Origin of the sequence: Halorubrum sp. C191 (assembly GCF_002727095.1) — an archaeon.
GTDB lineage: Archaea > Halobacteriota > Halobacteria > Halobacteriales > Haloferacaceae > Halorubrum > Halorubrum ezzemoulense.
Map to the genome: position 1 here is coordinate 1 of NZ_NHNZ01000099.1, position 97338 is coordinate 97338.

Annotated in this window: 85 protein-coding genes, 1 other RNA gene and 1 pseudogene; 56 read left to right on the forward strand and 31 right to left on the reverse strand. The window is 69.8% G+C overall.

The window, feature by feature from the left end; all coding sequences use genetic code 11:
* Positions 1-13 precede the first annotated feature (13 nt).
* Together Z052_RS09160 and Z052_RS09165 are read right to left on the reverse strand one after the other, a co-directional pair.
* Positions 14-523 carry a PUA domain-containing protein gene (locus tag Z052_RS09160; RefSeq protein WP_086216954.1) on the reverse strand — a complete coding sequence of 170 codons (510 nt, stop codon included), beginning with the start codon at positions 521-523 and terminating at the stop codon, positions 14-16.
* Between the two features lie 65 nt (positions 524-588).
* Complete coding sequence (locus Z052_RS09165) at positions 589-4323, reverse strand: MarR family transcriptional regulator (protein ID WP_094520752.1); 3735 nt, start codon at positions 4321-4323, stop codon at positions 589-591.
* Between the two features lie 117 nt (positions 4324-4440).
* Here Z052_RS09165 and Z052_RS09170 point away from each other — a divergent pair, with 117 nt between their 5' ends.
* Positions 4441-6018 carry an aldehyde dehydrogenase family protein gene (locus tag Z052_RS09170; protein WP_094520753.1) on the forward strand — a complete coding sequence of 526 codons (1578 nt, stop codon included), beginning with the start codon at positions 4441-4443 and terminating at the stop codon, positions 6016-6018.
* A 77-nt stretch (positions 6019-6095) separates the two neighbouring features.
* Here the strand turns inward: Z052_RS09170 and Z052_RS09175 are convergent, their stop codons facing one another.
* The gene (locus tag Z052_RS09175) at positions 6096-7031 is read right to left on the reverse strand and encodes an HD domain-containing protein (protein WP_049931250.1); all 936 of its coding nucleotides are present in this window, start codon (positions 7029-7031) and stop codon (positions 6096-6098) included.
* Between the two features lie 396 nt (positions 7032-7427).
* On the opposite strand from Z052_RS09175, the gene dapA reads away from it, so the two are divergent.
* Genes dapA through Z052_RS09205 form a run of 6 tightly spaced genes read left to right on the forward strand, consistent with a single transcriptional unit; the run spans position 7428 to position 13630 of the window.
* Positions 7428-8423 (forward strand): 4-hydroxy-tetrahydrodipicolinate synthase, encoded by a 996-nt coding sequence (gene dapA / locus Z052_RS09180; RefSeq protein WP_086216650.1) that lies wholly within the window; start codon positions 7428-7430, stop codon positions 8421-8423.
* The gene (dapB, locus tag Z052_RS09185) at positions 8420-9211 is read left to right on the forward strand and encodes a 4-hydroxy-tetrahydrodipicolinate reductase (protein WP_094520754.1); all 792 of its coding nucleotides are present in this window, start codon (positions 8420-8422) and stop codon (positions 9209-9211) included. The genes dapA and dapB overlap by 4 nt, the downstream gene beginning before the upstream one ends.
* 57 nt (positions 9212-9268) lie before the next feature.
* A complete protein-coding gene (locus tag Z052_RS09190; RefSeq protein ID WP_049931247.1) occupies positions 9269-10108 on the forward strand; it encodes a 2,3,4,5-tetrahydropyridine-2,6-dicarboxylate N-succinyltransferase in 840 nt (279 codons plus the stop codon).
* Complete coding sequence (gene lysA, locus Z052_RS09195; protein WP_094520755.1) at positions 10105-11481, forward strand: diaminopimelate decarboxylase; 1377 nt, start codon at positions 10105-10107, stop codon at positions 11479-11481. The genes Z052_RS09190 and lysA overlap by 4 nt, the downstream gene beginning before the upstream one ends.
* Positions 11478-12392: a diaminopimelate epimerase gene (gene dapF / locus Z052_RS09200; protein ID WP_049931244.1), complete on the forward strand. Its 915-nt coding sequence runs from the start codon at positions 11478-11480 to the stop codon at positions 12390-12392. The genes lysA and dapF overlap by 4 nt, the downstream gene beginning before the upstream one ends.
* On the forward strand, positions 12389-13630 hold the full coding sequence (locus tag Z052_RS09205; RefSeq protein WP_099288986.1) for a M20/M25/M40 family metallo-hydrolase: 1242 nt from the start codon (positions 12389-12391) through the stop codon (positions 13628-13630). Before dapF ends, Z052_RS09205 begins: the two co-directional genes overlap by 4 nt.
* 15 nt (positions 13631-13645) lie before the next feature.
* On the opposite strand, the gene Z052_RS09210 is transcribed toward Z052_RS09205, so the two are convergent.
* Complete coding sequence (locus Z052_RS09210) at positions 13646-14143, reverse strand: NYN domain-containing protein (RefSeq protein WP_049931242.1); 498 nt, start codon at positions 14141-14143, stop codon at positions 13646-13648.
* 153 nt (positions 14144-14296) lie between these two features.
* Between Z052_RS09210 and Z052_RS09215 the strand changes: the two genes are divergently transcribed.
* The 18 genes from Z052_RS09215 (at position 14297) to Z052_RS09300 (ending at position 31399) form a co-directional block, all read left to right on the forward strand.
* On the forward strand, positions 14297-15400 hold the full coding sequence (locus Z052_RS09215) for an AI-2E family transporter (RefSeq protein ID WP_094520757.1): 1104 nt from the start codon (positions 14297-14299) through the stop codon (positions 15398-15400).
* 138 nt (positions 15401-15538) lie between these two features.
* On the forward strand, positions 15539-16735 hold the full coding sequence (locus Z052_RS09220; RefSeq protein ID WP_094520758.1) for a hypothetical protein: 1197 nt from the start codon (positions 15539-15541) through the stop codon (positions 16733-16735).
* Positions 16736-16831: 96 nt separating this feature from the next.
* The gene (locus Z052_RS09225) at positions 16832-17566 is read left to right on the forward strand and encodes a hypothetical protein (protein WP_049931235.1); all 735 of its coding nucleotides are present in this window, start codon (positions 16832-16834) and stop codon (positions 17564-17566) included.
* Positions 17567-17785: 219 nt separating this feature from the next.
* On the forward strand, positions 17786-18952 hold the full coding sequence (locus Z052_RS09230) for a 5-(carboxyamino)imidazole ribonucleotide synthase (RefSeq protein WP_099288987.1): 1167 nt from the start codon (positions 17786-17788) through the stop codon (positions 18950-18952).
* Positions 18953-18961: 9 nt separating this feature from the next.
* Positions 18962-19465 carry an NUDIX hydrolase gene (locus Z052_RS09235; RefSeq protein ID WP_089307901.1) on the forward strand — a complete coding sequence of 168 codons (504 nt, stop codon included), beginning with the start codon at positions 18962-18964 and terminating at the stop codon, positions 19463-19465.
* Between the two features lie 77 nt (positions 19466-19542).
* Positions 19543-20151 (forward strand): 5-(carboxyamino)imidazole ribonucleotide mutase, encoded by a 609-nt coding sequence (purE, locus tag Z052_RS09240; RefSeq protein WP_086220038.1) that lies wholly within the window; start codon positions 19543-19545, stop codon positions 20149-20151.
* Positions 20152-20544: 393 nt separating this feature from the next.
* Positions 20545-20961 carry an NADH-quinone oxidoreductase subunit A gene (locus Z052_RS09245; protein WP_004596397.1) on the forward strand — a complete coding sequence of 139 codons (417 nt, stop codon included), beginning with the start codon at positions 20545-20547 and terminating at the stop codon, positions 20959-20961.
* Positions 20961-21659 (forward strand): NADH-quinone oxidoreductase subunit B, encoded by a 699-nt coding sequence (locus Z052_RS09250; protein WP_006113007.1) that lies wholly within the window; start codon positions 20961-20963, stop codon positions 21657-21659. Before Z052_RS09245 ends, Z052_RS09250 begins: the two co-directional genes overlap by 1 nt.
* A complete protein-coding gene (locus Z052_RS09255) occupies positions 21656-23320 on the forward strand; it encodes an NADH-quinone oxidoreductase subunit D (protein WP_049931227.1) in 1665 nt (554 codons plus the stop codon). The genes Z052_RS09250 and Z052_RS09255 overlap by 4 nt, the downstream gene beginning before the upstream one ends.
* The gene (locus Z052_RS09260; protein ID WP_049931226.1) at positions 23320-24393 is read left to right on the forward strand and encodes an NADH-quinone oxidoreductase subunit H; all 1074 of its coding nucleotides are present in this window, start codon (positions 23320-23322) and stop codon (positions 24391-24393) included. Before Z052_RS09255 ends, Z052_RS09260 begins: the two co-directional genes overlap by 1 nt.
* A gap of 1 nt (position 24394) precedes the next feature.
* A complete protein-coding gene (locus tag Z052_RS09265; RefSeq protein ID WP_049931224.1) occupies positions 24395-24856 on the forward strand; it encodes an NADH-quinone oxidoreductase subunit I in 462 nt (153 codons plus the stop codon).
* Between the two features lie 49 nt (positions 24857-24905).
* Complete coding sequence (locus tag Z052_RS09270; protein WP_049931222.1) at positions 24906-25172, forward strand: NADH-quinone oxidoreductase subunit J; 267 nt, start codon at positions 24906-24908, stop codon at positions 25170-25172.
* Positions 25169-25528, forward strand: a complete 360-nt coding sequence (locus Z052_RS09275; protein WP_049931220.1) for a hypothetical protein — start codon at positions 25169-25171, stop codon at positions 25526-25528. The genes Z052_RS09270 and Z052_RS09275 overlap by 4 nt, the downstream gene beginning before the upstream one ends.
* The gene (gene nuoK, locus Z052_RS09280; protein ID WP_049931218.1) at positions 25525-25845 is read left to right on the forward strand and encodes an NADH-quinone oxidoreductase subunit NuoK; all 321 of its coding nucleotides are present in this window, start codon (positions 25525-25527) and stop codon (positions 25843-25845) included. Before Z052_RS09275 ends, nuoK begins: the two co-directional genes overlap by 4 nt.
* A gap of 1 nt (position 25846) precedes the next feature.
* The gene (nuoL, locus tag Z052_RS09285; RefSeq protein WP_049931216.1) at positions 25847-27895 is read left to right on the forward strand and encodes an NADH-quinone oxidoreductase subunit L; all 2049 of its coding nucleotides are present in this window, start codon (positions 25847-25849) and stop codon (positions 27893-27895) included.
* Between the two features lie 14 nt (positions 27896-27909).
* Positions 27910-29424: a NuoM family protein gene (locus tag Z052_RS09290; protein ID WP_094580576.1), complete on the forward strand. Its 1515-nt coding sequence runs from the start codon at positions 27910-27912 to the stop codon at positions 29422-29424.
* Positions 29417-30919, forward strand: coding sequence for an NADH-quinone oxidoreductase subunit N (locus Z052_RS09295; protein ID WP_049931213.1), 1503 nt, complete (start codon positions 29417-29419; stop codon positions 30917-30919). Before Z052_RS09290 ends, Z052_RS09295 begins: the two co-directional genes overlap by 8 nt.
* Before the next feature lie 159 nt (positions 30920-31078).
* Positions 31079-31399 carry a hypothetical protein gene (locus Z052_RS09300; protein ID WP_049931211.1) on the forward strand — a complete coding sequence of 107 codons (321 nt, stop codon included), beginning with the start codon at positions 31079-31081 and terminating at the stop codon, positions 31397-31399.
* Here the strand turns inward: Z052_RS09300 and Z052_RS09305 are convergent, their stop codons facing one another.
* The 3 genes from Z052_RS09305 to Z052_RS09315 are packed head-to-tail and all read right to left on the reverse strand — an operon-like array spanning position 31400 to position 33837.
* Positions 31400-31630 (reverse strand): H/ACA ribonucleoprotein complex subunit GAR1, encoded by a 231-nt coding sequence (locus tag Z052_RS09305; RefSeq protein WP_089307899.1) that lies wholly within the window; start codon positions 31628-31630, stop codon positions 31400-31402.
* Positions 31631-31632: 2 nt separating this feature from the next.
* Positions 31633-31911, reverse strand: a complete 279-nt coding sequence (srp19, locus tag Z052_RS09310) for a signal recognition particle subunit SRP19 (protein WP_004596410.1) — start codon at positions 31909-31911, stop codon at positions 31633-31635.
* A 54-nt stretch (positions 31912-31965) separates the two neighbouring features.
* Positions 31966-33837: a PAS domain-containing sensor histidine kinase gene (locus Z052_RS09315; RefSeq protein WP_094520382.1), complete on the reverse strand. Its 1872-nt coding sequence runs from the start codon at positions 33835-33837 to the stop codon at positions 31966-31968.
* A 148-nt stretch (positions 33838-33985) separates the two neighbouring features.
* On the opposite strand from Z052_RS09315, the gene alaS reads away from it, so the two are divergent.
* The 5 genes from alaS (at position 33986) to citZ (ending at position 41775) form a co-directional block, all read left to right on the forward strand.
* Entirely contained in the window at positions 33986-36766 is a 2781-nt protein-coding gene (gene alaS, locus Z052_RS09320; protein WP_094520383.1) for an alanine--tRNA ligase, read from the forward strand.
* A 19-nt stretch (positions 36767-36785) separates the two neighbouring features.
* Complete coding sequence (locus tag Z052_RS09325; protein WP_094520384.1) at positions 36786-37589, forward strand: alpha/beta fold hydrolase; 804 nt, start codon at positions 36786-36788, stop codon at positions 37587-37589.
* A 98-nt stretch (positions 37590-37687) separates the two neighbouring features.
* The gene (locus tag Z052_RS09330; RefSeq protein ID WP_094520385.1) at positions 37688-38404 is read left to right on the forward strand and encodes a type 1 glutamine amidotransferase; all 717 of its coding nucleotides are present in this window, start codon (positions 37688-37690) and stop codon (positions 38402-38404) included.
* A gap of 145 nt (positions 38405-38549) precedes the next feature.
* Positions 38550-40436 (forward strand): PINc/VapC family ATPase, encoded by a 1887-nt coding sequence (locus Z052_RS09335; protein WP_094580572.1) that lies wholly within the window; start codon positions 38550-38552, stop codon positions 40434-40436.
* Between the two features lie 196 nt (positions 40437-40632).
* Positions 40633-41775: a citrate synthase gene (gene citZ, locus Z052_RS09340; protein WP_094520386.1), complete on the forward strand. Its 1143-nt coding sequence runs from the start codon at positions 40633-40635 to the stop codon at positions 41773-41775.
* Positions 41776-41881: 106 nt separating this feature from the next.
* On the opposite strand, the gene Z052_RS09345 is transcribed toward citZ, so the two are convergent.
* From Z052_RS09345 to Z052_RS09355, 3 genes are all read right to left on the reverse strand, one after another.
* Entirely contained in the window at positions 41882-43117 is a 1236-nt protein-coding gene (locus tag Z052_RS09345; RefSeq protein ID WP_049931194.1) for a digeranylgeranylglycerophospholipid reductase, read from the reverse strand.
* 193 nt (positions 43118-43310) lie between these two features.
* Entirely contained in the window at positions 43311-44174 is an 864-nt protein-coding gene (locus Z052_RS09350) for a 2-oxoacid:ferredoxin oxidoreductase subunit beta (RefSeq protein ID WP_049931193.1), read from the reverse strand.
* Between the two features lie 3 nt (positions 44175-44177).
* Positions 44178-45935 carry a 2-oxoacid:acceptor oxidoreductase subunit alpha gene (locus tag Z052_RS09355; RefSeq protein ID WP_089307894.1) on the reverse strand — a complete coding sequence of 586 codons (1758 nt, stop codon included), beginning with the start codon at positions 45933-45935 and terminating at the stop codon, positions 44178-44180.
* A 433-nt stretch (positions 45936-46368) separates the two neighbouring features.
* Here Z052_RS09355 and Z052_RS09360 point away from each other — a divergent pair, with 433 nt between their 5' ends.
* A complete protein-coding gene (locus Z052_RS09360) occupies positions 46369-47013 on the forward strand; it encodes an FAD-dependent oxidoreductase (RefSeq protein WP_094520387.1) in 645 nt (214 codons plus the stop codon).
* Positions 47014-47124: 111 nt separating this feature from the next.
* Entirely contained in the window at positions 47125-48150 is a 1026-nt protein-coding gene (locus Z052_RS09365) for an aldo/keto reductase (RefSeq protein ID WP_094495094.1), read from the forward strand.
* 28 nt (positions 48151-48178) lie between these two features.
* On the opposite strand, the gene Z052_RS09370 is transcribed toward Z052_RS09365, so the two are convergent.
* On the reverse strand, positions 48179-48637 hold the full coding sequence (locus Z052_RS09370) for a hypothetical protein (protein ID WP_049931186.1): 459 nt from the start codon (positions 48635-48637) through the stop codon (positions 48179-48181).
* Positions 48638-48755: 118 nt separating this feature from the next.
* Here Z052_RS09370 and Z052_RS09375 point away from each other — a divergent pair, with 118 nt between their 5' ends.
* Positions 48756-49169, forward strand: coding sequence for a hypothetical protein (locus Z052_RS09375; protein ID WP_094520388.1), 414 nt, complete (start codon positions 48756-48758; stop codon positions 49167-49169).
* 107 nt (positions 49170-49276) lie between these two features.
* Positions 49277-49588: signal recognition particle sRNA (ffs, locus tag Z052_RS09380), an RNA gene on the forward strand.
* A gap of 391 nt (positions 49589-49979) precedes the next feature.
* On the opposite strand, the gene Z052_RS09385 is transcribed toward ffs, so the two are convergent.
* Positions 49980-50564 carry a GNAT family N-acetyltransferase gene (locus tag Z052_RS09385; protein WP_049931183.1) on the reverse strand — a complete coding sequence of 195 codons (585 nt, stop codon included), beginning with the start codon at positions 50562-50564 and terminating at the stop codon, positions 49980-49982.
* A 98-nt stretch (positions 50565-50662) separates the two neighbouring features.
* Between Z052_RS09385 and Z052_RS09390 the strand changes: the two genes are divergently transcribed.
* From Z052_RS09390 to Z052_RS09420, 7 genes are all read left to right on the forward strand, one after another.
* On the forward strand, positions 50663-52570 hold the full coding sequence (locus Z052_RS09390; protein WP_094520389.1) for an RNA ligase family protein: 1908 nt from the start codon (positions 50663-50665) through the stop codon (positions 52568-52570).
* A gap of 48 nt (positions 52571-52618) precedes the next feature.
* Positions 52619-53500 (forward strand): hypothetical protein, encoded by an 882-nt coding sequence (locus Z052_RS09395; RefSeq protein WP_094520390.1) that lies wholly within the window; start codon positions 52619-52621, stop codon positions 53498-53500.
* A gap of 35 nt (positions 53501-53535) precedes the next feature.
* Positions 53536-54270, forward strand: a complete 735-nt coding sequence (locus Z052_RS09400) for an MBL fold metallo-hydrolase (protein WP_089307889.1) — start codon at positions 53536-53538, stop codon at positions 54268-54270.
* A gap of 109 nt (positions 54271-54379) precedes the next feature.
* Positions 54380-55987 (forward strand): hypothetical protein, encoded by a 1608-nt coding sequence (locus Z052_RS09405; RefSeq protein ID WP_094520391.1) that lies wholly within the window; start codon positions 54380-54382, stop codon positions 55985-55987.
* A gap of 88 nt (positions 55988-56075) precedes the next feature.
* Entirely contained in the window at positions 56076-56480 is a 405-nt protein-coding gene (gene cdd, locus Z052_RS09410; RefSeq protein ID WP_049931171.1) for a cytidine deaminase, read from the forward strand.
* A gap of 97 nt (positions 56481-56577) precedes the next feature.
* Positions 56578-57396 carry a nucleoside phosphorylase gene (locus tag Z052_RS09415; RefSeq protein WP_049931170.1) on the forward strand — a complete coding sequence of 273 codons (819 nt, stop codon included), beginning with the start codon at positions 56578-56580 and terminating at the stop codon, positions 57394-57396.
* An 83-nt stretch (positions 57397-57479) separates the two neighbouring features.
* Entirely contained in the window at positions 57480-58661 is a 1182-nt protein-coding gene (locus Z052_RS09420; protein ID WP_086216112.1) for an NAD(P)/FAD-dependent oxidoreductase, read from the forward strand.
* A gap of 125 nt (positions 58662-58786) precedes the next feature.
* On the opposite strand, the gene Z052_RS09425 is transcribed toward Z052_RS09420, so the two are convergent.
* Both Z052_RS09425 and Z052_RS09430 read right to left on the reverse strand, forming a co-directional pair.
* Positions 58787-59320, reverse strand: a complete 534-nt coding sequence (locus Z052_RS09425) for an Rrf2 family transcriptional regulator (protein WP_099288988.1) — start codon at positions 59318-59320, stop codon at positions 58787-58789.
* 107 nt (positions 59321-59427) lie between these two features.
* Positions 59428-59646 (reverse strand): hypothetical protein, encoded by a 219-nt coding sequence (locus Z052_RS09430; protein WP_086220413.1) that lies wholly within the window; start codon positions 59644-59646, stop codon positions 59428-59430.
* 146 nt (positions 59647-59792) lie between these two features.
* On the opposite strand from Z052_RS09430, the gene rocF reads away from it, so the two are divergent.
* Positions 59793-60701: an arginase gene (rocF, locus tag Z052_RS09435; protein ID WP_049931159.1), complete on the forward strand. Its 909-nt coding sequence runs from the start codon at positions 59793-59795 to the stop codon at positions 60699-60701.
* A gap of 10 nt (positions 60702-60711) precedes the next feature.
* On the opposite strand, the gene Z052_RS09440 is transcribed toward rocF, so the two are convergent.
* The gene (locus Z052_RS09440) at positions 60712-61011 is read right to left on the reverse strand and encodes a hypothetical protein (RefSeq protein WP_049931157.1); all 300 of its coding nucleotides are present in this window, start codon (positions 61009-61011) and stop codon (positions 60712-60714) included.
* 130 nt (positions 61012-61141) lie between these two features.
* On the opposite strand from Z052_RS09440, the gene Z052_RS09445 reads away from it, so the two are divergent.
* Positions 61142-61933, forward strand: a complete 792-nt coding sequence (locus tag Z052_RS09445; RefSeq protein WP_086216110.1) for a PHP-associated domain-containing protein — start codon at positions 61142-61144, stop codon at positions 61931-61933.
* A gap of 49 nt (positions 61934-61982) precedes the next feature.
* Here Z052_RS09445 and Z052_RS09450 read toward each other — a convergent pair whose 3' ends face one another.
* Positions 61983-62483, reverse strand: coding sequence for a metal-dependent hydrolase (locus tag Z052_RS09450; RefSeq protein WP_049931154.1), 501 nt, complete (start codon positions 62481-62483; stop codon positions 61983-61985).
* Between the two features lie 153 nt (positions 62484-62636).
* Between Z052_RS09450 and Z052_RS09455 the strand changes: the two genes are divergently transcribed.
* The 3 genes from Z052_RS09455 to Z052_RS09465 all read left to right on the forward strand — a co-directional run bounded on the left by Z052_RS09455 (position 62637) and on the right by Z052_RS09465 (position 67572).
* Positions 62637-63758 carry a pyridoxal phosphate-dependent aminotransferase gene (locus tag Z052_RS09455; RefSeq protein WP_049931151.1) on the forward strand — a complete coding sequence of 374 codons (1122 nt, stop codon included), beginning with the start codon at positions 62637-62639 and terminating at the stop codon, positions 63756-63758.
* 52 nt (positions 63759-63810) lie between these two features.
* A complete protein-coding gene (ileS, locus tag Z052_RS09460; RefSeq protein ID WP_094520394.1) occupies positions 63811-66963 on the forward strand; it encodes an isoleucine--tRNA ligase in 3153 nt (1050 codons plus the stop codon).
* Between the two features lie 135 nt (positions 66964-67098).
* Complete coding sequence (locus Z052_RS09465; protein ID WP_049931147.1) at positions 67099-67572, forward strand: N-acetyltransferase; 474 nt, start codon at positions 67099-67101, stop codon at positions 67570-67572.
* A 39-nt stretch (positions 67573-67611) separates the two neighbouring features.
* Here Z052_RS09465 and lrpA1 read toward each other — a convergent pair whose 3' ends face one another.
* The 3 genes from lrpA1 to Z052_RS09480 all read right to left on the reverse strand — a co-directional run bounded on the left by lrpA1 (position 67612) and on the right by Z052_RS09480 (position 70960).
* Positions 67612-68040, reverse strand: coding sequence for an HTH-type transcriptional regulator LrpA1 (gene lrpA1, locus Z052_RS09470; RefSeq protein ID WP_049931146.1), 429 nt, complete (start codon positions 68038-68040; stop codon positions 67612-67614).
* 82 nt (positions 68041-68122) lie between these two features.
* Positions 68123-69061 carry a thiamine pyrophosphate-dependent enzyme gene (locus tag Z052_RS09475; RefSeq protein ID WP_049931144.1) on the reverse strand — a complete coding sequence of 313 codons (939 nt, stop codon included), beginning with the start codon at positions 69059-69061 and terminating at the stop codon, positions 68123-68125.
* A 3-nt stretch (positions 69062-69064) separates the two neighbouring features.
* Positions 69065-70960 carry a 2-oxoacid:acceptor oxidoreductase subunit alpha gene (locus tag Z052_RS09480; protein ID WP_049931142.1) on the reverse strand — a complete coding sequence of 632 codons (1896 nt, stop codon included), beginning with the start codon at positions 70958-70960 and terminating at the stop codon, positions 69065-69067.
* Between the two features lie 174 nt (positions 70961-71134).
* On the opposite strand from Z052_RS09480, the gene dph5 reads away from it, so the two are divergent.
* From dph5 to Z052_RS09495, 3 genes are all read left to right on the forward strand, one after another.
* Entirely contained in the window at positions 71135-71932 is a 798-nt protein-coding gene (gene dph5 / locus Z052_RS09485) for a diphthine synthase (RefSeq protein WP_086216107.1), read from the forward strand.
* A 76-nt stretch (positions 71933-72008) separates the two neighbouring features.
* Positions 72009-72395, forward strand: coding sequence for a CBS domain-containing protein (locus Z052_RS09490; RefSeq protein WP_049931137.1), 387 nt, complete (start codon positions 72009-72011; stop codon positions 72393-72395).
* Between the two features lie 114 nt (positions 72396-72509).
* Complete coding sequence (locus tag Z052_RS09495; RefSeq protein ID WP_086220484.1) at positions 72510-72884, forward strand: CBS domain-containing protein; 375 nt, start codon at positions 72510-72512, stop codon at positions 72882-72884.
* A 53-nt stretch (positions 72885-72937) separates the two neighbouring features.
* Here Z052_RS09495 and Z052_RS09500 read toward each other — a convergent pair whose 3' ends face one another.
* The 9 genes from Z052_RS09500 to Z052_RS09540 form a co-directional block, all read right to left on the reverse strand.
* Positions 72938-74185, reverse strand: a complete 1248-nt coding sequence (locus tag Z052_RS09500) for an MgtC/SapB family protein (RefSeq protein ID WP_049931132.1) — start codon at positions 74183-74185, stop codon at positions 72938-72940.
* A 159-nt stretch (positions 74186-74344) separates the two neighbouring features.
* The gene (artA, locus tag Z052_RS09505; RefSeq protein WP_049931130.1) at positions 74345-75307 is read right to left on the reverse strand and encodes an archaeosortase A; all 963 of its coding nucleotides are present in this window, start codon (positions 75305-75307) and stop codon (positions 74345-74347) included.
* Between the two features lie 121 nt (positions 75308-75428).
* The gene (locus tag Z052_RS09510) at positions 75429-75881 is read right to left on the reverse strand and encodes a transcription elongation factor Spt5 (RefSeq protein WP_049931127.1); all 453 of its coding nucleotides are present in this window, start codon (positions 75879-75881) and stop codon (positions 75429-75431) included.
* Positions 75881-76057 (reverse strand): protein translocase SEC61 complex subunit gamma, encoded by a 177-nt coding sequence (locus Z052_RS09515; RefSeq protein ID WP_006628863.1) that lies wholly within the window; start codon positions 76055-76057, stop codon positions 75881-75883. Before Z052_RS09515 ends, Z052_RS09510 begins: the two co-directional genes overlap by 1 nt.
* 61 nt (positions 76058-76118) lie before the next feature.
* Complete coding sequence (gene ftsZ, locus Z052_RS09520; RefSeq protein WP_004598343.1) at positions 76119-77279, reverse strand: cell division protein FtsZ; 1161 nt, start codon at positions 77277-77279, stop codon at positions 76119-76121.
* A gap of 145 nt (positions 77280-77424) precedes the next feature.
* A complete protein-coding gene (locus Z052_RS09525; protein WP_094520397.1) occupies positions 77425-78891 on the reverse strand; it encodes a D-aminoacyl-tRNA deacylase in 1467 nt (488 codons plus the stop codon).
* 88 nt (positions 78892-78979) lie between these two features.
* Positions 78980-79930 (reverse strand): calcium/sodium antiporter, encoded by a 951-nt coding sequence (locus Z052_RS09530; protein ID WP_086216104.1) that lies wholly within the window; start codon positions 79928-79930, stop codon positions 78980-78982.
* Positions 79931-80040: 110 nt separating this feature from the next.
* Positions 80041-80235 (reverse strand): hypothetical protein, encoded by a 195-nt coding sequence (locus tag Z052_RS09535; RefSeq protein WP_049931121.1) that lies wholly within the window; start codon positions 80233-80235, stop codon positions 80041-80043.
* A gap of 50 nt (positions 80236-80285) precedes the next feature.
* Entirely contained in the window at positions 80286-81194 is a 909-nt protein-coding gene (locus Z052_RS09540) for a PhzF family phenazine biosynthesis protein (RefSeq protein WP_086220495.1), read from the reverse strand.
* Between the two features lie 263 nt (positions 81195-81457).
* Between Z052_RS09540 and Z052_RS09545 the strand changes: the two genes are divergently transcribed.
* On the forward strand, positions 81458-82804 hold the full coding sequence (locus Z052_RS09545) for an alkaline phosphatase family protein (protein ID WP_086216102.1): 1347 nt from the start codon (positions 81458-81460) through the stop codon (positions 82802-82804).
* Between the two features lie 108 nt (positions 82805-82912).
* Positions 82913-83422, forward strand: a complete 510-nt coding sequence (locus Z052_RS09550; protein ID WP_094495085.1) for a hypothetical protein — start codon at positions 82913-82915, stop codon at positions 83420-83422.
* A 59-nt stretch (positions 83423-83481) separates the two neighbouring features.
* On the opposite strand, the gene Z052_RS09555 is transcribed toward Z052_RS09550, so the two are convergent.
* Positions 83482-84222, reverse strand: coding sequence for a hypothetical protein (locus tag Z052_RS09555; RefSeq protein ID WP_049931344.1), 741 nt, complete (start codon positions 84220-84222; stop codon positions 83482-83484).
* Between the two features lie 140 nt (positions 84223-84362).
* On the opposite strand from Z052_RS09555, the gene Z052_RS09560 reads away from it, so the two are divergent.
* Positions 84363-85025, forward strand: coding sequence for a DUF6517 family protein (locus Z052_RS09560; RefSeq protein WP_049931114.1), 663 nt, complete (start codon positions 84363-84365; stop codon positions 85023-85025).
* Between the two features lie 481 nt (positions 85026-85506).
* Here Z052_RS09560 and Z052_RS09565 read toward each other — a convergent pair whose 3' ends face one another.
* Positions 85507-86391 carry an IS1595 family transposase gene (locus Z052_RS09565; protein ID WP_099288989.1) on the reverse strand — a complete coding sequence of 295 codons (885 nt, stop codon included), beginning with the start codon at positions 86389-86391 and terminating at the stop codon, positions 85507-85509.
* Between the two features lie 984 nt (positions 86392-87375).
* On the opposite strand from Z052_RS09565, the gene Z052_RS20475 reads away from it, so the two are divergent.
* From Z052_RS20475 to Z052_RS20195, 4 genes are all read left to right on the forward strand, one after another.
* Positions 87376-89235, forward strand: a complete 1860-nt coding sequence (locus Z052_RS20475; protein WP_199058255.1) for a hypothetical protein — start codon at positions 87376-87378, stop codon at positions 89233-89235.
* 118 nt (positions 89236-89353) lie between these two features.
* Positions 89354-89521, forward strand: coding sequence for an HEWD family protein (locus Z052_RS20480; RefSeq protein ID WP_167373064.1), 168 nt, complete (start codon positions 89354-89356; stop codon positions 89519-89521).
* A 231-nt stretch (positions 89522-89752) separates the two neighbouring features.
* On the forward strand, positions 89753-94441 hold the full coding sequence (gltB, locus tag Z052_RS09575; RefSeq protein WP_094520399.1) for a glutamate synthase large subunit: 4689 nt from the start codon (positions 89753-89755) through the stop codon (positions 94439-94441).
* Positions 94442-94708: 267 nt separating this feature from the next.
* Positions 94709-94885 (forward strand): hypothetical protein, encoded by a 177-nt coding sequence (locus Z052_RS20195; RefSeq protein WP_158093618.1) that lies wholly within the window; start codon positions 94709-94711, stop codon positions 94883-94885.
* 87 nt (positions 94886-94972) lie between these two features.
* Here Z052_RS20195 and Z052_RS09585 read toward each other — a convergent pair.
* Positions 94973-97149 (reverse strand): annotated as a pseudogene (locus tag Z052_RS09585) (ABC transporter ATP-binding protein).
* Positions 97150-97338 lie beyond the last annotated feature (189 nt).

The following is a 97338-nucleotide window of genomic DNA, read 5'->3' on the forward strand; positions in this document are numbered from 1 at the left end:
GCGTACACATCCGTCAGTCGCCGTCAGCGGGGTTCCCGTCGCGCGTCTTCACGGCGACGCCGGAGCCGAGCTGCTCGGCCTCCGCGCCGGAGAGTTCGGCGCGGCCGACCCCGAAGATCGCTCCGCTTTCGTCGACGACGAGCACCTCGTCGCCGGGGCGGATCCCGTCGTCGGCCGCGGTGACGAACTTCGCGAACGCGTTGCGCCCCTCGCGCACGAACGGCTCGCTCTCCTCGCCGACGACCATCCGGTGTCGCGGTTCGGGGAACGCGTCGGCGATCCGCTTCCCGCCGGCGAGCCCGAGCGTAAACCGGCCGTCGGTGCCGTACGAGACGAGTCGGTCGCCCTCGCTGCTGCCGGGGGTGTCGTCGACGTCGCCGTCGATCACCTGCCGCGGGCGGCCGCCGCTCGACCGGCGCACCGTGAGCGGGGCGTCCGGCGGGAACAGGGCCTCGCCCGCGTCGGCCCCGAACTGGTAGTCGGCCGCGGTCCGGAGGTCCGCGAGCGTGTCGGCGTCGGTCATGGCCGCCGTTCTCAGCGCGCGCTGAAAGCGGTTGCGACAGCGCCCGAAGCCGCCGGGCCGACCCCTCAGCCGAGCGTGGGGTACGACGCGGCGACCCCGTCGCCGTCGACGCGCCAGCGCTCGGCTATCTCCCGGTACGCCGCCGGGTCCGCGGCCGAATCCGGCGGGACCGCCTCCGGCGGCGCCTCGCGGAGCGCCGCCCGAAGCGCCTCGCGGTCGATCGGTTCCGGTCCGGCGTCGTTCCCCGCGAGCAGGTCGGCGAGCCGATCGCCCGCCGACGCGACCGCCCGCGCGTCCTCGACCCGCCGGCCGAGGTCGAGCGCCGCCGTCAGCCGACCCGCCGCCGCCTCGGCGTCGCCGCGCTCGGCCGCCGCCGCGCCCAGCGACGCGAGCGCCTTCGCCTCGGCCTGCGCGAACCCCCCCTCCCGGGCCGACTCGACCGCGGATTCAAGCGCCGTCGCCGCGGCGTCGGCGTCGCCGCGAGCCAGCGCCGCCCGCCCGCGGATCCGGTCCGTCTCGGCCAGCCGCTTGCGGCCCGCGTGGTCGTCGAGCAGCGCCGCGGCCCGTTCGACCCGCCGCTCGGCCGCGCCCGGATCGCCGCGGTCGACCGCCACCTCCGCGAGGATCGCGGTCACCATCGCGCGCCGGGCGTCGGCGTCGAGCGCGTCGAAGCGGTCCAAGGCAGTCCTCAGGAACCGCTCCGCCCGGTCGAAGTCGCCGGCGAGGTGCGCCGCGCTGCCGAGGTGGCTCAACGCGAGCGCCTCGCACATGTCGGAGCCGATCCGCTCGGCGATCGCCCGGGCCTCCGCCGCGCGAGCGACTGCCTCGCCGACGGTGCCGCGCTGCTCCGCGATCGCGGAGAGATTCAACTGCGAAATCGCCTCTCGATGTTCGTCTCCCACCGTCCGGTAGCCGTCCAGCGCGCGGCGCGCGGTCCGCTCGGCGGCGTCGAGGTCCCCCCGCCGCCGCAGCGCGACCGCGAGGTTCGCCCGGACGTTCGCCTCGCCGTGGGTGTCGTCGTGGGCGCGGAACAGGTCGCCGGCGACCCGGTAGTGCTCGAGGACCGCGTCGGACCCGTCGAGGGCGTCGAGGGCGTTGCCGGCGTCCGTCATCGCCTTCGCCTTCGCGATCGGGTCGCCGGTCCGCGCGGCGATGGCGCACGCCCGCGACGCCGCCTCGTACGCGGCCTCGTAGTCGCCGTCGAAGTGCGCCGCCTGCGCCCGCCCGCGGACCGCCGACGCGAGCCCGGTCCGATCGCCCGCGGCGGCGAACAGCTCCTCGGCCCGCCGGAACCGCTCCCGCGCCGCGTCGTACTCGCCCCGCCGACGGGCGACGTCGCCGTACCCCCGCTGGCGCTCGGCCGCCCCCGCCTCGCCGGTCGGCCGCCACGCGTCCAGCGCCGCCGCGGCGCCGTCGAGGTCGCCGGCGTCGATGTACATCCGCGCGACCCACTCCGGCGGCCGGTCGCGCAGGTCGTCGGGGCACGCGTCCGGGAGGTCGATCCACGCGTAGCGGACGCGACCGTACAGCGCGGCGAGCCGCGGGTACCGCCGTCCGACGCCGTACACCGACCGGACGGTCGCCGCCGCCCACGCGCTCGGGCCGCGCTCGATCCGGTCTATTGCCGGCGCCTCCCCGCCGACGGCCCGCCGGACGCGGGACCGACGCGCCGGGTCGTCCGCGAGCGCGAGCAGCCGCGAGACGACCCGGCCCACGCGTCTGGCGACGACCGGCTCCGGCTCGCGGTCGACGAGCCGCTCCAAGAACAGCACCGACCACTCGTCGTGGACCGCGCGGTACTCCCCGTCGCCCGCCCGGACGAGGACCGTCCCCGCGAGGCGGTCGAGCGCCCGTCGGACCCCGTCGACGGTCGGCGACGGCTCGCGGTCGATTCCGCCGCCGGTCGCCCCCTCGCGATCGTCGACGAGCGCGTACGCCAGCGTCCGGAGGTCGCTCGCGCCGGCGACGTTGAGGAGGTTCACCAGCACTGCGACGTCCGCGGTCGGCGGCGGGCGGTTCCTGACCTCGCGCACCGCCTCCGCGACCGCCCGCTCCAACCCCGACGCGGGCGCGGCGCCGCCCGCTTCATTCTCCGGCGACGCCTCGCCGGCGTTCTCATCCGCCTCTTCCGACCGAACGGTCCCGCCTCGGACCGCGCGGACGAGGCGGTGGCCGAGCGCGAGCAGCTCCCCCACGCGCTCGTCGTCGTCGCCGCGCACGTCGTCAAGCAGCGAGCTCGGGTCGGCCGCCGGCGCGGTTCCGGTGCGGTCGGCGACGTGGCGGACGAACCGCTCCACCTCGCGCTCGTCGAGTCGGGGCATCCGAACGGTCTCGATCGCCCGCCGGTAGCGGAGGTCAGCGGGCGACAGCGGGAGCCCGTCGAGGTCGTCGTACGGCTCCTCGCGCGCGTCGAACAGGAACGACACGTCGCCGCAGTCGGCCAGTTGGCGGGCGACGGTGATCGCTTCCGCGGCCCCCGGGTCGACGGCGTCCTCGACGACGACGAGGTGGTGTCCGTCCCCCCCGGTGACGCGTTCGCGCAGGCGGTCCGTCGCGGTGAACGGGTCGCCCCCGTCGCTTGTCCGGTACGTCACCGGGCCGCGTCCCGACCGGTACCACTCGACCGCGACGCTCCGGCAGACGGTGCTCTTGCCGCTTCCCGGCGGCCCGACCAGGGCGTGGTCGGTCCCGCCGGCGAGCCCCTCGACGAGTGCCCCCGCGAGCTCGCGCCGCTCGCCGTCGCACGCGACGCTCCTCTCGAGGACGTGTCCCGCGTCGACCTCGGGGAACGACGCCGTGGCCCGCAGCGGGCCGCACGGGTTCGGATCGCCGGCGAGGCGGTCCTCGTCGACCGCGCGGAACCCCTGCGCCGAGAGCGATCCGGCCCCCTCGTCGTTCGGATACCCGCGTCCCAAGAGGCCGCCGTCGGACGAGCGGCGCGAGTCACGCGAGCCGTCGCCGCCGAGCCGGCCGCCTCCGGGCCGGTCGTCCTCGGACCGGCCGCCTCCGGTCCGCTTCCCCGCCGCGCGCCCGGTCGCCGCGAGCGCTTCGGTCGTGTCGCGGCCCCGCTCGATCAGCCCGCGCACCTCGGTCTCCGCCCACGCGACCGCCTCTGGCTCGGTCGACGCCGTCACGCCGTGGAGCGCGCCGTCGTCGAAGACGAGGAGCAGCGCGGTGTCGTCGGCCGCGACGACCCCCGCGTCGACGGCGTCGACGGCGGCGATCCGACAGTCGTCCCGGTTCGCGACGGTACCGAGGTCGTCCGCGAACCGCTCGGTCGCGTGGCGGTACGCCCGATCCGCCAGCGCCAGATCGACGGAGCCGCCGCCGACGGCCGCGCGCCGGAGCCGCTCCGCCACCCGCGGGTAGGGGAACGCGGGCAGCGCGGCGGCGACCGAGTCGGCGTCGGCGAGCGCGTCGTCGAGGGCCTCCAGCGGTCGGTACGGGTCCGGCGCTGCGGCCCGGTGCGTCTCGGCCTTCCGGAGGACCGCGGGGTCGACGCCGACGTCCGCGCCGAGGGGGTCGAGCACGTCGCCCGCGGCCGCGAGGTCGGCCGCGGCCGTCAGGAACTCGCGGTACTGTTCCGCGAGGAGGCGGCCCGAGAGCGTCGTCAGGTAGCCGTCGGTCTCGCCGGCGACGAGCCCGGCCGCCTCCAGCTCGTCTATCGCGCGGTTCACCGTCGACCGGGAGTGGCCGAGCGCGTCGACGAGCTCATGCTTTCGCAGCGGCTCCGCGGCGAGCCGTTCGAGGAAGTCGAGGCGACGCTCGACGACGCCCGCGAGCTCCGACGGCTCGGTCATACGTCCCCCCGCACCGTCCCCACCGACATAACTGTTTCTTCGATGACGACTTGGCCCGCGCGGTGACACAGTGTTTCACGGGGTGAGAATAAGCCGGACACCGGCGCAGTGGTACCCATGAGTGGGGATCGGACGAGCGGGAGCGACGGCCCGGGCGCGGAGACGCCCGACGGGACGGAACCGACCGACCCCGCCGAGGCGTCGAAGGACGGGAGCGACGGACCGGCGACGCATGGACGCGACGGTCCGAGCGCGACCGGCCCGGAGGAAGCGAGGGCGGCGGCCGGCGGACCCGACGCGGCGGCCTCGGACTCGTCGCGGCGCGCAGAGCGAACCGTCGCCGCGGCGCGGACGGCGGCGAACGAACTGGCCGCGTGGGACCCCGACGACGCCGCCGCCCTCGTGCGGTCCGTCGGCGAGCGCTTGGCGGACGGAGAGACGATCAGCCGGCTCGCGCGGTCGGCGGCCAACGAGACGGGGCGGGGGCACCCGGGGACGAAGGCGGAGAAGGTCGCGACCGAGATCGACGCCGCCCGGCGGTCGGTCCGAGACGCGCCGACCGCCGGCGTGGTCGACCGCGACGGCGCGGCGGGGACGGTGACGGTCGCCGGGCCGCTCGGCGTCGTCGGCGCGGCGGTCCCCGCCACGCACCCGGTCGTGGTCCCCGCGGTCCTCTCGCTGTACGGGCTCGCCGCGCGGAACGCGGTCGTCCTCGCGCCGTCGCCGTCGGCGGTCGAGACGTGCGACGCGGTCGTCGAGACCGTCAGTCGCGCGCTCGCCGACGCCGGCGCGCCGACGGACGCGGTCTCGATGCTCCCGGCGCCGCCCTCGAAGCCCGAGACGGACGCGCTGTTCGAGCGCGCCGACTTCGTCGTCGCTGCCGGCTCCGAGACCACCGTCGCCGCGGGACAGCGCTGTGGGACGCCGAACGTCGCCGCGAGCGCCGACGGCGTCGTCGCCGTCGCCGACGGGTCGGTCCCGGCCCCGGCCGTGGCAGCGCGGGTCGCGGTCGGCGCGACGTACGACTTCGGGGCTCACCCCGCGGGCGACGCCGCGGTCGTCACCGTGTCGCCGGCGGTCGACCCGCTGTGCGCCGCCCTCGAAGACGAGGGCGGGTACGTCCTCGACGCGGCCGAGCGCGACCGCCTCCGCGCGCTCCTCGGCGACTCGGAGGGCGGCGAGAGCGAGGCACGCGCCGCAGGTTCGGACCCGCGCGGGAAGTCGCCGCGGCGGCTGGCGGCCGCGCTCGGCCTCCCGAACGCGGCGCGTCAGACCTCCTTCCTGATCGTGACGCCCGACAGCGCCGACGACCCGCTCGCGACGCTGCCCGGGATCCCCGCGATTGCGGTCCACGGCCGCGACGGGTTCGACGCCGCGCTCGGGCTCGCCGCCGACCTCGGGTCCCCTCACGCGGCGGCGGTCCACACCACTCAGCAGCGCCGCGCCCGCCGGGCCGCGGCGCGGCTCGTTCCCGGGCGCCTCGTCGTCAACCAGCCGGGGATCGCGGCGACGGGGGCGCGCTCGAACGGGTTCGAGGCGGCGCCCGTGCTGGGCGGCGGGGCCGCCGAGGGGAGCCAGCTGTGCGGCGGGCTCACGCCCGCCCGCCTCGCGCGGACGACGACCGTCGCGGCGACGAGCGTCGTCGACGGCGCGTCACACCGGAACGGCGCGGGCGACACGCTCCGCGGGCCCTGAAGCGGTCTCCGCACGGAGGATCTGAAGCGGTCTCCCCGCAGCCCGTGAAACGTTTCCCCGCGTGCTCCGCGGCCCCGTCAGAGCTCGATCTTGTCCACGATCGAGCCGTTGCCGTCCTGCCCGTCGCTGTGGGTGTTGATCGCAATCGTCTGGACCCGGTCTTCCAGCAGCGACCCCTCCATCTTCGCCTTCAGCAGCGAGTCGACCTGGTAGACGCCGGCGGCGTTGTTCATCCGGATCACGACCTGAACGGGCGTCTCGTCGCCCTGACGCAGCGAGACGCGCTCGATCGCCTGCGAGGAGACGGTGTTGATCCCGCGGCCGCCCTCCTCGTAGGGGACACGCGAGCGCCCGCGTTCCATGTCGAGGCCGTCGGCGATCCGGACGACGCCCGCCTCCAGCGTGAGCGGCTGTTCCTCGGTGTGGTGACAGAGGATCGCGTGGAGCACCTCCGCCTTCACGCGGACCCGATCGGCGACGCCGTAGAAGGAGGGGAGGAGGTCGTCCAGCAGGTCCGCCGCCAGCGGGATCGAGTAGTAGGGGTGGTCGTGGCGGTGGACGACGTGGCCGATGTCATGGAGGGTCGCCGCGAGCGCGACGATCACCGGCTCGTCGGCCTCGTCGAGCCCCTGCTGGCGCGCGCCGTTGAACTCGACGCCGCCTGACTTGAGCAGGTCGTACAGCCGGAGGGCGCGGTCGCGCACGATCTCGACGTGTTTGGCGCCGTGGTCGTTGTACCCCTTCCGGGCGACCGGGTTGACGTTCTGCGCCTCCAGGTAGGTGAGGACCTCTTCGTCGGATTCGAGCCGGTCGAGGACCTCGTTGAGCCGCCCGTCCGGGAACGCGTGCTCGGCGTCCGGGTCGTACTCGTGACGCGTAGCGTCGGTGTCGGCGTCTATCTCCTCGCGCGCTGCGGGCGCGTCCTCCGCGGTCGGGTCGTGGGCGTCGTCGCCGTCGGTGGGCTCTGGGCCGTCGTCGGTGGGCTCTGGGCCGTCGTCGGTGGGGTCGCTCATGCCTCTCTCAGAGTGTCCCGGCCGGGATAAATGTGCGAGACGCGCGGCCCCGCGGTGACGCTCGGCCCCGTAACGACGACCGGATCGGCCGTGCCCCCCGCCTCGCACGCTCCCGGACGCGGCGGCCGCCGAGGCGGGAACCGCGGAGAGCGGGCGGGCAACCGGCCGCGGCGGCAGTTTCGGCGCGAGGCACAACGTATAAGCGCGCGACCGGTCCATGTACCGGTGTGACCCGATCCGCGTCCGCGTGCGGTCCGCAGTCGGCGTCAGCGACGCGGCTCTTCTCGAAAAAACGCGCGTGATCCGTCCGCCGGCGGGAGTGGCGACCCCGTCCCGGACGACCCCCGACCCGCGCGCACCGGCCCGCTTACCGATCCGGACCCACCGCAGCACCCCATGACAGACACGACCACCACGACACCCTACGCGACGCAGACGGACAGCCAGGCGACCGACGCGCCCTTCGAGGGCGTCTACCCGGCGATGACGACCCCGTTCACCGAGGACGACGCGGTCGACCACGACCAGCTCGCGGCGAACGCCCGGTACCTCGAACGCGCCGGCGTCGACGGCGTCGTCCCGGTCGGCTCGACGGGCGAGTCGGCGACGATGAGCCACGACGAACACGTCGCGGTGATCGAGACGGTCCGCGACGCGCTCGACGACATCCCCGTGATCGCGGGTACCGGCTCGAACAACACCGAGGAGGCGCTGTCGCTGTCGCGGCGCGCGGCCGACGCGGGCGCCGACGGCCTGCTGCTCATCTCGCCGTACTACAACATGCCCGAACCGCAGGGCTTCCTCGACCACTACCGGACCATCGCGGACGCGGTCGACCTCCCGCAGATCGTCTACAACGTCCCGAGCCGCACGGGCCGGTCGATCCCGGCCGATGTCACCGTCGAGCTGGCAGCACACCCGAACATCCGCGGCTACAAGGCGGCCTCCGGCGACCTCAACCTGATCAGCGAGGTGATCGAGCGGACCCGCGACGAGGCGTTCGCGGTGCTGTCGGGCGACGACGGGCTCACGCTCCCCGTCCTCTCGGTCGGCGGCACCGGGACGATCAGCGTGGTCGCCAACGTCGAACCCGAACGGACCTGCGCGATGGTCGGCGCCGCGCTCTCCGGCGACTACGACCGCGCGCGGACGCTCCACCACGAGCTGTCGCCGCTCGTCCGCGAGCTGTTCGCCGAGACGAACCCGATCCCGGTGAAGGAGGCGATGTACCTCCGCGGACGCGGCGCCCCCCGCGTCCGCTCGCCCCTCTCGCGGCTCTCCGAGGGACGCCGCGAGGCGCTCCGAGACCTGCTGGCCGCGTACGACGAGCGCGCGCCGGGGACGATCGACCCGACGGCCGTCGCTCCCGTCGGGACCGGGGGCGCCGAATGAGCGCCGACCCCCTGTCGATCGCCGTGACGGGCGCCGGCGGTCGCATGGGCCGCGAGGTGATCGAGGCCGCTGCCGCCCGGGAGGGCGTCACGGTCGCGGTCGCCGTCAACCGGACCGAGACCGACCCGGTCGCGGGCGTCGCGGTCGGGGACGCAGACCGCCTCGACGACCTGCTCGCGAGCGAGGCCCCGGACGCCCTCGTCGACTTCACCGGCCCCGACTCGGCGGTCGCGTACGCCGCGGCCTGCGCCGACGCCGGCGTCCCCCTCGTCACCGGGACGACCGGGTTCGGGGACGCGCAGATCGACGACATCCGCGCCGCGAGCGAAGCTGTGCCCGTCCTCAAGGCGTCGAACTTCGCGCGGGGCGTCGCGGCGCTCCGCCGGGCGGTCCGCGAGGCGGCCGCGGCGCTACCGGGCTACGACGTCGAGCTGACCGAGACGCACCACAACGCGAAGCGCGACGCCCCCTCCGGCACCGCGAAGTCGATCCTCGACGACGTGGAGGGCGTTCGCGAGGACCTCGACGAGCGCGTCCACGGCCGCGAGGGCGCCGCGCCGCGCGAGTCCGGAGAGATCGGCGTCCACGCCCGCCGTGCTGGGGACGTGACCGGCGAACACGAGGTCCTGCTGGCCGGGAACCGCGAGACGCTCGAACTCACGCACCGCGCCGGCGACCGCGGGGTGTTCGCCGAGGGCGCGCTCGACGCCGCCGAGTGGCTCGCCGAGCGCGACCCGGGCTGGTACGGGTTCGGCGACGTGCTGGACGCCGGGGCCGCCGATGAATAATGACGAGACATACTTACTTCGACGAGTAAATACCGCTACTCATCCATACACCATCCAATGAGCCTCGAAGCCGACGTTTCCGATCTGTGGGACCGCTATCAGGACGGGCTGACCGCTGCGGACGCGACCGACGAGGACGCGGCCGTCGTCGACGAGTTCCTCGCCGCCCTGGAGGCCGGCGAGGTCCGCGCCGCAGAGAAGAGCGGCGACGACGTGACCTCGTGGGAGGCCAACGAGTGGGTCAAGCGGGGGATCCTGCTCAACTTCGGCCTGCGCGAGACGGAGCCCCGCGAGTACGGCGGCGTCACCTACCACGACGTGCTCCCGCTGCGCGACACCGCCGACCTCGCCGAGCGGGGCACGCGGAACACGCCGGACGGGACCGCGATCCGCCGCGGGGCGTACCTCGGCAGCGACTGTATCATGATGAGCCCCTCGTTCGTCAACATGGGGGCGTACGTCGGCGACGGCACGCTCGTCGACTCCTGTGACACCGTCGGCTCCTGCGCGCAGCTCGGCGAGAACGTCAAGCTCGGCGCCAACACCCTGATCGGTGGCGTCCTCGAGCCCGTCGAGGACGCGCCCGTAATCATCGAGGACGGTGTCTCCCTCGGTGCGGGCTGTCGGGTCACCTCGGGGTTCCGCGTCGGCGAGAACACGGTCGTCGGCGAGAACACCCTGCTGACCCCCCGAATCCCCGTCTACGACCTCGTCGAGGAGGAGGTCATCTACGGGCACCTCCCGGCCGAGCGACGGGCCTTCACCCGGATGGTGGAGTCGTCCGTCGGCGACCACGACCTGTTCGAGGGCGGGGCGTACAAGCCCGCGGTCGTGGCGACGCACGTCGAGGAGGAGACGCTGGAGGCAACGCAGCGGGAGGACGCGCTCCGCGAATGAGCGACGCCGAGGCGGCCGCGGGAGCGACCGACGAGGCGGACGGCGACAACCCCCCGGTCCGCCGCGTGAGCGACTGGGACGCCGGGCGCCTCCGCGGGCTCGCCGACGCCCACGGGACGCCCCTGTACGTCCAGGACCTCGACCGGGTCCGCGAGAACTGCGAGCGCCTGCTCGCGGCGTTCCCCGACGCGGACGTGCGGTACGCCGTCAAGGCGCACACGGGCCAGGCCGTCTTGGAGACCGTTCGCGACGCCGGCCTCGACGCCGAGTGCGCCTCGGCGGGCGAGGTCGACCGCGCGCTCGCGGCGGGCTTCGACGGCTCCCGGCTCCACTACACCGCGGTCAACCCCCCCGCTCGCGACCTCGACTACGTCGCCGGCGTCGCGGAGGCCGACCCGGACCTCACCGTCACGGTCGGCGCGGTCGACACCCTCGACCGACTCGCGGAGCGCGGGTACGACGGCCGGGTCTGCGTCCGCGTGAACCCCGGCGTCGGCGCGGGCCACCACGAGAAGGTCACCACCGGCGGGGCCGCGAAGTTCGGGGTCCCGTACGACCGCGCCGCAGAGGTGACGCGGGACGCGGCCGAGCGCTTCGACGCGGTCGGGGTCCACGCCCACGCGGGCTCCGGGATCGACCCGGACCAGCTCGACAGCCACCGCGAACTGGTCGCGCGCATGGGCGACCTGGCGCGCGAGCTGACCGACCCGGACGCCGAGGGGGCCGCTCCCCTCGACCTCGAGTACGTCGACGTCGGCGGCGGGTTCGGCGTCCCCTACGAGGAGGACGCCCCGGCGCTCGACCTGCGGGCCGTCGCCGACGCCACCCGGGAGGCGGTCGCGCCGCTCCCCGAGGGCGTCGACCTCGCGATAGAACCCGGGCGGTACGTCGTCGCCGACGCCGGCGTCCTCCTGGCGCGCGTGAACACGGTGAAGCCGACGCCGGACGAGACGGTCGTCGGCGTCGACGCGGGGATGACGGACCTGCTCCGTCCGGCGATGTACGACGCGTACCACCCGATCCGCAACTTGGGGAGCGGGCGGGGGCGCGAGGGAGGCGACGCGCCCCCCGTCGGAGAGCGGGAGGCAACCCCTGTCACGGTCGCCGGACCTATCTGTGAGACCGGCGATGCGTTCTGTGAGAACCGAGCGCTCGCCGAGCCGGTCCGCGGAGACCTCCTTGCGGTCGGCGTCGCGGGCGCCTACGGGTACGAGATGGCGAGCCAATACAACTCACGACCGCGGCCCGCGGAGGTCGCGCTCGACGACGGAACCGCGACGATCGCCCGCCGCAGGGAGACGCTCGGCGACCTGACGACGGTCGAACGCGAGATCCCGCGCGACCGAGCCGGCCGATCGGAGGGCGACCGATGAGCGCCCACGCCGTCCCGGTGGAGAAGTACCACGGCACCGGCAACGACTTCATCGTCGTCGACGCGGACGCCGAGGGCGTCGGCGACCGCGCGGCGTTCGCGCGCGCGCACTGCGACCGCGGGACGGGCGTCGAGGGAGACGGGGACCGCCGCGGCGCCGACGGCGTCCTCTTCCTTAGCGTCGCTGAGCGGTTCGACCCGACCCGCGTCGTGATGACGCTGGTCCAGCCGGACGGCTCCACGGCGACGATGTGCGGCAACGGCGCCCGCGTCGTCGCGCGGTGGGCCAACGACCGAACGGGTGACCGCGAGTTCATGATCGACACGCAGGCCGGGACCCGGCGGGCGACCGTGAACGCGGACGCGACCGCGGCCACCATCGAGATGGGCGAGCCGACGTTCGACCCGCGTCGCGTTCCGGCCGCCCGCGGGGGCGCCCTCGCGGACGAGCCCCTCGTCGACGAGCCGGTCGCGGGGCTGCCCGTCACCGCCGTCAACACCGGCGTGCCACACGCGGTCGCGTTCGTCGACGGCGGGCGCGACGACCCCGACGGCATCGACGCGGTCGACCTCGACGCGGTCGCGCCGCCGGTCCGTCACGCCGACGCCTTCCCCAAGGGCGCGAACGTGAACCTCGCGGCCGTCGTCGACGACGGGTCGGGCGACGGCCCCGCGGTGCTCGACCAGCGCACATTCGAGCGCGGCGTCGAGGGGGAGACGCGGTCCTGCGGCACCGGCGCGGTCGCGGTCGTCGCGGCCGCCCGCCGGCTCGGACTGATCGAGGGCGAGACCGCGGTGAGCCGCCCCCCGGGCGGCGAGCTGGAGATCGCGGTTCCGGACCGCGGCCACGCCACCCTGACCGGTCCGGTCGCCCACGAGTTCTCGGGGACGCTCCCCGCCGACCCGCGATGAGCGACCGGAGCGACGCCACCCCGGGCCGCGACGACGAGTTCGACCCGGTCTCGTTCCTCGAAGACGCGGTCCCGATCGCCTCCCACGAGTCGGTCGAAGCGATGCGCGAGCTCGTCGTCGAGACGCTCGCGGCTCGCGCGACCGACCCCGTCGTCGACGCCGACGGCTGCGTCCTCGCGGAGAAGCGATCCCCGGCGCTCGATTCGGGCCCGCACCTCGTGTTGAACACGCACCTCGACACGGTGACGCCGCACGTCCCGTTCGAGCGGGGCGAGGCGAGCGCGGACGAACGTGGCGGCCCCGAGGCGGACGCCGCGGCCGGCGAAGCGGTGATCCGCGGGCGCGGCGCCTGCGACGCGAAGGGACCGCTTGCGGCGCTGTTGGCGGGCTTCCTCGCCGCCGACCCCGAGCGCGGCCGGATCACGCTGGCGCTCACGCCCGACGAGGAGGCGCTGTCGCTCGGCGCGGCGGCGCTGACGGGCCGACTCCCGGGGACCGACGACCGACTCGACGGCGACCTGTTCCTCGTCGGCGAGCCGACCGGGCTCGACGCCTGTACCGCGGCCAAGGGCCGGTTTCAGGCGACCGTCGGGCTGTCCGGAACGGCTGCCCACGCCGCGGAGTTCGCGGGCGCGAACGCGGTCGCCGCCGCGGAGGACGCGCTCGCGGCGATCCGGGCGTTCGACGCGGACGCAGCCGACCATCCGCAGCTCGGGTCGCCGAAGCTCACCCCGACCGTCATCGAGGGGGGTGCGGCGACGAACCAGGTGCCGGCGGACTGCGAGATCACGGTCGATCGGCGCAGCGTCCCGCCGGAGTCCGCCGAGGAGTTCCGTGAGTCGCTCGCGGCCGCGGTGCGGGCGTCGCTCGGCGACGGCGCTGGGGAGGACTCCGGCGACGTCGACACCGCGGTCGCGCTCACCGACCGCGAGTCGCCGTTCTTGGAGGCGTTCACGACGGAACCAGACCACGAACTCGTCCGAACCGTCGCGGCCGCGGCGCGGGACGCGGGCGACGCCGTCGGTCTCCCGAGCGGGCGCGGCGGGGGCGTGCGCCCGTTCGGCGCGGCGACGGAGGCGTCGTACTTCGCGCCGGCGCCGACGGTCGTGTTCGGTCCGGGGGATCTCGCGGACGAAAGCGGGGCCGTCGCGCACGCCGAGCGGGAGTACGTCCGAGTGCGCGAGGTGGAGGCGGCGGCGGCGACGGTCGAGCGCGCGCTGTCGACGCTGCTCGGGTAGCCCTTCGGGTGGCTCCTACAACAGGAACTTCTCCTCGTCCTCCGCGAGGTCGACGAAGTCGTCGGCGGCCTCGATCAGCTCGTCGGCGGCGGAGTTGCCGAACCCCATCGCCTCCACCCGGACCCCCTCGTGACGGAGGTGCGAGCAGAGCCGGGCGAAGTCGCCGTCGCCGGTACAGAGGACGACGGTGTCGACGTGGCTCGCGAGCGAGACGGCGTCGAGGCTCATCCCGAGGTCCCAGTCGGCCTTCTTCGAGCCGTCCGCGAACGTCTTGATCTCCTTGATCTTCGTCTCGAAGCCGATGTCGCGGAGCGCCTCGAAGAAGCTCTCCTCCTCGGGGGAGTCGGCGCGGATCACGTACGCGATAGCGCGGACCAGCGACCGGTCCGCGACGGCCCCGTCGAGGAGGCCGGAGTAGTCGATGTTCCGCGAGTAGAAGCTCTGTGCCGAGTGATACAGGTTCTGTGAGTCCGCCAGCACCGCGACGCGCTGGTCCGGGTGAATGTCGGTCATGGGTCTCCATTCACCCCCCGCCGTTAGGGGTTTTGGGATCGGCGCGACCGCCACCCGCGGTCGGTCCCGTCGCGCACGACTCCCCGTGCGGTCCCGGCGGACGGGACCGTTACGACCACCATAGTTTATACCGAGGCCTGAAGACCGTGGCCCATGGACGAGAAGCGGTTCGTCGTCGCCCTCTTCGGCCTCGCGGTCGCGATCGTCGCCGGTTACGTGGCTTATCGGTTCGTCGCCCCGCTCACCGTCGCCGTCTTCCTCTACTACTCGACGCGGCGCTTCTACCACCGGCTCGAACGCTTCCGGCTCCCGTCTCGGGTGCGCGCGGTCGTGTCGCTGTCGCTCATCGGCGTCCCGCTCATCGGCCTGGTGAGCTACACGCTGGTGTTGCTAATCCTGGAGGCGCGGCGGTTCATCGAACAGTACCCCGTGGCGGACACCATCGGCGCGGAGAACTCGGTGATCGGGGACCTCGCGGAGCTGTCGAACCCGACGGCCGACGAACTGCTCACCGCGTACCGCTCCGGGCAGTTCGACCCGCTCATCGACCTCGTCTCCGAGCAGGCGTCGCTCCTAGCGAGCACGGTCTCCGGGCTCGCCCTGAACCTGCTCATCACCGTGGTCGTCACCTACTACCTGCTCATCGACGGCGACAAGTTCCACGACTGGCTGCTCAGCTTCGACGACGACGCGATCGTCCGCGAGTACCTCGAGACCGCCGACGCAGAACTGGAGGCGGTGCTGTACGGGAACCTCCTCAACGTGATCGCCATCGGGGTCATCGCGGTCGTCACCTATCTCGGGTACAACGCGGTCGCCCCCGCCGCGGTCGAGATCCCGTACCCGACGCTCGCGGGCGCGCTCACCGGCGTCGCCAGTCTGATCCCCGTGATCGGCATGAAGATCGTCTACATCCCGCTCGCGGCGGCGATGTCTGTCCCCGTCGCGCTCGACGGCGAGGTCTCGCTGCTCGTCTACGTCGCCGGGTTCCTCGCCGTCGCGGTCGTGGTCGTCGACACCGTCCCGGACATCGTCCTCCGACCGTACTTCAGCGGCGAGACGACGCACGTCGGGCTGCTCATGCTCGCGTACATCTTCGGCCCGGTCGTGTTCGGCTTCCACGGCCTGTTCCTCGCGCCGATCATCCTCGTGTTGGCGCTGACGTTCGCGGACACCGCGCTGTTGCGCCTGCTCGGCGTGGAGCCGGACCCGCGGTCCGAGGTCCCCGCCGGCCAGCGTCGGCTTGACGAATTCTGAGTCGTCGCGGGGCCCCGAATTCTGAGTCCTCGCGGGCCCCGGTGTGTCGAGCGCGCGGTCGTCGGACCACTCGGCCGTCTAACCCGTCGGCCGCGGCGAGCCGAAGTCATTTATCCCCGGTCGACGACCGGGGTACGTATGCGACTACACGTCATCGGCCTCGGCGGGGCCGGGGGGCGGATCGCCGACCGACTCGCCGCCGACCGCGGCGGCGATCCGTTCCTCGCGGGCGTTCACGCCTTCGACACGGACATCGACGCGCTCGGGGCGCTGGACGCCCTCGGCGAGGAGCGTCGGTACCGGTTCGGCGACGCCGCGGGCGGGGACGGGCTCGGCGGCGACCTCCACGCGGGCCGCCGGCTCGGCGACGCCCACGCGAGCGAACTCGGCAGGGCGCTGGACGACCAGCGGCCCTCCCTCGCGGAGGCGTTCCTGCTCGTCGTCGGCCTCGGCGGCGCGGCCGGCGCGGGCGCGGCCCCTGCGCTCGCCGAGGAGCTCTCCCGGCTCTACGACGCCCCCGTCTACGCCTTCGGATTCCTCCCGACGCCGGGCGAGACGGAGGAACCGGACGACGGCGGTCCCGCGAGCGCGTCTGACGGCCCCGCGGGCGCGCCTACCGACGGGGCCAATGCTGCGGGACCGGGCGGCGATCCGGCGCCGCCGACGCTCCATCGGCCGCTGGCCGAGCGGAACGCCGCGCGGACGCTCGACGCGCTCTCGGACCGCTGCGCGGCGGTCTTCCCCTTCGACAACGCGGCGTGGATCCGATCTAGAGAGACGCTCGGGGACGCCCGCGGGCGACTGAACGAGGTCGCCGCCGAACGGATCGCGGCGCTGTTCGGCGCCGGCGAGACGCCGGACGGAACGGAGACGCCACAGCAGGTGCTCGACGCGAGCGATATCGCGCGCGCCGTGGGGAGCGACGGCGAGATCGCGGCGATCGGCCACGCGACGCAGGCGGTGGACCCGCCCGACTCGGGGTCCCGATTCGGGCTCGGGCTGTTCGGCTCCGATGAGCCCGCCGAGGTGGACACGAGCGCCGCGGTGTCGGCGATCGAGACGGTCATCCGGAAGGCGACCCGCGGGAAGAACACGATCGAGGTCGCCGGCGGGCGCGCCGACCGGACCCTCCTCGTGGTCGGCGGCCCGCCCGCGTGGCTCAACCGAGAGGCGATCGCCGACGGGCGGCGCTGGCTCGCCGACGAGACCGGCTCGGACGCGATACTGAGCGGCGACGCACCGGTCGCCGACGGCGACGCCGTCTCGGCGGTCGTGATCCGTTCGGGGCTCGACGAGCCGGAGCGGATTCGAGCGATACGCGAGACGATCGAGTGACTGCGCCGCCGCTGATCGGCGGGGAAGCGTAGATAGACGACCGCGGACCGGACCCCGACCCGAACCGGTTAACCGAGTGGCGCGCCCAGTGAACCCGTGACGACGCAGGCAGACCTCGGAATCGACCTCGACGTGCGCGACGCCGCGGCCGTCGCGGAGCGCCGCGACGAGATAGTCGCCGCCGTGCGCGACCACGCGGGGCGGATCGCCTACCAGCTCGCGCGGCTTCAGGGCGGCGACTACGGGCGCGAAACGCTCTCGACGCCCGGCGGCGAGTGGACGGTAAAACACGAGGCTGGCGAGCTGGAGTTCCTCCTGTTCTCGCCGAAGTCGGGCTCGGACACGTACGTGATCTCGACGAAGCAGCCGCCGGAGCCGGCGGCGCTTTCGACCGCGCTCGACGACTACGCGGCGTTCGTTGCCGCGTGGAACGAGCACGTCGACTCGCTCTCGGGCGTCCTCGACGGCGTGAGCGCGGAGTTCCCAGAGCCGGCGACCACCGAGGGCGTGGTGGCCGAGCGCGACCGCGTCCTCGACGAGATCCGCGACACCTGCGCGGTGATCGCCGGGGAGATACACCGGTACGAGGGAGACGATTACGGGACGTTCACCGCGCGCGTCAAGGGCGACCGCTGGGAGCTAAAACACGACGAGGGGGCCGTCTCGTACCTCCGGATCGGGGGGTCCGGCGGGCTCTACCTCCTCTCGCAGTACGGCGCCCCCTCCGCGGCCGACGTCCGGGAGTACGCCGACCGGTTCCGCGGCTTCGTCGAGACGTACAACGAGTTCGTCGACGAACTCGAGAGCGACCTCGAACGGATCTCCGTCTGACTCGCCCTCCCAGCCCCTCGCTCGGCCTGTCGGTTCGTCCCGTCCGCCCCTCGTTCGGCTCGTCGGTCCGTCCCCTTCGGCCCCCGCTCAGCCTGTCTGTTCGTCCCGTCCGTCCTTCCGACGCACCGAGGCAGCTCTCTCGGCTTTGATCCGTATCTGTGTGTATTCGACGGGTCGATTGGCAATACTTATTCATCTCTGTTGGGTACCGACCCGCACATGTCGATCACTCTTCCGGGGCCGACGCTCGGCGTTGTCGGCGGCGGCCAGCTCGGCCGAATGCTGGCCGAGGCCGCCGCGCCGCTCGGCGTCGACCTCGTCGTGTTGGACCCGACGCCCGACTGTCCGGCGGCGCCCGTCGCGGCCGACCAGATCGTCGCGGACTTCGACGACGCGGACGCGATCGGCGAACTGGCGGCCCGCGTCGACGCCCTGACCTTCGAGATCGAGCTCGCGGACCCGGCGGTCCTCGCGGCCGCGAGCGAGGACCACGACGTGCCGGTCCACCCCGACCCGGCCACGCTGGAGACGATTCAGGATAAGCTGGTCCAGAAGGAGGCGCTCGCCGACGCGGGGATCCCGGTCCCCGAGTTCGTCGCGGTCGCCACCGCCGGGGGGCTCGAACGCGTCGTCGAGGAGTTCGGCGGCGTCATGCTGAAGGCCCGCGAGGGCGGCTACGACGGCCGCGGGAACGTCCCGGTCGAGACGCCCGACGAGGCGGCCGCCGCGCTCGACCAGATCGGCGGCGCGGCGATGGCCGAGGAGTTCCTCGACTTCGAGCGTGAGATCGCCGTGATGGGCCTGAAAGGCGCCGACGGCGAGACGCGGACGTACCCGGTCACGGAGACGGTCCACCGCGAGGAGATCCTCCGCGAGAGCGTCAGTCCCGCCCGCGCCGACGACGCGGTCGTCGCCGAGGCGGAGTCGGTCGCCCGCGACGTACTGGCGGTCCTCGACGGCCGGGGCGTCTACGGGATCGAACTGTTCGAGACCCGCGAGGGGGAGGTGTTGGTCAACGAGATCGCGCCGCGCCCGCACAACTCCGGGCACTGGACGATCGAGGGCGCGCGCACCTCGCAGTTCGAGAACCACGTCCGCGCCGTGCTGGGGTGGCCGCTCGGCCCGACCGACCTCGTCGCGCCCGCGGTCACGGCGAACGTCCTCGGTGACGCAGAGGCGACCGGACCGGCGACGCTCCGGAACGTCGAGTCCGTCCTCTCCGCGCCCGACGCCGACCTCCACTGGTACGGCAAAGACGACGTGTACCCGCTCCGGAAGATGGGGCATCTGACCGTGACAGGCGGAAGCGACGACGGGGCCGACCGCGACGCGCTGCTCTCACACGCGCGAGAACTCCGGGACGGACTGACGTTCCGCGACGCGTAGCTCGCCTCGATGTCTGACAACGCTCCCGGCGGCGTCGCGCCAGGCGCCCCTCGCGAGTCGCAGTCGATCCGGCTCCCGGAAGAGCGGATCGAGGCCCTTCGGGAGTGGGCGGAGGCGGGAACCGGCTTGACCGCCGCCGCCCGCGTCCGCGACCCCGACGGTCGGATTGCGCTCGTGAAGACCTCGTGGTCGGACGGGTGGGTCCTTCCGGGCGGCGCGGTCGAACCCGACGAGTCGCCCCCGACCGCGGCGGCGCGGGAGGTCCGCGAGGAGACGGGACTCGACGCGGCGATCGACGACCCGGTCGTCGTCTTCGAGCAGTCGTACGTCGGCGCCGAGGGCGGTGCGGTCGCGTTCGAGGCTGAGTACGTCGTCTACGCGGCCCGCGCCGCGGGGCGTATTCCTGACGCCGCCGGTCTCGGTGTCTCTCCCGACGAGATCCGCGCCGCGCGGTGGTTCGAGGCTGTCCCGGCCGCCCTCCACGACGGCGCCCTGCTCCGCCCGTACCTCTGAACGCCGTCCGGGAGACGGAGCACACCGGCGTCGCCGCATCCGGGAGTTCCTTGTAGCCCTCCGCCGAACGCCCGATCATGACCACGGTAGACGACCTGATCGAGCGGCTCGAATCGGAGGCTGCGGCGGACGCCGACCCGTCGACCACCCCCGACGTGGGGATCATCATGGGCTCCGACTCGGACCTCCCCGTCATGGAGGGCGCCTACGAGGCGCTCGAGGACCTCGGCTTCGCGGAGCAGACCGACTTCGGCGACGCGCCGGACGCGCGGTTCACCTACGAGAGCTACGTCGTCTCCGCGCACCGGACGCCGGAGCTGATGTACGCGTACGGGGAGACGGCGACGGCCCGCGGGCTGGACGTGATCGTCGCGGGCGCGGGCGGGAAGTCCGCGGACCTGCCGAACATGACCGCCTCGATCGCGTATCCGGTCCCCGTGATCGGCGTGCCGGTTCAAGAGAAGTCGGTCGACTCCGTGATCGGCATGCCGACCGGGGCCCCGATCGTCGCCGTCGACGCCGGGAAGTCGTACAACGCAGCGCTGTCGGCGGCGCAGGTGCTCGCGCGCGAACACGACGAGGTCGAAGAGCGACTGCTCGACCTCCACGACGGGCAGAAAGCGGGCGTCGCGGACGTTTCCGCCGACCTCCACGACCTCGGTATCGACGGGTTCCGCGACCGGTGAGGGGGGGTCCGTCCGCTCCGTGGCCGCCCACTCGCGTCTCCCTCGACCGCGACCGTACCGTGCCTCACGCCTCCCCAGCCTCGCTGTTCGCGCTCTCCGAGCGCTCACCGCTCCATCGCGCGTGCTGCCTCGCGAGCCTCCGTCCCGCTCGTAGGCACGCGCCACCGCGACCGCGCGTCGGTTTATAAAACCGGATGCCTCGTCTCCCACCGAATCGCCGTCCCCCTCCCCACTCGCACGCGGGTTCACGATCGAGGGCCGATCGAGGACTCTCGGTCGCTTCGGCGTCGCTTCGACCGCGAACGGCCGGTACCGGCCCGCACACGCGGGGACGCACAAGACTCAACGCTTATGAGGGGGCGGTCCAAACCCCAGCACGTTACGGAGACCTATATGAGCGATTGGATAGCGATTGGCGCCTTGGCGGTCGTCGGCCTGCTCATCCCGATAGCGATGATGACAGTGTCGGCGCTGCTCCGTCCGAGCGTGCCTGAGACCGGTAAAAGTACCACCTACGAGTCCGGCGAGACCCCGACGGGCGGAACCCGCATCCGGTTCAACATCCAGTACTACATGGTCGCGCTGTTGTTCGTCGTGTTCGACATCGAGACCGTGTTGCTGTTCCCGTGGGCTGTCATCTACCGCCCGGCCGTCCAGGCCGGCGTGCCGATGGCCGACCTGCTGTGGCCGATGTTGGCCTTCGTCGGAATACTCGCGGTCGGACTCGTCTGGGCGTGGCGGTCGGGGGCGATCAGCTGGGCCCGCAGCCCCCGCGCGACCAGCAGAAAAACGACGGAGGACATCAACTAATGAGCAGCGATCAACCGTTTATCACCGACGAATCGCAGGTCGTAACCGAGACGAGGGACGCCCGGATGACCGGGCAGGGGGACCGGTTCAACTCCCGGCTCCGCGAGGCGTTCGGCTCCTCGCCGTTCATCCTCACCAAGTTCGACAAGTTCCTGAACTGGTGTCGGGGCTCCTCGATGTTCATGCTACAGTTCGGTATCGCCTGCTGTAGCATCGAGATGATGCACACCTACGCGGTGAAACACGACCTCGACCGCTTCGGGTCGGGCGTCCCCCGCGCCTCGCCGCGGCAGGCCGACGTGATGATCGTCCCCGGGACGATCGTCTCGAAGTTCGCTCCGCGGATGAAGCGCGTCTACGACCAGATGCCCGAGCCGAAGTTCGTCGTCGGCATGGGCTCGTGTACCATCTCCGGCGGCCCGTTCCAGGAGGGGTACAACGTGATCAAGGGCGCCGAGGAGGTCATCCCGATCGACATCCACGTCCCCGGCTGCCCGCCCCGCCCCGAGGCGCTCGTGTACGGCGTCGTGAAACTACAGGAGCGCGTCGCCAACGGCGAGGCCGCGCCCGTCACCGTCAAGCCGTACGAGCTGGAGGAGTTCTCGGACCTCGAACGCGACGAGCTCGTCGACAAGCTGGCCGACCAGATCGACGACGACGAACTCGTCATGCGGTACAACTTCGCTGATTCGCCATGAGCCTCGAACGACCAGACAGAGTCGACGACGACGCCGTCGAGCGCACCCCCGACGAGCTGGAGGCGCTGCTCGGCGACCTCGTCGTCGACCGCGACGACCATCTGAACGCGCCCGGGTTCGTCATCCGCCCGGACACCGTTCAGGAAACGCTTCGGACCCTGAAAGAGCAGGCGGGGTACGACCACCTCTCCGTGGTCTCCGCACAGGAGTACGAGAACCGCTACGAGTCCATCTACCACCTGAAGAAGTACGACGATCCGACCCAAGAGGTCAGCATCGTCGTGCCCGCCGACAAGGACGACCCCGTCTCCGAGTCGGCCGAGCCCGTCTTCCGCACGGCCGACTGGCACGAGCGGGAGGCGTACGACCTGATCGGGATCGAGTACGACGACCACCCCGACCTCCGTCGGATCCTGCTCCCCGAGACGTGGCAGGGCCACCCCCTGTCGATGGACTACGACAAGGACCGGCCGCAGATCGCCACGCTGCCGGAGCACGCGAACCCGCTGGAGGACCACCACAAGGACGCCGAGTCCGACACGATGTTCCTCAACATCGGGCCGCACCACCCCGCGACCCACGGCGTCCTCCACCTGAAGACGGTGCTCGACGGCGAGCAGGTCGCCGACGTTGAGCCAGACATCGGCTACCTCCACCGCAGCGAGGAGCAGATGGCGCAGTCCGGGACGTACCGCCACCAGATCATGCCGTACCCCGACCGCTGGGACTACATCTCGGCGGGCCTGCTCAACGAGTGGGCGTACGCCCGCGCGGCCGAGGACCTCGCGGACATCGAGGTGCCCGAGTACGCGCAGGTCATTCGGACGATGGGCGCGGAGATGTGCCGGATCGCCGCGCACATGCTCGCGCTCGCGACGTTCGCGCTCGACATCAACGGCGACTTCACGGCGACGTTCATGTACGCCATCAACGACCGCGAGCGCGTCCAGAACCTCTTGGAGGACCTGACGGGCCAGCGGCTGATGTTCAACTACTTCCGGCTCGGCGGGGTCGTCTGGGACCTGCCGGAACCGCGCGAGGAGTTCTTCTCGAAGACCCGGGACTTCCTCGACCAGCTCCCGGAGTCCGTCGAGGAGTACCACAACCTGATCACCTCGAACGAGGTGTTCCAGATGCGGACCATCGACACGGGCATCCTGCCGCCGGAGGTCGCGAAGAACTACGGCGCGACCGGCCCCGTCGCCCGCGGCTCGGGGGTCGACTACGACCTCCGCCGCGACGACCCGTACGGCTACTACGACGAGCTCGATTGGGACGTCGTCACCGAGGACGGCGGCGACAACTTCAGCCGCCTGCTCGTCCGGATGCGCGAGGTCGAGGAGTCCGCGAAGATCATCGAGCAGTGCGTCGACCTGCTCGAGGACTGGCCCGAAGACGAGCGCAACATCCAGGCGAACGTGCCGCGCACGCTGCGCCCGGACGACGACACGGAGATCTACCGCGCCGTCGAGGGCGCGAAGGGCGAACTCGGCATCTACATCCGCGCGGACGGCACGGACAAGCCGGCGCGGTTCAAGATCCGGTCGCCGTGCTTCTCGAACCTCCAGACGCTGCCGGAGATGGCGAACGGGGAGTACATCCCCGACGTCATCGCGGCCCTCGGTAGCCTCGACGTCGTTCTCGGGGAGGTGGACCGCTGATGGGTACGGCCCCCGCACAGCTGTTCCCCGAGTTCATCGTCGACACGCTCGGGCTCGACAGCGTCATCGGCGAGGTCGCGGCCTCGCTGGTCGCCGCCTTCGTCGTCGGAAACATCATCCTCGCGTTCACGGGCGTCGCGGGCCCGTGGGCGAAACGGAAGATCACGGCGGCGTTCACCGACCGGATCGCGGTCGACCGGATCGGCCCGTTCGGCCTGCTCATCATCCCGGCGGCCGCGATCCAGCTCCTCGCGAAGGAGCTGATCATCCCCGAGGGCGTCGACCGCCCTTCGTGGGACATCGCGCCGATCATCCTGCCGTCGTCGGCGCTGCTCGGCTTCTCCGTGATCCCGATGGGCCAGCTCGGTCCGATCAACCTCCACCTCGCGGACCCCGAGGTCGGGTTCGCGCTGGTGTTCGCGTTCGCGTCGATCGCCTCGGTCTCGCTGGTGATGGCCGGCTACGCGTCGAACAACAAGTACTCGCTCCTCGGCGGTCTCCGCGCTGTCGCGCAGAACCTCGCGTACGAGATCCCGCTCATCGTCACGGCGATGTCGGTCGTGATCTTCTCCGGCACGCTCCAGATGAGCGGCGTCGTCGGCGCGCAGACGGAGACGCTCGTGACGATCGCCGGCGTCTCGATCCCGTCGTGGTACGCCCTCGTGAACCCGTTCGCGTTCGTGCTGTTCCTCACGGCGAACATGGCGGAGATCGGGCGGAATCCGTTCGACATCCCCGAGGCGCCGACCGAGATCGTCGGCGGGTACCAGACGGAGTACTCCTCGGCGTACTTCGTCCTCTTCTACCTCGGCGAGTTCGTCCACATCTTCCTCGGCGGGGCGATCCTCGCCGTGACGTTCCTCGGCGGGGCCTCCGGGCCCGGTCCGGAGAGTATCAGCTTCATCTGGTTCGTGGTGAAGATCTGGGGCTTCTTCCTGTTCACGCAGTGGGCCCGCGCGGCGCTGCCCCGCGTCCGTATCGACCAGCTGATCGAAATCGGCTGGAAGGGAATGCTGGTGCTGTCGTTCGCGAACCTGGTGCTCACGGCCGTAATCGTGGGGGTGATCGCGTAACATGATTGGACTCATGAAATCCATGGCGACGACGATGAAGCACGCGCTGGACGGGAATACGTTCACGGTGGAATACCCGGAGGACGCGCCCGAAGTGAGCCCGCGGTTCCGCGGGGTCCACAAGTTCAGCCAGGAACGGTGTATCTGGTGTCGGCAGTGCGAGAACGTCTGTCCGAACGACACGATCCAGATCGTTCAGGACGACCAGCGCAACGGTGAGCAGTACAACCTCCACATCGGGCAGTGCATCTACTGCCGGCTCTGCGAGGAGGTCTGTCCCGTCGACGCGATCCTGTTGACGCAGAACTTCGAGTTCACCGCCGACACGAAAGACGACTTCGTGTTCAACAAAGAACAGCTCAAGAACGTCCCGTGGTACAAGGGGATCGACCCGCTGGAGTCCCGCAATCCCGATCGCGGCGCGTGGATCGGGGAGGGTGACGGCGAGGTCGACTACCAGTAGCGGGCTCGTCTCGAAATCTTCAAAGGGGTTCTCATAGGAGACAAACACAATGGTTTATCCTACCATCGCGTTCGGGCTGTTCGCCGCGGTTACGCTGGCGTTCGCCCTCGGGGTCGTCCTGGCGCGCGACGTGTTCCACGCCGCGCTGCTACTGGGCGGAGCCCTCACGAGCGTCGCGGTGCACTACGTGATGCTGCGGGCGGAGTTTATCGCCGCCATGCAGATCCTCGTCTACGTGGGCGGGGTTCTCATCTTGGTCACGTTCGCCGTGATGCTCACGCGATCTGATTCTGAAACGGAGGTGAGTAGCGCGTGAGCAACGACGAGAGCCGCGGGTCGCGGATCGCCCCCGCGGTCGCCGTGGGCGCCCTGTTCGCCGTGCTGGCCGCGACGATCAACGCGGCGACGTTCGGCTTCGAGGAGGTGGGCTTCCCGGCTGACGCTTCGATCGTCCACAACCTCGGGTACGCCCTGTTCAACCTCGGCGCGTACGACATCGCGACCATCCCCGCGGAGGGGTTCCTCGCGGCCTTCCTGATCGCCGCGGTCGCGCTCGATGTCGCGGTCGACGGCGCCGTCTACCTCGCGAAACGCGAGGAGGACGGGTCGGTCATCTCGGCGGTCGGACAGGCGTTCACGGACGGCGGACGCGACGGAGGTGACCGGCAGTGACCGCCGTCGCGTCCTCCATTCCGCCGTCGTGGTACCTGCTGCTGGCGGCGGCCGTCTTCTGCGTCGGTCTGTTCGGCGTGCTGACGCGCCGGAACGCGCTGTACTTCCTCATGAGCGTCGAGCTCATGATGAACGCGGCCAACATCAACTTCGTCGCGTTCGCGCTCTACTACGGCGACCTCACGGGGCAGGTGTTCGCGCTGTTCGTCATCGCGCTCGCCGCCGCCGAGGTCGCCATCGGCATCGGCATCATACTCGTGTTATACCGTAACTTCGGCACGACAGACGTGACTGTTCCCGCGGAGATGAGGTGGTAAGATGGTGAACGCATTCGCATACGTCCCGGCGATCGTGCTCCTCCCGTTCTTCTCGTTCCTGGTCGCGCTCGGCGCGGGCAGGTACCTCCCGAAGGGCGGCGCGTTCGGCGGTATCGCCGCGACCGCGGGCTCGTTCCTGCTGTCGATCTGGGTCGCGGCGACCGTCGCGGGCGGACGGGCGTACAACGAGACGCTGTACTACTGGGCGAGCGAGGGCGGTGCCGGCATCGGCCCGACGGACATCGAGCTCTCCTTCGGCGTCCTGATCGACCCGCTGTCGGCGCTCATGCTCGTCATCGTGACGCTCGTGGCGCTTCTCGTCCACGTGTTCTCGCTCGGCTACATGAACGACGAGGGCGAGACCGGCCTGCCGCGCTACTACGCCGGCCTCGGTCTGTTCACGGCCTCGATGCTCGGGTTCGTCGTCGCCGACAACCTCCTGATGGCGTTCATGTTCTTCGAGCTGGTCGGGCTCTGCTCGTACCTGCTCATCGGCTTCAATTTCCGGGAGCCGGGCCCGCCGTCGGCGGCGAAGAAGGCGTTCCTCGTCACCCGCTTCGGCGACTACTTCTTCCTCGTCGGCGTCGTCGCGGTATTCGCCACCTTCGGCACGGCGCAGTTCGCCGGTCCGGAGTCGTTCCCGGCGCTCGCCGACGCGGCGCTCAACGGCTCCGGCTCGGTCGCGTGGACGCCCGGCGGCGTCGAACTCGGGACGTGGCTGACCGTCGTCGGCCTGCTCGTCTTGGGCGGCGTGGTCGGGAAGTCCGCGCAGTTCCCGCTTCACACGTGGCTCCCCGACGCGATGGAGGGCCCGACGCCCGTCTCGGCGCTGATCCACGCCGCGACGATGGTCGCGGCCGGCGTCTACCTCGTCGCGCGGATGTACGGGTTCTACGTGCTGACGCCGACGACGATGGCGGTCATCGCCTTCATCGGCGGCTTCACGGCGCTGTTCGCTGCGACGATGGGGCTCGTGAAAAACGAGCTGAAGCAGGTACTCGCGTACTCCACCATCTCCCAGTACGGGTACATGATGCTCGCGCTCGGCGCGGGCGGGTACGTGGCCGCGGTCTTCCATCTGACCACCCACGCGTTCTTCAAGGCGCTGCTGTTCCTCGGCGCCGGGTCGGTCATCATCGCGATGCACCACAACGAGGACATGTGGGACATGGGCGGGCTGAAGTCGAAGCTGCCCGTCACCTACTACACCTTCCTCGCCGGGTCGCTGGCGCTCGCGGGAATCTTCCCGTTCGCTGGCTTCTGGTCGAAAGACGAAATCCTCTACGAGGCGCTCGTCCACGGCCTCAACGACCCGCTGCTGCTCGGCGGCTACCTGATGGGGCTGCTCGCGGTGCCGGTCACCGCGTTCTACACCTTCCGGATGGTGTTCCTGACCTTCCACGGCGAGCCCCGCAGCGACACCGCGCGCGACCCCGTCCCGGTCCGCTGGAACGTGAAGGGGCCGCTGACGGTCCTCGGCTCGCTCGCGGTCGTCACCGGGTTCATCAACATGGTGCCGGTCCAGAAGGTCCTCGGCATCGAAGGGATCGACCTGCTTCACCTGTGGCTCGACAACCACTGGGGCGGCATCGAGGGCCTCTCCTCGCACCACTACGCCGACTTGGGTCCCTACAGCAGCGGCTACCTCGTCGGCGGTGAGACCGGGACCGTCCTCGTCGGCGCGGCCGTCTCGCTCGGCTTAGCGCTGCTCGGACTCGGACTCGCCTGGCGGCTCTACAACGTGCCGTCGCCCGCGGAACACACCGCCAAGCTCGGCGGCATCAAAGACGTGCTGTACAACAACTACTACCTCGACGAACTGCAGGTCTGGCTCGCGTATCGCACGGAAGACGTCGCGGGCGGCGCGAACGTCTTCGATCAGGGAATCATCGACGGCGTCGTGAACGGCGTCTCCTCGGTGAGCCTCACCGGCGGCGGTCGGATCCGTCAGCTCCAGTCGGGGATCGTCTCGCAGTACGCCGCCCTGCTCACCTTCGGACTCGTCGCGCTGTTGCTCGTGCTCGGCGCGACCGGGGGGTGGTTCCTGTGATACTCGAAGCGCTCATGGCGGCCGCCTTCGTCGGCGCGCTGACCGTGTTCCTCGCGCCCGACGAGTGGGCCGGCCGCTTGTCGTTCGCGATCAGCCTGATCCCGTTCGTCGGCAGCCTCTACCTGTGGTCCGGCTTCGAGGCCGGCGGCAACGCCCTGCTGGGCGGGGAGATAGCGTACGCGACGCAGATCGAGTGGCTCGAAGTCGGCGGCCGCAGCGTCTCGTGGTTCGTCGGCCTCGACGGGATCAGCCTCCCGCTGTTCGTGCTCACGACGTTCCTCGTCCCGCTGGCGATCGTCAGCGCGTGGACGCCCGTGGACTCGCGGCAGAGCCAGTTCTACGGGCTCATGCTGTTCATGGAGGCGAACCTGCTGGGCGTGTTCGCCGCGCTCGACTTCTTCCTGTGGTTCGTCTTCTGGGAGGCCGTGCTGGTCCCGATGTACTTCCTCATCGGGATCTGGGGCGGTCCGCGCCGCAGGTACGCCGCGATCAAGTTCTTCGTGTACACGAACGCGGCGTCGCTACTGATGTTCATCGGCTTCATGAGCCTCGTGTTCGCGCTCGGCGACTCGGTGTCGTCGTTCGCCTTACCCGAGATCGCGCAGGCGATCGCCGCGGGTGACTTGGGCACGTGGTTCGGCATCGCGCCGGACCGCCTCGCCCTGTTCGCGTTCCTCGCGATGTTCCTCGGGTTCGCGGTGAAGGTCCCGATCGTGCCGTTCCACACGTGGCTGCCGGACGCGCACGTTCAGGCGCCGACCCCCGCGTCGGTGCTGCTGGCGGGCGTCCTCCTGAAGATGGGGACGTACGCGCTGCTCCGGTTCAACTTCACGATGCTGCCCGACCAGGCGTCGATGCTCGCGGTTCCGATCGCGGCGATCGCCGTCATCAGCGTCATCTACGGCGCGATGCTGGCGCTCGCACAGAAGGACCTCAAGCGCATCGTCGCGTACTCGTCGGTCTCGTCGATGGGGTACGTCATCCTCGGGCTCATCGTGTTCACCGAGTACGGGGTCGGCGGCGCGACGTTCCAGATGGTCGCGCACGGCCTCATCTCGGGACTGATGTTCATGGCGGTCGGCGTCATCTACAACACGACCCACACGCGGATGATCGGCGACATGGGCGGCATGGCCGACCGGATGCCGGTCACCGTCGGGATCCTCGTCGCCGGCGCGTTCGGCTACATGGGGCTCCCGCTGATGGCCGGCTTCGCGGGCGAGTTCTTCATCTTCGTCGGCTCGCTGTCCGCCCCGTCGCTCCCGTACGCGCCGGTGTTCACGGCGCTCGCGATGTTCGGTATCGTCATCGTCGCCGGCTACCTGCTGTCGGCGATGCAGAGTACGCTGTTCGGTCCGTTCGAACTGGAGACCGACTACGACGTGGGGCCCGCGCCGTTCCACGACGTCGCCCCGCTCGCGGTGCTGCTGGTGGCGATCATCGTGCTCGGCGTTGCGCCCGACATCTTCTTCGAGATGATCCGCGACGCTGCCCTACCCGTGGTAGAGGGGGTGACGATCAATGGTTAACGGCCTGCCCGGCGTGACGGCGCTGCTGCCGGCGCTCCTGCTTGCCGTCACCGGTCTCGCGCTGCTCTTGGTCGACACGGTCCGGCCGGACGCGCGGTCGAACACGTCGATGGCGGTCGTCGGCGCGATCGGGTCCCTCGCCGCGCTCGCGGCGAGCGTCTGGCTCACCGCCAGCGGCGGTGTGAGCCCGGACGGCGGCGCGGTGTTGCTGTTCGCGGACGCGGTGAAGGTGGACACGCTGTCGCTGTTCTTCACCGCCATCTTCGCGTCGGTGACCGCGCTGGTGCTCGTCGCGGCCCACGACTACTTCCACGACCACGACAACCCAGCGGCGTTCTACTCGCTCGTGACGTTCGCCGCGACCGGCATGGCGCTTCTGGCGGTCGCGAACTCGCTCGCGGTCGTGTTCGTCGCCTTAGAGATGGTGTCGCTGCCCTCGTACGTGCTCGTCGCGTACCTCAAGCAGAACCGCGGGAGCGTCGAGGCGGGGCTGAAGTACTTCCTCGTGGGCGCGCTCTCGTCGGCTATCTTCCTGTTCGGCATCTCGCTCGTGTACGCCGCGACGGGCTCGCTGATCCTCGCCGACATCGCGTCGGCCTCGATCGACGGGCTGGCCGGCGTGCTCGGCGTCGGCGTCGTGATGATGATCGGCGGCGTCGCCTTCAAGACGGCCTCCGTCCCGTTCCACTTCTGGGCGCCGGAGGCGTACGAGGGCGCGCCCGCGCCGGTGAGCGCGTTCCTCTCGTCGGCCTCGAAGGCCGCCGGGTTCGTCGTCGCGTTCCGCGTGTTCACCGAGGCGTTCCCGCTGGAGATGGCGGCGTCGGCGAACGTCGACTGGATGCTCGCGTTCGCGATCCTCGCGGCCGTCACGATGACGCTCGGTAACTTCGCGGCCGCGGTCCAGGAGGAGGTCAAGCGGATGTTGGCCTACTCCTCGATCGGGCACGCCGGATACGCGCTCATCGGCGTCGCCGCGCTCACGGTCGACGGGCCCGCCAACGGCACCGTCATGGGCGCCGCGATGGCGCACCTGCTCGTCTACGGGTTCATGAACACCGGCGCGTTCCTCTTCGTCGCGATGGCGGAGCGGTGGGGCGTCGGCCGCACCTTCGCGGACTACGCGGGGCTCTGGCGGCGCGCGCCGGTCGCCTCCGTCGCGATGGCCGTGTTCATGTTCTCGCTGGCGGGGCTCCCGCCATTCGCCGGGTTCTTCTCGAAGTACTTCCTGTTTCAGGCGGCCATCGACAACGGCTTCCTGTGGCTCGCCGGGCTCGGCGCGATAAACAGCGTCGTGTCGCTGTACTACTACAGCCGGGTCGTGAAGGCGCTGTTCCTGGACGACCCCGCGTCGCCGAGCGCGCTCGACGCGATCGACGTGCGGCCGACGGCGCTGTACGCCGCGGTCATCTTCGCGGCGGTCGCGACGGTGCTGCTCCTGCCCGGCTTCGGGCCCGTCATCGAGACGGCCGAAGCGGCGGCCTCCGCGCTGTTCTGACCGGCGGCTCCGCAGCGCTGAGCGGTCCGTTCCGCCGGTCGATTTCTGTTTCCGCTGTTCTCCGCGTCACCACTCACCGCGCCCCGGAGGGCGGTTTCGGTCGCCGAACCCCGCACCGCCGACCACAGATACTCATTCGTTCGCCCCGTTACTGTGTTCGTGTCCCGGAGCCACACCTATCGGTGTCTGAACTGCCTCGACGCCACCGTCACGCGCACCTTCGACACGTCGCACTTGTCCCGGACCTGTCCGGACTGCGGCTCGTTCGAGCGGTTCGCGAACGAGGCGGTGATCGAGCGGTTCGAGTCGCTGGAGGCGTCGCCGCCGGCGGAGTTCGACTGGGACCGACTGGAGCGGCGGGAGAAGCTGCTCGTCGCCGAGCGCCTCGCTCGCACGGACAAGACGCTCGCGGACTTCGACGTGGCGGTCGACGAGGAGGCGGCGGAGGGACGAACGACACCCGAGCCGGGCGACGCGTAGCTACCGCGCGTACAACTTTTCGCCGAGGAGGTCGGCGAGTCCGACGCCGTCGCCGGGCGTGATCGCCACGTAGGGGCGGTCGATAGGACCGAACACGTCGACGACGCGGCCGACCGTCGAGAGCGACTCGTCGACGATGCTCGCGCCGATCCGGGGCGGATCGTTGCCGGCGTCGCCGCGGGCGATCGCGAGTCCGCCGGCCGTGCGGACGACGGTGCCGACGCGCCGCACGGTTACTCCCGGAGCACGCCGAGGTACGCGGCGATCGCCTGAACGAGGTCGTTTTTCGCGGTGTCTTCGGTGCCTTTGACGACGACGGAGCCCCGTGGCTCGAACTCCCGGGAATACGTCGCGTCGCGCTCGACGACCGCGTCGTAGCCCACCTGCTGGACGGCTTTCGCTATCTCGTCGACGGTCGGCGCTTCGACCGCCAGATCCGTCGGGACGCGGCGCCCCTCGGACCGCGACAGCTCGGCGTCGAAGTATGCGGGGTAGACGACGTTCTCGACCATACCGGATACCTTCGCGCGCGGCGTAAGGTCGTTTCGGACCGCCGCCGGGCGCGTTCAGGGGACCCGGAACTCGAAGCGCGCCCCGCCGTCCTCGGCGGCGAGCGCGTGCGCGCTCCAGCCGTGGGCCTCGGCGATGCGCTCGCTGATGGCGAGTCCCAGTCCCGTCCCCGACTCGTCGGTCGTGAACCCGCTCTCGAACACATTGTCGGCGTCGTCCGGGAGCCCGCTCCCGTCGTCTTCGACGTAGAAGCCGTCGGCCGCGGTCCCGTCGTCGCGACGCGTCAGCGCTCCGACGCGGACCGAGAGCGGCTCGTCGGGGGAGTCGCGGCCGTGGTCCGCGCTGTTCCGGTAGACGTTCTCAAGCAGCTCGCAGAGCCGCGTCCGGTTCGCGTCCAGCGTCGCGTCCGTCTCGACGTCGAGGGTCGCGTTCGCCATGTCGACGCACTCCCACGCCTCGCGCGCGACGTCCACCACCGAGACGGACTCGGTCTCTCCCACCGAGCGTCCCTCCCGGGCCAGCGACAGGAGGTCCGCGACGAGTTCGTCCATCCGCCCGAGCGCGTCCGCGGCCTTCTCTAGGGGCGCCGTGTCGTCCGTCTCGCGGGCGAGGTCGACGTACCCCTCCGCGACCGACAGCGGATTCCGGAGGTCGTGCGAGACGATGGACGCGAACTCGTCGAGTCGCTCGTTCTGCCGCCGGAGAGTCTCCTCGCGCTCCCGTCGGTCGGTGACGTCGGTGTAGATGGCGTATCCGGCCGCGTTGGCGGCGTCGAGGTGGATCGGAATGACGTGGAGGATGAAGTGACGCGGCCCCTCCGCGGTGGTCCGGGTCACCTCCCGGCGGACGTTCTCGCCGCACTGTAAGCGCTCGTTGAGGTCGTCGGCCTCCGACTCGGCGTCGGGGGGGACTATGTACTCGTCGATGGACTCGCCGAGCACGGTCTCGGCCTCGTAGCCGAACGTCGCCTCGAACGCGTCGTTCACCTGTCGGGCGATCGGCTCGCCGTCGACGTAGTCGTAGGCGACGGCGGGATCCGGTACGTTCGTGAACAGCGCGAGCAGCCTGTCGCGTTCGGTCCGGAGCGCCTCCGTGACCCCGATCCGGTCGAGCGTCTCTTCGAGGTGGGAGGCGAGCAGCTCCGCCAGCCGGCGGTCGGCGTCGTCGAACGCGTCGCCGTCGTCGACTCCGTCGGCGGCGAGCTGGAAGACGACATCGTCGCCCACGGGAACGGTGAGCAGCGTACCGAACTGGCCCTCTGGGTTCGGGTTCGGGGCGATCGACGCGTCGCCCGTCTGGACGGTCCTGCCGGCCACGCCGGCGCCGACGCGGACCCGGTTACAGTCCTCGACGGGCGTCCCGCTGGAGGCGACCACGGGCTCGACCCACTCGCCGTCCCGAACGGCGACGACGGCGTGATACTCCGGAAACACCTGCTCGGTGACGGCGATGGCCGCCCGGTACGCCTCGTCGACCGACCTGACGGCGGCGAGCTCCGCCATCCCGGCGTTGAGCTGTTCGATTCGCGACGGGGTCCGGGTCGGCTTCGCCCGGACGGTCGACCGTTGATCCCGGGCGAGCAGCCACGAGACCGTCTCCGAGAGCGCCTCGGGCGTTCCGGCGACCGCGTCGACGAGCGGGTCCGTCGCGGTCCGGCCCGTCGGATCGTCGACGTACGCGATCACGTACTCGACGGCCTCGGCCGAGCGGACCCGGTCGAGCCCCGCCTCGTCGGTGACGGCCGCCACGTCGACCTCCGCGAGGCGCTCCTCGTCGACGTCGGCGGGAACTGTCGCGTGGGTCTCGACCGCGACCGGTCCGTCGTCGCCGCGGTTCTCTGGGTCGGCCCCCGACTCGACCTCGTCGGTGAGTCGGGGGTCGTCTGCGAGCACGAGAACGGACGCGCGCTCACCCAACGCAGGAGTCACAATTGTACGAATTAGTACACGCCGAGAGCATAAAACTTCGTACCGATCTCCGCAGTCGGGCGGCCCCGGCCGTCCCGCGCTCCGCCCTCCTCGCCGGCGACGAGCGACCCCGGAACCCTTTTGGAGCAACACGGGCCACGTTCGTGTAATGAGCGATCTCGAAGCGGAGTACCGTCTCGACTACTTCGAGGAGGAGGGGTTCGAGCGCAAGGAGTGTCCCTCCTGTGGCGCGCACTTCTGGACCCGCGACGGCGACCGCGACCTGTGCGGCGAGCCGCCCTGCGAGGACTACAGCTTCATCGACGACCCGGGCTTCCCGGAGGCGCACTCGCTGTCGGAGATGCGCGAGGCGTTCCTCTCCTTCTTCGAAGACAACGGCCACGAGCGGATCGACCCGTACCCGGTCGCCGCGAACCGCTGGCGCGACGACGTGCTCCTGACGCAGGCGTCGATCTACGACTTCCAGCCGCTCGTCACCTCGGGACAGACGCCCCCGCCGGCGAACCCGCTGACCATCTCGCAGCCCTGTATCCGGATGCAGGACATCGACAACGTCGGCAAGACGGGCCGGCACACGATGGCGTTCGAGATGATGGCCCACCACGCGTTCAACACGCGCGAGGAGGTCGACGAGGACGAGTACGCCTACCACGGCGAGGTGTACTGGAAAGACGAGACGGTCCGGTACTGCGACGAGCTGTTCGAGAGCCTCGGCGCCGACCTCGAAGAGATCACTTACATCGAGGACCCGTGGGTCGGCGGCGGTAACGCCGGCCCCGCCATCGAGGTCATCTACAAGGGCGCCGAGCTGGCGACGCTCGTCTTCATGTGTATGGAGCGGGACCCCGACGGCGACTACGAGATGAAAGACGGGAACTCGTACTCGTTCATGGACACGTACATCGTCGACACCGGGTACGGGTTAGAGCGGTGGACGTGGATGAGCCAGGGGACCGCGACCGTGTACGAGGCCGTCTACCCCGACGCGATCGACTTCCTGAAAGACAACGCCGGTGTCGAGCACACCGAGGCCGAACGCGAGATCGTCCACCGCGCCGCCAAGCTCTCCGGCCGGCTCGACATCGACGACGTCGACGACGTGGAGGCCGCCCGCGGCGAGATCGCAGACCGGCTCGACGTGGACGTCGACCGACTGCGCGAGCTGGTGGAACCGCTCGAAGCGATCTACGCGATCGCCGACCACTCGCGGACGCTCGCGTACATGTTCGGCGACGAGATCGTCCCGTCGAACGTCGGCACGGGCTACCTTGCCCGGATGGTGCTCCGCCGGATGAAGCGCCTCGTCGACGAGGTCGGCGTCGACGCGCCGCTCGACGAGCTGGTCGACATGCAGGCCGAGCGGCTCGGCTACGAGAACCGCGACACGATCCGCGAGATCGTCCGCAGCGAGGAGCGGAAGTACGAGCGGACGCTGGAGCGCGGCGCCCGCAAGGTCGAACAGCTCGCCGACGAGTACGCCGGCACCGGTGAGCCGATCCCGACGGGGGAGCTACTGGAGCTGTACGACTCCCACGGGATCCAGCCCGACATGGTCGCCGACATCGCCGACGAGCGCGGCGCGACCGTCGACGTGCCCGACGACTTCTACGCGCTCGTCGCCGACCGACACGAGGAGGGCGACGCCGCGGGAGAGAGCGACGAGCGCGACGAGCGGCTCGCCGACCTCCCCGAGACGGAGAAGCTGTTCTACGACGACCAGGGACGCACGGAGTTCGAGGCGGTCGTCCTCGACGTGCTGGAGGCCGAGGGCGGGTACGACGTGGTGCTGGACCAGACGATGTTCTACCCCGAGGGCGGCGGTCAGCCGGCCGACCGCGGCCACCTCACGGTCGGAGAGACCACCGTCGACGTCGACGACGTTCAGGAGGTCGACGGGGTCGTGCTCCACCGCACGGACGCGGACCCCGGCAAAGGCGAGTTCGTCACGGGGCAGGTGGACGGCGACCGCCGCGACCGACTGCGCGCGCACCACACCGCGACGCACCTGATCGGTCACGCCGCCCGCGAGGTGCTCGGCGACCACGTCCGGCAGGCTGGCGCCCAGAAGGGAACCGACTCGGCGCGGCTCGACGTGCGCCACTTCGAGCGCATCGACCGCGGGGACGTGAAGGCGATCGAGCGCGTCGCGAACGAGTTGGTCCGCGACGACGTCCCCGTCCGCCAGGAGTGGCCCGACCGCAACGAGGCGGAGGCCGAGCACGGCTTCGACCTGTATCAGGGCGGCGTCCCGCCGGGAACGAACGTCCGGCTGATCCACGTCGGCGACGCCGACGTTCAGGCCTGCGCCGGCACGCACGTCGCCCGCACCGGCGAGATCGGCGCCGTGAAAGTGCTGAAGACGGAGCCGGTACAGGACGGCGTCGAGCGCATCGTCTTCGCGGCCGGGGCCGCGGCGGTGGAGGCGACCCAGCGCACCGAGGACGCGCTGTACGACGCGGCCGAGGTCCTGGACGTGGACCCGCTCGACGTGCCGGACACCGCCGAGCGCTTCTTCGAGGAGTGGAAGGCCCGCGGCAAGGAGATCGAGTCGCTCAAAGAGGAGCTCGCGGCCGCGCGGGCCGCCGGCGGCGCCGACGCCGAGGCGGTCGACGTCGCCGGGACGACAGCGGTGATCCAGCGGCTCGACGGCGACGCCGACGAACTGCGCGCGACCGCGAACGCCCACGTCGACGACGGGAAAGTCGCGGTGATCGGCAGCGGCGCGGACGGCTCCGCGAGCTTCGTCGTCGGCGTCCCCGATTGCGTCGACGTGAACGCGGGGCAGGTCGTCTCGGAGCTCGCCGGGCGCGTCGGCGGCGGCGGCGGCGGGCCGCCGGACTTCGCGCAGGGCGGCGGCCCGGACGCGGACGCCTTAGACGACGCCCTCGACGCGGCGCCGGACGTGCTCCGCAGCCTTCAGGAGGCCTGAACGCAGCCAGTTCGCCACTATGCCGCACGCGACCAACGCCGGGACCGAGATCCGGTACGAGGTGGACGCCCCCGACACCGGCGACGGCGACGAGGCGGTGGTGTTCTGCGGCGACGTCGGGCTCGGCGCCTGGCAGTTCGGCTGGCAGCACGCGGCGCTCGCCGGTCCACACACCGTGATCACCCCGGAGACGCGCGGTGTCGGGCGGTCCGACGCCCCGCCCGGCCCGTACGCGGTCGGGGAGCTCGCGGCCGACGTGGACGCGGTGTGTGCCGCCGAGGGGATCCGAAACGCTCACCTTGTCGGCTACGGGCTCGGCGGGATGGTCGCGCTGACGGCCGCGGCGAGTTCCTCGCGGCCGGCGAGCGTCGCGCTCGTCGGGACGCCGCCCGCGGGGGACGCCTACAACCCCGACGGCGTCTGGGCCCCCCCGGCCGATCCGGCCGCGGTCGAGGGGTCGCTGAACGGCCTCCTCTCGCTCGACTTCTGTGAGGCCCACCCCGACGCGCTCTCTCGGATCGCGGAATGGCGCCTCGCGGAGGACGCCGACCGCGAGACGTACGAGGCGCACCGCGCCGCGATCGAGGGGTTCGACCTCACCGGTCGCCTCCACGAGATCACCACGCCCGCGCTCGTCGTCCACGGCACCGACGACACGGTCTGTCCGGCCACGGCCGTGGAGACGCTCGCGGAGGGGCTCCCTCGCGGGGAGCTCCACGGGATCGACGGGGCGCGCCACCTCGTCGGGGTCGAGGCGTCGGCCGCGGTCAACGACCTCCTCGTCGGCTGGCTCGCCGAACACGCGGCCGGCCGGTTCGAGTAGGCGCGGCGTTCGGGGCCGCGCGACGCCCGCGTCCGCGTCGTCGGCCGGGGCGTCCGGCGTCGCAACCGTTTTGTGACTCTCGCCGAACCCTTCACCTGATGACTCGCCTCCGGTTCGCCCTGCTGAACGCCGCCCACGACGGTGCGAACACCCGGCGGAACTTCCGCAGAGAGCTCGACGCCGACCTCGTCGAGTTCGACGCCGTCGCGGGAGACCTCCCCGATCACACCGAGTTCGACGGCGTCGTGGTGACCGGGTCGCGCTCGTCGGTCTACTGGGACGAGGCGTGGATCCCGCCGCTCGTCGACTACGTCGCCGAGGCCGCCGACGCGGGCGTCCCCGTCCTCGGCGTCTGTTACGGTCACCAGGTGCTCGCGGAGGCGCTCGGCGGCCGCGTCGCGGGCATGGACGGGTTCGAGATCGGCTACAACGAGATCCGCCGACCTCGCGACGACCCGCTGTTCGAGGGGATCGACGAGACGTTCACCGCCTTCACCACCCACGGCGACGCAGTCGTCGAACTCCCGCCGTCAGCGACGCTGCTCGCGGAGAACGACCGCGGCGTCCACGCGTTCCGCGACGGCCACTGCTGGGGGGTCCAGTTCCACCCGGAGTACGACATCGACACGGCCCGCGACGTGACCGACGGTAAGCGGGATCAGATCGGTGACGCCCGCGTGGACGGCGTCCTCGAGTCGATCACGCCCGACGCCTACGACGCCGCCTGCGAGGCGAAGCAACTGTTCGAGAACTTCACCGGTTACGCCGAGCGGTTGGCGGCCGAGCGGGCGGAGCAGGCGGCCGCGGACGACTGAGCGGGTCGACCGGTTCGACGGAGGCGCGACCGCCGCGCCGCTCGGCCGGCACGACCGACGCGACGACTGACCGGCGCGATTCCACGCCGTCCGCCCGCGGCCCCCGGTCGAACACCCTTATACGGTTCCCGTCCCGAACTCGGGTATGAACGTAGTACCGGACACGAGCGCGGTCGTCGACGGCCGCGTGTCCGAACGCGTCGCGGACGGGACCTACGAGTCGGTCACCGTGTTCGTCCCGGAGGCGGTCGTCGGCGAGTTGGAGTCGCAGGCGAACGACGGGCTCGAATCCGGCTGGGACGGGCTCAGCGAACTCAAGCGGCTCGCGGACTACGCCGACGACGGGACGATCGAGCTGCGGTACGTCGGCGAGCGCGCGAGCGGCGACGCCCGCTCGAACGCACACGAGGGCGACGTGGACGCGCTGATCCGCGACCTCGCCGCCGACCACGACGCGACGCTCCTCTCCAGCGACGTGGTTCAGGCCGAGGTGGCCCGCGCGAAGGGGCTCGATGTCGAGTACGTCGAGCCCGTCGCCCGCGGCGTCGTCGACGAGCTGCCGATACAGGACTTTTTCACCGACGAGACGATGTCAGTCCACCTCAAGACGGGGACCGTCCCGAAGGCGAAACGCGGGGCGCTCGGCGAGATGCGCTACGTCGAGATCGCGGACGACCCCACCGACGAGGCGCAGCTGCAGGAGTGGGCGAACTCGATCGTCGACCTGGCCCGCCAGTCGAGCGAGGGGTTCATCGAGCTCTCTGACGACGGGATGGACATCGTCCAGTTCCGCAACTACCGGATCGCGGTGGCGCGCCCGCCGTTCGCCGACGGCGTCGAGATCACCGCCGTCCGCCCCATCGCGAAGACGGACCTCGACGACTACGAGTTCGCCGACGAGCTCCGCGACCGGTTCGCGGAGCGGAAACGCGGGGTCCTCATCTCGGGCTCGCCCGGCGCCGGGAAGTCGACGTTCGCGCAGGCGGTCGCGGAGTTCCTGAACGACAGCGACTACGCGGTGAAGACGATGGAGAAGCCCCGAGACCTCCAAGTCGGTCCCGAGATCACGCAGTACGGCGCGCTCGGCGGCGAGATGGAGAACACCGCCGACTCTCTCCTCCTCGTCCGGCCGGACTACACCATCTACGACGAGGTCCGGAAGACGAACGACTTCGAGGTGTTCTCCGACATGCGTATGGCTGGCGTCGGCATGGTCGGCGTCGTCCACGCCTCCCGCGCCATCGACGCGCTCCAGCGGCTCGTCGGCCGCGTCGAACTCGGGATGATCCCGCAGATCGTCGACACCGTCGTCTACATCGAGGCCGGCGAGGTCCACACGGTCTACGACGTGACGACGGAAGTGAAGGTGCCGGCGGGGCTCACCGCCGAGGACCTTGCCCGTCCGGTCATTCAGGTGTCGAACTTCGAGACCGGTCGGCCGGAGTACGAGATATACACGTTCAACCGGCAGGTCGTCACCGTCCCACTTGACGAGGACGGCGGCGAGGCGGGGAGCGAGACGGGCGTCGGCCGCATCGCGAAAAAGGAGATCGAACGCGAGATCCGCTCGGTCGCGCACGGCCACGTCGAGGTGGAGCTGAACGGCGACGACGAGGCGGTCGTCTACGTCACCGAGGGCGACATCGGCACGGTGATCGGGAAGGGCGGCGGCCGCATCGCCGACATCGAGAACCGCCTCGGGATCGACATCGACGTCCGCACGCACGACGAGAAGCCCGGCGGGTCCGGCGGCGGTCCCGCCGGCGGCCCCGAGAACGGGCACGGCGACGGGCAGGTCGGCGCCGAGCGCGGGACGGTGGTCGCGCCGGAGATCACCTCGCGTCACGTCGTCATCGACGTCGACGACGAGGTCGGCGAGACGGTCGAAGTGCGCGCGGACGGCGAGTACCTCTTCACCGCCACGGTCGGGCGCGGCGGTGAGGTTCAGGTCTCGCGCGGCTCGGCCATCGCCGAGGAACTGGAGGACGCGATCGACCGGAACCGGACCGTGACGGTCGTCCCGGCGCGGTGAATCCCGCAACCGGCCGTTCGGGTCGGACGTAGCCGCCCGACGGCCGTCCGATCGCCCCGCTGGCTGGCGATCGCATCCACGCCAGACGTTTTCGCTCGCTGTCACGTCGTCGTTCGACGCGGCCACATACCACGATTGTCGTAACGTATCCCTCCTGAAAGATAACGCTTTTTTGACGGCCTAGATAACTCGGGGTATGGCTGATGAGTTAAAACGCGGGCTCGAGGGCGTCCTCGTCGCGGAGTCAGATCTGAGCTACGTCGACGGCGAGGTCGGGAAGCTCGTGTATCGCGGGTACGACATCGAAGACCTGGCGCGGGGCGCGAGCTACGAGGAGGTGCTGTACCTCCTGTGGCACGGCTCGCTCCCCACCGCCGCGGAGCTCGACGCGTTCGCCGCCGACCTCGCGGCGGAGCGCGAGGTTGACGACGACGTCATCGAGACGGTCCGCGCGCTCGCGGACGCCGGCGAGCGTCCGATGGCCGCGCTCCGGACCGCGACATCGATGCTGTCGGCGTACGACCCGGACGACGAGGCCGACGCCGGTGAGACCACGCTTCGTCAGGGACGACGGATCACGGCGAAGATCCCGACGGTCCTCGCCGCGTTCGAGCGCGTCCGTCAGGGCGAGGAGCCGGTCGCCCCCGACCCGGACCTCTCGCACGCCGGGAACTTCCTCTACATGCTGACCGGGACCGAGCCGGACGACGTGAGCGAGGAGACGTTCGACATGGCGCTCACGCTCCACGCCGACCACGGGCTCAACGCCTCCACGTTCACCGCGATGGTGATCGGGTCGACGATGGCGGACGTTTACTCCGGCGTCACCGGGGGTATCGGCGCGCTCTCCGGCCCGCTCCACGGCGGCGCGAACCAAGACGTGATGGAGGTGCTCCACGAGGTGGACGCCTCCTCGAAGGACCCCGTCCAGTGGGTGAAAGACGCCCGAGACGACGGACGGCGCGTCCCCGGCTTCGGGCACCGCGTCTACAAGGTGAAAGACCCCCGCGCGAACATCCTCGAGGAGAAGCTTCGCGACCTCGCCGAGTCGTCGGGCGACACCAAGTGGCTGGACTACACCACCGCCATCGAGGAGTACCTCACCGAACAGGGGCTCGTCGAGGAGGGGATCGCCCCGAACGTCGACTTCTACTCCGGCTCCGTCTACGACTCGCTCGGTATCCCCGTCGACATGTACACGCCCATCTTCGCGATGAGCCGCGTCGGCGGCTGGATCGCGCACGTCGCCGAGTATCAAGAGGACAACCGCCTCATCCGTCCGCGCGCCCGGTACACCGGTCCGGAAGACAGCGAGTTCGTTCCCCTCGACGAACGGTAACGGTCGCGCCCGCCGCCCACCCGCCTTCTCCGAACGGCTCTTCAAACGTCGCGGCGCGTCACCCGCTCGCAGAATATGTGCGTCCGCGACCGATCGGCCCGGCTCCTCAGATTCCGAACCGCTCGCGGGCGTACTTCGCGAGCAGCGGGACATCGTCGAGGTGAAGCAGCCGCGCCATCCCCGCCTTCTCGCCGCGGTTCGCCTTCGCCAAGATGTCGTCGTCCGTCTCTTGGAGATCGCGCATCAACCGGTCGTACCGCTCGTTGGGTGCGAGGTACAGCAACTCCGTGAGCGTCAGTCGCGACTCCGCGCGCGGCGCCACGTCTCGGTGCCAGAGCGTCTCGTACACCGCAAGGCTCTCCGCGTCGATGCGCCGCTCCGAGTCGGTGAGACAGCGGTCGACGGTCGCCGCGGCGGCGCGGGCCGACTTCATGCCCTTGTGGATCCCTTCTCCCCACAGCGGGTCGATGCTCGGCACGGTGTCGCCGACGGCGAGGAACCGGTCGGTGTACATCTGCTCCGGGCGCTGAATGTGCGCGGAGCCGCGGTGGACCGTCTCGTCGATCTGTTCCGCCTCGGCGAACCGCGGGTCGCGGTCGATCCAGTCGTCGAGGTACCCGTCGACGGTCTTCCCCGCCTCGGCGAACTCGCGGTGGCGGTCGTTCTGGATGTAACAGATGCCGACCTTCGCGGTGTCCTCGCCGGTCGCGAAGATCCACGAGTAGCCGCCGGGCGCGATGTTGTGGTCCAAGCGGAGCATCATCGCCCGCCGGAGGTCCGCGTAGTCCGGGTGGTTCATCTCGACGCCCTCCATCTCGTACTCGATACCGATGGCTTGGTTCTCGCGTTCGAGGTCGACCACGTCGAGCGCGCTGGCGATCGGTGCGGCCGGACCGGTAGCGTCGATCACGATGTCGGCGTACACCGCTTCGTCGCCGTTGTACCGCACCCCCTCGATGACGCCGTCGTCGTCGAGGATCGGCCGCGAAACCCGCGCGTCGAAGCGGTACTCCGCGCCGTTGTCGCGACCGTCGGCGACGAGGAACTGCTTGAACTCCGCGAACTCCAACACCGCGCCCGGCTGGTAGCTCTCATAGTACTCGTTGGGCGACTCCAGCACGACGTCATCGGTGTACGACATCACGACGTCGTCGGGGATTCCGAAAGAGGACATCATCGACGGGAACGTGCCCGCCGTCGACTTGTTGCTCTGTCGCGGGAACTCGTCTTCCGACTCCGTCTCTAAGACGACGACGTCGTAGTCGCGCGTCGCCAGGTCACGGGCGCACTGCGCGCCCGCCGGACCGGCGCCGGCGATGGCGACGTCGTAGCGGTCAACCATACACGACGGTTACGGACCCACCTAATTAGGCTTGCTGAAACCCACCGGAAAATACGCGCGAACCCCCTCGTTCGCCCGGTTTTGGCCGTCGAGAGAGGTCGGAATTACCGGGGTCTCATCCGGCGGTCGGACCCAGGCCCGGCCCCCGAAACGGGCGTCGGATCGGGTCCGCCCGCCGAGACCGCGGCGCGGTTCAGTAGAACTCGCGGACGAGGTCGGTCGCGCCCTCGGGGGCGCCGTCCGGAAGCACCGACATGTCCTCGTCGACGCCGTGCTGCTCGTGGTACGGCACCGACGACTCGTCCTTGTAGATGACGCCCTGGTGTTCCTTCTCGTTGTCGAGGATCACGTCCTTCGCCGCCTCGCGGTCGGTCGGGTCGTGGTCCGCCTCCTTCAGGTCGACCAGCGAGTCGCGGAAGTAGTCGTACGTGTCGACGTCGTTGAAGGTGACGCAGGGGGAGTAGACGTTGACGAAGCCGAACCCGTCGTGCTCGATGGCCTCCTGGATGATCTCTTGGTGGCGGAGCGCGTCCGAGGAGAACGACTGCGCGATGAACGTCGCGCCGGAGGCGAGCGCCAGCGCGTGGGGGTTCACCGGCGGCTGTTTGGGCCCGTCGGGGCTCGTCGACGTCTCGAAGTCCTCGCGGGAGGTCGGCGACGCTTGGCCCTTCGTCAGCCCGTAGATGCGGTTGTCCATCACGACGTACGTCATGTCGACGTTGCGCCGGACGGCGTGGACGAAGTGGCCCGCGCCGATGGAGTAGCCGTCGCCGTCGCCGCCGGCCACCATCACCTCGATGTCGGGCCGCGCCATCTTGACGCCGGTGCCGACGGGGAGCGCGCGCCCGTGAACCCCGTGGAGCGCGTAGCTGTGCATGTACGTGCCGATCTTGCCGGAACAGCCGATGCCGGCGACGACGAAGGTGTTGTCGGGGTCGTTGCCCGTCTCCGCGAGGGCCTTCATCATCCCGTTCATCGTCCCGAAGTCGCCGCACCCCGGGCACCACGTCGGCTGCTTGTCGGACTTGAAATCGGTGAATCGAATGTCTGAGCTCATTGGTTACGCCTCCACCCCCGCTTCGAGGGTCGACTTGATCTCCGCTGCGAGTTCGTCGGCCTTGAACCGCACGCCGTTGTACTTGTTCACGCGGTCGACGCGTTCGAGCACGTCGTGTTCGACGAGGTCCGCGAACTGGCCCTGCTCGTTACACTCGACGACGACCGTCGTCTCGGCGGCCGCCACGTCTTCCGCGAGGTCCGGCCGCGGGAAGATGTACGGGACCGAGAGGACCCGCACGTCCAGTCCGTCCTCGTCGAGGAACTCCACTGCCTCGGCGAGCGCGCCCTCGTTCGACCCCCACGTGATGACGAGGGTGTCCGCGTCCTCGTCACCGAACTCGCGCGGGCTCCAGTCCTCGCGCTCACGGGCGGTCTCGACCTTGCGGTTGCGCTTGTCGACCTGCTCGACGCGCATCTCCGTGTCCTCTGTCCGGCGGCCCTGCTCGTCGTGTTCGAGGCCGGTGGACATGTGCGCGCCGTCGGCCGTACCGGGGAACGCCCGCGGCGAGACCCCGTCGTCGGTGATCTCGTGGGGCTGGAAGCCGCCCGACTCGCTCATGTGGTCGTCGATCGCCGTCTCGTCGACGACCTTGCCGCGGTCGATCTCCACCTCGTCCATGTCGAACGTCTCCGGGGAGAACGTCTGCTCGGTGACCGCCATCGAGAGGTCGGCGGTGAGGTAGACAGGGAGCTGGTACTTCTCGGCGAGGTTGAACGCCTCGACGGTCTTCCAGAAGCACTCCGAGATGGTGGTCGGCGCGAGGACGAACCGCGGCACCTCGCCGTGGCCGCCGTACAACATCTGGTTCAGGTCGCCCTGCTCCTGTTTCGTCGGCATCCCCGTCGAGGGGCCCGAGCGCATCACGTTACAGATGACGAGCGGCGTCTCCGAGGTGGCGATGAGCCCGAACGTCTCGGTCATCAGGTCGATCCCCGGCCCGGAGGTCGCGGTCATCGCGCGGGCGCCGCCGCGGGCCGCGCCCAGCGCCATGTTGATCGCGGAGAGCTCGTCTTCCGCCTGGACGACGTGGCCGCCGTACCGCTCGATGCGGCCAGTGAGGTACGTCATCACGTCGGTCGCGGGCGTGATCGGGTAGCCGGCGTAGAAGCGGCAGCCGGCCGCGATGGCGCCCATGCCGATCGCTTCGTCGCCGTTGAGGAGGACGTAGTCCTCGTCGGTGGTCTCCAGCGAGTAGTCGAACTCGTGGTCGTACTCGTCGGCGACGTACGACTGGCCCGCGCGGGCCGCCTCCTTGTTGTTGTCGACGAGCTTCTGGCCCTTGTCCTTGAACCGCTTCTCCAGCGCCGAGTCGAGGTTCTCGATGGGGAACTCGGCCACCTCGCAGGCCGCGCCGAGCGCGACGACGTTCCGCATAATCGCGCCGCCGGCCTCCTCGGCCAGGCTCTTCAGCGGCACGTCGAGGCCGATCATCCCCTCGGGGATCTCGACGTCCTGCATCGTCGTCCGTTCGCCGTCGTAGATGATCACCGACCCCTCGTGGAGCTCGTCGAGGTTCTCCTCGATCGTCCGGGGGGTCAACGCGATGAGCACGTCGAGTCGGTCAACGACGCTCTGTACCTTGTCGACGGAGGTCCGCACCTTGTAGGCGGTGTAGCCGCCTCGTATCCGAGATGCGAAGTCCTTCGACGTGAACACGTGTCGACCCGCGCGGGAAAGCGCCTGTGCGAAGATCTTCCCCGTCGAGTCGATGCCGTCGCCGGCCTCTCCGCCGACAGCCCAGTTGAAATCCGCAGCCATGTGCTATGGGCAAGGTTCCGGCGGACTCATCAAAAGGCTTCTGGAAGGAGCCACCGAGGTGTATCTGGACGTACGTCTTCGATATCGCGAATATTGTCAGCTTTGAGCCCTATATACCTTGTAATAACGCATATAATTGGACGTTCGTTCACCAAAATCATCACGATCGACCCTTCGCGTCGGACCCGTTTTCGACGTTTGACGAACTGCGTCGGCCCCGTGCGCGGCGGACTTGTTCACGACGAGGTAGGCCAAGGCGTCGGGTATCCCCGCATCTGGCGTCCATGTGTCGGGTCGTCCCCACGCCGAGGCGGTCGGCCCTGCGGGCCGGTCACCGCAGCGGGGATCTGGGCCTCCCGTCCGAACCGGTTTCGACATGGGCAGGACCGACGGCGACGGGAAGGCGTTTGTGTCTGCCCCGCCGATCCGACGTATGGACACGACAGCGACGGTCGAGTCGGTGGAGCCGGTCGGCTCCGACACGTACGCCCTCCGCTTCCGCGCCCCCGAGGGGTTCGCGGCCGAACCCGGACAGTTCGTGAAGCTCGGCACCGAGATCGACGGCGAGTCGGTCGCGCGGTTCTACACCCTCTCGTCGCCCCGCGTCGGCGAGACGTTCGAGGTCACGGTCGGTATCGACCCCGACGAGGGCGGCGAGTTCTCGGCGTTCCTCTCCGGCGCCGAGGCGGGCACCGAGATGACGCTCTCCGGCCCCTTCGGCGACCAGCACTACGACGGCGAGCCACGCGCGGTCGTGATCGCGGGCGGCCCCGGGGTCGGCCCCGCGGTCGCCATCGCCGAGCGCGCGCTCGACGAGGACGCCGAGGCCGCCGTCGTCTACCGCGACGACGACGTGGCCCACGCCGATCGGATCGACGCCCTCCGCGAGCGCGGCGCCGCGGTCAGGCTGCTCGACGGCGATGCCCCCCTGACCGACGCCGTCGCCGACGTCCTCACCGGCGCCGACGGCGGGACCGTGTTCGTCTACGGGTTCGCCGACCTCGTCGCCGACGCGGAGGCCGCCATCAAGGCGGCGGGCGGCGACGCGGACGCCGCGAAGGTCGAGAACTTCGGGTAGGCGCGGCCGCAGGCCGGGCCGTCCGCGCTCGCGTCGGCGCCTCGGCCGATCTTCGCGGCGTCGCCGGCCGGCGCCGCCACGCTTTACACACCTCCCCCGCGAGGACCGGGTATGGACTACCGACGGCTCGGGAACACCGGGCTCAGCGTCTCGGAGCTCTGCTTCGGCACGTGGCGGTTCGGGCGCGAGACGAACGGCGTCGTGGAGACGGGTCGCGAGGAGTCACACGAGCTCCTCGACGCGGCCGCGGACCGCGGGATCAACTTCATCGACACGGCCAACGTCTACGGGACGCCGAACGGGAAAAGCGAGACGTACATCGGCGAGTGGCTCGCGGAGCGGGACCGCGAGGACTACGTGATCGCCTCGAAGGTGTACTTCCCATTCGACGGGCGCGGCGAGCCCGGACCCAACGACTCCGGGCTCGGCCGGAAACACATCCGCGCGCAGATCGAGGGGACCCTCGACCGGCTCGGCACGGACTACCTCGATATCTACTACATCCACCGCTGGGACGAGGACACCCCCATCGAGGAGACGATGCGCGCGCTCGACGAGCTGGTCGCCGAGGGAAAGGTCCACCACCTCGGCGCGTCGACGATGGCGGCGTGGCAACTGACGAAGGCGCAGTGGACCGCCGACGCCAACGGGTACGCGGGCTTCGACGTGGTCCAGCCACTCCACCACGCGGGCTACTACGAGGACGTGAAGGAGTACCTCGACGTCTGTATCGACCAAGACCTCGCGGTCTGCCCGTACTCTCCGCTCGCGGGCGGGTTCCTCACCGGGAAGTACGAGCGCGCCGACCCGGACGACCCCGAGCAGGTGATCGCGCCCGACGGCTCCCGGGCGAGCTTCGACGACCGGTTCGAGCGCTTCTATCTCTCCGAGCGCGGCTGGAAGGTGCTCGACGCGGTCCGCGATGTGGCCGACGAGTGGGACGCGACGCCCGCGCAGGTCGCGCTTGCGTGGCTCTCCGGCTGGGACGAGTTCACCTGCGTCCCCATCGTCGGCGCGCGGACGGTCGACCAGCTCGACGAGAACGTCGCGGCGGCCGACCTCCACCTCTCCGACGAGCAGTGGGACCGGATCATGGACGCGCGCTACGACCCGGACGGGAACCGCTGGGGCCACTGAGCAGTCGCCTCCCGTCCACAAGCGGCCGCTACTCGTCGAAGTCCGGCAGGTCGTCCGGCGCCTCGAAGTCGGCCTCCCAGTCGATGTACTCCTCCTTGAGCGTCTCGCAGACGATCTGCCCGAGCTCCGTGAGCCCCGCGTTGATCGCGGAGACGGTCCCCCACGAGTCGAGGTCCGGGTGGAGGTCGCGCTCCTTCCAGTCCTCTGGCAGCCCCGGCGCGTGGTAGCCGACCCGGTCGGCGAAGTCGTCCCAGAAGAAGTCGAACCGGGAGACTAACTCGAGGTCGAGCGCGATCTGCCAGTCCGCCGCGTCCATGTCGCTGCCCGCGGCCCACTGGTCGAACGCCTCCTCCCACGCGCCCTCGCGGAGGAGCGCTTCGAGGTCGTCGCGGCGGTACTCGCCGCCAGCCACCTCGGCGTCCTCGTACTCGTTCGGGTCGACGGCGGCGAGTTCGGGAGGCTCCGGCAGGTCGACGTCGAGTGACATGGTCCGTAGTGGGTGCCGACGGGCCAAAACGCTACGGGAACGGAGCGCGGCGAGGCGGCCGCCCCCCGCGTCCGCTCCGATCCGGTCCTTTTACCGCGGTTCCGTTCCGAGGTCGGGTATGAACCTCCGCGCCGTCTCGCGTCGGGTCGGGATCGCCGCCGCGGTCGTCACCGTCGTCGCGCTCGTCGCGCCGTACGCGATCATCACGGGGCCGGAGTACGCGTCGCAGCTCGCGTCCTACTACGCCTCCGGGGCCGTCGGCTGGAGCGGGATCGCGCTGTTCGCGCTGCTCGCCGCGGTCGTTATCGCCTCGGTCGAGCAGGGGAACGTCGACCCGGGGACGCTCGCGGGCGTGGCAATCGTCCTCGGGCTCGCGACGACGGCGAGCGCGGCGACGTGGGCGCTCGCGGTCCAACCGACCGCCGTGTTCCGCGACCACCTCTGGCTGGTGTGGCACGCGCCCGCCGTCGTCGCGCTCTCCGTCCCGCTGCCGCTCTCCGCGGCGGTGTACGTCCGAGCGGTGTTATCGTAGCCGAGACGCCGGAACGCGCGGGACGCCTCTTTTCCGACGCGCGCTCGCCGCCCGCGTCGCCGTCGGCCGGCGAACGAAAGGCCCTTATGCCGCACCCGAATATCGTCGAACGGACTAGGTCGGGCGGTTAGGCCCCGCTCGTTACCCGTGAGGCAGTCTTCAGCGGGGACCGAACAGCGGGCACGTCCGGTCAGACCGGCACGGGCCCCGAGAGCCAACGTGGAAGCCTCGTCCGCCGGGGACAGCGGTCCGTGGCGCCCGCTCGCAGGAGCGGTCCGTCGCGGTTCGTCGGCAATATTGGGTCAGGCGCGGAAGCGAGCAGCCCACCGCCGGACGCCAGTCGCTCGTCGGGTCGCGGGGTGGAGGAGGCAATCGGGATACCCCGTGACGGAACGCCGGGCTACCCCGCCTGTCCGCCATTCATACGCTGATTCGTTCGACGAGTGGTGATGCTGTGACGCTACGGTCGCCGGTGTGAGCGTCGACGCCGCGAGCGTTTACTTATACGTAAAATCACCCTCATCCGGGCTCCAGTTATACGCAATTGACGCCGCCACGCTGAGCAACCTCGAACACCCAGCCGCTCGGCTGTCTGACGATACCATTTATGAATTATCGATCGAAACGACCACCACCGAAGCCCCAGCCGCGAGCCCCGCCCCGCACAGCGACCGCGCCTCACACCTCCCCAGCCTCGTCGGCGGTCCTCCGCTCCGCTCCGGACCACCGACTCCCTCGCGCGTGCTCCTCGCGTCCTTCGGACGCTCGGAGGCACGCGCCACAGCGGCCACAAAAAACCAGTCCCGCGGCTCAGCGACCGGTGTCGTACTTGTACGTCGCCGAGTCGGGGTCGATCCCGAAGTCCTCCGCCGACTCCTCCGGCTCGTCGTCGCCCGTCGGCTCGGCGTCCTTGAACGCCCGCCGGAACCGGTCCGCCATCTCGAACGCGTCGACGGTCAGTTCGAGGCCGACGACCCCGCCGCCGAGGAACTCGCGCTTCTCGGTGAGGCGGTCCGAGAGGGCCGGCGGGAGGTCGTCGGTGTCGACGCGCTCGAAGCCGAACTGCGTCAGGTACTCCGGCTGGTCGGTGAGTACGTACACCGTCTCGAACCCGTCCGCGGCCGCGGTGTCGACGAGGCGCTCCACGACGTGCGCCCCGACGCCGCGGTCGCGCCACTCGGGGAGGACGCCGATGCCGGTGAGCTCGATCCGGTTTTCCTCGTCCTCGTCGCCGCGGTGGAGGCGGAGCCGACCGAACCCGGCCCGGTCGCCCGACTCCTCGTCGACCGCGATCACGTAGTCCCGCGACCGGAAGGCGACGTCGTCGAGCCCCAGCTGCTCGATCGCGTCCAACAACCACGCCTCGTCACGGTTTTTGGCGTCGCGGACGTACATAGACGGCTGTACGAGGGCGGAGGTGAAAAGCGGTTCCCCGGCCCGATCGTCCGCCGTCATCGCGTCGCTTTTGCCCGCCGGCCGCCGACCCGACGCGTATGGAATTCGCCGCGCTGGCTGAGCGGGCGGAACGGGTGGCCGCGCACGACGGCGACATCGAGACGACCCTCGCGGTCGCCGACCTGCTCGCGGACGCCGGCGACGGCGGCGCGAACCACGGGTCGACCGACGACCTCCCGGTCGTCGTCCGGTTCCTCCTCGGTCGTGTCTTCCCCGCCCACGACACCCGTACGCTCGACGTCGGGCCCGCGCTCTGCCGCGAGGCGATCGCCCGCGCCGCGGGCCCGAACGTCGACGCCGCCGACGTCGAGGACCGCCTCGCCGAGCGGGGCGAGATCGGTGCGGTCGCGGCCGCGTACGACTTCGGCGGCCAGCGGGGCCTCGCCGCGTTCGGCTCCGGTCGCGACGCGCTCACGGTGGCCGCGCTCGACGAGGAACTCCGCAACCTCGCGGCCGCGAGCGGCGACGGCAGCGAGTCGCGCAAACGCGACGCCCTGTTCGGGCTGTTCACCCGCTGTTCGCCGAGCGAGGCGGCTTTCCTCGCCCGCCTTGTCCTCGGCGAGATGCGGCTCGGCGTCGGCGAGGGAACCGTCCGGGACGCGATCGCGGAGGCGTTCCTGACCTCCGAGACGGCCCACGACGGCGCCGAGTCCGGGGACGACGATGACGGCCCCGCCGACGGCGACGGTCCCGAACTCACCGCGCCCGACGACGCGGTCGCGGCCGTCGAGCGCGCGCTTCAGGTGACGAACGACTACGGGCGGGTCGCCGTCCGCGCCCGCGACGAGGGAATCGCGGGGCTCCGCGAGGAGTCGCTGCGCGTCGGCCGCCCGGTCCAGGCGATGCTCGCGCAGGCGGGCACCGCGACCGACGCGCTCGACGCGTTCGGCGAGGTCGCCGTCGAGACGAAGTTCGACGGGGCTCGCGTTCAGGTTCACTACGCGCCGCACGGAGCCGAGGCGGACGACGGCGTGCCGGACGGCGACGCGCCGGGCGGCGAGGGCACCGCGCTCGGTCCACGGCTCTACTCGCGGAACATGGACGACGTGACGGACGCGCTCCCCGAGATCGTCGAGTTCGTCGCCGACCGCGTCGACGCGCCCGTCATCCTCGACGGCGAGGTCGTCGCGGTCGACGACGACGGCGACCCGCTCCCGTTTCAGGAGGTGCTGCGGCGGTTCCGGCGAAAACACGACATCGACCGGATGCGCGAGGCGGTCTCCCTGCGGCTCCACGCGTTCGACTGCCTCCACGCCGACGGCGACGACTTACTCGACGAACCCCTCACCGCGCGCCACGAGCGGCTCCACGAGTTCCTCCCGGACGCAGCCGCGGATCTCACCGTCGCCGCGGACACGGACTCGATCGCGGCCGAGGAGCGGGCCGCGCTCGACGCGGGCCACGAAGGCGTCATGCTGAAGAACCCCGACGCGGCGTACACTCCCGGCGACCGCGGGCGCGACTGGCTGAAGCGAAAGCCCGACGTGGAGACGCTCGACGCCGTCGTCGTCGGGGCCGAGTGGGGCGAGGGGCGCCGTGCGGAGCTGTTCGGCACGTTCCTGCTCGCGGTCCGCGAGGGGGACGAGTCCGCGGCGCAGAACGCCGGGAACGACGCGGCCGACCGCGACGCCGGCGGCCGCGACGCCGACGACCCCGCGCCACCGGGGTACGCCACGGTCGGCAAGGTGGCGACGGGGATCACCGACGAGACGCTCGCGGACCTCACGGAGCGGTTGGAGCCGCACGTCGTCGACGAGACGGGGACGACGGTCTCGTTCGACCCCGAACTGGTGGTCGAGGTCGGCTACGAGGAGATCCAGACCTCGCCGACGTACTCCGCAGGCTACGCGCTCCGGTTCCCCCGCTTCGTCGGCGTCCGCGAAGACAAGGGGGTCGACGACGCCGACTCGCTCGCCCGCGTCCGTCGGTTCGCCGGCGACGACTGACGTTCCGACACGCGAAACTCCTTGACGGTCCGGTTCGTAGGGTAACACATGCCAGGCCCGCTCGGCGACGCGACGCGGCGAGACCTCACCGACGCGGCCGTCGAGCGACTCGCGGCGGCGGGGTTCGAGGTCGACCGCCCGGAGACGGGCGCCGAGCCGCCGGCGGTCGCGACCCGCGGCGACGACCGGTTGGCGGTGGAGCCGCTCGCAGCGGACGACGCGACGCCGATCGTGATCGCCTCGCGGCTCGGCCACGCGCTCGACCGGGGCCGCCGCGCGCTGTTCGTCGCCCGCGACGCCGACACCGCGGCGGCCGTGCGCGACCTCCTCGCCGACCCGCCGCTGCTCGCCGAGCGGACCGACGGTCGACGAACCTTCCACCTCGGCCCGGACCGGGTCCCGGTCTCGGGCGGCGGCTACGCCTGCGTCCGCGCCGACGGCCTCGGCCATCCGACGTTCGGCTGGCGCGAGACGGACACGCCCCTCGGCCCGGTGACGGCCCGCTCGGACGTCGACGCCGCCGCGGTCGACGACGAAGGGCGACCCGTCGTCCCCCGGCTCCTCTGCGAGGTCGACGGCGAGGCGGTCGCCGTCCTCGCCGGCGTCGATAGCCTCCAGACCCCGCCGGACGAGGCGTTCCCGTTCGCGTACCGCCGCGATCCGGACGACAAGCGGTTCCGCGTCCGGCGGGGAGGCGACGGGACGGTCGTCGAGACGGTCAGCGGGTTCGCGGCGCTGCGCGAGGCCGGATACGTTCCGATTCCGATGCCGCTCGTTCCCGAGCACGCGCTAGGGCGGTCGATCGACGACGAGACGCTCACGGCGGCGTGGGACCTGCTCGTGATCGGTGAGGGCGAATCGGTCGACGACGGCTCGGTCGACGACGGGGCGATCGGCGACACGGCCCTCGACGCCGACCGCGACCGATAGCCACCCTCAAGACGAGCGCGCCCGCAGACGGTAACATGACGGTCCGCTACGAGGAGTTCTCGGTGGAGTGGCTCGGCTACGCGACGGCGCGGCTGGAGACGGACGGGGGGCCGGTGGCCTACACCGACCCCGGCCGGTACGGCGTCCTCGACGACTACTGGGCGCGCGACGGCGACCTCGTCGTCGTCACCCACGACCACCACTACGACAGCGACGGGATCCGGTCTGTCGCGAGCGAGGACGCGACGCTCGTGATCTACGACGGGGTCGACCCCGCCGGCATCGACCGCGACGTGGAGCCGATCGACGCGCTCGCGGAAGAGTACGAGGTCGTCCGCGTCGGCGAGGAAGACCGCGTCGACGTCGAGACGCCCGCCGGCGAGGTACGGGTCTGGCCCGTCCCGGCACACAACGATCCGGAGGGGCCGAACGCGGACGCCGACGGCTCGGTCGCGCACCCGCCCGGGTTCGGCTGCGGCTTCCTCCTGTCGCTCGGCGGGCGCACCGTCTTCTGGCCCGGCGACTCGGACGCGCTCGACGGGTTCGCCGAGCTCGACGTCTCCGTCTTCCTCGCGAACATCGGCGGGGGCGGCATCGTCTCGGACCCCCGCGAGGCGGCGGACCTGGCCGAGGCGATGGACCCCGACCTCGTCGTCCCGATCCACTACGACACGTTCGACCTGCTGGAAGCCGACGGCGAGGCGTTCGCCGGGGACGTGGCGAGCCGGTCGATACCGGTCGCGCTCGACGCGCGCTCGGCGAACCAGTAGTCGGACCGGGCGGACGGATACCCGAATCTGACGGACTGATTGCCGAACCGGACGGCGCGAACCTCTCGGCCGGTGGCCTTTTTACTCCGCCGCGTCCTTCCCCGGTCGCATGACCACCGAGTCCGCGCTGGCCGACGGGGTCCGGGAGGCGCTTTCGGTCGACGCCGAGGCGTTCGCCGAGCGCGCGGCCGAGGAGGCCGAGATCGTCAAACAGGAGCTACGCGACGGCTCCTTCGACAACCACCAGTCGATCGTCGGCTTCGAGTACGAGTTCTACGCGGTCGGCGACGGCCGGTGGAGCGAGGAGTCCCGGGCCGGCGAGTACGCGCTGATGCGCGTGCCGCGCCGCCTCTTGGAGCTGATGGGCTTCGAGAAGGAGCTGGGGCTCCACAACGCCGAGATGTCCACGAGCCCGCAGCCCCTCTCCGACCACGGGCTCCGCGCCCAGCTCGCCGAGGTCCGCGCCCGTCTGGAGGCCGCAGAGAACACCGCGGGCGTCGAGGGGATGCGCCTCGTCTCCGACGGCCTCTGGACTATCCCGCCGGCGGGCGAGACCGCGGAGGGATACCTCACCGACAGCGTCGCTGTCGACGGCGTGGTGGTCGCGGTCAACATGAGCGACGCGGTCCGGTACCACGCGATGGCGAACTCGCGCCGAGACGACCTGAACGCCACCGACTCGAACGGGGGCGCCGCGACCGACGCCGAGGAAGAGCCGGTCGTCACCCTCGACGCGCCGGGCGTGTCGCTGGCGGCGGAGACGGTGATGCCCGAGAGCCTCATCACGTCGATCCAGCCCCACTATCAGGTGGCGCACGCCGAGACGCTGCCGCGGCACTTCCGGTACGCGCTTCGGATCGCCGGCCCCCTGCTGGCGCTCGGCGTCAACTCGCCGTTCTTCCCGCCGGCGCTGTACGACGACGGCTGGGACGGCGAGCGTGTCCTCGCCGAGGGGGCGACGGAGAACCGGGTCCACGTCTTCGAGTCCGTCCTCAACGCGCGGACCGACGCCGACAAGGTCCGGTTCCCCCGGGAGTTCCGCGACGTCGAGACAGCGGTCGACCGCATCGCGGCCGACGAGACGCTCATCCCGATGCCGGACCCGGGCGGCAGCGATCGCTTCGACGACGACTTCGCGACGTTCCGGACGAAACACGGCAGCTACTGGCGTTGGGTTCGCCCCGTCTTCGAGGGGGCGAGCCGCTCGGCCGCGAACGCCCGGATCGAGTTCCGGCCGATCCCCGGCCAGCCCACGGTCCGCGACTCCATCGCGTTTCAGGCGGCCTTCGCCGGGCTGATGCAGGCGCTCGCCCAGCACGAACACCCCGTCATCGGCCTCGAGTGGGAGACCGCGCGCGACAACTTCTACGCCGCCGTCGCCGACGGGCTCGACGCCGACATGGAGTGGATCGACCGCGATGGCCACCGGACGACCGACTCGGACGCGATGTACGCGGACCTCCTCGATCACGCGGAGGCCGGGCTCCGGACCGCCGGCTGCGCGGACGACGAGGCCGCGAAATGGATCGCGCCACTGCGGTGGCGCGTCGCGAACCGCACGACTCCGGCGAGCTGGAAGCGGGACCGCGTCCGCGCCCGACTCGACGACGGCGACGACTTTGCGACCGCGGTGGTCGACACCCAGCGCGAGTACATCCGCCAGCAGGCCGACGCCCTCATCGACGGCGGCTTCTCGGCGTGGACGGACGGGGAGTGACCGCCCCCGTGGTCGCCCGGCGACGCGGGAGCCGGACGGCGCGACCGCGACACAGTACAGTTATCGGTCCGCCGCGTCACGCGGCCGTATGGACGAGCTGATCGCCGCGGCGCGCGAAGCCCTCGACGCCGCCCACGTCCCCTACTCCGAGTACCGCGTCGGCGCCGCGCTCCGGACCGCCGACGGCACCGTCTACACCGGCTGTAACATCGAGAACGCGAACTACTCCAACAGCCTCCACGCCGAGGAGGTTGCGCTCGCGGAGGCGGTGAAGAACGGGCACCGCGAGTTCGACCGGATCGCGGTCTCGTCGGGCGTCCGCGACGGGGTCACCCCCTGCGGGATGTGCCGGCAGACGCTCGCGGAGTTCGCGGCCGACGACCTCGTCGTCGCCTGCGACGAGGGCGACGACGCGGTCACGGAGTACACGCTCGGGGAACTGCTCCCGAACACGATCAACGAGGGCACGCTCGACGACGCGAGAGAGGACTGACGCGAGGGAGGACCGACGCGAGAGAGGACTAGATCGGCGGGAGACCCGTCCGGCCGAGACGGAACTACTTTTAAACGGCTCGCCGAAGGGCGGAGACATGACCGACGACAGCGAGGACCCCAACGACGAGGCCGGATACCACGTCGAGGCCGCGCCCGACGACGTCGCGGACGCGGTCCTCCTTCCCGGTAACCCCGAGCGCGTCGACAAGATCACCGCGCTGTGGGGCGACCACGAGGAGGTCGCGCGCCACCGCGAGTACCGCACCGCGACCGGCAGCTACGACGGCGCCCCGATCTCGGTCACCTCAACCGGGATCGGCTCCCCCTCGGCCGCCATCGCCGTCGAGGAGCTCGCGCGCGTCGGCGTCGACACGTTCATCCGCGTCGGCTCCTGCGGCGCGATCCAGCCGGAGATGGACGTCGGCGACCTCGTCATCACCACCGGCGGCGTCCGGCAGGAGGGGACGAGCGACGAGTACGTGCGCGAGGACTACCCGGCGAGCGCCGACGGCGAGGTGGTCTCCGCCCTGGTCGCGGCCGCCGAGCGGCTCGGTCACGACTACCACACGGGCGTCACGATGAGCGCCGACTCCTTCTACGCCGGACAGGGGCGACCCGGGTTTGAGGGGTTCGAGGCCGCCGGCTCCGACGAGCTCGTCGCGGAGCTTCAGGACGCGAACGTGAAGAACATCGAGATGGAGGCGTCGGCCATCCTCACGGTCGCAAACGTGTACGGGCTCCGCGCCGGCGCGGTCTGCTCGGTGTACGCCAACCGCGTGACCGGCGAGTTCCGGACCGAGGGCGAGTCGCGCGCGGCCGAGACCGCGAGCCTCGCGGTGAAGCTCCTCACGCGGATGGACGAGGTGAAACGCGAGGCGGGCGCGGACCGCTGGCACGCCGGCCTCTCGCTGTAGCGGGCGCTCCGGCCGTCACGCTGCTCGCTGCCGGGCGCGGGCGTTCCAAAGCGACTTTACCCACGGACCGCGGAGCGGCAGGCATGAGTACACAGGTCGTGGTCGTCGGCTCCGGGTACGCCGGCGCAGGGGCGGTGAAGGCGTTCGAAGACGAGGTCGGCGAGGGCGAGGCCGAGCTCACGTGGATCTCGGAACACGACTATCACCTCGTTCTCCACGAGGCCCACCGCGCGATCCGGAACCCCGCGGTCGAAGACAAGATCACGATCCCCGTCGACGAGATCAAGTCCCCCGAGTCCGACTTCGTCCAGGGCCGGGTCGTCGACGTCGACACCGACGAGCGCGCCGTCGAGACCGACGACGGCACGACCGTCGACTACGACTACCTCCTCCTCGCGGTCGGCTCCACGACCGCCTTCTTCGGCATCGAGGGGCTGAAGGAGAACGCCCACCAGCTGAAGGGGCTCGACGACGCGAAGGCGATCCACGAGGACGTCCGCGAGGCGGCCGCCGACGCGACCCGCTCGGACCCGGCGCAGGTCGTCGTCGGCGGCGCCGGCCTCTCCGGCATCCAGACGGCCGGTGAGATCGCCGAGTACCGCGACAAGCACCGCGCCCCGCTTGAGATCAAACTGGTCGAGGGGCTCGACGAGGTGTTCCCCGGCAACGACCCGCAGATCCAGGGGGCGCTCCGCCAGCGGCTGGAGGACGCCGACATCGAGATCCTCACCGGCGACTTCATCTCGGAGGCCGACGAGGGGGCTGTCTACCTCGGTGGCGGCGAGGACGAGGAGCCGGAAGAGCTCGGCTACGACGTGCTGATCTGGACCGGCGGCATCACGGGCCAGCCCGAACTGGACAACGTCGAGGTCGAGAAGGACGACCGCTCGAACCGCGTCCACGCCGGCTCCGACTTCAGCACCAGCGACGACCGCGTGTTCGCCATCGGCGACACCGCCCTCGTCGAGCAGGGCGACGACGACGTGGCCCCGCCGACCGCGCAGGCCGCCTGGCAGGCCGCGGAGGTCGCGGGCGCGAACCTCGCCCGCGCCGCCCGCGGCGCGCCGCTCCGCTCGTGGACCCACGAGGACAAGGGGACGGTCATCTCGGTCGGTGAGGAGGCGGTCGCTCACGACGTGATGGGGATGCCGATCAAGACGTTCGGCGGCACGCCCGCGAAGCTGCTGAAGAAGGGCATCGCCACGCGCTGGATCGCCAAGGTCTCCTCCGCGAGCCGCGGCGTCAGCGCGTTCGGCGACATGTGAGATCGGCCGACGCGCGGTAGCGACGCAACTCTCGGCTTTCGATCCTCGGCTCGGGTCGGCCACGACTCAAACGCTGTTCTCCGTCGAACGACCTCCACGGCGCAACGAAACAGCGGCTCTCGCAGTCAGTGTTCGGCCGGCTCGTCGGGGGCTCGCATATCGTCGATCCGCAAGATGAGAATGTTCGCGGTGTCGTCTTTCCCGTCGACCGTCCCGTCGATGACGAGCTTGGAGAGCGGCGTCGGCCCCACGGCGACGCTGTCGCCCTCGTGGAAGTCGCGGACCGAACCCTGAACGTGGATCTCGGCGCGGCACAGCTCGGGGTGGTGGACGCTGGAGAGGTCGATCCCGTCGACGTTGACCCCCTCGACCTCCTCGCCCTCGTGGTAGATCGGGACGTTCGCGGGCTCGTCCATGCGCTGGATGTCGAGCGCCTCGTACGCGTTCGAGGTGGGTTTGTAGCCGCCCTTCGGGCCGGGTACCCCCTCGACCAACTGGAGGGCCTTGAGGCTCTGCATCTGGTTCCGGATCGTCCCGGGGTTGCGGTCGACTTCCTCGGCGATCGCCTCGCCTTTCACGGCGTCCTCTCGTTCCCCGTACAGGTTGATGAGGGCCGAGAGGATGCTTTTCTGGCTCGAAGTGAGCTCGATCGATGACATGGTGCGGAATACACCGCGCCCCCGCTTAAATGCGGTGGAACCCATTTATAAACGATCGTGTGGAATCGTCTCGGCGGCCGGAGACCGTCGGTTCGGGCCGGTTCGGCTCACCCGCCGCGTAGCCGCTTCATCCGCACGTACGCGAGCGGGCTCGACAGCGCGACGACGACGCCGACGCCGATCAGCGCGACGCCGAAGTCGACGGCGACGAACGAGACCGCGGCGCCGACGAGCCCGATCGCCGCGCCGGTGAACGCGACCGCGATGGTCGCGCCGATCGGCTCGATGTCGCCGGGGTCGACCGAGCGGGGATCGGGACTGCTCATGGGCGTCCGTGGCGGCCCGGGCGCAAAACGCTGTCCGATCCGGTCGGTCGGATTCGCTCGGACCGCGGTCGGGCGGATCCCGCCCCGTCGGCTCGACCCGGCCGCCGATCCCCACCATTCAAGCGCCGCGGCGTCGCGTAGCCGGTATGACCACGGTCAGGATCATCGGCGCGCCGACAGACTACGGGGCGAACCGACGCGGAGTCGACATGGGACCGTCGGCGATCCGGTACGGCGGGCTCGCCGACCAGCTCGCCGGCGCCGGCGTCGAGACCGTCGACGCGGGCGACCTCCACGTCCCCCGGGCCGAGGAGCGCGACCCGGACGCGGACGCGCCGAGCGAGGGGGAAGCGAAGTTCATCCGCGAGACGGAAGCGGTCTGCCGGCGGCTCGGCGACGAGGTCGCCGCGACGCTCGCCGACGGCGAGGTGCCGCTGGCGCTCGGCGGCGACCACTCCATCGCCATCGGGAGCCTCTCCGGGTCCGCGCGCGACGCGGACGTCGGCGCCGTGTGGTTCGACGCGCACGCGGACCTCAACACGCCCGCGACGACGCCCTCTGGCAATGTCCACGGGATGCCCCTGGCGGCGGCGCTCGGGATCGGCGAGTTCGCGGACACCGAGTGGGCGAACGCGCCGGGGCTCTCGCCGGAGAACGTCGCCTTGGTCGGGCTCCGCTCGGTCGACGGGGCGGAGGCGGAGCTGATCCGCGACCGCGGCTTCGCGGCGTACACGATGTCGGACATCGACGAGCGGGGGATCACGGCTGTCACGGAGGAGGCGCTCGAGGTCGCGTCCGCGGGCGTCGACGGGATCCACGTCAGCCTCGATCTGGACTGGCTCGACCCCAACGCCGCGCCCGGCGTCGGGACGCCCGTCCGCGGCGGCGTCACCTACCGCGAGGCGCACAGCGCGATGGAGATCGTCGACGAGACTGACGCGCTCCGGTCGATGGAGATCGTCGAGGTGAACCCGACCTTGGACCAGCACAACGAGACGGCTGAGCTCGCGACTGAGCTGGCGGCGAGCGCGTTCGGGAAGCGCGTCTTGTACTGAGAGGCCGGGGTCAGACGCCTCGGTCGAGCTGTTCGACGACCTGCTGGAGGTCCGCCTCGGACTCGACCTCGCCTTTGATCTCCTCGCGGCGGCGCACCGCAGCCGAGTCGGCGTCGTACGCGCGGACGAACTCGGCGCGGGTGTGCTCGTCGAACGCGTGCCGGATCGCGAAGTAGCCGTCGGGGACGATCGTGCCGCACACCTTACACTCGTGGCGCTGGTGGTCGTTCGTCTGGTGGACGATCGCCGCCTCCACGTCGTCGAAGGCGGCGTCGCAGTCGCCGATGCCGCACGTCCAGCGAGGGGCCATACCCGGACTCTCGCCCGAGGGGGATTAACGGTTTCCCAACTCGGCGCGGGCGCGCCGGGGGGTCGACGGGGGTCGGCACCGCGGGTTCACCCCCGCGGTCGCGGCACCGTCGTCGTCGAACGATACCCATTTGCGCGGGCGCGACGACCGTGCGACCGTGACCCGATCGAGAACGCGCGTCGACGCCCACGTCAAGATACTCGACGACGAGGTCGTCGCCCGGGCGAAGGCGCGCGACATCGACGCGCTCGTGTACGCGCCGCACTTCACGCGCCTCCCGACGATCAGCGAGCGTGCGGCCCGGTACACCGACGACGAGCTGACCGTCGTCCCCGCCCGCGAGGTGTTCACCGGCGACTGGGGGAACCGGCGACACCTCCTCGTCCTCGGACTCTCCGATCCCGTCCCCGACTACATCACCTTCGAGGGAGCGATGGCCGAGTTCGAGCGGCAGGACGCGGCCGTCCTCGTCCCGCACCCCGGGTTCGCCACTATCTCGCTCACGCGACCCGAAGTCGACGCGCACGCCGCCCGGATCGACGCGGTCGAGACGTACAACACCAAGCTGCTCCCCCACCAGAACGCGCGCGCCCGCCGGACCGCGACGGAGACCGGCTGCGCCGGGTTCGGATCCTCGTACGCCCACCTCCCCGGCACGGTCGGCGAGGCGTGGACGGCCTTCGAGGGCGACCTCGACGACGCCGAGGCGGTCGCCGACGCCTTCCGCGAGCGACGCCCCCGAACGGTGATCCACCGCGGCGGACTGGGCCACCGGCTCCGCGGGCTCGTGGAGTTCGCGCACCTCGGCTACGAGAACACGTGGACGAAGCTCGACCGAATGTTCCTCTCCGGTAACGAGCCGACCCTCCCGTCGAACGTCGCATACGAGGGGCGATTCGACGACGTGAGCGTCTACGAATAGCGGCCGTGCGAGCGTCTCGGGGCGGCCCGGATCCCGATCGGCTTCCCGGTCAGAGCCCGAAGCCCGCCGCGGCCTCCGACGCCGCGGACAGGTCCAGGTCGAGGCTGACGACGTAGGTGTGAATCGCCCAGAATGCCGTCAGCTCGACCCCGGTGATGACCACCGTGACGAGGTCGGCGTACTTGCTGCTCGTCGTCACGCCGCTCGGCATTCCGAACTCACGGTCCGAGAACGGGTGGAACAGCGCGATGCCGCGTCGGCTGCCGACCACGTCGAGGACGTAGTGGGTCAACACGCCGATCCACACGTACTGGAGGTTGCCGAAGACGATCGGATACGCGAGGAACACCGCGAGCACGGGGAGGCTGTGGAGCGTCTTCCGGTGACGGCCGAAGGCGGTGTCCACGTCGGGGAACAGCGCCCCCAACACGACGGGGACGGTGATCTCGGCGACGGTCGTCGCGGTCGCCGCGTCGAGACCCGGTTCGACGATGAAGCCGAGCCCCAGGGCGAGCAGCAGGCCGTTGAGGACGTGGCCGCGTTTGTTCATGTCTCTGCGTGTGCGGGTCGGCAGGTCAAACCACCGGATCCGGGCGGCGTACCCGGAGAGGATCGCACCGCCTCGCCGTCGACCGGGGTCCACTCACGAGCCGAAACGCTCACGGGCCGAAAGAGCCACGGCGGGCGCGTCCGACCCGACCGTATGGAGTACGAGGAGCCGAAGTTCTTCCACGTGATGCAGTACGCCGCGGCCGCCGACGGCGACGTCATCGACATGGTGAGCGGCAACCCCGACTGGGAGCCGCCCGCCGCGCTCCGAGAGGCCCTCCGCGAGTACGCCAACCTCCCGCCAGCCGACTTCCAGTACCCGCCGAGCGACGGGCTCCGAGAGCTCCGCGGGGCGATCGCCGAGCGCCGGGGCGTCGATCCCGAGCGCGTGGTCGTCACCAACGGCACCGGCGAGGCGAACTACCTCGCGATGGCCCGGGCGCTGGACCGCGACGCTGGTGACGAGGTGCTCCTGATGGACCCGGTGTACCCGTACTACCCCGGGAAGACGCACCTGCTCGGCGGGGAGCCGACGCTCGTGCCCACGGCGCGCGACGGCGGGCTCGACGTCGACGCGATCCGCGAGGCGGCGAGCGAGGACACGGCACTCGTCGTCCTCAACACGCCGAACAACCCGACCGGCGCCGTCTACGACCTCGACGCGGTCCGCGAGGTCGTCGAAATCGCGGCGGCCGTCGACGCGCTCGTCGTCGTCGACGAGGTGTACGACCGGTTCGATCTCACCGGCTCGTTCGAGTCGGCGCTGACGCTGGACTCCGAGCGCGTCATCGTCACGAGCGGCTTCTCGAAGTCGATGGCCATCACGGGCTTCCGCGTCGGGTACGGGGTGTTCCCCGAGGCGCACGTCGGCGACGCGAGGACCCGACACATGCTCGTCAACGTCACCGGGGCGCGCCCCTCTCAGTACGCGGTGTACCACGCGCTCGAAGAGACGCCGTCCGACTACTACGCCGCGTCGCGCGACCTGCTCGCTGACCGCGTCGACGCGTTCGCCGCCGCCCTCGACGCGGCGGGCGCGGAGTACGGCCGCCCGGAGGGCGCCTTCTACGTCCTCGCGCGCTTCGACGGGTTCCCCGGCACGATGGCGAACGTCAAGCGCCTGATCGATGAGGCCGGCGTCGCCGGGATGCCGGGCGAGGCGTTCGGCACCGCCCGCGACGAGTGGATCCGGTTCGCGCTGGTGACGCCCCGAGCGACCGAGGCGGCTGAGCGGCTCGCGGACTACTTCGACGGCGGCCCCGCCGACGCGGGCTGAACCGTTCCCACGACTCCGCCGTATTCAAATACGCGCGCGCAGACCAACGCGTATGGAGCAGATCGACGACCAGTACGCGCCCGCGGACGTCGAGACCGCGGTCGACGAGTACTGGGACGACCACGACGCCTACGAGGCGGCGAAGGAGGCGCACGCCGACGATCCGCCGTTCTTCTTCGTGGACGGCCCGCCGTACACCTCCGGGCAGATGCACCTCGGGACCGCCTGGAACAAGACGCTGAAAGACGCCGTCATCCGGTACAAGCGGATGACCGGCCACCGCGTCACCGACCGCCCGGGATACGACATGCACGGGCTCCCGATCGAGGTGAAAGTCGAGGAGGAGCTCGGCTTCGAGAACAAGCGGGACATCGAGGAGTACGGCATGGAGCCGTTCATCGAGAAGTGTAAGGAGTTCGCCCTGGAGAACCGGGCGGCGATGGACGAGGACTTCAAATCCATCGGCGCGTGGATGGACTGGGACGACCCGTACGAGACCATCTCGCCGGAGTACATGGAGGCCGCCTGGTGGGCGTTCTCCGAGGTCGCCGACAACGGGCTCGTCGAGCAGGGGAAGCGGTCCATCTCGCAGTGCCCGCGCTGCGAGACCGGGCTCGCCAACAACGAGGTCGAGTACGAGGACGTCGAGGACCCCTCCATCTACGTGAAGTTCCCGCTCGCCGACCGCGAGGGGAGCCTCGTCATCTGGACGACGACGCCGTGGACCATCCCCGCGAACACCTTCGTCGCCGTCGACGAGGACCTCACCTACAACGCGGTCCGCGCGGAGAAGGACGGCGAGGAGGAGCTCCTCTACGTCGCCGCCGAGTGCGTCGAGGACGTACTCGGGGAGGGCCGCTACGAGGAGTACGCGGTCGAGGCGGAGCTGACCGGCGACGAACTCGTCGGCTGGGCGTACGACCACCCGCTCGCCGACCACGTTGCCGACTACCCCGACTTCGAGGGCGCCGGACAGGTGTACGCGGCCGACTACGTGGAGGCCGACCGCACCGGCCTGGTCCACTCCGCGCCGGGCCACGGTGAAGAGGACTTCCACCGCGGCACCGAACTCGGGCTCGACATCCACTGTCCCGTCGGTCCGAACGGCGAGTTCGAGGCGGCGGCGGGCGAGTACGCCGGCCAGTTCGTGCGCGACGCGAACGACGACATCATCGAGGACCTCGTCGCCGACGGCCACATGCTCGCGCACGGCACCGTCGACCACAGCTACGGCCACTGCTGGCGCTGTGACACCGGGATCATCCAGCTGGTCACCGACCAGTGGTTCATCTCGATCACGGACGTGAAAGACGACCTCCTCGACAACATGGAGGAGTCGGAGTGGCACCCCGACTGGGCCCGGGACAACCGGTTCCGCGACTTCATCGAGGACGCGCCCGACTGGAACGTCTCGCGCCAGCGCTACTGGGGCGTCCCGATCCCGATCTGGGTCCCGGAGGACGCCGAGCCGGGGAACCTCGACGAGGACATGATCGTGGTCGGCACCCGCGAGGAGCTCGCCGACCGCGTCGAGGAGGATATCGATCCCGACTCGATCGACCTCCACCGCCCCGCCGTCGACGGCCTCACGATCGTCGAGGACGGGACGACCTACCGCCGCGTCGAAGACGTGTTCGACGTGTGGCTCGACTCCTCGGTCGCCTCGTGGGGCACGCTCGGCTACCCGAGCGACGAGACCGCCCACGAGGAGCTGTGGCCCGCCGACCTCATCATCGAGGCGCACGACCAGACCCGCGGCTGGTTCTGGTCGCAGCTCGGTATGGGGACGGCCGCGGTCGATCAGATCCCCTACGAGGAGGTGCTGATGCACGGCTTCGCCAACGACGAGGACGGCCGAAAGATGTCGAAGTCGGTCGGCAACATCGTCACGCCGGAGGAGGCCATCGAGCGCGCCGGCCGCGACCCGCTCCGCACCTACCTGCTCAGCCACGACCAGCAGGGCGTCGACCTCGCGTTCGAGTGGGACGGGCTCGGCGAGATCCAGGGCAAGCTCAACATCCTCTGGAACGTGTTCCGGTTCCCCCTCGAGTACATGGAGCTCGACGGCTACGACCCGGCCGACGCCGACCTCTCGGACGGCGAGCTCGAACTCGTCGACGAGTGGGTGCTCTCCCGGCTCCAGTCCGTGGAGACGGAGGTCGCCGACGCGTGGGACGACTACCGCGTCAGCGACGCCGTCAACGCCGTCATCGAGTTCGTCACGCAGGACGTCTCGCGGTTCTACGTGAAGGCCGTCCGCGACCGCATGTGGGAGGAGACCGACTCCCCCTCGAAGCGCGGCGCGTACGCCACGCTCGCGACGGTCCTCGACGAGGTGATCCGGCTGCTCGCGCCGATCGCCCCGTACCTCACCGAGCGGATGTACCAGCGGCTCGACGGCGAGGCGACGACGGTCCACGCGCTGTCGTACCCCGAGCCGGACGCGGACCTGCGCGACGACGACCTCGAACGCGACGTGGCGGCCTTCCGCGACATCGAGGAGGCGGCCGCGAACGCGCGCCAGCAGGCTGGCCGCAAGCTCCGCTGGCCCGTGCCGCGCGTCGTCGTCGAGACCGACGACGAGACGGTTGCGGCCGCGGTCGACCGCCTCAAAGCGCTGATCGCTGACCGCGTCAACGCCCGCGACGTGGTCGTCACCGACGCCTTCGACGAACTGGTCGAGACCGCCGAGCCCCAGATGGCCGCCATCGGGCCGGCGTTCGGCGGGGACGCCCAGAAGGTGATGGAGGCGGTTCAGGGCGCGACCCGCGCCGAGGTCGAGGGCGGCGAGGTCGCGGTCGACGGCGAGCCCGTCGACCTCGACGACGAGATGGTCGAATACGTCGCGGAGCCGCCGGAGCACGTCTCCGGGGCCGACTTCGAGGGCGGCACCGTCTACGTCGACACCTCGCTGACGCCCGACATCGAGTCCGAGGGGTACGCCCGCGACGTGATCCGCCGGGTCCAGGAGATGCGCAAGGAACTGGACCTCGACGTTGAGGCGCGGATTCGCGTCGGCGTCGCGGTCGACGACGACCGGGTCGCCGGCTTCGTGGACGAGCACGCCGACCTGATCGCCGGCGAGGTGCGCGCCGACGCGTGGCTCGACGACGCGAGCGACGCCGCCGACGCCGACGGCGGACTCGTCGAAGAGTGGGAGGTCGAAGGCGTCGCGGTCACGATCGGGGTCGAACCGGTCGCGTAACGGCCCCGACGGGCCGCGGCTTTCGCTTAACGCGTCGCGATCCTCGCCCGACGAGTCGGAGCTTTCGTCGACCGATACTGTGGGAACAATTCGCATCCCGAAACCTATAGGTGCGTTCTTTACTCACGGTCGAACATGGATGTCCGGGCGGCTCGCCCCGACGACGCGGAGGACCTGCGAACGGCGGTCTCACGAGCCCGCGAGGAGACGGTGTTCGACGACATCGGCGCGCCACTGCTCGACGTGTCCGCCGCCGGCGTCCGCGAGGCCGCCGCCGAGGCGGAGTGGTCGTTCCTGATGGAACACGACGAGGAGGGGCCCGTCGGGCTCGCCATCGCGCACCCGGATCCCGACGGGACGGAGGCCGAGCTACTGGCGCTGTGGGTTCACCCGAACCGCGCGGGCGAGGGCGTCGCGGCCGAGCTGCTCGCCCGCGTGGGGAGCGCGCTCGCCGACCGCGGGGTGAAAACGCTCCGCGCGACCGTCCCCTCGGACCGCCCCAGCGCCGAGGAGTTCTTCAGCGCGCACGGGTTCGCGCCTCGCGGGACCCGGCGGAGCCCGGCGGGCGACGAATCGATCGTCGTCGCGGACCCCGACGCGCTCACCTGAGAGGCGTCGACAGTCAAAACGAGCCGCTTCTCGGCCGACTCACTTCAGCCGCTCTTGGAGGAACGAGGGGTGGGCCGCGGTGACGCCGTCGACGCCGAGCAGCTTTTCCGAGATGACGTCGCCGAGCTCGTCGCCGTCGCCGGCGCGGACCTCCGCCATCAGCATGTGATCGCCCGAGGAGGTGTACAGCGCCTGAACCTCGTCGAGCGACTTCAGATCCCGCGTGGCCTCCACGTACCGCCCCGAGTCGACATCCATGCCGACCATGGCGATCGACTGCGAAGAGAGCTTCTTCGGGTCGACCTCCGCGGAGTAGCCGACGATCACGCCGCGCTCCTCGAGGCGGTCGATGTACTTCCGCACCGTCGGTTTCGAGACGTCGGCTCGCTCGGCGATCTCCCCGCAGGACGCCTGTGCGTCCTCTTCTAACACGGAAAGGATCCGTTCCTCTGTCGATACAGTACTCATATGAGTACGTTTGTCACCAATGAAAAAAGACCTTGCGAATCAAAAAACGAACTCGCCGCGTCGTGAACGGCCGCCGGTCGGCTCAGGCGTGTTTGTCGAGGAACATGTCGTGGGAGCGTTCCCACTCGTAGTCGTCGTCCCAGTAGCGCTCGGCGAGCGGCTCCTCGGGCATCTCGCCGATCGAGCGCTTCTCCTCTCCGTAGGAGGGGCGGTCCTCGTCGACGTAGAAGCGGCCGGTGAGCACCTCGCCCTCGTAGAGGGCTTCCTCGGTCGTCCGCATCATCTCCTGGGCCTCGACGCGGTCCGTCATGTCGAACTCGTAGTCGTCGGAGTCGTTGACGTCGATGTACGGGACGTACTGGCGCGCGTCCTTGTTCCACGTCGGGCACTGCGTGAGGAAGTCGACGTGCGCGAACCCGTCGTGTTCGATCGCCTCGGCGATGATCTCCTTCGCCTGGTTCGGGTTCACTGCCGCCGTGCGGGCGACGTAGGAGGCGCCGGCGTTCAGCGACATCGAGAGCGGTTTGATCGGCTCCTTGGCGCTCCCGTGAGGCTGCGTCTTCGACTTGTGGCCCTTCGGGCTCGTCGGGGAGGTCTGCCCCTTCGTGAGCCCGAAGATCTCATTGTTGAACACGATGTACGTCATGTCGTGGTTCTCCCGGGCCGTGTGGATGAAGTGGTTCCCGCCGATCCCGTAGCCGTCGCCGTCGCCGCCGGCGGCGATCACTTCGAGGTCGGGGTTCGCGAGCTTCGCGGCGCGGGCCACGGGCAGCGAGCGCCCGTGGATCGTGTGGAACCCGTACGTGTCGAGGTAGCTGTTCAGCTTGCCCGAACAGCCGATCCCGGTACACAGCAGGGTCTCCTCGGGCGTGCGCCCGACCTCCGGCAGCGCCTGCTTGAGCGCCTTCAGGACGCTGAAGTCACCGCAGCCCGGACACCAGGTCGGCTGCGGCTCGACGCCGGGGGTGTACTCGTCGCGGTCGATCTCTCGCTCCTCTCCGATTGCTGAAAACGTGCTCATTGCTTAGTCACCTGCGGCTGGGACGAAGGTGGTCTGATGGCCGGGCGCGTCGCCGTCGCCCTCGACGATCGCGGTCTCGAACCCGTCGACGATCTCCGCCGGCTCGAACGGGTTCCCGTTGTACTTCAGCAGGCTCGACAGCTTCTCGCCGTACTGGCCCAGGTTCTTCTGGACGAGCCCGCGGAACTGTCCCGAGGCGGTCATCTCCACGACCAGCACCTCGTCGACGCTCTCGATGAACGCCCGGACCTGCTCGGTCGGGAACGGCAGCATGTCCGAGACGCCGTACGACTTCACCGAGACGCCGGCGTCGTTGAGGCGACCGACGGCCTCCTCGACGGTTCCCTGCTGGCTGCCGAACGTGAGGATGCCGTACTCGGCGTCCTCCGGGCCGGCGTACGACCCGGTGTCGACCGTGTCGAGGTCGTCGCGGATCGCCGCCAGCTTCTCGGCCCGCCGGTCGATCTGCGCGACCCGGTTGTCCGGGGACTCGCTGATGTGGCCGGTCGGGTCGTGCTCGTTGCCGGTCGCGAGGAAGCGACCTCCCTTCTGGCCGGGGATCGACCGCGGGGAGACGCCGTCGTCGACCTCGTGCTGGAAGCGGTGGAACTTCCCGTCGTCGCTGTGGGGCTGCTCCGACAGCGCGTCCTCCGAGAGCGTCTTCCCGAGGTCCGGGTTCGCCTCCCGGTCGAAGTGGCTCTTCGGGACGTTCGTCATCTCACCGCCGAGCTTCTGGTCGTACAGCAGGATCGTCGGGATCTGGTACCCGTAGGCGAGCCGGAAGGCGAGCCGGGACTGCTCGTACGCCTCCTCGACGGTGCCGGGCGCCAGCACGACGCGCTGGGAGTCCCCCTGCGAGGTGTAGAGGACGTGTTCGAGGTCGGACTGCTCCGGCTTCGTCGGCATCCCGGTCGAGGGACCGGCGCGCATGGCCTCGACGAGGACGACGGGCGTCTCCGTCATCTCCGCGAGCCCGAGCGGCTCGGACATCAGCGCGAACCCGCCACCGGAAGAGCCGGACATCGCCTTGACGCCGGCGTGGGACGCGCCGACCGCGAGCGCGGCCGCGGCGATCTCGTCTTCCACCTGCTCGGAGATCCCGCCGAGCTTCGGCAGGTTCTTCGTCATGATGGTGAACACCTCGGTCCACGGTGTCATCGGGTAGCCGGAGATGAACCGGCAGCCCTCGTCGATGGCGCCGTAGGAGATGGCGTCCGACCCGGACATGAGCAGTTGGGTCTCGTCGTGTTCGCCGGTCGGGACCGACACGTCCGGCGCGTCGACGTCGTACTCCTCTTGGACCTGTTCGTAGGCGGTCTCGAGGATCTCGAGGTTCGGGTCGAGGATCTTCTCCGGCATCGCGTCGCGCATCAGGTCCTCGACGTGGTCGAGTTCCATGCCGGTGATCGCGCAGGTCGCGCCGACGCCGGCGGTGTTGCGCATGACCTCGCGACCCATGTCGCGGGCGAGTCCGCGGAGGTCGAGGGGGAATACGTGCCAGTCGTTCTCCTCGGCGCGCTCCTCGAAGTTCGGGATCTCGGAGGCGTCGAGCAGCCCCTCGTCGTAGATGATGACCCCGCCTTCGCGGAGCTCATCCAGGTTCTCCGAGAGCGGCTTGATCTCCTCGTTGCCGTAGACGGCGCCCTCGGACGGGTTCCGAGCGAACGAGTCGCCGAGCGCTAAGAGGAAGTTGTAGCCGTCGCCCCGGGAGTTCACGGGGTCCGCCGACGCGCGGACCTCCGTGTAGGTGTGGCCGCCGCGGATTCGCGACGGGTAGTGCCGATGCGTGAAGACGTTGAGCCCCGATCGCATCAAGGCCTTCGCGAAGTTCTGGCTGGTGGAAGCGATCCCGTCACCGGATCCCCCCGATATCCGCCAGATGAGTTCGTCGTCAGTCATAATGGTATGTGAGCCCGAGTGGGCCTCGTGGCCTGAACTTGTGTTGGTTCCCTCTTATGGCTTGCTATGGAATCCCAAGGGACAATCATGAAGGTCTATTAGGGTGTCAAATGTTCTCGCGCTGCCGAGCCGATTTTCCGCGTTCTTTTCATTCGCCGCGCGCCGACTCCGGGTATGCTCACGTTCATCGGGCTCGGTCTCTGCGACGAGCGCTCCGTCACCGTCGAGGGGCGGGAGGCGCTCCGCGCGGCCGACAGGGTCTTCGCGGAGTTCTACACCAGCCGACTGGTCGGCGCCGACGTCGCTGACCTTGAGGCGCACCACGGCGTCGACGTCGAGGTGCGCGACCGCGCCGGCGTCGAGCAGGACCCGGAGCCGATACTCGCGGCGGCCGAGTCCGGCGACGCCGCGTTCTGTACCGCCGGCGACACGATGATCTCGACCACCCACACCGACCTCCGCCTCCGCGCCGAGGAGCGCGGGATCGACACGCGCGTGATCCACGGCGTGACCGCCCAGTCCGCGGCGTCGAGTCTCACCGGGCTCCAGAACTACCGGTTCGGCAAGGCGACGACGCTCCCGTTCCCGTACGCTCACGGCGGCGACGACGTCCCCGGGAGCGTGGTCGAGACGATCGAGGCGAACCGGGAGCGCGGGCTCCACACCGTCGTCTACCTCGACATCAAGGTGGGAACGGGCCCCGCCGGTCCGGACCCCGACCACGAGGAGTACATGACCGCGGACGTCGCCGCCGGACTGCTGGCCGAGGAGTGGGCGGACGAGCTCGCGGTCGTCGTCGCCCGCGCCGGCTCGCCGGACGCGGTCGTCGCGGCCGACCGTCTGAGCGCGCTCGCCGACCGCGAGTTCGGTGACCCGCTCCACCTGCTCGTGATCCCGGGTGACCTCCATCACGTCGAGGCGGACGCCCTCGTCGGTCTCGCCGGCGCCCCCGAGTCGCTCGTCGACGAGTGAGGCGTCCGCGGTCGCGAGGCGAACGCCCCCGAACCGACCGCACGTTTGATTATTATGTGGGGCGTTGGCACGCACCATGAATGACGTGCCGGTAGATCGACTCATGTCGACCGACCTGACGACTATCGAACGCGGGGCCGCGGCGGCCGACGCGGCGGAGCAGATGCGCGAGTCCGGGGGTAGCTCTCTCCTCGTCCTCGACTCCGACGGGGCCCTCGCCGGGCTGATCACCGCGACGGACTTCGTCGCCCTCGTCCGGGACAACGACCCGAAAGACCGGACGCCGGTCGAGGCGTTCATGACGACCGACGTGGTCACGGTCGGCCGCGAAGACACCGTCGCGGAGCTGGCGGAGCCGACCGCACACGGCTACACCCACCTCCCGGTGACCGACGGCGACGACAGACCGATCGGCATGGTCTCCACGACGGACCTCACGGCGTACCTCTCGCGGCGAGGCTGACGGGTCGGGCGCCGGGACGGCCCGAGGCCGCGTGACGGCGCCGCATCCGAGTCGAGATCGCGTCGCGTTGTGCGTTCCGGAAGAGTAATGAAACATGGTAACACACAGCGCGGTATGGATCTCGACGACAGGACCCGCGTCGCGGACGTGATGTCGACGCCCTTGGAGACGATCGGGGCGGACGCGCCGCTCCGGGAGGCCGCCCGGCGGATGCGCGACGAGAACATCAGTGCGCTCGTCGTGACGACGGGCGGAGGATGTATCCTCACGCAGAGCGACGTCGTCGGAGCGGTCGCCGACGGGAGCGACCCGGAGGCGACGACGGTCCGCGACGTGATGACCGAGGACGTCGAGACGGTGACGCCGGACCTCATGCTGGAGGAGGTCGCCGCGATGATGACCATGTACGGCGTGAAACACCTCCCGGTCGTCGACGACGACTACGTCGGGATGATGTCGTCGACGGACATCGCCGCACACATCTCCTGAGGCCGGTCCGACGGGCTGCCTGACCCACTTCGCCCACCGGACTCAGCGGGCCCTCACAACAGCAACAGCGGCGCCCCCGCGACCACGCCCACGGCGATCAACAGGAGGTTCCACAGGAACACCGGCCTGACCAGCTCGCGCGCGATGCTCGCCGCGAACGCCGTCTTCACCAGGATGCTGGCGGCCGTCCCGGCGACCACGCCCGCGACCGCGGTGTCGACGCCGATCTGTCCGGTCCCGAGCAGCGAGACCGCCGTGGTCGTCGAGGTCCCCGACGACACCAGCCCCGCGAGGAAGGAGGTGGCGACGAACCCGCCAGCGCCGAACGTCCGCTCGGCGACCGCGGAGGCGAGCAGCACGAGCAGGAAGAGCGCGCCGAACGTGAGCGCGTTCCCGAGGCTGAACGGCGAGGTGAGCTCCGCCTCCATCGTCGTCCGCCAGTCGCTCCGCCACACGGCGACGCCGATCCCCGCGACCGTGATCGCGCCGAGCGGCGCGCCGACGACGAGCGCCGCCTCGGGGACGAAGACGGCCACGACCGCGGCGTTCCGGAACGCCATGGCGGCGTTGGCGAGCAGGATCGACCCCACCGCGATCTCGCCGAGGTCGGCGCGCCCCTTCGCGCGCTTCGCCATCTCGGCGACGACCGCCGTCGAGTTGACGAGCCCGCCGAAGAACCCAGTCACCGCGTAGCCGCGCCCCTGATACCGCTTCACCAGCACGTAGTTGACGAAGCCGATGGCGCTGACCGCGACCACGAGCGACCAGACGAGCCGCGGCTGGACCGCGTTCCACGGGTCGATCGTCTCGGCGGGGAGGAGGGGGAAGACGACGAACGCGAGGATGGTGAATTCCACCGCGCTGCGCACCTCCTCGCGCGAGAGCCCCCACGCGAACTGGTGGAGCTCCCGTTTCAACACCAAGAGCAGCGACGAGAGCACCGCCACCGTCACCGACTCGATGAACAACTCCTCGGCGACGAGCACCCCGACCCCGTACGTGACGAGCAGCGACGCCGACGTGGTCAGCGAGAGCCCGTCGACCTCGGCCTCGACGAAGCTCCGGACCGCCAGTAACACCGCGCTGGCGACCACCAGCACGCCGCCGACGACGAGCAGCCCGGGCTCGTCGACGAGCGAGAACACCGCCGCCGCGAGGCTGACGAGCGCGAACGTCCGGATCCCCGCCGACTTCTGCGACCACTCGCGCTCCAGCCCGAGGAACATGCCGAGCGCGGTCGCTAACGCCAGCTTCGCGACGTTCGTCTCGAGGTAGACGAACGGGTCGACCCCGCCTATCACCGCCGCCCACCTCCGCGCGACCGCGCTCTCGGACCGGCGCCCGACGGTCCGTCTCGCGCCCTCGTAGTCATGACCGACCGTTCCGGCCCGCTACGTCTATAGCTTGCTATATAGTAATCTATAGTATCTCCAAAGCGGGGCCGTCGCGGACCCGCCGCCCTATCGGTTCGTCGGTTCGCGCGGCAGGTCGAGCGCCTCGGTCAGGTCGTGCTCCTCGCCGGTGATGAGGTAGAGCACGTCCTCCAAGATGACCGCGAGCTCGGGTAGCTCGCGCACCGCGAGGAAGGTGATCGCGATGAGCGCCACGACCGCCAGCAGCTGGCTCATGATCCGGTCGGAGATGAGGAACGACACCCGGTACGGGTCGGTCGCGCCGAACATCGTCATCACCAGGTCCGGGTACCAGTGCATGTACTGGTTGCCAGACACCACCGAAATGAACGTCGTCCGGAAGATGTTCAGGACGTAAATGAGCGGGATCGACACCGCGAGCGCGCGGAGCTTCCGCGCGAGCGGCGCCTCGACGGCGGCGACGAGGCCGCCGAAGATGGCCATACTCCCCAGCCCCGTACACGCCAGTACGATGTGGATGATGACGGTGTGGCCGTCGTCCAGCGTCCACGAGTACGCCGCCTCGTACCCCTCCCTGCTCGTCACCGCCTCCGGCGCGTACCCGAGCAGGTCGATGAGCGCACCGGTCTGCGTCGCCACGACCTCGATGAGGATCCGGCGGGGCTCCGGGACCGCGACCCCGCCGACGGTGAACGCCGGGATCGTCTCGAACGGGAGGTAGATGAAGAGCATGATCGCGATGGCCCGCGTGAGCGTGAAAAGCGACGCGCGCCCGTCGTAGAGGAGATACCCCGCGTACACGCTGGCGGGGAAGCCGACGAGCGCGAGGATCGACTCGACGTAGCTCTGGTGTTCGAACGCGAAGTACGGCACCGTCGACAGCCAGAAGAGCCCGAACAGCGCCCACGTCCCGGCCGCGAGCGCGCGACCGGCGGCCAGCCCGCGCTCGTCGAGCAGCCACGCCGTCGCGAAGAGGATCGCGACGATCCACGCGAACGTGAACGTGTCGGGAATCACGCTCAACACCGCCGGCGCGCCGTGGCCGAACATATCGCTACGGTCCGTCGTCGTCGAATAAAGCCCTTGTCGTTGCGTGCGATCCCGGCGTCAGACGGTCGGGTCGGCTCGCGCTTCCTCGTCCGCCGCCGCGCCGATCGGCCGGCCGGAGGCCTTACCGTTCCTCGCTGTCGAGGACGCGGATCTGGTCGCCGCGGACCGTCACCGGAATCGGGACGGTCGCCTCGTACAGCTCGACGGTCACCTGGTCTTTCCCCTCGTCGATCCGCTGGACGCGCGCCTTCTCGCCCTTGAACGGGCCGGCGATCAGCTCGACGATGTCGCCCTCGGCGATCCCCTCCACGTCCGGGGTCGGCGAGAGGAAGTGCTCGACCTCGGAGAAGGGGCTCTCGGCCGGGCCGTCGCCGCCCTGAATGACGCCGCGGGCGTGCGGGATCTCGTCGAGAATCCGGCCGAACGCGGCCCCGTCGGTCGCCTCGACCATCACGTAGCTCGTGAGCTGGTCGGGGGCGATGACGGCCTGGATCTCGGGCGTCTCCTTCTCGGCGAGCATGTCGGCGACGGTGCGTTCCTGGCTCGCCGTCGTCTTGACCGAGTAGATCGGCATTACGCGCCGACCCCCGGGAGGAGGCTCATGATCGCGAACATCAGGAAGCCGATGAACCCGATGAGCAGGATCCCGGCGCCGGCGATCTTCGACACCTGGAGGAACTCGTCGGTGCTCGGCGTGCTCGCCAGCTTCAGCACCCGAATGTAGCTGTTGAGGTCGTACGGAACGTCCATGTTACCAGCAAATTCGAGACGAGACGGTTTTTACCTTTTGATGCGGCTCGGGACGGGGCGACTACTCCACGTAGTCGATGTCCTCGACGTCGGCGGAAGCGGCGCCGCCCTCCGGCGGTTCGCCGTTGCTCCCGTAGATCTGCGGCGACTCGACGCCGGTGACGACGATCATGGTTCGCATCTCGCCTTCGAGCTCGTCGTCGACGGAGGTCCCCCAGATGATCCGGGCGTCGGGGTCGATCCGGTCGTATATCTCCTCGACGACGCCCTCCGCCTCCTCGATGGACATGTCGGTGCCGCCGGTGACGTTCACCAGCGCGGAGTTCGCGCCCGAGATGTCGACGTCGAGCAGCGGCGAGCGCAGCGCGGACTTCACCGAGTCTTGCGCCTTCGAGTCGGAGTCCGACTCGCCGAGGCCGATCATCGCGACGCCGCCCTTCTCCATGACCGTGCGAACGTCGGCGAAGTCGAGGTTGACGAGCCCGGGCATCGTGATGAGCTCCGTGATCCCCTTCACCGAGCGCATCAGCACCTCGTCGGACACCTTGAACGCCTGCCGGACGGGGAGCTTCCCGACCGCGTCGAGCAGGCGGTCGTTGGGGACGACGATGACCGTGTCGCTCACGTCGCGGAGGCGTTCGAGGCCGGCCTCGGCGTTCGTGCGTCGGACCTCGCCCTCGGCCGTGAACGGGGTCGTGACGATGGCGATGGTGAGCGCGCCAGACTCGCGGGCCGCCTTCGCGACCACCGGCGCCGAGCCGGTCCCGGTGCCGCCGCCGAGCCCGGCGGTGACGAACACCATGTCGGAGCCGTCGATGGCGTCTTGGATCTCCTCTTGGGACTCGATGGCGGCCTCCTCGCCCACCTGCGGGAGGGAGCCCGCGCCGCGCCCCTGCGTCTTTTGTTGGCCCATGAGGATCTTCGTGTCGGCCTCGATGTTGACGAGGTGCTGGACGTCTGTGTTGGCGGCGACCAGCTTCGCGCCGTGGATCCCCTCCTCAGTCATGCGGTTGACCGTGTTGCCGCCGGCGCCCCCGCAGCCGACGACCGTGATGTTCGTCTGGAGGTCTTGGAGGACGTCCTGTAACTCGTCGTCGGTCATCGTCCCGGTCTGTGGCGGCGCGCCGGCGCTCCCTCCGGCGGCGCTCTCGCCGGCTCCCCCGGCGTCCTCTGCGGGGGCCTCTTCGGCTTCGTCGATGGCGTCCTCAACGATGGAGTCCATTATGTGGTGTCGTTGCGACCCGGACGTATTTATTTTTGCCCGATCGTCTGACGCAGGTCGGACGCCGAAATCTCCGGCGTTCGCGGCCGACCCGAGCGAGTACGGCTAACGCGGTCGATCCGCCGGCCGCACGGGCTTTTATAAATTATTTGAGGGCGTCGCCGTCGATCGGGAACCGCTCCGTCCGCGCTCGCGACACGTCGTCGGGTTCGACGGTCGCGCCGTCGACCTCGACCGCCTCCCCGTCGGCGAGCCGGCCGAACGCCGGCCCCTCCGGTACGCCTCGTTCGGCCGCCAGCGACGGGTCGAACGCGGTCTCGCGGGCGACCACCGCGTTCCGGTCGGCCGCCACCTCGACCGCGTCGTACCCGGTCTCCAACACCGCCGCCAACCCGTCCACGAGGTCCGCGTACCCCGGCGTCTCCGGAGTCGTCGCGAACGCGACCCGCCCCGCCGCGCGGGTGCCGCCTTGTTCCGTGTCGAACGCGACGGCGACGCGCTCGACCGCCTCCCGCGTCGCGGCGGCGTCGAGCCCCTGCGCCCGCGAGCATAGGTCCGCCGGAAGGTCGCGGACCCGGACCGCTGCCCCGTCGCCGCCGGTGCCGTCCGCCCGGTCGCCACCGGCGTCTTCCGCCTCGGTCCCCGCCGTTTCGGGGACTTCGTCGGCGACCGCGCCGAACCGCAACCCCTCGTCGACCGGTCCGATCGCCGCCTCCAGCCGCTCGACGAGCGGGATCGGAGCATCGCCGACCTCGCGGACCCACGTCTCGCTCACGACCCGGTGACCGAGGTCCTCGACCACCGCGGCGAGGTCGGGGCGGTCACCGTCGATCACGGCCCGGTCGGCGCGGCTCCGCTCGAAGGCGGCGTCGATCACGTCGCAGTTCGCCTCGGGCGCGCCGAGGTCGGCGAGCGCCCAGTCGGCGCCGACGTGCCCAACCGCCCACTCGGTCTCGCGGACGATACGGGTGAACCGCGGCGCGTAGTGGCCGCCGCCGAAGCCGACGACGTGACGGGGGCGCGGCGCGGTCGCGGCGTCGGCGACGCCCTCGCCGACTACGTCCGCGCCGGTCCCGCGCAGGTCGAGGACTGCCCGCGCGACCGCCGCGGCCGCCTCGGGGTCCTCCCACTGCGGCTCGTCGGAGCCGAGTTCGACGAACAGCGACGGCACGGAGACGCCCGTCGGCCCGTGGTGGGTACACTCGATGCCGACCTCGTACCCCTCCGGGGCATGTCGCGCGAGCGCCTCGACGGCGCGCTTCTCCGCGCCCGGCGCGGCCCGTGCCAGCGACTCGGGGTCGCCCCCGTACTTCGCCTCGCCGAAGTTCCCGGTGACGTGCGCGGTCAGGAGTTCGCCCGTCTCCCCCGAGTGTCTGGAGACGAACGCGAGGAACTCGGGGTCGCAGTCGAACGCGGCGGCCGGGTCCGACAGGCGGATGTGGAGGTCGTCGAACTCGCGGAGCTCGAACCCCGCCGCCCGGTAGTACGTTGCGCCCCCGTCGGCGTCGGGGCGCGACTCGTCCTCGCGCGCCTCCCAGTCGCCGACCTCGAGCAGCCGCTCGCCGATGTGCGCCGAGGCGCTGTCGGCCCGGCTGACGACGATCGCTATCACGACGCCGACTCGGTCGCCCGCGACGGAATAGCCGTCGGTTCTGCTCCGACTCCGCGGGGGCGCGTCGACCGGGGTCCGGCCGTCCGCGCTACGGGAGCAACAGATAGACGAAGGCCCCGTATCCGACGGTGAGGACCGCGCCGTCGACGCGGGTGATCCGCTCGCTGTACGCCATGATGCCGACGATGACGGCCGTGAACGCGAGCAGCGCGGGGAACTCGAAGCCGCGAACGCCCGGGGCGACGCCGATGGGCGTCACGACGGCCACGATGCCGATGACGGCGAGGATGTTGTAGATGTTCGAGCCGACGACGTTGCCGACGCTGAACTCCGCCTCGCCGCGCACCGCGGCCACGACGCTGGCCGCCAGCTCCGGCAGCGACGTGCCGAGCGCCAGCACGGTGAGTCCGATGAAGATGTCCGAGAAGCCGGCGGCCGCCAGCAGCGACTCGCTGCCGTCGATCAGCCACCGCGAGCCGAGGACGAGCGCCGCGATCCCGGCGACGACCATCGCGATGTCGCGGGCCCTCGCGTCCGGCATCTCGTCCCGCTCGCTGTCGGTGATCGCCGACTGGTTCTCCCGGACGCGTCGCAGCACCGCGGCGGTGAACGCCACGAGCGTCCCGAGCAGCACGACGCCGTCGAGGAACCCGATCCGCCCGTCCCAACCGAGGCCGACCAACAGCAGCGCGGCCAGCACCATGAACGGGACGTCACGGCGAAACACCGTGTCGGAGACGTTGAGCGGGCGGATAAGCGCCGACACCCCCAACACGAGCCCGATGTTCGCGATGTTCGAGCCCACGATCGCGCCGAGTCCGATGTCCGTCGACACCGTGACGGCGCCGAGCAGGGAGACGAAAAGCTCCGGGGCCGTCGTCGCGAACGCCACGACGGTGACGCCGACCGTCGACGCCTTCAGCCCCACGGCGAGCGCGAGGTCCCTCGCCCCCGCGACGAGCAGTTCGGCGCCGGCGTACAGGAGGGCGACGCCGACGGCGATCAACAGCAGTTCGAGGAGTGGCGACCCGGGCAGCACGGCTCCCGGTTCGCAACGGCGTTTCAAAAGGGTCGTGATCCGCGACCGCCCGAGGTGGCGGCCGCTACCGTTTCGCTACGAGGCGGGTCTCGGCCGCCCCTTCGATCGGTTCAGGCGTGTCCCGCCCGGAACTCGCCGTGTTTCACGCCGATCGCGAACGCGAGCCCGCCGAAGACGAGCATCGACGGGACGACCATCATCAGGGTCGTCTGGAGGGGCATCATCTCCGCGCCGATGAGGCCGCCGGCGCCGACCGCGACGATCAGTACGAGGATCGCTGCCGCGCGTGGAAGGTCGAATTCCATGGTTTCGGTACGTCGCGAGCGATGCTAAACGTTCGGTCTCCGCGACGGGATCACGCCTCGATGATCTCGTCGTCCTCGCCGCCGGGGATCCGGATCTCACCGTCGAGCGCGACCGTCGCCCGGCCGCCGACGCGGACGCCGTCCGCCTCTACTCGCACGCGCACGCGGCCCGGTCGGTCGAGGAAGTGGCCCTGCTCGAAGCGGAGCTCGTCCGGCTCGTCCCCGTCGAAGGCGTCGACGTGACGGAGGTATCCGCCGACCGCTCCGCTCGCGGTGCCCGTGACCGGGTCTTCGGAGATCCCCAGTGAGGGCACGAACGCCCGACCGTGGGCCGTCGAGTCGGCGTCGAGCGCGTCGAAGGAAAACGCGTACACGCCGGCGACGTCGAACTCCTCGGAGAGGCGCTCGACGGCCGCGTCGTCCGGGTCGGCCTCGCCGAGCCGCTCCAAGAAGTTCACTGGGACGACAAGGAACGGGAGGCCCGTGGACGCGACCGCGGCGGGGAGGTCCGCGCCGACGTCGCGGAGCGCGGCGGGGTCGACGCCGAGCGCGGCCGCGACCCGGTCGAGATCGACGTCGACGACCTCGACGCTCGGCGCCTGCTGTCGCATCCACACGGTGCCGTCGTCGTCGACCGCGACGCTGAGGTCGCCGACGTTCGTGCGGAGCGTGCGCTCGCCGCCGTCGATCGCTCCCTCGGCGAACAGGGCGCCGTAGATCGCGATCGTGGCGTGCCCGCAGAGGTCGACCTCCGTGGTCGGCGAGAAGTACCGGAGCCGGTCGTCGGCCGCGCCGTCGGCCCCGGTCAGGAAGGCCGTCTCCGAGGCGCCGAGCTCGGCGGCGACGGCGGCCAGCTGTTCGTCGCTCAGCCCCTCTGCGTCGGGGACGACGCCGGCGGCGTTCCCGGCCAGCGGCTCCGCGGCGAACGCGTCGACGAGCAGCGCGCGTCGGGTCTCCATGTCGAACCCCTCCGAGGTCGCGAACAAAAAGCCTCCCGAGGCGCTCCGAGGCGGACGGGGTCCTTCCCGAGCGGAGCGGCGACGCCAGTGCGCGGTCGTCGCGGGTCCAGGGTCGTCGCGGGTCCGGGGCCGTCGCGGACGCCCGGTCGTTACCGACATGACGAACTCGACCCAACAAGCGCTTCGACTCCGAGGCCCGTCGGACCGCACTCCCCGGAGCGTCCGATGTCAATCCTTTTGCCCTCGACCGCAGATGAGTGTGTATGGGCCTCTTCGACCGGCTGCGAGGGAGCGACACGCCGCGCGTGGCGTTCATCGGGATCGACGGCCTCTCGTACCGGCTCGTCGCCGACAACCCGGAGACGTTCCCGACGCTGTCGGCGATCGCGGACGACGGTGAGGGGGGACAGATCGACAGCATCGTCCCGGCGGAGTCGAGCGCCTGCTGGCCGAGCCTCACGACGGGGACGAACCCCGGCGAGACCGGCGTGTACGGCTTTCAGGACCGAGAAGTCGGCTCCTACGACACGTACGTGCCGATGGGACGCGACGTGCAGCGCCCCCGGGTCTGGGACCGCGCGACCGACGCGGGACTCGACGCGACCGTGATGAACGTCCCCGTCACGTTCCCGCCGCAGCGGACCGTCCAGCGGATGGTCTCAGGCTACCTCTCCCCCGACCTCGACGCGGCCGCGCATCCCGACGAGTTCCGCGAGTACCTTGCCGACAGCGACTACCGCCTGTCCGTCAACGCGAAACTCGGACACAAGGCGGACAAGACCGCGTTCCTGGACCACGCCCGCGAGACACTCGACGCCCGCGCCGAGGCCTTCGAGCGGTACGTCGAGCGCGACGACTGGGACCTCTTCGTCGGCGTCTTCACCGCCCCCGACCGGGTCAACCACTTCCTGTGGGGCGACTACGAGGACGGCGGCCAGTACCGCGAGGACCTGCTCTCGTTCCACGCCGCCATGGACGAACACGTCGGCTCGATCCGCGAGGCGCTCCCCAGCGACGTCACGCTCGTTGTCGGCTCGACGCACGGGTTCAGGCGCCTGCGGTACGACGTGTACTGTAACGAGTGGCTCGAACGCGAGGGGTGGATCTCCTACGCGGACGACGACCCCGACTCGCTGGCCGACGTCGACGACGACGCCCGCGCGTACTCGCTCGTCCCCGGCCGCTTCTACCTCAACGTGGAGGGCCGCGAGCCGAACGGCGTCGTCCCCGAAGGCGAGTACGAGGCGACGCGCGCGGAGCTACGCGAGGCGCTGGAGTCGTGGACCGGCCCCGACGGGAATCCCGTCGCAGACCGCGTCGTCGACCGCGAGACGGTGTTCCGCGGCGACCACGCCGCCATCGCTCCCGACCTCGTCGTCCTCCCGAACGACGGGTTCGACCTCAAGTCCGGGTTCCGTCCCCACGACGGCGTCTTCGACCCCGACGGACCGCGGACGGGAATGCACGCCTTCGACGACGCCGCGCTGTTCGTCGACCACCCTGACGCGACGGTCGACGACGCTGACCTCCTCGACGTCGCCCCCACCCTCCTCCGACTGCTCGACATCGACTACGGCCGCACGGACTTCGACGGTGCCAGCCTCGTCTGAACGGCCCCGACGCCTTCCGCAGTCTCGTCTGAACGGGCCCGACGCCTTCCGCGACGGCCGCACGCCGTGGCCGACCGAATTGAAGTGACTCCACCCCCACCGACGGGTATGGAACGCACCCCCGACGGGACGCCCGTCGGCGTCGACGACCCCTACGCGGTCGCCGGCGTCTGCGACCACCTCACCGACGACGGCCGGTGCCGCTTCGCGCTGACCCGGGCGGGCGACGATCCCGAGTTCGCGGCCGCCCGACGCGCCGACAGCTACGACTGCCACGTCGGTGCCGACGGCGAGTGGCGCGCGTGCCCCCACTATCGGTCGACGACCGACGCGAAGACGTGTGTCCGGTGCGGGCTCGAAAACGTGCGCCTGGCTCACGACGACTCCCGCCCGCTCGTCGAGGAACACCACCTCTCGTACGGCGGCGACGACTCCCACGAGATCACGGTCGGGCTGTGCCGCTGGTGTCACGCCAAAGTCCACGAGTCGATCGCCCGCATCGACGACGACGCGAGCCCGGATCCAGAAGCGATCGCCGAACGCGAGCGGCGGCGAGAACGAGAGCGCTCGGCGTCGGCGTTCGAAACGGCCAGCGAGACGTACGATTTCGACGAGTGAGGAAGCCGCACGGCCGTAGAAACGGGGCTCCCACCTCGACCGCCCGTCCGAGACTCCAGTCAGGCGTCTTCGGCCGGTCGGATCAGGTTCGCCAGCGCGACGAGCAGTCCGAGGAACCACCCGAGCGGAACTGAGATGCCGATCCACATCAGGACGTATCCCAGTCCCGGTAGCCCCCACTGCTCGCCGAAGGTCTCCAAGTCGAACGCGCCGCGGAGCGTCTCGTTGATCCCGCCCACCGAGAGGAACGTGTCGAGGATCCACCGCGCGAGCTCGTAGCTCGGCGGGAGGATCAGCTCCTCTAACGTCGGCGTGACGAGCGCCGCGACGACCGGCGGTAAGAACAGCGCCGTCATCGCGAACGGGTACGCGAGCAACACGCTGACGAACCGCCCGCCGAGCTTCGAGAAGCCGGCGGCGAAGGCGGCCGAGACGACGGCGACCGCGCTGGCGGCGCCGACCGCGATCACGGCGTCAAAGGGTAATTGAAGGTGCGTGATAACCGTGAGCGTCCCCCAGACGACGGCGGCGACGACGACCGCGCCGGCGACGCCGATCCGGGTGACCGCCGAGTCGAGCTTCGCCGCGTAGTAGCGCGTGGCGAACCCGACGAGCAGCAGTGGGTACGCGACCGCGACGAGCGGCGCACCTAGCACGGCCCAGAGGTAGTAGCCGACCGACTGCACGGCCGTCTCGGGCTTCCACTTCCCCAGGACCGCGCTCGGGTCGAGCTGTCGCGGGAAGACGACTTCCATCCACGTCTCGTGGAGGCGGACCACGTCCAAGAAGAGCGCTTCCACCAGCCCGGTTTGTCCTCGGCGTTCCATTTGCCTCACGTCGCGCGCGGCCCGACGTGAACTTTGTGCCTTCGGCTGCGGGGTTCTCGCGACCGATACCCGCGCCGATAGTCTTAAAGAACTGCGTAGACCTACCCGAACGCATGAAACGACGTGGGCTGCTCGCGGCGCTCGCAGCGTCGACTTCGGTCGCAATCGCCGGGTGCGCCGGCGAGGACGGGAGCTACGAGTTCGACGCCGAACCGGCGCGCATCCCGGAGAGCGCGTACGCCGAGGGGTTCTCCGGTGAGGATCCGGAGTCGTTCACCATCGATCAGGAGTTCAACGCCGCGGGCGTGAACGCGGACGTGTCCGCGACGACGTGGATCGCCCGCTACACCAACCAGACGGTGGGATCAGCGCTGTTCGTGGCGAGTACCCCCAATGCTTCGATCGGCGGGCAGTCGGTCAATCCGCTCGTCCGGGCCGACGACGCGGAGCTCATCCGGCGGCTCCTCAGTCAGGTCGACCAGCAAGGGATCGGCGGCAACGGCACCGACATCCAAGCCGACGACATCGAGAAGCGCGGTGAGGAGACTCGGACGATCCTCGACGAGGAAACCTCCGTCTCGATCCTCGAAACCACCGTCAGCGCGGAGGTCAGTGGCGACGGCGGTCAGAGCGGCTCTGTCGAAGACATTCCCGTCCTCGTCTACATCGGCACCGTCCAGCACGACGACGACGTGATCGCGCTGGTGGGCGTCCATCCCGTCGAGATCGACCAGTCTGACCAACTCCTCTCGATGATGGAAGCGGTCGAGCACTGACCGCTTCTAACGACCGCTTCGCCTTCCCACCCACGTTCCACCCGTTTTCGAAACTCATCTCCGCACTCGTGGCGCCGCAGTCATGCGATTATTTTCTCGAGCGGAAGCTTTCACCTCCGTAAGTCATTTATAAACGATCGGCCGGAGTGAGAGATCCCGCGGGTACAAGACGCGCCTCGCGGTCGCCGGGTCGACTGTCGACCTCGGCCGTTCCGAGAGCTATCGCTTGGCATCCGCGGCCCGTTCGCCATGATCCGAACGCGATCGCTTCGATGGGTGTCGGTCGGAATTGTTGCCTGTCTGGTAATTGTTACTGTTGCGCTACTGCTCGGCGCAAATACCGTTACAGCCCAAAATTCTGATCAGGGCGTCTATTTAAATAAATCTGGCAGTCCAGATAGTCTTCGGGTAGGCAAATCCAGTCAAAACATTAGTAATATAAGCATTATATTACGCTCTTGTGAAGTACATTGTTGGTGAGTCAGAGAACTTCTCGAATAATCTGTTTCAGTGCTTCTCGTCCCGGTTTGCGAAGGATTCGTCGCCGAAGTTGGAGCGGCCTGAGATACGCTGTCAGTTTGTCCTTTGAGACGCCTCGATGCGGCGAGAGCCACCGTCGCGCCAGCGACGCGTGGCTCTCGCACGTGTTCACGTGCGCGTCTCCATCAACGTACTCGCCGTCACCGTGAATAACTGCTTCTCGGTGGAAGTTCTCGTCATTCTCAAGCGGATCGTAGGCCCAAAATCCGTCCGTATAGACGGTTAGCGACTCCTTCTTGTGGTTGTCGAGAAGGAGTCGCACCGTCGCTTCGTCGGCGGATTTCGCCGGGACGACGTACCGCTGACCGGTGCCGCGATCAACGAGCGTGAACACCGGGGGTTTGTCCGCTTCATACGTTCCTCGTCCGCGTTTCGAGAGGGCACGCGAGCGCGACTTTCGGTCGCGCTCGCGGCCTTTCTTCCCGGCAGAGACGTAGAACTCGTCGATCTCAACCGGGCCAACCAGAGAGATGTCTGGCGCGTCGAGCGTTCTGGCGAACTGCTCGACGCGCCGGCGGAGCGAGCGATACGAAACGTCAATTTCAGCGTCTAGCTGGCGGATACTCGTGTTGAACCGGAGGAACGAGTAGAACGCGAACAGCAGCTTGTCGAGGCCGATCTTCGCGTGCGCGAAGATCGTGCCGGTCTTGTCGTTGAACGTGCGGTCGCAATCCTTACAGAGATACCGTTGGTACTCTCGATAGCTGCCGTGTTTGATCACCGATTCAGACCGGCAGCGCGGGCAACAGAGGCCCTCGCGCCAGCGAACCTGCTCCAGCAGGTTCGCGGCGCTCGCCTCTGAGCTCAGCAATTCAAATGGGAACATTGCGTTCGGGTGACGCGTTCGCGTCACCCTTGCCCGCTACGCTTTCACAGCGACAGCTCTACCTGACCAACAATCTGCTTCCGAAGAGCGTTAGAACAATTACCCCCCAATATGACCTCTTCGGCATTGTCCACTGATAGTGGGCGCATTGTTACCGCAGATGTATATTTCCATAATCGATCATATAGCAGTCCACAGAGAAATAAAATTGTAGTTTCTTTCGCCAGAGTTTCTGATACAATTGATGAAAAGACCCCATTCTTTGTATCACTTCATCCAGTCAATTCAACTGGATATATTCTAAAAGATAATATAATAGCTAATTCGAAAGTCCTGACAGGATGGAATGACAATGTATCTCTCTATTTCAACACTACAACTTACAAGCGTGGTATTTTCCGCAGTAATCGTTATGCTGTTGCTATTCAACTAGCACGTGACTATAGCGGTGGTGACTGGATTTCTCCGAGGGATTCCGAGCTGCTTCGTAACTCTGATCTTAATGAGCAGTTTGTTTCCGACGGTGTTGCAGATGGCGGTGTTATTTCAATAACCACTGTTAGTACAAACGTCTCCTGCTCAGAAGGTATCCACATTAAACGTAACGAGTCGCTAAATAAACCAGTATATTCTGGCCAACCCATTTGTTATAGAAGTCCTTCAGACCCAAAAAGTGTCGAATTACACAAAATTAGTAAGGACAACACAACTCGTGTCGTTTCAGTAGGCACGCGGGTGAATAATTCATCCTACATTCAGTATAACACTTCACTGCTATCTTCAGGTACATATTATATTCACACGAATACTGGAAACACAAGAAAATTTGACATCATTGGGCGAGAGAAAAAAGACATCAGTTTGAATGATTCCCCCAGCCGAGTTGCTTATGCGGACTCTATCAAGACTTCTTTGTCTCATAGTGTCCCAGATTTGGAACTTGTTCTTGCCAATACGACAGGTAACAGTACAACAGCACTCGAAATGACAACTACTGATACGGGACCCACTCCCGTATCGGTCAACACGTATGCGTCGCCGAACTCTTCAGCGTTCGTCACGACGGGGTCCGGAGTTGACATCGAGTCGGTCACGGGCCATACTGACCCGCTCTCGCCCGGAACGTATAATCTCACGCTGCGGTCGGAACACGGCACCGAGACCGCCACAGATGCCGCCACGGTCACGGTCGGACCCCGCTCGACTGGCAACCTGACCGCGTACACGACGCGGGCGGCCTCGGCGGGCGACTTCGCGAACGCGACCGAGATACGCGAGGCGATCGCCGACGGAACGCTCGCACCCGCCGCGACTGCGACCGCGAACGACACGGTCGTGTACGGGGTGAACGCGTCCGGACTCACCGGCCTTCCTGCGGCCGCGAACGCGTCGCTGGAACGTGGCGGCGACCTCGCTCGTCTCGACGGCCTGTCGTTCGGAGTGGCACCGGCAGACGCGGACGACGCGAACGGTTCGACCGAGGGCGAGGCAGTGGGCCGGATGCCGAACGAATCCGCGGTCCACCTCGACCGAGACGGCCTGTTCCTCGTCGCCGACGGAGAGCACGCGTTCGGCACCGAGACACCGCCCGATCCGGGCGAGACGTTCGAGGGCACGTTCCGAGTCGACGACGATCGGTTGCGCGAGACCGCGGCGAACGACCGTCACCGCGTGACGACCAACCTGACCTACGGTGCTCTCGATCCGGCCGACTCCCTCGCGGAGAACGCGACGCCCGAGGGAACGGCCGGAACGAATCAATCGCTCAGTAGCAACGAGACGGCCGGAACGAATCAATCGATTAGTGGTAACGAAACGGCTGGAACGAACCGATCGCTCAGTGGTAACGAAACGGCTGGAACGAACCAATCGATTAGTGGCAACGAAATAGCCGGAACAAACCAATCGATTAGTGGCAACGAAACGGCTGGAACAAACCGATCGCTCAGTGGCAACGAGACGGCCGGAACAAATCAATCGATTAGTGGCAACGAGACGGCCGGAACGAACCGATCGCCCAGTGGTAACGTAACGGTCGGAACGAACCAATCGCTCAGCGACAACGAGACCGCCGGAACAGATCAATCGCGTAGTGCCAACGCAACTGTCGAGACGGACCGAGCGTTCGGCGGCAACGGATCGACGGCCGTGAGCGCGCCGGGCGGCCCGACGGCGGCGAACCCGTCTGGGGCGACGGCGGGCACTAGCGCGTCTGGCGGCGGCCCGGCCAGCGGCGGCGGGTTGGCGGCCCCCGGTGGCGGGCCGGTCGCCGGGGGTGGTTCGACAGGTAGGGAGTCGGACGGGAGCGACGGTCCGGGTAGTGCCCCCGCTAACGCCGGAAGTGGTGCTGATCCCGCCGTTCCGTCGGACACTACTACTCCACCAGACTCCGCCGACGCCGCTGCCAGCAACCGTTCGGACCCCACGGGAGGGTCGACCGGCGTGGACGCGAATCGCTCGACGCGTCCCCCCGACGTAGGGATCTCGGTCGCTCCGGGTCGCACCGATATCCCGTCGTCTGCGGGGCCGTCCGAGGCCTTCGGTACCGGCGGCCTCACCGGTGGTGACGGACCCGGCCCTGCGGACCCCTCGGGCGGTGAGCAGTCGACCGCGAACCGCGCCGACGAGCGCGTGGACGCGCAGTCGACCGATTCGGCCGAGTCGTCGACGTCGTCCGAGGCGAGCGGTTCATCTTCCGACGCGGTCGCCCCGAGCGACCTCGGATACGACGACGCGCCGATACGCTCGACCGCGTACGACCTCCCCGGGTTCGGTGCCGTCGCGTCGGCCGCGGCGATCGCGGGCGCGTCGCTGCTCGCTCGGCGCCGCGGCCGCAACTCGTGAACTGCGACGGGGCGGTCGCCACCTCGGAGTGGCCTCTTCACTCGCGCGGTTCACCGCTGGTCCTCGGCCGCCACCCATCGTCGATATGCTTTTGCTCGGCGGTGCCGTCCTCTCGCGCATGAGCGTGACCATCACACCGCCGGAGGAGCGCACCTGCGAACTGTGCGGGCGCGAAGAGCGGTGGGACGACGAGGCCGACGGGTGGCGGATCGCGGCGGAGCCCGGAAACGTCTACTGTATCCACGAGTGGGACATCAACGGCTCGTTCGTTCCCCTCGAAGAGTAGCTGCCGACTGGACGATCTGGCACTTCTACTGCCCTAGCGAAGTCGCACGTATCATATAAATAGATATAATATTATTCCGGGGACTAGTAACCGAGATACTTGATCGATTCTGGTCCGTGTTAATTGTTCACCACCCGTGATGAATAATTACCTTATATTCCCTAATGTGTGTACGATGGATCCTACCCCTATCAGGGTCATGCCTTTACCTGTTCATTCGAAGCGAGACGTATGACCAAGTCACGTAGTACCACCCGGGGCGTACGCGACTCGGAGCCCTCGGGTCAGGAGGGGGGACTCGCGGATCCGACGGACGACCGGTCGAACTGCGGGATCGGCGGCGTCGTTGACCTTGACGGCGCGCCCACGCACGAGACCGTCACGGACGCGGTCTCTCTGCTCGAAAACCTCGAACACCGCGGGACGACGGGTGCCGAGGAAAACACCGGCGACGGCGCGGGGATCATGGTCGCACGGCCGGACGCGTTATTCCGCGACGTCGTCGAGGCGGACCTCCCCGAAGAGTACGCGGTCGGCTCCGTGTTCATGCCCCCGGAGCCGAGCGTTCAGGCGGAGATCCACGACGTCATCGCCGAGGTGTGCGCCGTCTACGGGCTGGAGGTGCTCGCGTGGCGGTCGGTTCCGACTGACAACTCCGACCTCGGCGCGACGGCCCTCGACTCGGAGCCCGAGGTGTCGCAGGTGTTCGTCGCCCCCGTCGAGGGCGCGGGGCTCGCCCAGCGGTTCACCAGCGAGGAGGACCGGGCCGACGACGCCGATCCCGACCTGCTCGGCTTCGACCGCGCGCTGTACGCCGCCCGGCGCGAGATCGAGAACGCGGTGTCCGAGGTCGACGGCGCCGGCCGCTTCTACGTCTGCTCGCTCGACCGGCAACGCGTCGTCTACAAGGGGCTGTTGAAGGGGTCGCAGCTCGCCGACTACTATCCGGACCTGACCGACGAGCGGTTCGCGAGCCACGTCGCCTTAGTCCACGCGCGGTTCTCGACGAACACGCTGGGCGCGTGGCACCTCGCGCACCCGTACCGCAACATCGTCCACAACGGCGAGTTCAACACGATCCGCGGGAACGTCAACTGGATGCGGGCCCGCGAGACCGACCTCGACCACCCGGCGTTCGGGGCCGAGCTAGACACGATCAAGCCGGTGATCGACGACCCGAACCAGTCCGACACTGCGAGCGTCGACAACGCGCTCGAACTCCTCCTCCAGACCGACCGCGACCTCCCGCACGCGCTGCGGATGCTGATCCCCGAGGCGTTCCGCGACGACGACCTGATGAACGACGACCGCGCCGACTTCTACGACTACCACGCGTCGCTCGTCGAGCCGTGGGACGGGCCGGCTCTCGTCATCGGCTTCGACGGCGAGCAGGTCGCCGGCGTCCTAGACCGCAACGGTCTCCGCCCGTGCCGCTACGAGGTGACGACTGACGACCGCCTCGTCGTCGGCAGCGAGGTGGGCGCGCTCCCGACCGAGCCCGCCGACGTGCGCCGCCGCGGGCGGCTCCGGCCGGGTGAGATCTTCGTCGCCGACCCCGAGGCGGGCCGGATCGTCCCCGACGACGAGGTGTTCGAAGAGCTCACCGACGAGAAGTACGGCGAGTGGGTCGCGGACGGGCAGGTCGACCTCGACGCGCTTACCGACGAGGACGGCGCCGCGGCGGGGATCGACGCCGACTCCACCACCGAGGGCGACGGGGAAGAGTCGAGGCCGACCGTCCGCGCCCACCAGGCCGCGTTCGGCTACACGACCGACTCGCTGAACCACCTCGTCGAACCGATGGCGACCGAGGGGAAGGACCCGGTCGGCTCGATGGGCGACGACACGCCGCTGTCCGTGCTGGCAGACGTCGACCGCCCCCTGTTCACCTACTTCAAGCAGCTGTTTGCGCAGGTGTCGAACCCCCCGATCGACTACATCCGCGAGGAACTCGTCACCTCGCTGGAGACCCGGATCGGGAACCAGCGCAACCTCCTCGCCGAGACGCCGGCCCACGCCGAGCAGATCGTCGCCGACACGCCGGTTCTGACGGACGCCGAGACCGGAGCGCTTCGCGACCTGCCCGGACCGGGCGAACGGACCCCCGGGGACGAGGGCGCGTCCGACGGCCCCGCGTTCGCCTCCGTCACCGTCGACGTCACCTACGACCGCGACGGCTCGCTGGTCGACGCCGTGAGCCGCGTCCGCGAGGACGCCGCGGCCGCCATCGAGGACGGGGCCGACGTGGTCGTCCTCTCCGACCGCGCCGTCGGGCCGGACCGGCTCGCGGTGCCGAGCCTGCTCGCGACCGGCGCGGTCCACCACCACCTCGTGCGCAAGGGGCTTCGCAACCGCGCGGGCGTCGTCGTCGAGTCCGGCGAGCCGCACGAGGTCCACCACCTCGCGACGCTCGTCGGCTACGGCGCCGACGCGGTCGACCCGTATCTCGCGTACGCCTCGATCGCCGACGTGGTCGCCGGCCCGGACGGCGCGGACGAGGACGAGGCGCTCGGGGCGTACCGGCACGCGCTGGAGGACGGGCTCCTCAAGACGATGGCGAAGATGGGCATCTCGACGATGGAGTCGTACCAGGGGGCCCAGATCTTCGAGGCGGTCGGGCTCGACTCCGACTTCGTCGCCGAGTACTTCGAGGGGACCGAGATCCGCACCGAGGGGATCGGGATCGAGCAGATCGAAGACGACCTCCGCACGCGCCACGCGATGGCTTTCGGCGCTGACCCCGAGCTGGAGACCGTCGGCGAGTACGAACACCGCTCCTCGGGCGTGAAACACGGCTGGAACCCCCAGACGGTCGGCACGCTCCAGCAGGCGGTCCGTGGGGGCGACTACGAGCAGTATCAGGAGTTCGCCGAACTGGTGAACGACCAGACTGAGGAGCTCCAGTCGCTGCGCGGCCTCCTTGAGTTCGACTCCGACCGCGACCCCGTGCCGGTCGAGCAGGTCGAGCCGGTCGAGTCGATCGTCGAGCGCTTCTCGACGGCCGCGATGAGCCTCGGGAGCCTCTCGCCGGAGGCCCACGAGAACAACGCCATCGCGATGAACCGCCTGGGCGCGAAGTCAAACACGGGCGAGGGCGGCGAACCGCCGGAGCGGTTCGACACCGAGAAGGAGTGTACGGTCAAGCAGGTCGCCTCCGGTCGGTTCGGCGTCACCTCGGAGTACCTCGCGAACGCCGAGGAGCTCCAGATCAAGATGGCGCAGGGGTCGAAGCCGGGCGAGGGCGGCCACCTTCCCGGCGAGAAGGTGAACGAGATGATCGCGCACGTCCGGTGTTCCACCCCCGGCGTCGGGCTCATCTCGCCGCCGCCCCAACACGACATCTACTCGATCGAGGACCTCAAGCAGCTCATCTTCGACCTGAAGGCCGCCAGTCCCGAGGCCGACGTCAACGTCAAGCTGGTCTCGGAGGCCGGCATCGGCACCATCGCGGCCGGCGTCGCGAAGGCGAACGCGGACGTCGTCCACGTCTCCGGCCACGACGGCGGGACGGGGGCGTCGCCGAAGACCTCGATCAAGAACGCCGGGCTCCCGTGGGAGCTCGGGCTCGCGGAGGCGAACCAGATGCTGCGCGCCACCGGCCTGCGCGACCGCATTCGCGTCTCGGCCGACGGCGGACTGCGGACCGGCCGCGACGTGGCGGTCGCGGCCGCCCTCGGCGCGGAGGAGTACATTTTCGGCACCGCCTCGCTCGTCACGTCGGGCTGCGTGATGGCCCGGCAGTGCCACGAGAACACCTGTCCGGTCGGCGTCGCGACCCAGCGCGAGGACCTCCGCCAGCGGTTCCCCGGCCAGCCGGACCACGTCATCAACTACATGACGTTCATCGCGCAGGAGCTGCGCGAGATCATGGCCGAGCAGGGGTACACCGAGCTGGCGGAGTTCATCGGTCGGCCCGGGCTGCTCGCCCAACGCGACACCGACCACGAGAAGGCGAAGCACCTCGACCTGTCGGCGGTCATCGCCGAGCCCGCCGGCGAGTCCCGCACGAAGGTCCGAGAGCAGGCGCACGGCGGCATCGACGACCTGCTCGACTGGGACCTCATCGACGAGGCCGCGCCCGCCATCGATGACGGTGCGCCGGTCGCGCTTACCCGCGACATCCGCAACGTCGACCGCGCGGTCGGCGCGACGCTCTCGAACCGCATCGTCTCCGAACACGGCGGCGAGGGGCTCCCGGACGACACGGTCTCGTGCCGCTTCGACGGCGAGGCGGGCCAGAGCTTCGGCGCGTTCCTCGCGCCGGGGATCACGCTGGAGCTGTCCGGCGCCGCCAACGACTACGTCGGCAAGGGGCTCTCCGGCGGCCGGATCGTGATCGACACGCCCGCGGAGGCGTCGTACGATCCGACCGAGAACGTCGTCGCGGGGAACGTCTGTCTGTACGGCGCCACGTCGGGCGAGATGTACGTCAACGGCGTCGCCGGCGAGCGGTTCGGGGTCCGCAACTCCGGCGTCAGAGCCGTCGTCGAGGGCGTCGGCGACCACGGCTGCGAGTACATGACCGGCGGCGTCGTCGCCGTCCTCGGCGACACCGGCCGCAACTTCGCGGCCGGGATGTCCGGCGGCATCGCGTACGTGTACGACCCCGACGACCGGTTCGCCGACCGGGTGAACCGCGGGATGGTGTCGGTCTCCGAGACGCTGGAGGGGTCCGACGAGCGGATGCTCCGCCGCCTCGTCGAGAACCACCGCGAGTACACCGACAGCGAGCGCGCGGCCGAACTGCTCGACGACTGGGAGGCCGCGCTCGACGACTTCGTCCGCGTCTTCCCCGACGCGTACGCCGAGGTCATCGCGGAGGGCAAGGGCGCCGACGTGCGCGAGGAGCCGCCCGCGCCCGCCGCCGCGGTGCCGGACGCCGACGCCGACGCGGCCGGGCAAATCTCCGGCGACGACTGATTCGCACCGCCTCTCACGGCATCGTCGAAGCCCGGGGTCGGCGATGGATTTCGACAGCTTGGAGGCGTACGGAACGCGTCTCTCGCACCGAGCGATTCCCAGGTCAGTCGCCACAGGATTATTATCGCCTTCGTTACTGGTCGGACCTGTGTCCGTGGACGAACACGGTCGCAACAGCACCGAGCCCTCACCGTCTCTCGATCCCGTCTCCCACCGGTTCAGCGTATGACCTCAAAATCGCGGGACCGGCCGGCCGGACTCGTACCGGTGGCCCTTCTCATCGCGCTCGCAGGTGAACTCCTCGGCGTGCTCCTCCTCGTCAAGACCGCCGTACCTACTCTCTTCCTCGCTGCGGCGAGTCTGCTCGCGCTCATAGCCGTTAATACGATCCGATCATCCGAACCGGACACGCACGAGCCGATCCGAAGCGACGAGACGAAGTGATCGACGGCGCCGGTTCAGGCCACTCGCCCGTCTCGACGGGACGCCGGTGAATATTTCACCGGCCACCGAGGCCGACCGGTCTCCCGATCAGTCGTCGAGCGACTCCGCGTCCACCTCGCTCTCCGTCGCCCGCTCGACCGCGCGGTCGACGTGGCGCTCGCGGGCGCGCTCGACGAACTCCTCCGGAAGCTCGTCTATCTCGCCGGCCTGAACGCCCCAGAGCTTCGCGTAGAGGCCGTCCGCGGCGAGCAGTTCGTCGTGGCTCCCCCGCTCGACGACCTCGCCGTCCTCCAACACCAGGGCGGTGTCGGCGTCGGTCACCGTCGAGAGCCGGTGCGCGATGACGAACGTGGTGCGGTCGGCCGCGAGGCGGTCGAGCGAGCGCTGGATCAGCATCTCCGTCTCGGTGTCGACTGCCGAGGTCGCCTCGTCGAGAATCAAGATCGCGGGGTCCTGAAGCACGACTCGGGCGATCGCGAGTCGCTGGCGCTGGCCGCCCGAGAGCTTCACGCCGCGCTCGCCGATCCGCGTCTCGTAGCCGTTCGGGAGTGAGGCGATGAACTCGTGGGCCTCCGCGGCCTTCGCGGCCTCGACGACCCGCTCGCGCACCTCGCTCTCCTCGGCGTCCGCTTCATCGATCCGCGTGAACCGCCCGTAGCGGATGTTCTCGGCGATGGTGCCGTCGAACAGCGTGGTGTCCTGCGCGACGTAGCCGACCGACGAGCGGAGGCTCTCGACGGTCACGTCGCGGACGTCATGACCGACGAGCGGAGGCTCTCGACGGTCACGTCGCGGACGTCATGACCGTCGACGCGGATCGCGCCGTCGGTCACGTCGTACAGCCGGAGGAGGAGCTTGAGCAGCGTCGACTTCCCCGCGCCGGTCGGTCCGACCAGCGCGACGGTGTCGCCCGGATCGGCCGAGAAGGAGACGCCGCTGAGAACCTCCTCGTCGGCGTCCTCGGGGTCGACGAGGGCGTTCCCGGGGTACGCGAAGGAGACCTCGTCGTACTCGACGGCGCCCGCCACGCCGCCGTGGTCGGCCGCGGCGTCGGCCGCGTCGCCGGTCGCGTCGTCAACTGCGTCCTCCGTCGCGTCGTCGACCGTGCCGTCGACGCCGCGGCCGCGCTTACTTCCGCCGTCGCTCCGGGTCTGGCCGCCGAGTTCGATCGCGTCGTCGTCGTCCTCGATGCGGACCGGGATGTCGCGCAGGCCGAACACGCGCTCGCAGGAGGCCTTCGCGTTCTCGTACTGGTCGATGATGTTCGACACCTCCGCGAGCGGGGCGACGAACTGCTGGGTGAGGAGGACGAACGTGACGAACGTCCCGACGGTCAGCTTCGTCGAGAAGGGGCCCGGCGGGCCGTTCGCGAGCCAGAAGCCACCGACCGCGAAGGTGGCGGCGAACGCCAGCCCGGCGAGCAGCTCCATCCCGGGGCGGTAGACGTAGTTGAGCCGGAGGATCGACATCGTGCGCCGGAAGTACGAGAAGGAGGCGTCCTCGACGCGCTCGCTCTCGTAGGCCTCCGTGTTGGAGGTCTTCACCAGCTCGACGCCCGAGAGCGCGTTCTCGAGGGCGGTGTTGAGGTCGCCGACGACCGAGCGCTGCGCGACGTACCGGGGTTCGACGGCGCGCATGAACCACAGCGTGAAGAGGAACATCAGCGGGATGGCGGCGAGGGTGATCACGGCCAGCTCGTAGTTGTAGTAGACGAGGACGGTCGCGATCCCGACCACCATCACGCCGAGGCGCGCGGAGTTCTGGAGGGCGTTGTCTAAGAACACCTCCAGGTTCGAGGCGTCATTGTTGAGGACGGACATGACCTCGCCGGTCTGCTTGTCGTCGAAGAAGGTCATGTCGAGCCGCTGCATCTGGTCGAAGGAGTCGGTGCGGACCGCGTGCATCACGCGGTGCGCGAAGTTGTTCGCCGCGATGCCGTAGACGTACGTGAACACGCCCGTCACGATGAACGACCCGAAGATGAGGATCACTGAGAGGTGGAACTGGGCGGCCTCCGCGGTCGGCAGCCATGCGTCGGGAACGATCGGGAGCGTGTAGGGGCCGGAGCCGGTGAAGACGGCGTCGATGGCGACGCCCAGCACCACCGGCGGGATCAGCCCCGCGACCCGGGCGACGACGTTGGCGACCATCCCGATCACGAGCCAGTGCGCCTCGGACGCCCCGTACTCGCGGAACAACCGCCCGAGCGGTCGGTCCACCCGGTCGCGGTACACTTCGAAGGCGTTGCGCTCGTCGGCAGCCATAGCCGTATGAGCGCCGGAAGCCCCATGTATCCGGCGGCTTCGGCGGCCCGTTCCGGGTTCCGACGACGCGAATCCTGGCCCCCGAGGAGGCGAACAAACCCGCCTGAATACAGCGGCGCGCGCCTCCGAGCGCCCGAGGGGGGCGCGAGGAGCGCGACGAGGCCGGGGAGGTGTGTGGAGCGGGGCCGT

What these genes read in the sequence shown, in the direction of transcription:
- Z052_RS09160 (WP_086216954.1), bottom strand. Translation starts at nt 523, where the DNA reads ATGACCGACGCCGACACGCTCGCGGACCTCCGGACCGCGGCCGACTAC.
- Z052_RS09210 (WP_049931242.1), bottom strand. Translation starts at nt 14,143, where the DNA reads ATGACCGACATTCACCCGGACCAGCGCGTCGCGGTGCTGGCGGACTCA.
- Z052_RS09335 (WP_094580572.1), top strand. Translation starts at nt 38,550, where the DNA reads ATGAACGTAGTACCGGACACGAGCGCGGTCGTCGACGGCCGCGTGTCC.
- Z052_RS09245 (WP_004596397.1), top strand. Translation starts at nt 20,545, where the DNA reads ATGAGCGATTGGATAGCGATTGGCGCCTTGGCGGTCGTCGGCCTGCTC.
- dph5 (WP_086216107.1), top strand. Translation starts at nt 71,135, where the DNA reads ATGCTCACGTTCATCGGGCTCGGTCTCTGCGACGAGCGCTCCGTCACC.
- Z052_RS09165 (WP_094520752.1), bottom strand. Translation starts at nt 4,323, where the DNA reads ATGACCGAGCCGTCGGAGCTCGCGGGCGTCGTCGAGCGTCGCCTCGAC.
- cdd (WP_049931171.1), top strand. Translation starts at nt 56,076, where the DNA reads ATGGACGAGCTGATCGCCGCGGCGCGCGAAGCCCTCGACGCCGCCCAC.
- Z052_RS09250 (WP_006113007.1), top strand. Translation starts at nt 20,961, where the DNA reads ATGAGCAGCGATCAACCGTTTATCACCGACGAATCGCAGGTCGTAACC.
- nuoL (WP_049931216.1), top strand. Translation starts at nt 25,847, where the DNA reads ATGGTGAACGCATTCGCATACGTCCCGGCGATCGTGCTCCTCCCGTTC.
- Z052_RS09465 (WP_049931147.1), top strand. Translation starts at nt 67,099, where the DNA reads ATGGATGTCCGGGCGGCTCGCCCCGACGACGCGGAGGACCTGCGAACG.
- Z052_RS09355 (WP_089307894.1), bottom strand. Translation starts at nt 45,935, where the DNA reads ATGGCTGCGGATTTCAACTGGGCTGTCGGCGGAGAGGCCGGCGACGGC.
- Z052_RS09425 (WP_099288988.1), bottom strand. Translation starts at nt 59,320, where the DNA reads ATGTCATCGATCGAGCTCACTTCGAGCCAGAAAAGCATCCTCTCGGCC.
- Z052_RS09220 (WP_094520758.1), top strand. Translation starts at nt 15,539, where the DNA reads ATGCGACTACACGTCATCGGCCTCGGCGGGGCCGGGGGGCGGATCGCC.
- Z052_RS09540 (WP_086220495.1), bottom strand. Translation starts at nt 81,194, where the DNA reads ATGGAGACCCGACGCGCGCTGCTCGTCGACGCGTTCGCCGCGGAGCCG.
- Z052_RS09175 (WP_049931250.1), bottom strand. Translation starts at nt 7,031, where the DNA reads ATGAGCGACCCCACCGACGACGGCCCAGAGCCCACCGACGACGGCCCA.
- ileS (WP_094520394.1), top strand. Translation starts at nt 63,811, where the DNA reads ATGGAGCAGATCGACGACCAGTACGCGCCCGCGGACGTCGAGACCGCG.
- gltB (WP_094520399.1), top strand. Translation starts at nt 89,753, where the DNA reads ATGACCAAGTCACGTAGTACCACCCGGGGCGTACGCGACTCGGAGCCC.
- Z052_RS09405 (WP_094520391.1), top strand. Translation starts at nt 54,380, where the DNA reads ATGACCACCGAGTCCGCGCTGGCCGACGGGGTCCGGGAGGCGCTTTCG.
- Z052_RS09550 (WP_094495085.1), top strand. Translation starts at nt 82,913, where the DNA reads ATGGAACGCACCCCCGACGGGACGCCCGTCGGCGTCGACGACCCCTAC.
- Z052_RS09545 (WP_086216102.1), top strand. Translation starts at nt 81,458, where the DNA reads ATGGGCCTCTTCGACCGGCTGCGAGGGAGCGACACGCCGCGCGTGGCG.
- Z052_RS09270 (WP_049931222.1), top strand. Translation starts at nt 24,906, where the DNA reads ATGGTTTATCCTACCATCGCGTTCGGGCTGTTCGCCGCGGTTACGCTG.
- Z052_RS09535 (WP_049931121.1), bottom strand. Translation starts at nt 80,235, where the DNA reads ATGGAATTCGACCTTCCACGCGCGGCAGCGATCCTCGTACTGATCGTC.
- Z052_RS09345 (WP_049931194.1), bottom strand. Translation starts at nt 43,117, where the DNA reads ATGGTTGACCGCTACGACGTCGCCATCGCCGGCGCCGGTCCGGCGGGC.
- dapA (WP_086216650.1), top strand. Translation starts at nt 7,428, where the DNA reads ATGACAGACACGACCACCACGACACCCTACGCGACGCAGACGGACAGC.
- Z052_RS09385 (WP_049931183.1), bottom strand. Translation starts at nt 50,564, where the DNA reads ATGTACGTCCGCGACGCCAAAAACCGTGACGAGGCGTGGTTGTTGGAC.
- Z052_RS09170 (WP_094520753.1), top strand. Translation starts at nt 4,441, where the DNA reads ATGAGTGGGGATCGGACGAGCGGGAGCGACGGCCCGGGCGCGGAGACG.
- Z052_RS09230 (WP_099288987.1), top strand. Translation starts at nt 17,786, where the DNA reads ATGTCGATCACTCTTCCGGGGCCGACGCTCGGCGTTGTCGGCGGCGGC.
- Z052_RS09370 (WP_049931186.1), bottom strand. Translation starts at nt 48,637, where the DNA reads ATGTCACTCGACGTCGACCTGCCGGAGCCTCCCGAACTCGCCGCCGTC.
- Z052_RS09215 (WP_094520757.1), top strand. Translation starts at nt 14,297, where the DNA reads ATGGACGAGAAGCGGTTCGTCGTCGCCCTCTTCGGCCTCGCGGTCGCG.
- Z052_RS20475 (WP_199058255.1), top strand. Translation starts at nt 87,376, where the DNA reads ATGACAACTACTGATACGGGACCCACTCCCGTATCGGTCAACACGTAT.
- Z052_RS09190 (WP_049931247.1), top strand. Translation starts at nt 9,269, where the DNA reads ATGAGCCTCGAAGCCGACGTTTCCGATCTGTGGGACCGCTATCAGGAC.
- Z052_RS09205 (WP_099288986.1), top strand. Translation starts at nt 12,389, where the DNA reads ATGAGCGACCGGAGCGACGCCACCCCGGGCCGCGACGACGAGTTCGAC.
- artA (WP_049931130.1), bottom strand. Translation starts at nt 75,307, where the DNA reads ATGTTCGGCCACGGCGCGCCGGCGGTGTTGAGCGTGATTCCCGACACG.
- Z052_RS09450 (WP_049931154.1), bottom strand. Translation starts at nt 62,483, where the DNA reads ATGAACAAACGCGGCCACGTCCTCAACGGCCTGCTGCTCGCCCTGGGG.
- Z052_RS09375 (WP_094520388.1), top strand. Translation starts at nt 48,756, where the DNA reads ATGAACCTCCGCGCCGTCTCGCGTCGGGTCGGGATCGCCGCCGCGGTC.
- alaS (WP_094520383.1), top strand. Translation starts at nt 33,986, where the DNA reads ATGAGCGATCTCGAAGCGGAGTACCGTCTCGACTACTTCGAGGAGGAG.
- lrpA1 (WP_049931146.1), bottom strand. Translation starts at nt 68,040, where the DNA reads ATGAGTACTGTATCGACAGAGGAACGGATCCTTTCCGTGTTAGAAGAG.
- Z052_RS09490 (WP_049931137.1), top strand. Translation starts at nt 72,009, where the DNA reads ATGAATGACGTGCCGGTAGATCGACTCATGTCGACCGACCTGACGACT.
- Z052_RS09365 (WP_094495094.1), top strand. Translation starts at nt 47,125, where the DNA reads ATGGACTACCGACGGCTCGGGAACACCGGGCTCAGCGTCTCGGAGCTC.
- dapB (WP_094520754.1), top strand. Translation starts at nt 8,420, where the DNA reads ATGAGCGCCGACCCCCTGTCGATCGCCGTGACGGGCGCCGGCGGTCGC.
- dapF (WP_049931244.1), top strand. Translation starts at nt 11,478, where the DNA reads ATGAGCGCCCACGCCGTCCCGGTGGAGAAGTACCACGGCACCGGCAAC.
- lysA (WP_094520755.1), top strand. Translation starts at nt 10,105, where the DNA reads ATGAGCGACGCCGAGGCGGCCGCGGGAGCGACCGACGAGGCGGACGGC.
- Z052_RS09455 (WP_049931151.1), top strand. Translation starts at nt 62,637, where the DNA reads ATGGAGTACGAGGAGCCGAAGTTCTTCCACGTGATGCAGTACGCCGCG.
- citZ (WP_094520386.1), top strand. Translation starts at nt 40,633, where the DNA reads ATGGCTGATGAGTTAAAACGCGGGCTCGAGGGCGTCCTCGTCGCGGAG.
- Z052_RS09510 (WP_049931127.1), bottom strand. Translation starts at nt 75,881, where the DNA reads ATGCCGATCTACTCGGTCAAGACGACGGCGAGCCAGGAACGCACCGTC.
- Z052_RS09260 (WP_049931226.1), top strand. Translation starts at nt 23,320, where the DNA reads ATGGGTACGGCCCCCGCACAGCTGTTCCCCGAGTTCATCGTCGACACG.
- srp19 (WP_004596410.1), bottom strand. Translation starts at nt 31,911, where the DNA reads ATGGTCGAGAACGTCGTCTACCCCGCATACTTCGACGCCGAGCTGTCG.
- Z052_RS09235 (WP_089307901.1), top strand. Translation starts at nt 18,962, where the DNA reads ATGTCTGACAACGCTCCCGGCGGCGTCGCGCCAGGCGCCCCTCGCGAG.
- Z052_RS09415 (WP_049931170.1), top strand. Translation starts at nt 56,578, where the DNA reads ATGACCGACGACAGCGAGGACCCCAACGACGAGGCCGGATACCACGTC.
- rocF (WP_049931159.1), top strand. Translation starts at nt 59,793, where the DNA reads ATGACCACGGTCAGGATCATCGGCGCGCCGACAGACTACGGGGCGAAC.
- Z052_RS09360 (WP_094520387.1), top strand. Translation starts at nt 46,369, where the DNA reads ATGGACACGACAGCGACGGTCGAGTCGGTGGAGCCGGTCGGCTCCGAC.
- ftsZ (WP_004598343.1), bottom strand. Translation starts at nt 77,279, where the DNA reads ATGGACTCCATCGTTGAGGACGCCATCGACGAAGCCGAAGAGGCCCCC.
- Z052_RS09495 (WP_086220484.1), top strand. Translation starts at nt 72,510, where the DNA reads ATGGATCTCGACGACAGGACCCGCGTCGCGGACGTGATGTCGACGCCC.
- Z052_RS09440 (WP_049931157.1), bottom strand. Translation starts at nt 61,011, where the DNA reads ATGGCCCCTCGCTGGACGTGCGGCATCGGCGACTGCGACGCCGCCTTC.
- Z052_RS09400 (WP_089307889.1), top strand. Translation starts at nt 53,536, where the DNA reads ATGACGGTCCGCTACGAGGAGTTCTCGGTGGAGTGGCTCGGCTACGCG.
- Z052_RS09420 (WP_086216112.1), top strand. Translation starts at nt 57,480, where the DNA reads ATGAGTACACAGGTCGTGGTCGTCGGCTCCGGGTACGCCGGCGCAGGG.
- Z052_RS20480 (WP_167373064.1), top strand. Translation starts at nt 89,354, where the DNA reads ATGAGCGTGACCATCACACCGCCGGAGGAGCGCACCTGCGAACTGTGC.
- Z052_RS09560 (WP_049931114.1), top strand. Translation starts at nt 84,363, where the DNA reads ATGAAACGACGTGGGCTGCTCGCGGCGCTCGCAGCGTCGACTTCGGTC.
- Z052_RS09290 (WP_094580576.1), top strand. Translation starts at nt 27,910, where the DNA reads ATGGCGGCCGCCTTCGTCGGCGCGCTGACCGTGTTCCTCGCGCCCGAC.
- Z052_RS09265 (WP_049931224.1), top strand. Translation starts at nt 24,395, where the DNA reads ATGATTGGACTCATGAAATCCATGGCGACGACGATGAAGCACGCGCTG.
- Z052_RS09430 (WP_086220413.1), bottom strand. Translation starts at nt 59,646, where the DNA reads ATGAGCAGTCCCGATCCCCGCTCGGTCGACCCCGGCGACATCGAGCCG.
- Z052_RS09475 (WP_049931144.1), bottom strand. Translation starts at nt 69,061, where the DNA reads ATGAGCACGTTTTCAGCAATCGGAGAGGAGCGAGAGATCGACCGCGAC.
- Z052_RS09325 (WP_094520384.1), top strand. Translation starts at nt 36,786, where the DNA reads ATGCCGCACGCGACCAACGCCGGGACCGAGATCCGGTACGAGGTGGAC.
- Z052_RS09350 (WP_049931193.1), bottom strand. Translation starts at nt 44,174, where the DNA reads ATGAGCTCAGACATTCGATTCACCGATTTCAAGTCCGACAAGCAGCCG.
- purE (WP_086220038.1), top strand. Translation starts at nt 19,543, where the DNA reads ATGACCACGGTAGACGACCTGATCGAGCGGCTCGAATCGGAGGCTGCG.
- Z052_RS09515 (WP_006628863.1), bottom strand. Translation starts at nt 76,057, where the DNA reads ATGGACGTTCCGTACGACCTCAACAGCTACATTCGGGTGCTGAAGCTG.
- Z052_RS09255 (WP_049931227.1), top strand. Translation starts at nt 21,656, where the DNA reads ATGAGCCTCGAACGACCAGACAGAGTCGACGACGACGCCGTCGAGCGC.
- Z052_RS09330 (WP_094520385.1), top strand. Translation starts at nt 37,688, where the DNA reads ATGACTCGCCTCCGGTTCGCCCTGCTGAACGCCGCCCACGACGGTGCG.
- Z052_RS09395 (WP_094520390.1), top strand. Translation starts at nt 52,619, where the DNA reads ATGCCAGGCCCGCTCGGCGACGCGACGCGGCGAGACCTCACCGACGCG.
- Z052_RS09295 (WP_049931213.1), top strand. Translation starts at nt 29,417, where the DNA reads ATGGTTAACGGCCTGCCCGGCGTGACGGCGCTGCTGCCGGCGCTCCTG.
- Z052_RS09390 (WP_094520389.1), top strand. Translation starts at nt 50,663, where the DNA reads ATGGAATTCGCCGCGCTGGCTGAGCGGGCGGAACGGGTGGCCGCGCAC.
- Z052_RS09480 (WP_049931142.1), bottom strand. Translation starts at nt 70,960, where the DNA reads ATGACTGACGACGAACTCATCTGGCGGATATCGGGGGGATCCGGTGAC.
- Z052_RS09565 (WP_099288989.1), bottom strand. Translation starts at nt 86,391, where the DNA reads ATGTTCCCATTTGAATTGCTGAGCTCAGAGGCGAGCGCCGCGAACCTG.